The sequence below is a fragment of the Salibacterium lacus genome (assembly GCF_042684865.1).
GTDB lineage: Bacteria > Bacillota > Bacilli > Bacillales > Marinococcaceae > Salibacterium > Salibacterium lacus.
Genome location: NZ_JBHUML010000002.1, coordinates 959,703 through 1,073,829 on the forward strand (window position 1 = coordinate 959,703; position 114,127 = coordinate 1,073,829).

Sequence of the window (114,127 nt, forward strand, 5' to 3'; positions counted from 1 at the left end):
TTCCTGTACTTTGGAGAAATCAACGCTGACATTTTCAGCAGTGATTCCCATATCATCGCCCGTTTGTGCTTCGTGATAACGGTGGCCGGCCTGTATTAATGCTTTAGACGGCACGCAGCCGACATTAAGGCAGACGCCGCCGAGGTTGTCTTTTTCCACAATGGTTACAGATTGTCCCATCTGGGCCGCGCGGATAGCCGCAACATAGCCTCCCGGGCCGGATCCAATAATAAGCGTATCTACTTCTTCCGGAAAATCTCCTACTACCATTTTATCCCTCCATAACTAGTAATTCTGGATCATTCAACAGACGCTTCACATGATTCAGGGCGTTTTGAGCAGTCATGCCGTCAATCAAGCGATGGTCATAACTTAAGGATAAAGCAAGCATTGGCCGGATGACAACTTCCCCATCCCGGACAACTGCTTTTTCTTCAATTCTTCCAATGCCGAGAATGGCAACTTCCGGATGATTAATAACTGGTGTGAACCACTGCCCCTGCGCAGAACCTACGTTTGAAATGCTGGCGGAGCCGCCTTTCATTTCATCCGGACTTAATTTACCGTCCCGTGCTTTGCCGGCAAGTTCATTGATTTCGTCAGCAAGCATGAAAATTGACTTGCGGTCTGCATCTTTTACTACCGGCACAACAAGTCCCTGGTCAGTGTCTGCTGCGATACCGATATTAAAATACTTTTTGTAGACAATTTCTTCGTTGTCATCATCAATGGATGCATTAAGCGCCGGGAATTCGCGGATGGCGGAAGTAAGTGACTTCACGACATACGGCAGGTACGTCAATTTAATATCTTTTTCAGCCGCAACCGGCTTGAACTTCTTGCGGTTGGCCACCAGGTTCTCCACATCCACTTCGTCGTGGTGTGTTACGTGCGGCGCCGTGCGTTTGGAATTCACCATTGCTTTTGCAATCGACTTGCGGATACCTTTCATCGGTACGCGCTCTTCAAGCGCCTGCTGATCCTGGGTGGACGCAGGAGCTGACGCAGCCGGTGCTTCTTCTTTCTGCTCTTCTTCCGGTGCAGAAGCCGGCTTACCGCCTTCTTCATGCGCTTCTACATCTTCTTTTAGAATACGTCCGTTTTTGCCGCTTCCTTCAACTTCCTGTATGTTGATGCCCTGTTCACGGGCGAATTTACGGACAGAAGGCATAGCAATGACGCGTTTGTCATCTTCTGTTTGTTCTGAGTCTGCTTCCGGCTGGGAAGAGCTCTCTTGTTCTGTTTCGTTCTCCTTCGGTTTTTCTTCTTCTTTTTGTTCCTCGGTGCTGGTTTCTTCACCGCTGTCAGCTGCAGGAGCATCTTCACTTCCATCGTCTACGATTAGAATGACGTCCCCTACATTGACTGTAGCTCCTTCGTCAGCTTTTACGTCCTTAACAGTACCCTCTACCGGCGAAGGAATTTCTACAACCGCCTTATCGTTTTGTACTTCACAAAGGATGTCGTCTTCCTGAACGGTGTCACCCGACTGAACGAACCACTTTACGATTTCACCTTCATGAATGCCTTCACCAATATCTGGTAGTTCGAAATTGAAAGCCACTACGGCTGCCTCCTTTATTTATCGATTTCTTGAAACAGAACAAACTGAAAAAGAAAACCTCTGTTTCTTCTTCAGTTTGTATCATAAGCTTCCCGCTTTTTAGAAATTCACTACGGTTTTTGCTTTTTCCACTACATTTGTGTAATCCGGGAGCCAGATGTCTTCGGCAGCTGCGAACGGGAATACCGTATCCGGTGCTGTAACACGAAGAACCGGAGCTTCAAGATGCAGGATGGCATGTTCGTTGATTTCAGCCACTACATGGTTGGCGATGCCGGCCTGTTTCTGCGCTTCCTGCACTACAACAGCCCGGTTGGTCTTTTTCACGGATTCGACAATAGTATCCACATCAATCGGGCTGATAGTCCGCAGGTCTACAATCTCCGCTTCAATTCCTTCTTCCGCGAGCTGTTCTGCGGCTTTCAGCGAGGTGTGAACCATAGCTCCGTAAGTTACGATGGTTACATCTTTACCTTCTCTTTTCACTGCTGCTTTATCAAGATCAACGGTATATTCTTCTTCCGGCACTTCTTCACGGAACGAACGGTACAGTTTCATATGTTCCAGGAAGACAACCGGATCGTTGTCCCGGATGGAAGAAATCAGCAGCCCTTTTGCGTCATAAGGGGAGGAAGGAATCACAACGCGCAGTCCAGGGGACTGAGCCATCAAGCCTTCCAGACTGTCTGCGTGCAGTTCCGGTGTTTTTACGCCGCCGCCGAATGGAGAACGTACAGTTACCGGAGCGTTGTACTGACCCCCGGAGCGGTAGCGGAGCCGCGACATCTGCCCGCTGATGCCGTCCATTGTTTCAAAAACAAATCCAAAAAACTGGATTTCCATGACAGGACGGAAACCTGTCAGGCTGAGGCCGATGGATAGTCCGCTGATGCCGGATTCCGCCAGCGGCGTGTCAAATACACGGTCCTCCCCGAATTCACTCTGAAGGCCTTCCGTTGCACGGAATACGCCCCCGTACTGTCCCACGTCTTCCCCGAAAACAAGCACGTTTTCGTCGTTTTTCAGCTCCGTACGCATCGCATCGGTTATTGCCTGAATCATTGTCATTTGCGCCATAGCTTACTTCGACTCCTTCTCTCTGTATTCTTCGAGCTGATCCTTCAAGTTAGGAGGCAGCACATCATTCATATTTTCAATCAGATCCGACACCTTCTGTTTCGGGGTGTCATCAGCCTGTTTGATAGCGGCTTTAATCTCTTCTTTTGCCGTGTCCACTACTTCGTTCTCGCGCTCTTCAGACCAGAGGTCTTTATTCTCCAGATATTTACGCAGACGAACGAGTGGATCTCTCTTTTCCCATTCGTCATCCATGTCAGACGTACGATAACGTGTCGGGTCATCGCCGGCCATCGTATGCGGGCCGTAACGGTAGCAGAGAGTTTCCAGAAGGGACGGGCCGTCGCCTGCAAGTCCGCGTTCGCGTGCATCTTTTGTTGCTGCGTAAACGGCGAGCACGTCCATGCCGTCTACCTGTCTTCCGGGAATACCGGCAGCGACACTTTTTTGTGCAATGGTTTTAGCAGATGTCTGCGCATCAGCAGGAACCGAGATGGCAAACTGGTTATTCTGCACGACAAAAATCGCCGGAGCTTTGAACGAACCGGCAAAGTTCATTCCTTCATAAAAATCACCCTGGGATGCTCCGCCATCCCCGGTATAAGTAATGGCTACACTGTTTTTCTCTTTCTTTTTCAAGCCGAGTGCAACACCCGCTGTCTGTACGATTTGAGCCCCGATAATAATCTGCGGGGAAAGAACGTTCAGTTCCTCGGGAATCTGGCCGCCGTGATAATGCCCGCGCGAAAACAGAAATGCCTGATACAGCGGAAAACCATGCCAGACAATCTGAGGAACATCGCGGTAACCCGGTACAATCCAGTCCTCCTGATCAAGCGCATACTGCGACCCAAGCATGGATGCTTCCTGGCCTGCCACCGGAGCGTAGAAACCGAGCCGTCCCTGACGGTTCAGCGATACAGCACGCTGATCCCAGATTCTTGTGTATACCATTCTTCTCATCAATTCCTGTAGATCTTCATCTGTAAGATCCGGAAAGGCGTCCTCGTTTACAATTTCGCCTTCCTCATTCATAATCTGAAACATTTCAAAGTGACCTTCCGCCTGTTCTAATGTATTACTAGCCACTAATGTTCACCTCTTCCTTTCTTCCAATGGTAGAAATAAGATACCCGCGCACCTTTTCTCCTACAGCTAGGATAACCATTACCGCCTGAAAACATCAGCGTGGATGTTTTCTTTTAAACGTCATATAATGTTTCGTTTAAGCTGACTTTCATGGTGACTTACGTTTCATGATACAACTGTTTCATTCAAAGTTCAAAAAAAATGAAACAACCTAGATCTGTGATTAGAATATACCACTTTAAAAAGATTCGTCAATCCTTTTACTTCAAACGTTTCTATGATGTTTTGGGGCTGTAGTTACATATGGCTGGACATGTAACTGTTATATATCATTTGATAATTGCTACAAACAGCTTCCCTTTTTGTGAACGGATTCAGATTACTGTTGTTTTTATAACACAGTCTGGGTGAAACAGAAATTTTTTGTTATCTTTTAATGGAGCATAGACAAAGCACAGCAGACAAGAGTCTGGGACAAAAATAAAACAGGCGCAGGAAAACACGAATGTCCTGCGGCGTTGTTCAAGAGCCGCATAGCAGCGGAGCCAAAACGCTTTGGATCCTGCTCCGAACAGTACGGGGCACGGGCTTTTTGCTGCGTTGGCCCATTCGTTGTCCCGCTGAACGCCACGTAGCTTCGTTCCTAATGACGTTTTGAGGGGAGCCGGACCCTCAAAACGTCATTATGAGCCATGTCCAGCGACGTTTAAGAGGCTGCATGATCCCCCAAAGTGCCTTAGACACATTCTGGGCGAATGTCCGTCCCCCCCAACCTGAACGCCACAAACAAACGCCTCCGCTTTCTACAAACCACCATCCATCCGACCTGCCTTTTCTGCATCCATACGGCCGGACCTGTTTCCTTTTCCTCCGTTATACCGGCTGGCGTCGTGATCCCATCGCGGAGCAGCTCAGATGTGGTTTCGATGCCGGCAAACGGGCCCTGGAACGGCCGGGATTGTCGGTTTCGACAAGCCGCTGATCTGATGGAACCACAGCCGCGGGTCGTGCCCGCGGCAAAGAAAACACGGCGAGCCGATGCTGCCCTTGTGTTCTCGCGTAAAAGCAAAGTATGTTGGCAAAGCGGTGTATCTCAAAATGAAGAATGCCGAACGATTTAAAAAAATCGTTCGGCATTCTTATCTAAATAAAGGCTTTGTCCCAGACTCTTTTTTATGTTCCGGAGACTGTTACCTTTTCCTTTATTCTGTATCTCCCGCCTCTTTTGATTCCGATTCGCTGATATCAAGTTCCGCTGCCTCATAGAAATCCTGTTTCGCCTGATTGTATTCATCCGTGTACCTGTTGAATGCATCCCTGTTTTCCACTACAGCATTGTACTGCTGATTAACGGTATCAATCCGGTTTTGAAGTTCGTCGATTGCCAGATCTTCATTGGAAAATGCCTGATACAGGTCAATATCCTGCTTAACTGCTTTTTGATAGCTTTCATAAAGATCCTGGTAGGCGTTATAACGATTTTCCATCGCCTTTTCAACAGCCTGGGCTTCTTCCTGTGCCTGCTCCACCTGATTCATCTGTTCGACCGCAGACTGATACTCTTCATAAGCCGACTCGATGCTTTCCTTTTCCTGCTCAAGCAGCTGTTTTCGTTCTTCGGCCAGTCCGACCGCCTCTTCAGAAAGCGACTGAATCTGCTCCATATCTTCTGTTCCCAGAGAAAGCATATCTTCATATAATTGCTGTTCTTTTTCTTCCAGATTCATGATCGGCTCCTGCTGTTCTTCAAATCCATTTTCAAGCGATGCCGCTTCTTCCAGATGAGTATAAGCCTGTTCCGCGGCATTTCCGCCACAAGCATTCAAAACCAGAAAAACGGCAGCCGCCGCACATACATATAACTTTTTCCTATGTGTCAACAATCTGTTCTCCTCTCTGTTGCATCCAGCTTTTTGCTCTTTAGTGATAGTTTATATAATCTTCATTACGTTCATACCCTCACAATCATAAAACAACTCCTGTAGTAAATCAACAAACTTCCTGTTGGGCAGGGGCCCATTCATTTTTGTGTTTTTGACATAGGTTAAAAGGGAGATGACCTATTATCCTGCATCCTACGAAAGGAGAGAATGGAGTATGTGGGGAAACAATCAAATGTACCAGCCTTATTACGGACAAAACCAGACAGCAGGTTACAGCAGCGGAGGAAATGGCGCAGGTAAAGCATTTGCACTGATTGTAGTGCTTTTCATCCTGCTCGTTATCGTCGGAGCTTCCAAAAACGACTGCAGCTATAAAGACTAATAACAGACTCTGATGAGTCTGGGACAAAACCTCTATAAGATAGAAAAATACCGAACGATTTTTTGAAATCGTTCGGTATTTTTCGTTTCTGAGACGAATCGCTGGGCCAAAATGCTTCGCTTTTACTCCAGAGCACAAGGGCGGCATCGATTCGCTGGCGCTTATCGTGTCTTCTATGCCGCGGGCACGGCTCAAAAGGAGGAAGATCGGCTAAGATCGGCACCTCCTGGCGGGCGCCGACCTGACCCACATCCTGCGGGGTCCCCGTGACTCGTGCTGTTCTGAGCAGGAGTCGAAGCATTTTGGCTCCGCTACCATTCGACTGTTGAGCAACGCTGCAAGACATTCGTATTGTCCTCCACCTATTTTACTTTTGTCCCAGACTCTTTCATGGAATGGGATAGAAACATTTCGACAAAGCGGGCGGCTTTTGCCTCTGCTTTTTTTCTGTTATACTGAGAAAATATTATGGTGTAACACATGTATGTTACGATGCGACCGGAGGGATTAATTTTGCTGACGATGGATGATATTGTCCGGGAGGGTCACCCCGCACTTCGACAAGTAACCGAAGAAGTGCCGCTGCCTCCTTCCGAGGAAGATAAAAACACGCTGAAAGAAATGCTGGAGTTCCTCGAGAACAGCCAGGACCCTGAAACCGCAGAAAAGTATGAACTTCGTTCCGGGGTTGGGCTGGCCGCCCCGCAGCTTGGAATCAACAAACGAATGTTTGCGGTACATGTAACAGACGAAAAAGACCGCCTGTACAGCTATGGACTGTTTAATCCGAAAATCACAAGACATTCCGTTGAAATGACGCATCTTGAAGGCGGGGAAGGCTGCCTTTCTGTGGACAGGGAAGTTCCCGGGAATGTTCCGCGCTATAAACGCATTACACTGGAGGGTACAACTCTTGAAGGCGAAAAGGTGCGGCTGCGGCTGCGGGATCTGCCGGCTATTGTGTTTCAGCACGAATTGGACCATTTAAATGGCGTTATGTTTTATGACCGGATAGAAGAAGAAATTCCCGAAACAGATAAAAAGGACGACGGAGTGCTGTAACCCTCCGTTGTCCTTTTTTTAAAGCAGGCCGATCCGTTCCAGCCCCTGTTTCACTCCATCTTCATGAACCGGGGAGGTCACAAAATCCGCCGTCTGTTTCACTTCTTCCAGCGCGTTGCCCATGGCGATACCGACACCGACTTCTTTCAGCATTTCCATGTCGTTCAAAGCGTCTCCAAACGCTGCTGTATCATCCAAAGAGAAACCAAGGTGAGCAGCCGCTGCCTGAATGCCTTCCGCTTTGGAGCCGCCGGAAGGTACCACATCAACAGCCAGTGGATGCCAGCGTACAAAACGGAACGTATCAAAGGATTCGCGGTAGTTCTGTTCGGCCTCAGGACCACAGAACAGGAGGCACTGATAAATTTCGTGATTTTTATAAAATTGCTGGTTTGTGGGAGGATAAGGCATTTTTAAATCACCAAGACCCTGGGAAATGTAGTGATTCTGATCCGAATCCGCCGCTGCCTGCTCATGATCCATGAAGACCATCGGATGCTCCAGCACTCCGGCTTCAGAATGGAGAGCAGCCACCTTATTTGGTTCAAGCGGTTTTTTCTCAATCACTTCTCCCTCAGCCACTACGTATGACCCGTTGAAGCTGACAAATGTTTCAATTCCGAGTTCCTGACGGAGAGCATCAAACATAAATGGCGCCCTTCCGGTGGCAATCGCTACATACACACCCTTTTCCTTCAGATCCTGAATTGCTTTTTTGGCAGAAGAGGGAAGTGTCATTTCTTTGGTATAGAGTGTCCCATCAATGTCAAAAAAAACAATGGATGGTTTTTTCATGTCTGCATCACCTTACAACTTTCTATGTTTAATTAAACGTGCCTCTATGTCTAACATTTATCGTAACATATCGACCCCGGCGCTTCACGTATTCATTATTTCCTGCCGCAGCCGATGGGTGTTCTATTGAAAAACGAAAAGATTTCCATTACAATTTGATAATTGAACACTTGCGGCGCGGATGAACATTGAAAAGTTCTTTATGGTTACTTGCTCCAATTTGATTTATAATGAGGTACAGATGCCATTAAAGTTCGTTTTACAGGCGTGCCGACCTGCCGGAACCGGAGCCGGTTTACCCTGCACGTCTTGATTCATATACTAAAAAGGAGAGATAACAATATGATTTTTAAAGTGTTTTACCAGAAAGACTTCAGCCAGATCCCTGTACGCGAAAATACAGATACCATGTTTGTTGAAGCGGAAACAGAGCGGGAAGTACGGCGCAAATTGGCAGACAGAGATTACAATATCGAATTCATTCAACCGGTTTCCGAGGGCTTGTTGAAACATGAACAGAAAAAAGAAGATTTCAAAGTGGAGAATCTGTAAAGCATGAAACAGATGAAAAAAAACCAGGTTGCTGTTTTCGCTCTCGGAGGTCTCGGCGAAATCGGCAAAAATACGTATGCCATACAATATCAGGATGAGATTATTCTCATAGACGCCGGAATCATGTTTCCAGAAGACGAACTACTGGGGATTGACTATGTCATACCTGATTATACCTATTTGACCCGCAATAAAGACAAAATCAAGGGCCTCTTTGTCACGCATGGCCACGAAGACCATATCGGCGGCATTCCCTATCTTCTCCGGGAATTGAATGTCCCTATCTACGGCGGAAAACTTTCCATTGGTCTCCTGAAGGGGAAGCTGGAGGAACACGGCCTGCTGAGAAAAGCCAAACTGAATGTCATTAGTGAAGATCAGGTTATTAAATTCAAAAAAACAAAGGTTTCTTTCTTCCGAACCACTCACAGCATTCCGGATTCTTTTGGGATGGTTGTGAACACACCGGAAGGAAATATTGTGCACACAGGAGATTTCAAGTTCGATTTCACTCCGGTTGGAGAACCCGCGAACCTTTCGAAAATGGCTCAAATTGGGGAGGAAGGTGTTCTCTGCCTGTTGTCAGACAGCACAAACAGTGAAGTTTCAGGATTTACCATGTCAGAACGGACTGTCGGCAAAAGTATCGACAATATCTTCCGACAGGCGGAGGGGCGGCTGATTTTCGCCACCTTTGCTTCTAATATTTACCGGTTGCAGCAGGCGGTGGAAGCTGCCGTTCAGGACGGACGGAAAATTGCCGTTTTCGGACGCAGTATGGAATCCTCCATTACCATCGGACAGGAACTCGGCTATATTAAAGCACCGAAAGGTACGTTTATCGACGCATCCCAGTTGAACCGCATTCCGGACAATCAGGCTGCCATTTTATGTACAGGCAGTCAGGGCGAACCGATGGCGGCACTGTCCAGGGTGGCTCACGGCACTCACCGTCAGATTCAGATCATCCCTGGTGATACCGTGGTGTTCTCAAGCTCCCCGATTCCCGGCAACACGTTGTCAGTAAATAAAATTATCAATCAGCTGTCAAGAGCCGGGGCAAGAGTCATTCACGGCTCCCTGAACAATATCCATACCTCCGGACACGGCAGCCAGGAAGAGCAGAAATTAATGCTCCGCCTCTTAAAACCGCAGTATTTCATGCCGATTCACGGAGAATACCGGATGTTGACCATGCACACCAAACTGGCAAAAGACTGCGGTGTGCCGGAAGAAAATTCATTTGTGATGGAAAACGGCGAGGTCCTCGGCCTTACCAGAAAGAGCGCTTCGCCGCTCGGAAAAGTTCCATCCGGCTCCGTTTACGTGGACGGCAACGGCATCGGAGATATAGGGAACATCGTGCTTCGTGACCGCCGCATCCTATCAGAAGAAGGGCTTGTTGTCGTCGTGGTCAGCATAGATATGAAAAATTTCAAGGTCTCTGCCGGGCCGGATATTATTTCACGCGGATTCGTATACATGCGTGAATCCAGTGATCTTATCAACGATGCTCAGACAAAACTGACCAAACATCTTGAAGAAGTAATGAAACGAAAGACAACCCAGTGGTCGGAAATCAAAAATGAGGTCATTGATCAGCTTTCTCCGTATCTTTATGAAAAGACAAAACGAAAGCCGATGATACTTCCAATCATCATGGAAGTATGACATTAAAAAAGAGGCTGTCTTTTAAAGGGACAGCCTCTTTTTTATGTTTCATCAATCCAGCGTCTCTCCAGGCGGGTAATGTCATCATCCGCCCCGATTACAATTAAAATATCCCCTTCTTCTATCTTTTTATCGGGTCTTGGGGATACATGAATATCTTCCTCTCTTTTTACCGCAAGAATGTTACAACCGTATCTGGCACGAAGATCAAGATCCACAATCGTTTCTCCGTCTATGGTCGGCCCCGCTGCCAATTCCACTATACTGTACTCATCGGAAATCTCGAGATAATCCAGCACACTGTTGGATACGACGTTGTGTGCAATCCGCACACCAATGTCCCGCTCCGGATGGATGATTTCATCCGCTCCAATCCGGTTCAGTACTTTTTCATGATAATCGTTTTGTGCTTTCACCGTAACATGTTTCACGTTCATCTCTACGAGAATCAGAGTGGTCAGAATACTTGATTGTATATCATCTCCAATAGCAACGATAACATGATCGAAATTACCGATTCCCAGCCCTTTTAACGCTTTTTCATCCGTTGAATCTGCGATTGCTGCCTGAGTCACAAGCGATGAAAATTCATTGACTTTATCTTCATCCTGATCGATCGCAAGCACTTCACATCCCTCTTCTACGAGAGATTTGCAGATACTTCCTCCAAAACGGCCGAGACCAATCACCGCAAATTGTTTTTTCATGGTTCATCCTCCGAACGTTCGTTCAAATTCTACAGCTTCCTATATTTTAAACGATGAATCGTTTCGGCGCAAAAACAGGAATCTTACCTGCTGTTTCCTCTTACTCCAACTGCCCCAGCAGCCGGTCGATCTTTTTGCGGAGAAGTTTCATGCCGCTGTCTCCTGCTTGTGTATGAAACAGGGTTTTGTTTGGATGAAACAGGTAATAGGAAGGAACATAATCATTTTGAAATTCATCAGATATCTGATTATCGTTATCCACCAGCAGAGGATGAATAATATTTAAATCATCCGCTTTTTGTTTCACTTTATCCATGTCCTGATCTTTAGATGACCGGGGCATGTGTACGGATAAAACATGTAGACTCGTTCTGTACCGGCTTAAAAGGCGGTTTAACGCGGGCATGGCTTTCTCACAGTGGCTGCAGCTGAGCGACCAGAAATGAACAAGCACAGGACGCCCATCTTCTGCGTATTCTTCCTTCCAGAATTCGTTGATCCAGTATTCATCTCCGTTGAAAGCAGGACGTTTCCAATCTTTATTCACCGTTTAACCTCCCTCGTTCCACGTCTAATTCCATTCGAGTGAACGCGCTCCCGGTTTCCAGTCCGCCGGGCATGGTTTTCCTGTCTGCAAAGCTTCCAGCACCCGCAGTGTCTCCCCTACGTCTCTTCCGATGCTGTCATGATGTATCAGCGAGTACACGACGATGCCCTCCGGACTTATAATAAACATGGCTCTTGCCGCCGTTCCTTCTGTTTCCTGAAGCACCCCGTAATCCTTGGATATACGATGACTGCTGTCTGAAACGAGTGGAAATGCGATACGTCCAATTCCATTATCCTCTCTCGGCGTTTTCGTCCACGCCCTATGAACATAAATCGAGTCTGTTGAAACGCCGAGAACATCCGTGTCCAGATCTTCAAAGTCCTCGTAACGATCATGAAGAGCCGTAATTTCGGTTGGGCAGACGACAGAAAAATCCATAGGATAAAAGAATAATACGACCCACCTGTCGTTATTTTGTGAGGAAGACAGGTGAATGGTGTGCTCGGATTGATCCGGGAACAGAGCATCCGCCTTGAAAAGCGGAGCAGCCCTCCCGACAAGGTTAGGCGCTGTCATCCTGCATACTCCTTTCTTCATACTGTAATCAGGTTCTCCCTGTTATCTTATACATCGATCGTTATTATGTTATAATGAGTTTTCCTGACAAAACATGATAGGTTTCGTCAGATATCCACCGGGGTATGGTTAGTTGGATTACATAAAAAAAGGAGTGACGTCACGTGGGTGAATTCTTGGACATATCCACTTTAATCAAAGGAGCATCCAGAATTATAATTCTGGTCATTGCTTTTCTAATCGTACGTGCTGTTGGAAAAAATATTATCAACCGTACGTTCTCCCGCATGAAAGAACAAAGGAATATGCATGCCGGCCGGGTGCAGACCTTGTATAAGCTGTCGGTCAATGTGTTCTCCTATATTCTGATTTTTATCTTCATCACAATACTTATCGGGATTTTCGGTCTCGAGATTGCGCCTATTATCGCAGGTGCCGGTGTGATTGGACTTGCCATCGGTTTCGGGGCCCAAGGGCTCGTCAGCGATGTAGTTACCGGCTTTTTCATTCTGCTTGAAAAGCAGATTGATGTGGAGGATTACATATCAGCTGCCGGTGTGGGCGGTGTTGTGGAAGAAGTCGGACTGCGCACAACCCAGATCCGCGGTTTTGACGGAACCCTCCACTTTATTCCAAACCGCAACATCAGCAACGTGGATAACCACTCCCGCGGCAACATGAGAGCGATGATCGACATCGGTATTTCGTATGACGACAATATTGACGAAGCAGTCCGGGTGCTGCAGGATGTGTGTGATCAGCTCGCCGCAGAAGAACCTGCCATCAAGGAAGGACCGGACGTTCTGGGTGTGCAGGGCATCGGCGAATCAGACGTTGTCATCCGTATTCTCGGGAAAACAGAGAATATGGAACAATGGGGCATCGAGCGTAAACTCCGTAAAGCCTGCAAGGAAGCACTCGACAAAAACGGCATCGACATTCCATATCCCCACCAGGTTTATGTGGACAAGCGCCGGGAACAATAGGAAATACAAAAAAGCCGCGGGAAATCTTTTCCGCGGCTTTTTTTACTCTGTTAGTACCAACAGGGAAAACGAAACGATAAATCCCTGCTGTTGTTACGCAGAACGCGACAAGAAGGATGTCATATGATGGACGGCCTGTATGATGGCTTCTTCTTTTGGTTCCATACGCGCATCATGCAGACCATACGGCGTATCTACTCCGAGCCAGAACATGACACCGGGAATTTCCTCCAGAAAATATCCAAAGTCCTCGCCGGTCATGGCTTCCCCGCATTCCACCAGTTCCATTTCACTTTCTTCCGAGGTAAACCTCATAAATTCATCGGTTAATGCCTTGTCGTTGTTGACCTGGCAGTAAGCCGAACCCCAATCAATGGAAATCTCACAGTCAAAACCGGTTTCGATGCCTGCAACCAGTGATTTGATCCGTTCTTTCACTTCTTTCATGCTCTCCACAGAAAGGGTGCGGACCGTTCCTTCCAGACGTGCCGTCTCTGCAATAATATTCTGCTTCGTTCCGCCGGAAATGGTGCCGACCGTCACAACGGCTGCATCCATCGGATTCACATTGCGCGAAACAATGGTCTGGAGCTGCGTAACAAGGTGTGAAGCCGCTACTACCATATCGTTGGCCATGTGGGGCCTTGCTCCGTGTCCCCCCTTTCCTTTCAGGTCCATAAACAGTTCCGATGTATTGGCAAACAGCAGGCCCGGTTTCAGTGCAACGGTACCGATCTGGTATTCCGGGGCAACGTGAAGAGCATACATTTCATCGGGTTTCCATTCCTGAAACGGCTGGGAACGAAGCATTGGGAGAGCTCCCCCCGGCCCTTCCTCCGCCGGCTGAAACAAAAACAGAAGATTGTTACGGGGCGGGTTCCCGGCAAAATAAGACAGAATGCCGGTTGCAATCGTCATATGTAAATCATGACCACACGCGTGCATATAGCCTTCATAGGTGGATGGAAACGAAAGAGTCGTCTGCTCTTTCATCGGCAGTCCGTCCATGTCCGTCCGGTAGCCGATCGTTTTTTCCGGAGCCGTTCCTTCCACAAACACAAATATACCACTCCGCCACGTGCGCACCGTGAGGTATTCCTGCGGCATCGCGTTGATTTTTTGAAGCAGCAGCTCTTGTGTTTTCCATTCTTCAAATCCCGGTTCCGGAATCTGGTGCAGCTGCCTGCGGAGTGTAAGCAGTTCCTCTTCAGTCATGAATGGATACCTCCTTCAGGAGTTCTTCTTCAAGTGCCCTGACAAACGCATCGGTGTCCTGCGGTTTCAGTGTCAGCGGAGGCAGGAGCCGTATAATGGTCTGCTGGGTGACATTGACCATAAAACCTCGGCGGAGCAGCTGCTGCTGAATACGCTGGACGTCTTCAGGAAGCGCCTGCAGGCGGAGTCCGAGCATCATACCCTGTCCGCGGACTTCACGCAGCAGTCCTCCGCTTGTTACTTTGAGGTATTCGAGACTGTTCCATAAATAAGAAGCATGTTCTTTTCCTTTTTCCAATCCTTCCTGGTCAAGCAGCACATCAAGCACGGCATTTCCCAGCGAGGCGCTGAGGGGGCTGGGTGCAAACGTCGCACCGTGGTCCCCCGGCGCAAACAGCGTATCCAGTCCTTCACGTGCCACCATTCCCCCAAGCGGCAGGCCGCCGCCGACTCCTTTTGCAAAAAGAAGAAGATCCGGTGTTACATCCGTATGCTGATAGGAAAACAGCTTCCCGGTTCTTCCCATACCGGTCTGTATCTCATCCAGACAAAACAGCACGTGATAGCGGCGGCACAGGGAAGCCGCTCCTTCAATAAACGACCGCGACAAAGGCATGATGCCTCCGGAACCAAGGACCGGCTCCATCATGAAGGCCGCCGGTTTCTTTTCCTGAAAAAGGCGTTCCAGCGCCTCCAGGTCTTCCGGGACCGTTTCAAAGACCGGGTAATCGGCAGCCGGGAAGTCCTGGTATACATTTTCCTGACGAGTCAGCTGAACCGCGCCGAGCGTACGCCCGTGAAAACTGTTTTCAAGGACTGCAATGCCGTCCTTATTCTCCGGGTCTTCCTTTTTCCATTTATGAATCAGTTTAACTGCCGCTTCCACAGCCTCTGTTCCGGAATTGGAAAAAAAAACTTTTCCCGGAAAGGTCTCGTTCACCAGCCGTTCAGCCAGTGTAATGGCCGGGGTATTCAGGAACACATTCGAAATGTGCAGAAATCTGCCTGCCTGTTCTTCAAGTTTCTGCACCAGATATGGATGGGAGTGACCTAAAATGTTCACAGCAAGTCCTGTGAATAAATCGAGGTAGCTGTTCCCTTCTTCATCATATAGGTAGTTTCCCTCCCCTTTTGTTACAGCAATGGGAAGACGCTGATAAGTGTTCATGATGTACTGCTGATCCCTGTTCATCCAGTTCATTGTGATTCGTCCCTTCTTTTGATGGAAAAATACCCGGCTGAAAACAGTGTTTCAGACCGGGCAGACAATCGTGTATTATTCGTCTTCGTTTAAGCGGCGCAGTTCCTGCTTCATTTCTGTTTTGCCTTTTGTCTGATCATCAATTTCTTTGATGACACGGGCCGGGGTGCCTGCAACGACGGTATTGGCCGGTACGTCTTCGGTCACTACTGCTCCGGCTGCAACCACCGCACCTTCTCCGACGGTAACACCTTCAAGGATAGCGCAGTTCGCGCCGACGACAACACCGTCTTCGATGACAACCGGCTGTGCAGAAGGCGGCTCAATAACGCCTGCAAGAATAGATCCTGCTCCGATATGGCAGTTGTTTCCAACAGTAGCGCGTCCGCCGAGGGCGACGTTCATATCGATCATCGTGTTTTCACCGACAACAGCCCCGATATTGATCGTGGCGCCCATCATAATGACAGCGTTTTTTCCGATGTCCACCTGATCACGGATCACCGCACCAGGCTCAATACGGGCCTGGATATCTTTCAGGTCAAGCAGCGGAATCGCACTGTTGCGGCGGTCATTTTCGATAACGTAATCTTCGATCTTGTCCGGATTTTCTTCGATTCCTTTTTTAATGTCTTTCCATTCACCGAAAAGAACACCTGTATTCCCGGTAATGAACCGCTTCGTATCGTTGCCGAATCCGATTAGTTCCAGACCGTCTCCTTTGATATGTACTTTTACGGGTGTGGTTTTTTCACTTTCTGAAATAAACGAAATAATTTCATTGGCATCCATTTGCTTCATATCACGTGCCTCCTCAAGTATTCTCCTTCATAGATTATCATACGTCACAGGCGAAAGAAACCATTCAGGTTCTTTTGTATCCCTTTACATAAAAAACCCCTGGTTTACAGGGCTGTGCAAGGTCGTTATACTGTGCAGGTACGTATTTAGTTACTTAAGTAAATAATAAGGAGTTAATGATGGATACAAGCGGATTAATCCACCTAATGAATCAGAAAGCACGCAGTTTCTCAAAAGAACTCAATGAATACGTGCAGCCGCACGGACTGTATACCTCCCAGTGGACCATATTGTACGTCTTGATGAAAAACGGACCGATGACACAAACCGCTATCTGGAAATACCTGCAGGTGGAAGCGCCGACCGTGACCCGCACCCTCGCTAAAATGGAAGAGAACGGCTGGGTCAGCAGAGAGTACGGCAGGGACCGCCGGGAGCGCATTGCTGCCTTAACAGAAGAAGCAAAAACGCAACTGCCGGCAGTGAAAAAGAGTGTCGAAGATGCTGAACATCACTTTACCGGCTCTTTAACCCGGGAAGAAGCAGACCAGCTTTACAGACTTCTGCAGAAACTCGGAACAGAAGAAAGAAGGGATTAACTTGGATCAGTCGAAACAACCGATCTGGACGAAAGACTTCCTCAGCATTTCTCTCGTTCATTTCATCGTCTTTGTTATTTTTTATACGCTGCTTACCACTCTCCCGCTCTATGTCGTCAATGAAATGGGAGGATCCGAGTCCAAAGGCGGTCTTATTGTAACCGCCATGCTCCTTACCGCCATTATCATCCGTCCCTTTTCGGGAAAAATACTGGATTGGGGCGGAAAGAAAAACATCCTGCTTATCACAGCTGTCGTATTTGCGCTTTCTACCTACGGGTATATCTGGATCGATACTTTTCTTCCGCTCATCCTGCTCCGCGTTTTCCACGGCATTTCCTTTGGTGTGCTGACGACTGCCACCGCATCCATTGCTGCAGATGTCGTACCGGAAGCAAGACGGGGAGAAGGACTCGGCTATTTCACGATGTCCATGAATCTTGCGATCGTGGCCGGTCCGTTTCTAGGCTTATCACTGACACAGTTCATGTCCTATCAATTTCTGTTTGTACTGTTAAGTGTCATTATGAGCGCCGGCGTGCTTTCTGCCTTTCTTGTCCATCCAAAAGACATTCCGAAGTCTTCCCCCAGCGAAAACAGTCCGACAGGCTTGCGGGGGCTTATCGAACACAAAGCTCTGCCCATCGCCGCCGCCAGCAGTCTTGTCGCTTTTGCCTATTCAGGAGTCATATCGTTTATTTCTGTGTACGCAGAAGAACTCGGGCTTGCTTCGGTATCCAGTTATTTCTTCCTTGTTTTTGCGGTGACCATGCTGCTCAGCCGTCCGTACCTCGGCCGTTTGTTTGACGAACGCGGCTCGAAAATTGTCATCCTGCCATGTCTGTTTGTTTTTGCTTTGGGACTCGGTCTCCTCAGTGCCGCGGGTGGTGCCGTTATGTTTCTTGTATCGGCCGCTCTGATTGGTATAGGGTACGGAACGCTCCTGCCATCGCTTCTTTCTTTATCTGTACAAACCGCAGCGCCGGAGCGTAACAGTTACGCGACCGCTACGTTTTTCATGATGTTTGACAGCGGCATAGCGGCTGGTTCATTCCTGCTCGGTATTATCGTGTCCTACACCGGTTTTTCGATGTTGTTTGCCGGCAGTGCCGTTTTTGTTCTGCTGCTCCTCTCCCTCTTCCAGTTCATGCTGGGAAAGAAGAAGCCATCGCCGGTTGAGGGGTGGAACCAGCAGGAGGCTGAAACTCCCGGCCGTTAAATGGTCCCCGGTCTTATACAAAAAAGAAAAGACGGAGTGGAACCGTTTCCCGCACTCCGCCTTAACTGATCCATTTCTCTTTTTTATGATGATGTTTCGAACCATACAGTACTGACTTCATCTGCTGTTTCGTCCGGCTTTTCCACGATGATTGTTCCGTCCTCGTATTTATATTCCTGCGTCCAAAGTTCTTCCATTTTGTTCTCATATTCTTCATCCGGAGAACCAATCTGTTTAGAGACCTTTTCGGCTTGAACAGAAGGGTTCTGCACGGCAAATGTCTCTGCCTGCTGTGAGCCATCAGGGAAAAAGAAAGTACCGCTGCCGTAATCCATAAACGCTGCTCCTTCAAATGACCCTTCCTCCACCGGTGTTCCGGCTTCTTTTTCTATCTGCTGCCGGTCACGTTGCAGCATGGAAAATAACGTGGTGATCGCTTCATCTTCAAAGAGGCTGTTAAACTGTTCTGCCCCTTCTTCTTTCTGGTCGGTTGCGCTTTTCACGTCGGAGAGAGGCTGTTTTTCTTCCACCTGCACAGCAGAAGATGTTGCAGCCGCCTGCACTGTACTGTTTTCTTTCATGTCTGATTGTCCACAGGATGCGAGCAGTCCTGCACTAATGAGCAAAACGGCGGTCCCTGTCTTCTTCAACAACGCCCCCTCCTTTCGTTCTTCTACTTATCGTATTTCCCTTTCTCTACGAATTTACACTATGATTTCGAACGCTCTGAAAAATGAAACTTTTGTCTTGATGTTGGGATTACAAGAGAACGGGCCAAACCATCACCAGATAAAAAAATGTTCCGAACGATTCTGTTATGAATCGTTCGGAACATTTTTTGCGGGTGGGAAGGTGCCCGCCGGACTTTTTATATTAATGTCTCGTCGTTTTTAGATAGGACTTTGCGACGTTTCGTACTTCAGGAGTCCAGTTATGAAGGGAAGCCGTCATCGCTTTTTCGACCGATTCCACTCCTTCTTCCTCCCAGTATCCAAGCGTTTCCTGTGCTGCCTGCGCGTCCTCCAGAAAGGAATGAACACTGGATAGTAAGGACGAAGCATCTGTCCCTTTGGCACGGACATGAATCTTGTCGCCGATTCGTATGGTTGTAAATACCGACATCATACCAAGCATACTTTTTCCATTTGCAGAGCTCTGCTTTTTTTCAAAAAAAACGTCACTTTCATACAGCTCCAAATGATGAACCAGCTCCATTACCTTCTGTACAGACAATCCTTTGAATAATGAGAATACAGCCGTCTGTTCCAACGTGCCTGCCCCCTTCTCCATTTAAATCCTCTGCTATTATAAAGGGAGTCTTCTGCATTTTCCACCGTTTAACGAAAGAGTGTCACAGAAATGTTGCTTATTCTTCGTTGGACTCTCGTTTCTCCCGTTCCATCCCTTTCCATTCTTCCGGTATTTTTTCCACATAAAGGGAACGGGATGGGAAAGCGGCGCTTACGCCTTCTTCTTCGAGAATACGGATAACGGTTAAATTAATTTCTTCTTTCACTCTATACCATTCCTGCCAAGCCGTGGACTTTGTGAAAAAGTAGATGAAAATATCATAGGAAGAGTCACTCATTTCACTGAAACGCACGAGAATTAATTCGTTATCCACATCCTTATGATCACGCAGCATCTCATCCACCCGCTGCACGACGGTTTCGATCTTAGCGGGCGGTGTTCCGTACTCCACACCTACTGTAAACATAACGCGGCGGACACTCATTTCCGACCAGTTAGTGATGGCTTCACTGGCAAGGATTTTATTCGGTACGGTAACAAGCGAATCGGCAAACGTCCGGACTTCCGTGCTTCGAAAGCTGATGTCTTCCACCATTCCTTCCACAGTCGGCGTTTCAATCCAGTCGCCGCTTTTAAACGGACGTTCCGTCACAATGATGACGCCGCCGAGAAAGTTGCTGAGCGTTTCCTGGGCGGCAAGCGCCACCGCCAGTCCGCCCAGACCAAGACCTGCCACCAGACCATTAATGTCGTAACCCCACTCGTAAGCAACGACGGTAATTGTCAGCAGTACGATGACAAAACGGGTCAGTTTTGACAAAAACGGAATGACCATACTGTCGGCCCCGTCTTCCATTTTATGCGAAAAACGGTGAAACAGATTCGAACTCGTCGACGAAAAGTTAAACAGCCCCCAGCCGATGACTGCAATCACAATAGAACGGTATATCGTGTTGATCACACCCATGGATTCAGGCGGTATGGGCAGATATAATAGCGCAAGGTATACACCAAGCACCCCGATAAAGAAACGGACCGGCTTTTCAAACGACGTCAGCATATTCGTAAAAAACGATGCCGGAGACTTTTGCGCAAACCTCATCACTATCTTGAAAATGTAACGGGTGAACACTTTTCGAAAGATGAAAACAACGAGAAAGATAAGACATGCTATCCCGATTTTCACCCATGGCAGTCCCAGAAAAGCTTCCCACCATTGATCGATGATATTTAGTACGATATCCATTGTTTTCCCTCCATGTGCCCTGGTTCCGGATCGGTACTGTCCGGCAGCATCATCAGGAGCACTACATGCATCACAACATCTCTTTTCTTTGTATCAATAAACGTCTTTCTTATTTTACTAAAACAACCGCCGCTCTGTATATCCTTCCTTACGCTTATCTCTTTCACGAAGGAAAAGAAGTAAACGGGGAATCCCCGTTTACTGCAGGAAGCCGGCGTATTCCTACCATCACGACCTGCTGCTGTTTTTTTCTTTTATTATACACAAAAGATGAATGGAACCATGAAAAAAGAGCAGAATATAAACGAAATACACGTTTGGAGGATTAGGTATGCAGGAGTCGAACCGTAACATATCATTAACGTCGGCAGAGATCTCCCAATTATGGATAACATATATGAATGACAGTGCAGCCATCTGTCATTTAGAGCAGGAAATGAACATCGTCGAAGATACGGAGATAAGAAATTTACTGCAATACGCCTTGGAAGTTTCCCACTCCCACATTCGTACCGTTACAGAGCTGTTTCATAACGAAAATTATCCAATTCCTCATGGTTTTAAACTTAGCGAGGATGTAGATGTAACAGCCCCTCGTTTATTTTCGGATACGTATTATTTAAATTCGCTGAATCAGTTAGGAAAGCTTGGATTAAATAATTACAATATGGCTTTAAGTTTAGTTGTAAGAGAGGACATTTATTATTTTTACAGTGCCTGTCTTACCGAATCAGATAAAATTATCAAATGGAGCAATGATATTTTATTATCCAAAGGTTCCTATATAAGGCCGCCTTATCTTCCAAAACCAAAGACTTTCGATTATGTTCATAAAAAAAGTTTTTTAGCAGGGTATTTTGGAGAAAGACGACCGTTAACAGGGATGGAAATAGCCAATCTTTATGCCAATTTCCAAAGAAATGCGCTCGGGTCTGCCACCATGATGGGATACAGCCAGATTGCCCAGAACAAAGAGGTGGTCCAATTTTTAAAAAGAGGAAGAGATATGGCTCAAAAACACTGTGACATATTTGAATCCTATTTAAAGGAAAACGACCTGCCCAGCCCGATGATGCTGGACTCCGAAGTAACGGATTCAACGACTTACACCTTTTCTGACAAAAAGATGATGTTTTATTGTTCAACATTAACCACCATCAGTCTTGGATATTACGGCACAAGCATGTCCATGAGTCCACGCAGGGATATCGGTGTTATGTATGGCAGACTGATGGCTGAAGTTGCGCAGTTTGCGGATAAAGGAGCAAACATTATGATTAAGCACGGATGGATGGAAGAGCCGCCAAGAGCCGCAGACAGGGATGAATTAGCGGATAACGATTAATTTTTATACATGCGCCGCGTTCGATCCCGGCAGGTCATCTTATGATTCTCAGTCTTTTTGGTCCATGACCAGCCGACCGGATCCCGATGCCCGGGGTATTCTATCGATATCCAGCTCTCTAAACCATGTCTCTTGATATACCACACTTATGAGCGGTCGTTTTTTCCACGTATGCCATCTTTTGTACCGGTTTTTACGGAGACCTTACCAGTCTTAAAAATGGATGCAGCTTCAGTTAATGAAGAATGCATCCATCTTGTTCACATATCACCTTTTGACTTACGCTTTTTTACTGTAGTTTAGATTATGACTTTTTAGCGTTTCATCTTTGCCGAATAAGAAGTGCTTCTCCATATCCGGTGAATATTTGGAATTAATGGTTTCGTATCCCACCGCTTCTGCTATTGCTCTGATCATCGCAGGGGAGGCTCCGCAGCAAAGACCAATATAATGAATACCAATATCTTTTGCTTCTTTCGCCCATTCTGCTAATTCGTACCGATTGTGATAAAGCGGGTCTAAGGATGTAGGGAACGTGGTTTCGGTCGGCAGGGAACAACTGCATCCTCCATCAGGCAGGTTGAAGAACGTCGGGTGTTCTTCTGTCGTGCGATATGGAATAGGCAGTCCACCGACATACCCTTCTACCTCATTTCTAATTCCCTTCAGGTATGGCTGCATCGTATGTGGTCCGCGGAAACAGTTCATCCCAACCACTAACGCACCTTTTTCAGAAAGAGTCTTACAGGATTCTTCAACCGTATAGCCATCCCGTAGTATATTTTCGCCCATCAGCCCTAATGTAACGACTGCCGGCAGACCCTGCTTTTGAATTTCCTCCAGCGCAATAACGGCCTCTTCATGGTAATAAAACGTTTCCCCATTTATAAAATCAACGCCTTCTTCTTTGCACCACGTGGCCATTTCTGCAAAAATACTTCTTACTTCTTCCGCAGAATCAGCATCTTCCGGATCAAAAATATTCGTATTCGAAATGTTGCCTGCAACTAGCGCTTCTTCTACAGGATGTTCCTTTGCCACTTCTTTCGCCAAACGAATCGCATTTCGGTTTAATGGCTCATGTAAATGTTCTTTACCTATAATTCTCATTTTTTCACGGTGGGCATTATAGGTGAAAGCTAAAACCACATCTGAACCGGCATTCATGTAATCACGATATACCTGCTTTAAAACCTCCGGGTGCTCAAGCGCTACTTCTGGTACAAACGATCCAGCCTGTAAATAACCTCTGCGCTCCATTTCAAATAAATATCCTTCGGCTGCAACGACTGTACCTTCGTTTAATCTTTGTTCTAAACTTCTTTTCCCCACTGCTAACCCTCTCCTTTGGTAATGTAGGGTCAGTGTAGCATTGAATAATGGTATAGCATAACACGTAAAGTCTATACTTTGTCATAGCTTCAAACTATAGCAAAGTTAATTCTTCGGCAATCGTTTCCTTTAAGAAATTGATATAAATCGCTGCCAGCGGGCTGTTTGCTATATTCTTATGTTGAATATACCCGACTGTAATGCTCTCATCCACGTTAAGCGGCACCGCCACAATATCATCGTCGTTGATGTCATAACTGATTATGCCTGTGGAAATGGTGTATCCATTCAATCCTATCAGCAGGTTAAACAACGTGGCCCGGTCACTGACGCGAATATTTTTGCGTCTTGAGATGGTGCTTAATATCTCCTCGGAGAAATAAAACGAATTATAGTCCCCTTGTTCAAATGACAAATATGGATAAGGATCCAAATCAGCTAAGGTAACATACTTCTCGGCCGCGAGTGGGTTCGTTGAACTGATGAACACATGCGGCCTGGCCTGAAACAGCTCATGAAACGTTAAATTTCCTTCTCTCAGAAACTTTCGAATAACCTGTTCGTTAAAATCATTTACATACAAAATCCCAATTTCACTACGAAGGTTTTTTACATCCTCAATGATTTCATACGTCCTCGTCTCCCGTAACGTAAACTCATATTCATCCCGATCATAATTTTTCAACAGCTTCACAAACGCACTGACCGCAAAGGCATAATGCTGGCCGGATACAGAGAAATGCTGCTGCGGGGGTTGAGATGCATTGGCATAGCGGTTTTCAAGCAAGTCTGTCTGTTCCATCACCTGTCTTGCGTAACCTAAAAACTCCGACCCCTCTGACGTAATAACAATTCCCTTATTCGTCCGGGAAAAAATCGCAATCCCCAGTTCATTCTCCAATTCTTTGATCGAATTCGACAAACTCGGCTGACTAATAAACAATTGATGCGCAGCTTTACTAATCGATCGCTGCTTCGCCACCTCAATCACATATCTCAATTGCTGCAATGTCACGTGAACTCCTCCTTCCTATTGTTCTTTACATTCTTTCGTAAAGCTTCTTCTTGTTCGTCCGGCTGTAACTGCTGGATTAGAGTTAACATTTTTGCTTGATAAGATGAAATACTTCCCAGATCCGATATCTAAAAAAAGTATGAACCGAAAGAGAAGTAAATCGAGAAGTCATATGTATATTTATAATATAAAAGCAAGCTGCCTTCAAATTCAATAATACTTTATTCAGGTGAAGGTTTGCAATTTGTTTGCAGACCGTGTCCAGCCAAAAAATGGCACATTATGTATGGCGAGCCGTACTGGATTCGAACCAGTGATCTCTTGCCTGTCAAGCAACCGTTCTCCCACTGAACTAACGGCTCTTTCAGGCGTTATTCTTGCTAAGGTGATGTATAAACGTAACACAAGAGCAGCACAATAAGAAAAAGTGTCGTGACTGCATGACGGCTAATGCAGATTCACTATAGAGCATCCCACCCGCTGGTTATATTTGTCACCTGAAACACACATAATAACACTATTGATAAGGAATGTGGTCTATATGGCTTTTGTATTATTTTTCTTTGCCGCATGGTTTATAACAACAACATTTTTGATAATGCCAAAGAAAATATCGATTATTGAAAATACATTTGTACTTATGGTTATTCTAATCATCAATATTAATTGGGGTTGGATTATATATGAGGGCATGGAACGTATTGAATTAACAGAAGAGAGCATGAATTATACCGCTTTTTTATTACTTAGAAGTGTAATCATTCCATTAATCTTAGTCACACAATTAAATCTGGTTCATAAGTCAAACACCATATTCGTTGTTTTAGTATCTTTAATCATACTGCTGTTTTTTTCAAGTTTGACCTCCATTTTAAATATAGCGGATTATGTGAAATGGAATTTGGGATTTGATGCCATTTACTATTTGCTGCTTCACGTCATTGCCTATTACTCGCTTCTTTTCATACGAAAGATTGCTTATAAAGAGGTGACATACACGTGAGTTTATGGGAAAGCTTTGATAAAAACGAAATATGTCTATTGATAATGCTCTTGCTGGCTTACTCTGCTTTATTCCTTCTTCCTAAGAAATTCACGAGAGACATAGCTTTGTTATTTTCAATGTGGGGTGTCTCGTTTGGATTTTTATTTGACTTTACGATCGGCGGCGGGCTCATTAATTTCTATATAATTAATGATTTACCTGAGTATGAATTATTTGATATTTTTTATTATCTGCTATTTGCCCCTTCGAGTTACATTTTTATTTATCTTTATGAAATATTCAGGGATTACAAAAATGTGTTTTTATGGTATGTCACCATTTTTTCTTTATTTGGTATAGGGATACAGGCGGTATTCACTTGGTTTGAAATTATAAACTTTCAAAAAGGATATCAACCGCTTTTTTCATTTGCCGTTTTTTTAACTATTCAAACCATTACCATTCTTTACTTTGAATTCATATCCTCTAAATTTAACGTTTATAGGTGATTAGAATTTTATTTCTCTTCATCCCCCGCTCATATAAAATACATCAAAAATCTAAAGGTACATTTAATGGGTGTTGTTGCGGTAATAATCGTAATATTGAATAATGGAAAGCAGAATCGTAGTTGATCTTAAGATATAATGGATCTATAAAAATGACGCCGGACCGAGGGTTTCCCTCAAACCGGCGTCACCTGCCTATTATGTATGGTGAGCCGTACTGGACTTGAACCAGTGACCTCTTGCCTGTCAAGCAAGCGTTCTCCCACTGAACTAACGGCTCGTATTGTCTTCAAATCAGCGATATTTCTTATTATAAGACGGAAAATGCAAAGACGCAAGGGGTATTCATTATTTTGTCAGGTTCCCGCAGGAACCTGATATCCATTAAATCTCATTCTTTTCCGTTTCGGTGTCGCCTTCGCCCTCTTCCGGCTTCTGTGGACGCTTGTCCTTGGTAAACAAAGACTTCCACATCTGTTTCAGTTTTTCCCACATATCAGGATTCCCCTTTTATCATTTGATGATAACGGTAAAGCACGGTCGCCAGCTGCTCCCGTGACACAGGTTCTCTTGGGTATTTTCCATTCAACAGTCCCTGCTCCTGCGCCCATTTCCATGCGCTCTGGTGGGAAGGGTTCGGTGTATGGTCGTCCACGGTCTCACCTCCCTGGGACAGGACTTCCTCCAGTTTTTCCATCGTGCGGGGGCCTGCGATTCCGTCTGTTTTCAATCCATGTTTTCTCTGAAATGCTTCCACCGCAGCTTGTGTTTCTGTACCGAACTGTCCGTCTGCTCCGTATATGGAGAGATTTTCTCCAGCCTGCATGAGATCAGCCTGAAGCTGCTGTACCTGCTGACCGGTGTCTCCCATTTTCAGAATAATGGACTCACTGCCTGTCAGCGGTTCTCCGGACCTTAATGCTGCCCTCACTTCGTTCATTTCGATACCGGGACACAGCGTAGATGTCCCCGGAAGCTCCCGGTGGCCGAGAACATCCGAAACGCTTAACTGGAGGTTCTTCATCGCGCGCTGTACCCTTTCGTGCCATGCCTTTTCCTGGACATCGGTAAACGAACCATCTCCGACAAGGCAGATATGGTACGTATAGGAATTGTGTCCGGCTGCTCCGTTGGTGACCATGGAAGGCGCGTAACAGACCTGCACGGTTCCATCGCGGAGAATAATTTCGTGGTATCCTCCTGTCTGCCATGCCGGGGTGAACTGACTCCATGTCTGATTCCAGAAAGACCAGAAATCCCCGCTCTTTGTCGCGGAATGATGACGGATAATTTTGCGAACGCTGCTTTCATTCCTCGTTTCCCCGCGTTTTGGTACTTGGCTGCGAAGATCTTCAATCTGCGGCATCACTCTGCCTCCTTTCCCACTTGGAACCTCACTACTAAAATATGCCGCATCGAACAAAATGGATGGACAGGGAGCTTAATGAACATATGGATTTTTTATCAGCTCGGTTCTCCGCAATAATCTACCGAAAAAAAGCCGTTCCCATGAAAGGAACGGCCCGGGTGGTGCTTAGTATAGGTTATTTAACGACTCACGGCTGTAAGCCTGCAGTTCATCGGCGCGGCCGTCGCGGACTTTTTCAGCCCAGGCCGGGTCCATTAAGAGCGAACGGCCGACTGCGGCCATGTCGAATTCATTATTTTGAAATCTTTCCATGAGACCGTCCAGGCTTGTGGTTTCTGCGCCTGCACCACTTGTGAACTCTCCGTTCAAGCCGATGGATCCAACGATAATCGTAGGTTTGCCGGTGATTTTTTTCGTCCAGCCGGCCAGGTTCAGGTCGGATCCTTCGAATTCAGGCTCCCAGAACCGGCGCGTGGAAGTATGGAAGATATCTACTCCGGCTTCTACAAGCGGAGTCAGAAATGCTTCAAGTTCTTCCGGTGTTTCTGCGATTTTGGCTTTGAAATCGGACATTTTCCACTGGGAAAACCGGAAGATAATAGGGAAATCCGGTCCGACCGCGTCCCGGCAGGCTTCCACGATTTCCACCGCAAAGCGTGTTCTGCCTTTTATATCTCCTCCGTATTCGTCGGTACGGCGGTTGGTGTGGCTCCAGATAAACTGATCGATCAGATAGCCGTGGGCACCATGGATTTCAACAGCGTCAAAGCCGAGCCGCTTGGCATCGGCAGCACCCTGGGCATAGGCGGACACCAAATCGTGGATTTCTTCGGTGGAGAGTGGTTCTGACACTTTTTCCCCTGTCAGAGCAAGCCCCGATGGACCAACCGGCATAGCTTCCACATTCGGTTCATCTCCGGGACTGCGGGTCGTGCCGACGTGCCATAGCTGCGGCGCGATCTTTCCGCCTTTCTCATGTACTTGTTTCACTACCTGCTCCCAGCCCTGAAGTGCTTTTTCGCCGTAGAAGAGCGGGATGGACGACCCCGATACCGATGCCGGATGATCAATGCCGGTTCCTTCGGTAATAAGCAGCCCGACGTCATGTTCAGCGCGTCTCCGGTAATAGGCGGCAACGTCTTCTGTCGGAACTCCCCCCGGGGAAAACCCGCGTGTCATGGGTGCCATCACAATTCGGTTGGAAAGAGCGAGTGTTCCCAGTTGAAAAGGCTGAAACAATGGTTGAACGGTTGTATGTTCTGTTAAGTTCTGCATCCTTTATCTCCTTTACCTAATAAGTTGCACAAGAGGTATTATCCCAAAAGTCAGCCGGCAAAGGAAATATTCTGCTTACTCCATGTCACTGCGCCGCTGTCTGTATTCTTTTCGCATCCCGGCGGATTCATGCAGTCGTTTTTCTTCCTCCGTAACGGGTACAACACCCGGCACTTCGATGGGGCGCCCTTCTTCGTTCACAGCCACCATTGTCAAAAACGACTGCGTGGTTAATCGTTTCTCATTTGTCAGCAGATCATGGGAATGCACCCGCACAAACACTTCCATCGACGTCCGTCCGGTGGATGTTACAAAGGCTTCCAGCTCAAGTGCTTCTCCCGCCTTCGCCGAAGAAAGAAAATCCACCGAATCCATGGAAGCCGTAACGACGATACTGCTGCAGTGTTTCATAGCGGAAAGTGCTGCAATCTCGTCAATATAACCCATCACCTTCCCCCCGAAAATAGTCTGCAGATGATTCGTATCCGGCGGCAGTACAAGCCTTGTCTGTATGGTTCTTGACTCTTCCATCCGCTGCTCTGTTTTCATATAGACCTGCCCCTTTCAAGCACCATTCTACAGAAAAAAGCATCCATTACCTGGATGCTCTTTCCTCCTGCAGACGTCTTATCTGCGATTCGGTTCTTGCAAAAATGGTACCGGCTTCTTCTTCAGAAACGCTGAAATTCTCTGCTGCCTTTTTTTCTACATACGTATCATTGGCAGCTACATCATATTTTTCTCCGGCCTGTTCGAGTTCATCGTATTTCTCCTGCATGAATGTGTATACATCCCGATCCAGTTCCGGAAGCGTTTCAACAATCTGCTGCACTGCATCTTTGTCCATCACGATGTTGTTCCTCCTTCATGTCCTTTGGATATTCATTTTTAAGGCAAAGTTAACTTCATTCCTTGTACACGTCTGCTTCTTCGTTATTATAACACAATTTTTCTGCTAACCAACAAGCCGGCCATAAAAATCAGGACCGCGTGAAAGCGATCCTGCACCTGATTAATCGACCGTTTTCAAACTATAGATCGTATCGCGGATTTCGTCACCGTTTGTGGAATAAAATGCTTCGGATACTTCTCCACTCACATGATACTCTGTGCCGCCTTCTATCCGCACGAGATCAAACGTGATCATACCATTTTCCCTTGTCGTCTGATAATGTGCTTCGTCCCCGTTCTGAAGCGTGACTTCCTGATAGTTCGAAAGGTCCGGGGCGGTACTTTCCATATGATGTGTTCCGTAAGCCCGGATGGTGGAAGCTTCGCTGCTATGCAGAACTTTTCCATCTCCATTATCAGCTTCCCGGCCGGGAGTCCACTCATCCGGATAGGTCACTTCGTAACCAAAACGTTCATTTATATACGTTGTCCGGTCCGGCTCCACGAACTGTTCCGGATCAAGGGCCCTCGCGAGAAATACGGAGAACTGGGCTCTTGTGACGTCTTCATTCGGACCGAATGTTCCGTCCTGATATCCTGTCGTTATATCCGCCTGGGCGATAGCCTGAATGTCATGGAAAAACGCGTCTCCTTCTTCAACATCCCGGAAGTAATTCGAACCCTCTCCATCCGAAAAGTCAAAAGAACGGCTCAGTACAGCAGCCATCTGCCCTCTTTTCAACGAGTTATTCGGTAGAAACTCACCGTTGTTCCCTGTTATTATTTCTTCATCTTTCACAGCCGCCGCTTCTTCATAGGCGTGAAAATCCTGCGAAATATCCGAGAAGTCGGGAGACGGCCGGTCTCCTGTTTCCAAATCCAGGGCTTTCACTATCATAGCCGCAGCCTGACTCCGCTTCACCGGCTCATTGGGGTGAAAACCTCCGTCCTCGTATCCCGAAATGATTCCCCGTTCCGAAAGATAGGTGATTTCACTTTCGGCCCAGAAGCTTTGTGATACATCATCAAATGATTGTGCAAGTGCAGACCCGGCGGCCGAGATAAACAGCCCTGCTGTTAAAACCACCGCCATACCTATTCGTTTCATCGTATTCCCTCCAGCCTGAATGTATTTATAATATCATTTCATCTATTACCCTTTTTCCGTGCAGAAAAATCCCCTTTTTTTTGCGTATACATATACTGCAAAAAAAGCATACTAACCAACAAAAGCGCAAAGGCGCCCTGAAATAGGTGAATTCCGGGTAAAAGGAGGTGCAGCTGCATGAATCTTTGGAACAAATGGACGGAATGGAGAGAAACGGCGAAACAAAAACGAATCTCTGACATGGAACAGCAGGGGAAATGCCCGGACTGCAAAGGCAGAGGCATTCACATAATGCCTAATGAATATTTCCAGACAGATCCGCTGCATTGTCCCGGATGTAATGGCAGCGGAATGTATTCCGACTGGACCGGCGGAAACTACTGACTCCCTCCATCTATGTTAAGACCATCCTTCCCTCCGGTATATATGCTTTCCTCTCCCCATGCGGCCGGTTTTTTCCGGCCTTCATACTGTCATAAAAAGAGCTTCCCTTTAATAACAGGAAAGCTCTTTATCGTATTCATTCGTTTGAAGCTCGGGAGTCTCCTATTTTTGGGGAGCGCTCTGTCTGGCAAATCCCTGTTGACGGAATTCTTTTCGTTGTTTTTTAGACCACGTGTTGTAATCCCGCAGAAAAGCTTCATAGTCGTCGGTGATTTCGGCAAGCGGGCCGGACTTTTTTATTTCTCCGAATTCCAGCCAAATCGCTTTCGTGCAGAATTCTTTCATCTGCGTAAGAGAATGGCTCACAAAAAACATCGTCTTGCCCCGTGACTTGAACTCCTGCATTTTATCAAGGCTTTTTTTGGCAAAAGCTTTATCCCCGACCGATAACGCTTCATCGACAATTAAAATCTCCGGATCGATACTAACGTTAATCGAAAACCCAAGCCTTGACTTCATTCCTTTGGAATACGATTTCACCGGTTGATCGATGAATTTATCCATTTCTGCAAACTCAATAATCTCCGGCTCCAGCTTTTTAATTTCTTTACGTGTGAAGCCAAGCATTAAACATTTCATTTCAATGTTTTCCCGTCCGGTCAGTTTATTGTTCAATCCGGAGGAGACATCGATAATGGCCGGCTCTCCGTGAATAGTAAGTTCCCCGCTGGTCTGAGGTACGATTCCCGCGATAATATTGGACAACGTGGATTTCCCGGATCCATTCACCCCGAGCAGGCCGATGATATCTCCTTTTTCCGCTTCAAAGGAAACATCCCGGAGCGCATAGAACGCTTCCCCGTATTCCCCGGGGAGTAAGAGATCTTTCAGGCGCTCCGACTGGCCGGTATATAACTTGAATGTTTTTGTAATGTTTTTCGCCGATACAGCGGACTGCATAAGATCAGCCTCCCTGTCTACAGAAAATCAATAAAATGCTTTCGAAAACGGGTGTGAAGCAGCGCTCCTGCGGAGAATAACAGCAGGACAACCACCCAGAAATAGAGCGTATACTGCCAGTGCTCCACCATGTACCAGGAACCGCCGAAAAATGCGGCCCGGTATCCTTCGGCCAGGTAGTACAAAGGGTTAAGCTTCATCAAATCCTGAACAAAATCCGGCAGCCGGTCCGATACCCAGAGAAAAGGACTGATATACAAAAACACACGTATTGTCGACTGGATGAACATCTGGATATCCCGTATGACCGTTGTTAATGTCGACGTTATCAACAGTACCGACGTAATAAGCATCAGCATACTTACAATAAAATAGGGGAACTGAAGATAATAAATCGATACCTTATACTCTGTGAACTGCATATAAATAACAACAAGAAGCAGAATCATTACATGCGGATAGAGTCTGGAAATCATGACATAAACCGGGATAATACTCGATGGAAAATTCATTTTTGATACGAGACGTATCTTCGTATAAATAGCTTTGGACCCCTGCGTCACAGCAGAGTGAACAAAAAACCAGATCGTAATGCCCGCTGACATCCAGTTCAAATAAGGAACACCATCCACAGCGCTGTTATCTCCCCGGATACCGTACCCGAACACGAACCAGTAAATAGCCATAAAAAAGAGGGGGGTTATCAGCTCCCAGGCTTCCCCCAGATAGTTGTTGTTGTTTTTTATTTTTATTTCATAAAGAGCGAGACGATTGATTAATTGTATATTCTCCCAAAGTTCTTTGGCAATCTTCAGGATTGCTTTCATTTTAATCCCCTCTTTTTCAGCTGCTTAATCCTCTGGAAAAACCGTTTCTACCACTCTTTTGGCAGCATTCCCGTCTTCCAGCGCGTGAAAAGAGTCTTCAAAGTGACGGATGGGTTCCGCGTACCTCGAGCGGATGGTGTCGGCGTGTTTAATTTCTCCCACCAGGGACTCTGTCGTTTTCACAAGCGGTCCCGGGGCCTCATTTTCAAAATCGAAATAAAAACCGCGCAGCGAATCCCGGTAACTGTCGATATCGTACACATAAAAGATCATCGGACGCTGCAGCACCCCGTAGTCAAACATGACAGAAGAATAATCCGTGATCAGCAAATCGCTGACGATATATAAATCGCGGATGTCTTCGTAACGGGACGCATCCACCGCGAAATCTTCCCAGCCTCTAAGGTCCAGGTGATCGGCAATCAGATAATGAAGACGGAAAATCAGGAAATACTCGTCCCCGAGTTCTTCTTTCATCCTCTCCATATCGATCTGCACGTTGAACTTATATTTCCCGATAAAATGGTACTCGTTATCCCGCCATGTCGGAGCGTATAATATCACTTTTTTTCCTTCCGGCACCCCAAGCCGCTCTTTTACAATATCGATATCTTCCTTCTTGTAATGGAACAAGTAATCATTTCTTGGATAGCCGGTCTTCAGCATCGTCTGGTCAAAGTCAAAGGCCCTTTCAAATATTTGAGCAGAATACTCGTTTGGTGCCACCAGGTAACTCCATCTTCCAGCTTCAGCTACGAAATTTCTTTTATACATTTCCGTTGTGGTACCAGGCATGTGAACTTCTTCCATATCAAGTGCCAGTTTCTTCAGCGGAGTTCCGTGCCACGTTTGGAGATACACCGTATCGACCGGTTTGGGAATCCATTTTGGGAGCCTGCTGTTGAAAACCCAGTATTTCGCTCTCATCATAACGATAAACCAGCGCAGTGAAAAACGATGTATCGTGCGGACGCCGTGTTTTTCGAAATAGTGCCGGTAGCGGTGATCGATACTCCAGTAATACGTGAAGCTGCGGTCCTGCTGTTTGAGTTCTTCATACACCGCACGCGGATTGCAGCTGTACTGCTTCCCAAGAAAACTTTCAAACACGATAATGTTCTCTTTTTTCGGCAGCTTTCCGACCAGACCGAATACCCTCCGGTACATGTTCCTGATGGTTTGGGACTTTTTGAACTTCTTCCATTTCTTAAGGTATTTCTTTTTCCGTTGATTCAACGGTTTTTTTATTCGTTTGTTAAACTTTTTTTTCAGCCGGTTATTCATACAACTCTTTACCCCTCTTTACTCACACCGGTGCTTTTTTTCCACTCGGTTCATTATATAATGTTCAGGAGGGAAAAAACAAAAAAAGAGAGAAAAAATCCCCCTTTTTAATAAGCATTCGCAAGAAGCAGTTCATTTTTAATCTTTGTCGTTGAGATATTGGCGGTTCTCGGAAGGTATACGACATCACAGAAAGGTGCCAGATGATCAAAGCTTCCTTTCCAGTCATCCCCCATCACAAGTAAATCCACATCATGATGCAGGAGATCTTTCTTTTTCTGATTCCATTCATTTTCCGGAATGACTTCATCCACATATCGGACGGCTTCAAGAATTAATTTGCGCTGTTCATAAGGATAATACGCTTTTTTATTTTTTATGGCGTTGAATTCATCTGTAGAAATAGCAACAATCAGGTAATCACCCAGATCCTTGGCGCGTTTCAGTAGATTTATATGGCCCCAGTGCAGCAGATCAAAGGTGCCGTACGTAATTACTTTTTTCATGTGTAATCCTCCTAGTTTGAGACAAACATGATAGTTGTTATCGTTTCTTAAATGTTTTTTCTCTTACAATTATTTTTACAATCTTAATGAAAAAATTAACCTCTTTTTATTGACTTTCAGAATTATATCATACATGTCACGAATGGACTATGTTCATTTCCTCAAATATAGGCATAATAGTATAAAAAAATATGTGAAAATCTCAAAATCGCTCATTTATGTGAAAGGCGGCAATCTGGATTGGATTGCCGCCTCTGCCGGATTTATTTTTTCGTGAAAAGCTGTCCTTTATATCCATCTTCAGTTTTACCTTCCGCTCTGGCTATTTTCCCTTCTTCAGCCAGCTTTTCACAGGCGGCAAGCACATCTTCCAGTGCTTTCTCTCCGTCATACAATTCCTCGTTAATCTCGGCAGGCGTGAACACACGGTTCGCCTGCTCTTCCACCTTTATATTGTTAATAAAATCCTGAATCTCCTGCTGCATTGGTATCCTGTCCTTTCTTAAAGAAACATTTACAATCTTTACAATTCGTTCTGTGGTCTACATTTCTCTTTCAGTCTTTTTTTAAACCTCTTTTTACGAAAATATCATTCATTCCTATCGCAAAAAAGCCCTTCCCCTGCTTCTGAGGGGAAAGGCTGATTTTTCACTCGTCTTTTTCTTTGTTCCAGTGATGCGGGTGAGGCGGGATAAACTGCCGCTCTTCCAGTTTGGCATAACCTTCATCCAGCTGCTCCTTCATTTGTTCCCGTTTTTCTTGCGGGACAACGCCGAATTCGGTATATTTGTCAATCAATGTTTTCCTTTTCTCCAGAATACTGGAATGAATCTCAGCCAGTTCTTTTTGCTGGGCTTCTGTCAACTCAACCTGCCGCTCTTCCTGCTGTTCTTCTGCTCCGCTTACTCCTGCAGGGACTTCCGACAGGAAAAGCGCAGCTGCTGCCGCAGGTATCAACATCCATTTTTGTCTCATCGACACTCTCCTCCTTTTTCAACTGCTGTGCCTAGTTTGTGAAGAGAGAGGAATTCCATGCATTATTTTCATGTTTAATTTGTTTGTTTTTCCCGCATAGTAGAGAAAGGGGGTGATGAGCATAGCACAGGACGTACTTTGCGAAGTTCATAATTGTCACTACTGGGAAGAAGGAAACCTCTGCAGTGCTGAACAGATTTATGTTGTCAGCCACAAAGGCAGTCAGGCTTCGAATGAACAGGAAACCGACTGCAAAACATTTGAAAAAGCTCACTAATAACTAAAAACAAATGTATTTCAAAGCGGTATGCAAAAGGAGGGAGTCCTTTTACAGGGGAGCTCCCTCCTTCTTAAAACAAGATACTCCATAACGCGCTGATAACAACAATAAGACCGATAATCATAAGTATAGTTCGAATCATTTCTGTGACACCCTCTCTTCTGGTTTAGTATCAGCTTTCCCGGTCCCTCCTGTATGCAAACACCTTCCTTTGAACAAGAAGGTTAACAAAGGAAAGGACGGGGAATGACATGAGAAAAGGAGGATGCTGCTATGGGAATACATACCGTGTATCACTTTTTTAAAACTCTGCTGCGGGAAATGGATGAAGACAGGGCATTCGGTCTTGCGGCGGAACAGGCTTTTTACTATATGCTGTCTTTGTTTCCGCTGCTTATTTTATCCCTTTCGATACTCCCTTACTTTTCCATAGAAGCGGCGGAAGTCATGAGTCTTCTGCAGTCAGCGCTGCCTGCCCAGACAGCTGAAATGCTTGAAGAAAATGTTTTCAGCATTGTTCAAAACGATAATACCGGGCTGCTTACATTCGGTATTATCGGTACGATCTGGTCTGCCTCCACCGGTCTTAATGCATTTATAAAAGCCATGAACCAGGCTTTCAATGTGAAAACCCCGCGGGCTTTCTGGCAGACGAGACTGTTATCCATTCTTTTAACGTTTGCGCTGCTGGTCGTTCTTATTCTTATTTTTGTTTTATCCATTTTCGGAGATATGATTCTTCAAACGGTAACCTCGTACCTTCCGGTGCAGGAACATACAGAAGTACTTCTCCAGATGGTCCGCCGCCTGTTAAGTGTGCTCGTCATGATTGCCCTGCTCTGCAGTCTGTATTATTTCGGCCCCAACACCCGGGTGCCGATGAAATACGTCCTTCCCGGGGCAGCCGCTGCGACTGTCATGTGGCAGTTGATTTCTGCCGGGTTTTCTTTTTATGTACAGCAGTTCGGCAACTATTCGGCGACCTACGGAAGTCTGGGCGGTGTTATTGTTTTGATGCTGTGGCTGTTTCTCACGGGGCTCACACTTGTTATCGGCGGGGAAATCAATGCCATACTGCACCAGCGCAAAAATACTACTTGAGGTTTTGTATTCTTTTTTCAAGCTTACGGCGCCATTCCTCTGCCAACGGGGGCACATCGAGAATACGTTTCATTGCAGCCATATTGCCACGCTCATGAAAATAGACGTTGTTGGCATACAGAATACTGATCCGGCGTCTGTCTTCTTTCACCAGCTCCATACGCGAGTCTTCCTGTACTGTCCCTTCCTGCAGCACTCTGCAGAAAAAGCCGGTGAAGCCGGTTGCGGTAAACCTTTTCATCAGGCCGTCGCATCCGGTACGCCTGTCAATCTTAAGACAAGGCACCCTTCCCTGGGTCACTTGAATGACGGCACTTCCGACTTTGTATGTATTGCCAATATACACCGTATCCTCTGTCACGCCTGACACGGTTATATTTTCACCAAACGCCGCCTTATCAAGTTTCCTCCCAAATTCTTCTTCCCATGTGCCGTAATGTTCCAATGGATAGATACAGACCGCCCTGTCTGTGCCGCCATGATTTTTTTTATCCGCCACATCATTGCCTGTAATACCTGTTTTTCTCAGGATTATACTGTCTGCCGTCTGTTTTTGGATACCCGTGCGGAAAGTACGTCCCTGTTGGTCCTGTATGTCCTGCGGACGTCCGGCGGCCAGATGATGAATGACCGGTGCTTGAGATTCCATCCTGCATCACCCCTTTATTGCCTATTTTAGCATGTCAGGGGGAAAAACACAGTTATCCATCCTCGGGAATCATGACTTCCGCCGGGAAATCATCTGCTTTCCTTTCTTTAATAAAAACCCGAGAACAATGGATTTTATTGCTTTTTTAATCATCGTTACACCTCCTTTCACCAAATCATTCCTTTTCTTTCAGTCTTTCAAACGTAAACAAGGCGCCGCCTCGCTCCGGCAGCGCCTTCTTCATTATTTACGGTAACGCCGTATCGCTTTCTGGGTGTCGTTTGCATCCCTGAACAACCGGTACGGTTTACTGATGACGCGGCTCGGCAGGGAAAAAAAGAAGTGACTCAAATCCTCCCGGGACTCTTTTGACATCCGGGCCGGTTTTGTCGTGATACGCTGATACACCTCATCATACAGTTCATTCATGATATCAATGTCGATGTCCACGGCCCGGCTGCACTGGCGGCAGGTGATGGTCGAGATTTCTTCATTTATATACTGAATGACGTGAGGAGTTTCTTCTCTGCATTGAATACAATAAAGGTCCGCCTGCATTTCGTGCGTTTTCACGTTACTCACCTCTTTTTCATGCATCAGATCCCCCGCCATCCTTCATGGATCAGTTCGTTTACTGTTCCTGGAGACGGCGGAGTCTCCAGATGGTGGATTCTTTTGTCTGCTCAATATCATTATACGTCAATGTTTCTCCTTTTTGCACATCACGCAGTACTTTTACATTGGCATCCACCAGGCCAATTGGAAATGCTTCCGCATCATCGGCTTCTGATTTTTCCATCAACGTACCATATACACTGTACCCGCCGATACTGTCGAAGAATTCTCCCGCTTTCAAATCTTTTTTCGCGGTGGCTACCGTTTCAGCCCTGCGGTTATACGTCGGGGCAATAGTCGGCTCCTTGTCAAAAAAGGCGCGAGCCACTGTAAGCGGTGTTTCAAGGCTCGTCAGGTGATATGGTCTGTAAAGGGTATAATGAGGGCCGTTTCCAAGCTTCACATATTGAAGTTCTTCATGAACTTCTTCATTATGAGATGTAATAATGGCAAAAACGCCGGGAGCCACCCCCTGTACGTACTCTACAATACCTTTATGATGAAGCTGACCACCATTTTCTTTCAGTTGAAAAATGTCAGCCAGTTCGTCGACGGTCGCACTGAAACCATGCATTCCTGTCTGATCCGGAATAAAACCGGTTGCATTTGCCACTGCATTCATTTCCACCATCGTTTTCGTTCCGTCCTGGAAGGAAGCAAGCATTTTCGGACTGGCTCCTTTTGCTTTTGCCTCCTCGGCGGCCGTTGATGGATTGGCTTCGAGATTCAATGGATTGTTTTTCCCTTTACCCAGGGCAATGACTTCAAATCCAAGGGCGTCCGCAAAATCAAACAGTTCCATCACCGCTCCGGGCTCATCCCCGGCCGATCCAGTGTAAACAACTCCGGCGCTGTCCGCCAGTTTTTTCAGAACCGGGCCTACCGTCACGTCTGCTTCCACGTTCAACATGACAATGTGCTTCCGGTTCAGAATCGCTTCCCAGGCGATGGCTGCCCCTACGTTTGGAATACCTGTTGCGTCCACGACCACATCCACAGAAGGCAGGGAAGCCACTTTCTCTGCCTCGGAAAAAGCTGTGACTTTTCCTTCTTCCACGGCGCGTACAGCCTCTTCTTCTTTCTCTGTCTGAATAATGTTTTCTTCAGGGATGCCGGCATGCTTATACGCATTGATAACATTGGAAATATTTATATCAGCCACTGCTACCACTTTCATCCCTTTCATTCCCTCAATCTGGGAAATCATGCCGCGCCCCATCTGCCCGGCGCCGATCAACCCTACTTTGATATATTTCCCCTCGTTTTCGAACGCTGCCAGTTTTTTATTCATTCCGAGCATTATTTCTTCCTCCTTCAGCTGTTTTTGCGGAACTGTAATGTCGAGTTGGATACGATGTCATTGCGAATGCCGTCTTCCAGGCACACCGTGCCCGGCATATCTGATTCTGCTTCCCCGTTGAACTGAAGGGTGGCATGACCTAAATCATTCATGGTTTCATTGACTTTACTGCCCACAAAAAGAATCTTATAAGGTATCCCGTCAATCACAAATTCATCTCCGGTTTCAATCATTTCCGAAATGGTGGTTCCGTTGTGAATAACGGATATTTCTTTTAGGTCCTCTGTAGCGGATTCGTTAAACAAGATCAAAATGTTATCCTCTAGCATAAGCTCCACTTCAGGGCCAATGGTCGTTACATCTGCTTCAAAGTATACGGACATGCCTCCGCAGCCTCCTTTTTAATTTTCCACTAATTCCTGCGCTGTCCGGTCATCAATGATAAGAACGTCGAGGTAACCGCCTTTCAGCGCAGCTTCTATGCTCTCAAGTTTATACAGACTTTCTACAATTCCGATGACTTTTGGTATTTTCTTCAAATCCTGCAGGCCAACCCCGATGACACGGTGATTAAGCGGATGGTCGACTTCCTGACCGACTGCATCAAAAAACTTGGAACTGATATCACCCACCACTCCTGCTTTTCTCAAAGAGTGGAGGTCCTCGGGATAGAGGTAACCGATTTCTTCCATAGTTGAATTCTTGAATGGGTCTCCCATTCCTACAACAGCGATATCTACATCCCTGCCCAGTTCCAGAACGTGGGCTACATCCTTGGACTGAATCAGACGATCTCTTAAATCTTCTGTTTCTACGATGGCCGGAGCGTAGAGATAAGAACAGGATGCATTCATTTTTTTCGCCAGGTTAAATGCCAGCGAATTGGAATGGATATTGACATGAGAGCGCCCCATGCCGCCGACTAGCGGTACAATTTGTACATTGTCACGGCGTTCGTAAGGATATTCATCGACGAGAGAAGCAATGGTCGTCCCCCACGACAAGCCGAGTTTTTTATTATCATCCAGCTGGCGTGACAGATAGGAAGCGCCGACTTTTCCCAGAAAGCGTTTCGTCATTTCCGGCGTAAAACCGCTCGTTGATAAAACAATGGCTTCATCGAGTCCGAACTGTTTTTCCAGCTTTTGTTCGAGATTTACTGTTTGAGCGCTTTCATCTTTGATGTAAACCTCTACAATACCGTCCTCTTTTGCTTTATGAAGCAATTTGGATATCACCGGCCGTGATACATTCATTTTTTTTGCAATCCGGGCCTGTGTCCAGCCGTCAAAGTAGTACAGGTTGGCTACTTTCACGATCTGGCGGCGTTCTTCCCAACTGAGCATAGCAATCTCCTTTACTGACAAGCATATTATCCTTAAATGATATCATCAGTGGCGGCTGAAAAGCATTAATGATGAATTCCTTTGCCGATCCAGGAGCGGGCTGCTTCATAGAAGCTTTCCAGCAATGTTGGATGCGGGTGCACCATAGAAGCAAGTTCGTCGACGGTTCCTTCCAGATGGATGTAGGCCGCAGGCTCTCCAATCATTTCGGTGACGTGGGGCCCTGCAAGAACAGCGCCCAGAATTTCACCGTGCTTTTTCTCCGCAATGATCTTGGTAAATCCATCTGACTCTCCCATCGCCATCGCTTTACCGTTTCCCTGCAGTGGAATGAGTTCTGTTTTATAATCATAGCCACGCTGCTGCACTTCTTCTTCTGTCATTCCAACCGCAGCAATTTCCGGGAACGTATAGATGCACCTTGGAATAGGAGACGTATGAATGGAAGACTTGAGACCGAAGGCATGTTCCACTGCAGTAATGCCTTCCGAACTTGCAGCATGAGCGAGTTTCCAGCCTCCCGCTGCGAGATCACCAATTGTATACAAGCCGCTGACACTGGTCTCCATGTTTTCATTCACCCGGACGAACCCATCTTCGTACTGCACCGATGTATCTTCAAGCAGTGCGTTGTTTGGTTTGCGGCCGGCTGTCACGAGTACGTCATCCACACCCATTTCCTCTCTCGAACCATCCTCCCGTGTATACACGGCAGTAAACGCTCCTTCCTGTTTGGTTTGGATATCATCGAGGGCCGCACTGGTTTCCACGGTAACTCCCTGTTTTTCCAAGGAACGCCGCAGCAGAGCGGCGGCATCTTTATCTTCGCCTGTTAGAATATCTTCCTGCATTTCCACCATCGTAACGTCTACATGCAGGCCCGCAAATAGACAGGCATATTCGACTCCCACAATCCCACCACCTACAATAAGCAGGGACGAGGGAAGTTCTCGTTTTTCAAAAATGGTATCGCTGGTGAAATGTGCCGCTTCACGGAGTCCGCTGACAGGCGGCACAAATGGGCTGGTTCCTGCAGCGGCAATGACGTGCGGTGCCTGGAGCAGTTCCGTCCCCCCTGCTTTTTCCACGGTGACTTCTTTTTCATTATTAACACGGCCCCGCCCGGAAAAGACATCAATTTTCCCTTTTTTCATCAGAGCTGTGATGCCGGCCTCGAGCTGGGACACAACCTTCTCTTTTCGTTCAAGCATCGCTGTATAGGAAAAAGAAACGTCTCCCGTTTCTATTCCCCAGGCAGCTGAATCCTCCACCTGATGCAGGACTTCGGCGTGCTGCAGCATTGTCTTGGAAGGAATACAGCCGCGGTGCAGGCACGTTCCGCCGATTTTCAGGTCTTCCACGATCGCGGTTTTCTTTCCTTCATTGGCAGCCCGGAGAGCGGCTGTATAGCCCCCCGGACCGCTTCCGATAATGATGATGTCATACGTATGCATCGGGGTTCCTCCTTCCTTACATCAACAGTTCATAGGGAGCTTCGAGCATCTGTTTCAATTCTGTCAAAAACGCAGCAGCCGGCGCTCCATCTACAATCCGGTGATCAAACGAAAGGCTGCATGTTGTCATCGGACGAAGTTCTACATTCCCATTACGGCCGACCGGTATTTCTTTCATCTGTCCGACACCGAGAATGGCAGCTTCCGGCTGGTTGATGATCGGAGTGAATCCGTCCACGGCATACATACCGAGATTGCTGATTGTAAAGGTCCCCCCCTGCATCTGACCCGGCTTCAGCTGCTGATTTCTGGCATCACGGGCCAGCTCCTTGCTTTCCTTGACGAGATCCGTCAACCCTTTGTCTCCGGCACGCGGAACCACGGGAACGACAAGACCCTGCTCTGTCGCAACAGCAAGCCCGATATTAATGTCCCGGTGGAGCAGGATTTCCTGCTGATCCGAAGACAGGGAAGCATTGATGGATGGATGCCGTTTCAAGGCCGCAGCCACGGCTTTCATAATAATTTCAGTGTAGGACAACTTCGAACCGGTCTGTTCGACGACTTTATCCTGAAGCTGGCTCCGCAGCCGGATAGCTTCGGTCATATCAACATCAGAATAAAGCGTGACGTGCGGAACAGTGGATGCACTCTCGGTCATACGATCGGCAACGACTTTGCGGACACCTTTCATCGGAATCCGGTCCGGTTCGGCTGAAGTACTCTGCTGGGTGCCGCTGGATAGATCTTTTGTATAAATTTTATCAGCAGGACCGGAGCCTTCTACTGTATTTAAATCAACCTGTTGTTCTTCCGCCCATTTACGGGCAAGTGGTGTGGCTTTCGGCGCCTGCGGAGCATTCTTCACATGATTGTACACATCCTGCTGCTGCACGCGTTGTTTCGGACCGCTTCCTGTTACGTCGGAGAGGGTTACTCCTTCCTCTCCTGCCACACGCCGCGCCGCCGGTGTCGCGCGGACCTGTCCCTGTTCGATTTGGTTAACCGGAGCAGACTCGGAACCCTCTGCAGTTGGTTCGTTTTGTTCAGGTGCAGGTTCTGCTTTGGATTCGGCATCTTCTGTACTTTCCGGAGGAGTGTCCGGTACATTCTCTTCTTTCTCACCGATATAGCCGACTACCGTATTTACAGGTACCACATCATCAACGTTGTAATATTTTTTGAGCATGAAACCTTCTTCGTAGGCTTCCACTTCAATGTTTATTTTGTCACTCATGACTTCAAAAACCGGTTCGCCCATTTCCACCGGATCTCCTTCATTTTTCATCCATTGAAGGATGGTACCGGTTTCCATCGTGCTGCTCAGTTTCGGCATGAAAACTTCTTTTGCCACAGGGATTCACCTCCTTACGTACGCTGCAGGGTTTCTCTGCATGCCTGAATCAAATCGTCAGTCTGAGGCGTCATCGCTTTTTCAAGTTCCGGATTATAAGGGACCGGCACCGGCGATGCGCCAAGCCGCTTCACCGGTGCATCGAGAAAATCAAACGCTTCGCTTTCTGTGATCATACTTGCTATTTCTGCGCCGTAACCGCCGCGTTTCACCGCTTCATGAACGACAACGACACGGTTCGTTTTAATGACCGACTGCACGATGGTTTCTTCATCGAGTGGAACGATGGAGCGGGGATCAATAACTTCTACGCTGATTCCTTCTTCAGAAAGTTTTTCCGCCGCATCCAGCGCCCGGTGAACCATCACGGACGTTGCAACAATCGTGACGTCTGTTCCTTCTTTCTTGACGTCGGCCTGACCGAGTGAAATACTGTATGGTTCTTCCGGAACATCGTCACTGCTCGTTTTATACAGCAGTTTGTGTTCGTAAAAGATAACCGGGTTCGGATCATCTATTGCTGCTTTCAAGAGACCTTTAGCATCATAGGCCGTGGATGGCTGCACCACTTTCAATCCCGGAACATGGGCAACCCACGCTTCCAGACTCTGCGAATGCTGGGCGGCCGCGCCTGTACCGGAGCCGGCAGGGGTCCGCAGCACCATCGGAACGTTGCCTTTTCCTCCGTACATGTAACGCAGTTTTGCCGCCTGGTTGGCAAGTTGATCCATCGCAATGGTAATAAAATCGGAGAATTGCAGCTCCACGATCGGCTGCATACCAGTAAGTGCTGATCCAATCGCAGATCCGGTAATTCCCGCTTCCGATATTGGCGTGTTACGTACCCTCTCCGGACCGAACTCTTCAACCATTCCGCGGGTGACTCCGAAGGCTCCACCGTACACACCGATGTCTTCCCCCATCAGAAAAACATTTTCATTTTCTCTCATTTCCTGTGACATACATTCCCGCAATGCTTCTACATACGTTAATTCTCTCACTGATTTCCCCTCCTGTTCCTAAACGGTATTTCAGGCGTAGACATCTTCCAGCAGTGTATCCAGTCCAGGTTCCGGACTTTCTTCTGCGAATTGGACTGCTTCTTCGACATTCTGTTTGGCTTCTTTGCGTATATTTTCTGCTTCGTCTTCGGTCAGAAGCTCTTCATGGATCAAAAGTTCCCGAAAGCGCTTAATGCCGTCTTTCTCTTTCCAGGTCTGTTCTTCTTCCCGGGTCCGGTACTTACGGGCGTCTGATTTCGAATGTCCTTTCCAGCGGTACGTTTTTGCTTCAATCAAAACAGGACCTTTGCCTTCCCGGGCATGCTGCACGGCCTTATCGGTTTCATTCATTATTTCAACAAGGTCGTTGCCGTCTACAACAACTCCGGGGATGCCGTAAGACGAAGCACGTTCGGCAATATCTTCGATGTTTACCATTTCCTTGACGGAACCGGACATACCGTACTGATTGTTTTCGCAGATAAACACAACCGGAAGATCCCAGATGGAGGCAAGGTTAAGTGATTCATGAAAACTTCCCTCATTGGCGGCGCCGTCTCCGAAATAACTGAGAATGACATCTTCCTGGTTTTTCATTTTGGATGTCAGTGCTGCACCGGTTGCAAGGGGAATGCCGCCTCCGACAATGCCATTGGCGCCAAGGTTTCCTTTTTCTACATCAGCAATGTGCATGGAACCGCCTTTTCCTTTGCAGTAGCCGGTGGAGCGTCCAAAGAGCTCCGCCATCATCAAATTGATGTCCGCCCCTTTGGCAATACAATGGCCGTGGCCGCGGTGCGTACTTGTTATTTTGTCTTCATCCCGCAGCACCGAACACGGGCCGGATGCCGTCGGTTCCTGCCCGACACAAAGATGCGTTGTTCCGTGAATCATTCCTTTGGCAAAAAATTCGTCTACTTTTTCATCGAAATAGCGGATTGTCCACATTTCCTTCAACAGACCAATCAACTCATCACTTGATTTTTCCGGAAGAAGTTCTACAGATTTCAGCATAGTGCACCTCCATTACATTTGTTCAGTAATATTACTTTTGTAATTATAGTAGTTTAATTAACGAATAATGTCAACTTTTCTTTTTCTTTTGTTCTAATTGTTTACAAATGTCACAAAAAGAGAAAAAAGAAGGGAAAGTCCCCCCTCAGCCTGCAAGGGAAGGACCCTCCATCTAATAAAGACCAAAACTTGCGAAGTAAGCAATGACAACAGCGATTGGACCTGTGATTAAACGGGAGAAGAGAACCGCCGGTATGCCGACTTCCACCGTTTCCGGTTCTGCTTCCCCAAGAGTCAAGCCTACAGGGATAAAGTCCATTCCTACCTGCGGGTTAATGGCAAACAATGCAGGCAGCGCCATCTGCGGCGGAATATTGCCATTCCCAATCTCTACACCGATCAGCACACCGACAACCTGGGCGATAACTGCACCGGGTGCGAGAATCGGAGAAATAAGCGGTATGGCTCCCAGAAGCGAAAGGATCAACATACCAGTGAGTGAACCAGCAAGCGGGGAAACATAGTTGGCGATTAAATCACCGATTCCTGTATAGTTAATAATACCGATAAGCATACTGACAAACGCCATAAATGGCAGAATATTCTTAATAACAGTATCGACTGTTTCCCTTCCGGACTGGAAAAAGATACTGACGACATTCCCGATTTTATTGCCAAGAGTATCAATAAACTGTCCGATTTTGCTTTTTCCTTTGCCGTTGTACCCCTGTTCTGCTACTTGTTCTTTGGCAGTTTCTTTCGTTACCTTCTGCGTTTCGTCCTTTGCTGATTCTTGATCTTCTATTTCTTCATTGGCTTCTTCGACGCTTTTCTCAACGGCTCCGCCTTCCACATCTTCAATGTTATCGGTTCCAACACCGGAAACAAAGTTCGTTTCCTTGATAAATTTCATCAACGGACCGGACGGGGAATTACTGAACACGTTGATGGTCAAGACTCCCATCCGTGGATATACACCACTTCTTGCCGTGCCGCCGCAGTTGATAACTGCACACAGCATTTCTTCTTTTTCCACGGATTGTTCAAAACCATCTACTGCTGTGGCCCCGGTGCGGTCGGCGATTTCCCGGGCAACTGGGTGGATTCCGCCGCCGGTGACTGATACGACATATTTTTTCTCATCATCGGGCTGAATAACGAGTGGACCGCCCCACCCGGAAGCGCCTTTGTGTACTTTTACTGCATGATACTCACTCATTTATTTAACCTCCTCCGTTTTCCTGCTATTTTTGACTTCCTGTTTTTTATTCTGCTGCAGCTTCTGATTTTCGTTTATTGTTTTTAATCATATAGTTGGTAATTATTTCTGTAACAACACCCCGGAGAAGCATGACAGCAATACCAACAAGCAGAAATCTCAAAGCGAGCGGTCCCTGGGACAAACCGACATCCGAAATCCCCGCGGCAACCCCGGTATAAACGAACAGTTCTGCTGCGTTGGCGTGGGGGAAAAGCCCTGTAATCGGGTGTACAAACGAAACGGCAGAATCATAAAAGGCCGGCTTTTGGCGTTCCGGCAGAAAACGACCGAACGTGTAGCACATCGGGTTGGTGAGAAAGAACACGGCCATAAATGGAAAGATCGTGTAACGCAGAATAAAATATTTCGTACATTTCTGGGCAAAGCGGTTCACCCGTTCTTCTCCGACGAATTTAATAACAGCATTCACGGCTGTAATCAAAACAATTAATAATGGGATAATATCTGTCACCAGACCGGTAAACGTTTCACCGCCTGCTTCGAACATGCCGATAAAGCCTTCAGCTAGTGTAATTAAGAAATCCATGCTTCATTCCCCTCTCTTTTCTTTTTCATTTCTTGTTCAATCATACCGGCAGCACCGGCCAGAGCACTGCTTTCTTTTACCGTCAGCGTCTCAAGGTCTCTGCTCTCCTCCAGCGTCAAACCAATTAATTTTTTAATAGTTCGGAATCTTGCAAACACAGTTAACCCTTTCATCACTTTTGCTTCCTTAATTTTGGTTTCATCATCACAGACTACCAGCATTACAGCACCGTTTCCGAATCTCTTTTTAAAATATCCTGTCCCTAGATAACCTTTGTGTTTCCGGCTCATTTCTCTGATCTTTCCCTGGTAATGTTTTACCTGCAGATGGGTCAATAAAAATTGTAATGTCCAGATTGCAGCAAAGATAATAAAAAAGGTGCCCCACATCTCTTTTCCCTCCTTTTTACAAATGTATAATGTCTTAACTTTTGTAAAAATAATAAAACGCTTTCAAAGTTTTGTCAACCTTCCCGCAGAAAGATTTATTTTTCCATTGTCAAAATGTCTGCTCCAGCAGTATTGCTGCCATGTTATAATCTGTTACCAGCACATCGATGCATCCGCTTTTTAATGCAGCATGAAGGCTTTCCACTTTTTCGACACCGTCGGTTACGGCGACTACTTCCGGTATCCTCCTTAAATCTTCCATCGTTATCGCAATTGTTCGATTGTTCAAAGTGTGTACAATTTCCACCCCATCTTTATTGTAAAACTGCGAGTTAATATCACCGACGGCTTCTGCCTCTCTTAATGAGTCGATATCACCCGGGCTGAAATATCCCATTTCCGCCATGGTCGCCTTCTCCGAGGGAATACCGACTCCCACTACTGCAAGATCCACCGTTCTGCCCTCCTCTATTACTTCGGCAATATCTTTGGACTGCATCAGGCTGTTCTTCAAATCCTCAGTCTCTACGAGAGCCGGCGCATGAAGGTAGGAAGAAGTCGTGTTCAGCTTCTGCGCAAGATGAAAAGTCAGGTGATTGGAATGAAGATGAACATCGTTGCTTCCCATTCCGCCGATTAAAGGCACCAGGTGTACATTTTTCCCCATCCGTGCCGGAAATTCATCGATAAAAGCGTGCATCGACTTTCCCCAGGAAATGCCGATCCTGTTCAGAGTGTCTGTCTTTTTAGAAACATAGGAAGCGGCGGCATTTCCCACCCGTCTTTTAACCACTTCTGTTCCATGGGTGCCGGAAGCAGCAACCACAACATCCTTCAAGTTATACTTTTTTTCTATTTCGTTTTCGAGTTTTACCGTATGGAGCGTTTCATCATTGATATAAATTTCCACGATCCCCATTTCCTTTGCTCTTTGCAGCAGTTTGGAAATGATTGGGCGGGATAGTTCTACTTTTTTAGCTATTTCTGTCTGTGTCCAGTTTTCCAGATGATATAGTTTCGCTATTCGAACCATTTGTCTCCGCTCTTTCCAGTCCAAGTGCAACGCCTCCTTTTAACAATTGTCATTAAATGAATCCTATACATCATAGCAGGAATTTCCTCTGTTGTGGAATGCTCTGCCTGTTTCCAGCATAGTTTCTCCTCAAAATGTAAGCCCTTTATTGACGAACGATAGATAGTACGCTATGCTGAGGCTACCATATTTACAAATGATGTTACAAAGAACTTTCGTAAAGGAGAGAGAGCCTTTGAGTCATACTTTTTCCACTCTTCACCGCGACACGCTCCGCCGGCACATGACAGAAGCAACATTCGACATGATTATCATCGGCGGCGGTATTACGGGTAGTGGTATTGCTTTGGATGCTGCCGCACGGGGATTGAAGACAGCGTTAATTGAAAGAAAAGATTTTGCTTCTGGAACAAGCAGTCGTTCCGGCAAATTGATTCACGGCGGGTTAAAGTACCTGAAAAATTACGAATTTTCCATCGTTCGTGAAGTCGGTACAGAACGTGACATTGTTTACCGGAATGCAAGGCACCTTGTTTACCCTATTCAGATGCTTTTTCCTCTAATTAAGGGAGAATCATTCAATCCCCTCACTTTAAAAATCGGTCTTACCGCGTACGACCGTCTCGCGGGGGTAAAAAAAGAAGAACGGCATCGTCTGCATTCGAAGAAACAAACTCTTCAAAAAGAACCCTTATTTAACAACAATACGGTGGAAGGGAGCGGAGAGTATGTGGAATACCGCACCGATGACAGCAGGCTGACGATGGAAACCGCCAAAACGGCTTCTGAAATGGATGCTTCGGTTTTGAATTACGCTGAAGTGGATGGTTTTACATTCGATGATAACGAAAAGATCAGCGGGGTTACTGTAGAAGATCATGTAAGCGGAGATACATTTACGGTTTCGGGCCGCGTGGTGGTCAATGCAGGGGGACCCTGGGTGGATGAAGTACGAAAAAAAGACGAGCCGGTCTCCGGTAAGCATATGGTTCACGCCAAAGGTATTCATCTCGTTTTTTCTTATGAAACGCTGCCGGTGCAGTCTTCGATTTATTTTCAGCATAACGGACGGATGATCGCCGTTATTCCAAAAGGAAACACGACGTATGTCGGATCAACGGAATCCCTCTATTACAATGATCTGGATGACATGCATGTTTATCAGTCCGAATGTGACTATTTACTCGGCTGTCTGCATGACACGTTTCCTTCTCTTACGCTTACACGGGACGATATTATTTCCAGCTGGGCCGGGGTACGCCCCCTTATCGGTTATGACAACAGTGAACCTTCGGAATTGTCCCGGCACGACGAAATCTTTGAATCCGATTCGGGTCTCATCACGATTGCCGGAGGCAAGCTGACCGGCTACCGTAAAATGGCCGAACGGGTGCTGGCTTATGCCGCCAAACGCAAAAATCTAAAATTATCATCGTCCCGCACCGATGATATTGCACTAAGCGGCGGTCATTTTACATCGGAAGAGGACATCACAGCCTATATCCACGGGCTGACCCGTTCGTATGACCATTTGAAACTAACCTTTGAGGAAGTCGAAGAATACGTATTTCGTTACGGCTCGAACACGGAGGCGCTGCTGCAGCAGATTGACTCGGTGCGTCATTTATATGAACACCCGGTAATACGCAATACAGCAGGAGAAGCCATCTATACAGTAAAAGGGGAAATGGCCGCTTCTCTGGAAGATTTTTATGACCGCCGCACCAGCTATCTATTGTTTCAGCCGGAAAAAGTAACGAAAACACTCGAGGCCGTGAGCAGCGCCATGGAAGACGTGCTTGGCTGGGACCCCCTGAGCACAGAACGGGAAAAAGAAAGAATACGTTATCTTTTACAAAAAACTGTTACCTTTCTTCCTTCATCCTAATACATCCTTTGAAAGGAGGGCATGGCATGTATGCCGTGGCTTTAACCGGAAAACAGCAGCTTGAGTACCGGGAAATGGAATTACCTCCCTGTGGAGCAGAAGAAATAATAATCAAAGTCTTCGCCGTTGGAATCTGCGGATCGGATCTCCGGATTTTCAAGCAGGGGGATTCCAGAATTGATATGCCGAGAGTGACCGGTCATGAAATTGCAGGTGAAATTGTGCAGACAGGCAGTACGGTCTCGGGTTTTGAGAAAGGGGATCGTGTCACGCTCGGCGCCCACATTCCATGCGGCACCTGTCATTACTGTCAAAAAAATATGGGACACCAATGCGTGAAAAAGCACTCTATCGGCTATCAGGTGCACGGAGGCTTTGCGGAATACATTGTTCTTCCACGCGAATTTGTACGTTTTGGATCCATTCAGAAGATTGCCGGCACGACGAGTTTCGAACAGGCCTGCTTGTCAGAGCCGTTCTCCTGCGTATTAAGCGGTCTTCGTGAAGTGGGAGCAGGAGCTGGTGACACCGTCGTTGTGTACGGCGCCGGCGCGATCGGCTGTATGTATATCGCAGCTCTTAAGCAGATGGGAGCAGCGCGTGTTATTGCCGTCCAGCGCTCCGCTCCACGCAGGCAGAAAGCAGCGGAGGCCGGTGCCGATCTTGTCGTCGATCCTTCTTCAAGCAATACATCTGACATTATTGAAGAGGAAACAGGCGGACTTGGGGCGGACTGTGTTATTGTGACCGCTCCCTCATCCAGCTTGCAGAATGAAGCACTGGATGTCGTAAAAAAAACCGGCAGCATCCTTCTTTTTGCTGGTATGAAATCTGCAGAAACCCCGCCCTTTGATACGGATAAAATCATTTACAAACAACTTCGCGTCACTGGAACCCACGGGGCTCCCAGAGATCTTCATATGGAAGCCGTCAAATGGATTGATGAAGGCTTGCTTGATTTTGACTTTTTTATTACGCATACGTTTGCCTTGTATGAAACAGACCTTGCTTTCCATACAGCCGATGGAAAAGAGGGGCTGAAATGCGTCGTACAGCCGCAGAAACCATAGAAGTATGATCCTGTCTTCTACACAGCCATCCCGAAAAAAACAACCCCGGTTCCGCGCAGCAGCTCGGCATTCCGGGGTTTGTCTATTAATCCGAAACTCCAAGAGCAATCTTGGCGTAACGGGACATTTTATCTTTCGTCCATGGCGGAGTCCAAACAATATTTACATCAATTTCATTGATTTCTTTGAACTCCTGCAGGTCACTCAGGGAATATTTAATATCACTGACGATTGTTTCAGCAAGCGGACATCCCATCGCTGTAAGCGTCATAGTGACTTTTACATTGCTCTCTTCATCCACATCCACCCCGTAAACCAGGCCCAGATTTACAATATCAATGCCAAGTTCGGGATCTGTTACGTTTTCCAGTTCAGCCAGAACTCGTTCTTCAAGCTCCGTCATTTCTTCGGCCATCCAGACACCTCCTTTTTCCTTACCCCTACTGTAACAAACATCCACTATTAAAAAAATAAATTTGTCTTTCCCTGTAGTCAGCCTATCGGTGATGCTTGTTCGTATAGTATACTGATAACGACTGGTGAACTTGCATTTTGCTTGAATTATGACCCCGGTGCCGATACAATCCCTTATGGTATAATATATTTTCCTAATAACCCAATGGAGGTACTACAGAATGATGCTGTGGCCAGCTTTGCTGCTTGGAATTGTCAGTCTTGGTTTTTTAATCTTCTTTTATCAGCGGTGGATACCGGTTTTCGGTGTCAGATGCGCCCCTCTTCCCGAGCAGCCACTGCCGGAGGGAAGCATCATTCTAGACGTTCGTGACTATCAGGAGGCCGACCACCTTCCTGTTAAGAATGCGCATCTGCTTCCCTATCCTTATTTAAAACGGCATATTCAAACCATTGAGGCTCAACAGGTGTTTGTTGTTGCACCTGATAAGGTTTCCCGAAATTTGAGCATACGCCTGCTCCATAAACACGGCCGGAGCGTCTCAGGGTTTGCCGTCGTCACCCCTGGTCAGACAGATTCCTCCGCGTTCTCTGTCGACTGCAGCTGAAAAAACGCTCTTCATGGGAGTATGCCCGGAAGTCAGGTCCCACGCCGGCTTCCGGGGTTTTTTTTGATAAAAAGTTTCCGTTATGCGGCAGAAAACGCCACATATTGAAAAATTTCATTCTAATCTCCGTTCGGCCGTCGTATCTATTGTATAGTACGCCGTAATAAGGGCGATTTTTAGAAAAAACGGAGGGCCGCCATGAATATCCTCACACAGCGTTGGTCGACTCATCTGAAAGACGATATAGTCATTGAACCCTTCAGTCAGCGGATAAAAGTGTATAAACTGCCGCCTTTTTCGAAGTGGAATGCTTTTTTGGCATCGCTTTACGACTTTTCGGTGGAACAAAGCTGCGATAAACTGATTTTTTACGTAAAAAACAAAGAAAGATCCCGTTTTGAAAAAGCTCCCTTTATCTGCGAAGGAGAAATCAAAGGTTTTTTCCGTGGAGCCGACGCTTTTATCTATTCCTGGTTTCTGGAGCCCGGGCGTGCTCGTCCTGTGGATCAACTGCAGGAGGATCTCGTGCTGCAGAATGCCGTCGACTTTTCTGCCGAAAAAGAACGCTCTCTTATTCCAACAGGCTATACGATGCGCCACCCGGGTGAAAACGACGCAGAGGAAATGGCGCGTCTTTACCGCTCCGTGTTTCGAACCTACCCTACCCCTATGCACGATCCCCAATTTATCCGGGATGTAATGAAAGAAGAAGTGTATTTCACCATCATGGAACATGAAGGAAACATCGTCAGTGCCTGCTCCGCCGATGTGCTTGAATCTTTTCAGAGCGCTGAGATGAGTGACTGCGCCACCCATCCCGAACACCGGAATCAGGGACTGTTAAGCACTCAGTTTTCCTATCTGATTCAACAGATGCAGCGCAAAGGGCTGTGGTCCCTGTTTTCTTATTCGCGTTCTCTGTCGTTTGGCATGAATCTGGTGAACGTCTACCACGGATTTGAGTACGGCGGAACGATGGTGCGTAACAGCAATATAGCAGGACAGCTTGAATCGATGAATATATGGTACCGGCAGCTTCGAACCCGCTGATACCCCGGAGAGTGAAAAAGGGCATGTACCAGCCGCCTTTGTGCGTTTATCTGCCCAACACTGCCAACCACATGTCAAAAAAGAAAAGACGGAGCAGGATTTTCCCCTTTCTCCGTCTTTTCAACTAAACAGTTTCGTTTTGTTCCAGCCCACGCCTGTTGATTTACCATATAAAGGAATGGGAAAGGGTTCTATGAGGAGGGTGCATCTGTGATCAAAGCATGTATCCCCCTTCTTTTTCGTTGGACGGAGCCGTCTGCCCGACTCCAGCGGGAGAAGCGTCAGCCGAAGATCACCGGGTGATTTTCCCGGTAGCTGAGGCGACGCCCGCGGAAAGCGGGCAGGAAAGGCGGAGTCCAACGAAACGTTTCCTATATTTGCATAATCAACAGCCGTGGTTCCAGCCTTATCTTAAACCCACTGAAAATTACGGCCCCAGCTTTCCTTGGCAAGCTGTTCAATCTTTTCCACAACTTCCTTTTCAACCGCAAACGAATCTCCCTGTTCATAAGGATTGTAATGAAAAGCATACAGCCGGGACACAAATTCGTGAAAAGGAAGGGAGGATTCACCCTCTTTTTCTCCGTGTCCACGGACGCTTGGTTCAATGCCCTGACCCCAGTTCTGGGAGCTGTCATTATTGGGGTTATAGAAATAGACGCGGTACGTATCATCGGGGTCATCTGCAATCCGCTGAATCGTAATGGCGTGGAAGCCTAGAAAATTACCGTACACAGTCGTTACGCAGATGCCGACCGGATTAGGATAAATCATTTCATGACCTTCATTGTAATCGCGGTGATGCGTGGCATAAAATAGACGGACAAATCCCTGATAATCGATGACATTCTGTGTGTTATGCTGAAATACTTTGCTGAATGCTTTTGCTATCCAATCACCGTAAAAGGCAGGATTCACCCATTTATGCGGATCATCACCACGGAACTGTACACGCCGGACCATATCAGCATAAATTCTGTCCAGATGGGGCACGAGGACGAGAGAAACCGGATCCAGTTCTTTATGGAGTTCCGGGGCCAGACCACCCGGGAGATCTTTCGAATGAATCGTCTGCCCTTCAAATGCCATATCAATATCACCGTCCCGGGCCGCTCTTGGGACAAGTTCGAGGAGGTAACCCGGATCATGAATCGACCAGAGGCTGAGGGCTCTCGCACTCTGACATGTAGGATTCAGGCCCTGGCCGATGCCAAGTGGCTGTCCGAGCACACTAATCACGCCGGCTGTCAGCACATCACCTGCTGTCAGACCTTCCTCTTCACTGTCTGAGGCTTCCATCAGCGTTTTTCTGACATCCTGTTTGATATCAAGTTCAATCAGGCGCCGAAGTCCGGGGAGCACCGGCGGCTGGGAGAGCACCCCGCGCTCCAGCATACGGGCCAGTCCGTACAGGGACTGGCGCGTCGGCAGATGAATGGAGACTTTGATGAGTTCCTGTACTGTTTCATAATGTTCTTTCAGGTTGGAACTGCCTTTGCTGCTTAATCCCATGGCTTCCTGGAGTGTTTTTATATCCCCGTTTCGATTTAAATGCCGGATCAATGCCACATGATACCCCGACACGAGCCCCGTCTCTCTCATCGAGCTCCCAAAAGCCGCCGCTTCTTTGCTTAGTTCCTGATTATCAAGGTCCTGCAGCCTGCTTCGGTATTCCCTTTCGCTTTCACACTGTTTTGCCCGCTCTGTAACCGTGGAAATCGCATGGTGGAATGTTTCAATTGCTTTTCTGTCCTTTTCATCCACGTCCTCATGGAGCAGCTGCTCCGCTTTTCTTATCATTAACCGGACTCTGTCTGTCATAATCGGACGCTGCACCATCAGCCGCTTGATTTCATCAATCAGCGTACTCGATATAGACTGCAGCGACAATTCCTCCACCATCAAGGCAAACAGACGCTGAGCCCGCTCTGTTTCTTTTCCCTGCTGTTCCTGTTCTGCGGGATCCTCCGTTTCCTCCGGGAAAATAAAATCCAGATTATTCGCCATTACTTCGTTGAGGTATTTTTTGGCGTCAGATGCGCTCACCTCAGGGTGGGTATGTTTTTCCCGGGCCAGTGCAACCATCCTTAGTTCACTAAGGAGCGCGACAATGGATTCCACCCCATCAGAGCGCAGAGATCCATTGACAAGCGCCGGCTGCAGCTTGGAGGGATCTTCCCACGGCCCTCCTTCAAACACCCCTGCCTCTTTAAAACGCGGCGCATATTCGTAAAGCTTCCGCATTCCTTCTTCTTTTTCCGCCATCTTTTTTGCTGTCTGGAAAAAATGATTCTGGTACATATCCTTGGCATAAGGGGCTGCCTGATTCAATGTTTCAAATGCCTGTTTGAGCGTTTCTTCTTCGCCGCCTGTATTCATCTGCAGTGCCATGAGCAATCTCCTTCCATTTTTCAGTTAGATGTAAAAATCAAAATCAGCATAATCACGTAATGGTTCTCTCACATGATCGTGGTCGTCATGATGGAAAAATACAACACCGTGCGGATTTCCAAATCCTTCTGCTTCCGGGACTTTCCGTTGCACTGGTGTGAACATCGTGTGCCGGTCAAAACCTGGATGTTCTTCAAGCTCCTGTGGAAAATGGAGTTTCTCGATATTTTTCACCTTGGGATAAACCATCAGGCTGCCGGCATGACCTTTGGATTTTCGTTCTTTAGGGAAAAACGACCGGAGATCTTCTTCGCTCGTATTCGGATCGGAACAAAGAAGGTGTGCCTGAAACGGATTGAAGTCGTACGTTTTTTTTATTAAATCAAAGATATTGCCGCCTGGAATACGGGCGGCCACTTCAATGAAACTGATTTTGCCTTCTTCATCAATGAAAAATTCCGGATGAATCAACCCGTACTGAATATCAAACGCCCGGATCAGAGCCTGAACAGCTCCTCTGATTTTTTTGCGCTGCTTCTCAATTTCCGGAGACGGCGGAACCATCATGGAATAGCCGAATACAATATATTCCGTGATATTAAGGAATTGAATAGTCCCATTATGCACAAATACTTCGCAGGAAACTTCCACCCCGTCAAGATGACTTTCCACCAGGTTGGGAAACGCCTCATCCTCCAAAGCGTCAATATCGGCTTCCGTACGGATAATCCTGTGGCCGACGTCTCCTGCTTTATCAAATGCCTTCACGTGAACCGGGTCCTGTTCTTCTTCCCCTGCTTTTAACATGGCATCATTGACGCGCCGGAAAAACTGTTTCACTTCTTCTTTGCTGTCGGCTTCTTCAAAGACACCAACTTTCAGTCCTCCCAAAAGAGCTCTTCGTTTCATTTTTCCTTTATGACGAAAAAGCAGAGAATGCTTGAAAATTTTCGGATCTTCTTTAATTCTTCCGTTAACAGCTGCCGCCCACTCCACTGTATCTTCAAACAACGGAACCGCAAGACCTGTATTCTCCTCTTTCAGTAACTCGTACAGCCCCTCACTCTGCTCCCATACGTCTTCCATGGAATAATTTTTTTTATAATGATCAAAGTCCCACGCAATAAAAGGAAGATCATATTTCTCAGCATACTGCTCGCAGTGCGGCGGCCCTACAATGACAAACGGACGACCTAGTTCGTCCGCTGCCTCAATGGATGGCAGGCTCCATCCGATAAGTGCCGTTTTATACTGATTGTCATTCTGTGTACTTGTCATATTTGTGCATCCCCTTTTTATCGCTTTTAGCTGTTTGCATAATGCTATTTTTACCGGGAATGCAAAACTTTATGAGTTGTTTTTATAAAGAAAAGTGGAAGCACCCTGGAAAGCCGCGACAGGTTCTGGACCGGGTGCGCAGGGCAGCCTGCTGCCCGAAGTCACACGGGAAGAAACCCCGAGCGGCTGGGTGCTGGAACTGGATCCAAAACGCTGACATTCTATACTTTTCCATCTGATAAAAAAAGTCCCGGACTGTAAAAACAGCCCGGGATGCTTCTTTGCAGTTATTATTTGTAGCCGTTCAATGTACTGGCACCGGTAAGGGTCACCACGTTTTCGGTACTGGCCGGGTCAAGGCCTTCCACCGCCACCATGCCGTCCATTGTGCCTTTTTCGGTTTCAAATATCAAATGTTCTTTACGGCTGTCCCGCAGTGCTTCCATAAAGAAGCGCTGGTTTTCCACTCCGTAAAGGACTGCTTCCCACTGCTCCGGATCATTATTTTTAACCGTCAATTCGGCGGTATCAAATACAACTCGTTCATCTTTTCCTAAAAATATTTTGTCAATCTTCATCGTAAGCCTCCTTCAATTGATTGCGTCCTTTTATGTGCGTTCCCCGCTGTCACAATTTTAAACATTAAATCTTAAATGTCAGACATGCCCCGGCCCCTTGAATGAAGGTGCCCCCAATACGGCTGCATTTTCATGAATCGATTATATTCAAACGGACTTCATGCATGATTACAGAAGAAAACGGGAACGGTCCGGGAAAAAGGAGGTAATAAATGATGTCATCTTCTACGTATGTGTTCGATGTATACGGCACTTTATTCGATGTTCATTCCATCGCTGCAGCATGCCGGCAGGCTGCACCGGAAAAAGAAGAAACATTAAGCAGGATCTGGAGGGAAAAACAGATACAATACACCTTTCTGCGCCAGGCTATGGGTAAATACCGCTCCTTTGAACACGTAACCCGGGACGCGCTTCGCTATGCAGCGGCCGCAGCCGGTACCTCCCTGTCCGGTAACATGGAAACTGCGCTGCTGGAAGCCTACCAATCGCTTGAGCTGTTTCCCGAGAGCAGCCGCGTGCTGCAGACCCTGAAAAACAATGGCAGCACCGTTATCGTATTCAGCAATGGCACACGAAACATGCTGGAACCGCTGCTCCACCACGGCGGCATTCGTCCCTATATTGATTTTGTTCTCAGCGTGGATGATGTAAAACAGTATAAACCGTCCCCTGCCTCCTATCAGCTTATTCTTGATCATGTCCCCGTCCACCGGTCCGATATCACTTTTTTATCCAGTAACGGATGGGACATCAGCGGGGCAGAAGCATTCGGCTTTACTACCGTGTGGGTGAACCGCAGCGGCGCACCGGTTGAAGAGCTGCAGCTGCCGCCGGATGAGGAATGGAGTTCCCTGGAACCATTAGAAAAACCTTCTCCTTGATACAGAACATTAGTTCCCTTATACTGAAATGTACAATACGTACGATGGAGCGGTGAATATGGAACGTACTGTTTTTCTTGTCGATATGCAGTCTTTTTACGCCGGCCTCGAAAAAGTTTTCCGGCCGGATCTGGAGGAGCATCCTGTCGTGGTCGCGGGGGATCCGGAGATTCGAAGCGGTGTGATTCTGGCCGCCTGTCCGGAAGCAAAAAAGTGGGGAGTACAGACAGCGGAGGCACTGTGGGAAGCGCAGAATAAATGCCCGCATCTTACCGTCATAAAGCCGCGCATGCAGGCTTATCTCGATGCCTCCATCGAAATTGCCGCTGTTTTCGAATCCATCAGCGACCAGGTGGAGCCGTACAGTGTCGATGAGATTTTTGTGGAAATGACCCACGTGCTCCCTCCGGGTGAAAGTCCGGGAGAAGCTGCCCGTCTGCTGAAACGCCGGGTGAAACGAATGCTCGGTGTAAATGCGCGGGTCGGCATCGGACCGACCAAGGTGCTCGCCAAAATGGCGTGCGACCACTTTGCCAAAAAAATGCCGGATGAGATATTCACCCTGTCCCCTGCCAATTTGCAGCAGCAGTTGTGGCCCCGCCCTGTCGGTGACTTATTCGGAGTCGGCAGGAAAATGGAGGCACACCTGCGCAGCATGGGCATCCGCACCATCGGACAGCTCGCTGCCTTTCCACTGGACCAGCTGAAAAAACGCTGGGGCATCAACGGCGAACTAATCTGGCATACCGCGTACGGACGGGATTCTTCACCGGTTACCACCGACACCCATGTCCATCATAAAGGAATCGGCCATCACATGACACTGGCGCGCGATTATTACAGATGGGATGAAATCCGTGTCGTCCTGCGTGAACTGAGCGAAGAAACAGCACGCCGGGTGCGGGCAGGCGGATACATAGGGTGCACGGTGTCAGCCGGAGCCGGCGGCCATGATTTTGATTTTCCCGCCGACTTTCACCGTCAGGAAAAACTGATGGATTACACGAACGATGGAACGGTCATTTATGAGACGGTCTGCCGCTTATTCCATGAGCATTGGACCGGATTTCCCCTCCGCAGCGTCGGTATTACACTGGATCAGCTGATTCCCGATACATTCCGCCAGCTTTCCCTGTTTTCGACGCTTCAGGACAAAGAAAGCCTGAACCACACCATTGATCACTTAAAAGAACGCTTCGGCAGTGCCGCTGTCCTCCATGCCTCCTCCCTTACAGCGGCCGGGCAGGCTTTGCTGCGGGCGCAGAAAATCGGCGGACATTACAAATAAAGAGTACTGCGAAACGTCCCTCTCCGACATTTCTCCAACATTTCAAAGATAACGCCGTCCTTCCAACACTTCCCGCCGCATAAACCGGTTCCTTCTGCAGAGCCTAAGCTTAATGAAAGGGGGAAGGCTCGTGAATCATGTCATAGCACTCGGCATCAAAGCCGTTCTTACATTCCTGATTCTGCTTGCTGTCCTGTTACCATTCGGTGGATATCCGTTCTGGAATATAGCCGGACTGGCCCTCATTGTGACAGGTACTGCCTACATCATCGGGGATTTATTTATACTAAAAGCGACAAATAATACTGTCTCCACCATAGCCGACATCGGATTGTGCACATTAGTGATTTGGTTCGCCGGACCGTTTATTCTGAAAGGGCCTGTTCCTTTTATTGCAGCGCTCATTTCCGGAGTTCTTATAGGAGCAGGAGAATGGCTTTTTCATAAATATGTTATCAATGCTGTTATTTCTAAAAATCCAAAAGTGTATTCTTGAAAGGAGCGATTATCATTTTTTATCACAAAAAAGAACTTCAATATAATGCAAAACCCGATAAACCGGATCCTGTATATGCCAAAAAGCTCCAGGAAGTGCTGGGAGGACAGTTCGGAGAAATAACCGTAGCTATGCAGTACCTATTCCAGGGCTGGAACTGCCGGGGAAATGAAAAATACCGGGACATGCTGCTTGATATAGGGACCGAAGAAATTGCCCATGTCGAAATGCTGACGACCATGATTGCCCAGCTGTTGGATTCTGCACCGGTAGAAACTCAGGAAACTGCGGCCGAAGATCCTGTTTTGGAGGCAGTCATGGGTGGCATGAACCCCCAGCATATCATTGTTTCGGGATTGGGAGCCCAGCCGGCCGACAGTGCTGGGTATCCGTGGAATTCAAGATACACGATTGCAAGCGGTAACCTGCTGGCTGATTTCCGTGCCAATTTAAACGCCGAATCCCAAGGCAGACTGCAGGTCGTTCGTTTGTATGAATCCACCACCGACCAAGGCGTGAGAGACATGCTGTCTTTTTTGATCGCCAGAGATACAATGCACCAAAATCAATGGATGGCTGCCATCGAAGACTTGGAGCAGCAGCAGTCCGTTGTTGTCCCTGCCACCTTTCCAAGAGAAAAGGAGAAACAGGAAGTGGCCTATTCGTTCATGAATTTTTCCGAAGGGACCGAAAGCCAAACCGGACGCTGGGCCGGCGGGACAAGCATGGATCAGCAAGGCACATTCGAATACGATGGAAACCCGCAGCCAATGGGACAAGTTCCTTATTTAAATCCTGCTCCCCCGTATGTTCATGACACTCCCCTTTCTCCAGAGCAGCATGTGAATGAAAAGAAATCGCCTGGAGAAAATAATACGGGACTGTAGAACCAATAACAGGAGCTGCTCTGAAAAGATAAGTTTTCTTTATCTTTTCAGGCTTTTCCTATAGAGAAGGGAAAGAGTCTTCTACATTACTAAGGAAAAGACTGCATTTCAGAAGAAGGAGGATGGTTTTTCATTGCAATCAAGAACAGACAAAGCAGAAGCTGATATTACCACCCATCTGAAAAATCCATATGACATTGTTCAGGGACTACTGGAAGATGCCACTACTGCACTGGGGCTGAACGAAAATGTGTACCATTTACTGAAACAGCCGATGAGAATGCTTGAAGTTTCCATTCCTGTCCGTATGGATAGCGGACGAATCGAGAATTTCACCGGATACCGCTCCCAGCATCTCGATATTCTCGGACCGACCAAGGGTGGCATCCGATTTCATCCTGATGTAAATGCGGACGAGGTCAAAGCGCTGTCTATCTGGATGTCTTTAAAGTCGGCTATTCTCAACCTGCCGTTTGGAGGGGGCAAAGGCGGCATCATCGTCGATCCGGATAAACTTTCCGAACGTGAACTGGAAACATTAAGCCGTACCTATATCGAGAAAATCACTCCTCTTATCGGTCCTCAAAAAGATATACCGGCACCTGACATAAATACGAGCCCGAGAGTAATGGGCTGGATGATTGATGAATACGACAAACTGCGCGGCCATAATATCCCAGGAATGCTTACAGGCAAACCCGTTATTATCGGCGGTTCGGCAGGAAGGCTGGCCGCAACAGGACGCGGGGTAGCGATTACTATTCAGGAAGCAGCCGCCTTCCTCGGCATGGAACTCGATGGGGCAACAGCAGCCCTGCAGGGATTTGGCAATGTCGGCAGCATGGCGGCTGAGTTTTTACACCGTCTCGGGGTGAAAATCACCGGGATCACCAACGCCCACGGCGGCATCTATGACGAAAACGGACTCGATATTCCAGACATACAGGAATTCGTCAAAAAAGGCAATTTGGTTCACACGTATCCCAGTGCCGAGCCTTTAACAAACGAAGACGTATTCGGGCTTCCTGTCGATATTTTTATACCGGCAGCCGTGGAAAATCAAATTACAAAAAATACAGCCCCTGCCATCCAGGCAAAAATAGTGGCAGAAGCTGCTAACGGACCAACCACACCAGAAGGCGACAAAATAATGGAGGAAAAAGACATTTTCGTCATTCCGGATATCCTGTGTAATGCCGGGGGTGTGACGGTTTCCTATTTCGAATGGGTTCAGAATGCAATGAATTATTACTGGAAAGAAGAAGAAGTCAATGCAAAGCTGACCGAAAAAATGAAAGAGGGATTTCAGAAGGTTCTCGACATACGCAGGAAGAAACAGGTTCGGATGCGCCAGGCCGCCTATACTGCCGGTATCCAACATATCACAAAGGCCTTCTATGCACGCGGATGGATTGAAGAACCATACGAGACATGACACCAAAAGACGGAGCCGGCGAAAAGTACCCGGCTCCGTCTTTTAGTATTATGCCATACCCGCTTTTTCTTTTCGTTTACTCTTCTTCCAAACGGATACCGATAAATTTCAGCTCCGTCATGTCTTCGAGTGCATATTTTACTCCTTCTTTTCCGATACCGCTCTGCTTCACTCCTCCGTATGGATGGTTGTCCTGACGGTAGGTTGAAATGTCATTGATCCAGACCCCGCCGGTTTCCAGTTGATCGGCTGTGCGGAAGGCGCGGTTGATATCTTTTGTAAACACACCGGCCTGCAGCCCGTAAATGGAATCGTTGGCCATTGCGACTGCTTCTGCCTCCGTTTCAAACGGAATGACCGATACAATCGGGGCAAATACTTCTTCGGCTGTGACTTTCATATTGGAGGTAACATTTGTCATAATCGTCGGCTTCAACATCGTTTTGTTCCGGCTTCCACCAGTCTGAACAATTGCTCCTTTGGCTGCTGCGTCTTCAATCCACTGATGAGCCCGCTTTGCTTCCTTCTCGTTTATCATCGGGCCGATATCGGTCGTTTCCTCTGCTGGATTCCCGACGTTTAAGCTCTCGGTCTCTTGTACATACCGATCCAGAAACATTTCGTATATCGTACGTTGGACGTAAATTCGCTGGGCGGAAATACAGACCTGTCCGGAAAAGGCAAACGCTCCTTTAACAAGAGCCCCCACCACATGGTCCAGATCGGCATCTTCAAAAATAAGATTAGGGGAGTTGGATCCAAGTTCCAGTGTCACTTTCTTGAAACCCGCCTCTTGCTGGATTGAGCGCCCCACCGGCAGGCTTCCGGTGAACGTGATTTTCTGCACCCTGTCATCCCTGGTCAGCGGGACACCTGTCTCCTGCCCTGTGCCGATAATCAAGTTCAGCACCCCATTTGGAAGTCCTGCCTCCTGCAGCAACTGTACCAGCTTATACGCAGACACCGGTGTTTTTTCTGCCGGCTTATAAATGATAGTATTTCCTGCCGCCAGAGCAGGAGCGATTTTATGCAGGGACAGATTTAATGGGAAATTAAACGGCGTAATGGCTCCGACTACGCCAATCGGCTCCCGCTTTACAAATCCTTTGCGGCCGGATCCCCCGACCGCTGCGTCCATTGGAAGCACTTCACCGGTGATGTGTTTCGTCATTTCCGACGCGAAGCGGAGTACCTGAATGGACCGATCTATTTCTGCTCTGCTGTAGCGGATCGGTTTACCGGCTTCGAGCATGATCACTTCCGCAAATGATTCCGACCTTTCCTCCAGAAGATCAGCAGCCCGGCGGAGAATGTCAGCCCTTTCATGAGCGGGCATCTGCTTCATGACAGTATGGAACGTATCTTTGCTGTTCTGCACCGCTTCTTTTACATCCTGCTCGTCTGCAGGAAGCAGCTCGGCCACATATTCCTCATTGTATGGGTTTTTTACATACATTGCCGGCTGGTTGGATTTCGTTCTTTCTATGCCGTCAATGATTGATCCAATCCTCATTCACCATGTCCTCCCTAACACAGGATATCTCCAAGTTTTTCAGTCAGTTTCATGTTCTCACCATAATCGACCGGACAATCAATCAGGACCGGCTTCTGCAGGGAAACAGCTTCCTTTAGAGCGGGCTTCAGATCTCTTGGATGATTGATGCCGTATGCTTGTAATCCGTAAGCCCGTGCAAGTTCCATAAAATCCGGATTGCCAAAAGAAATATGGGATGTACGCTCAAAATGACGTCTCTGATGCCATTCAATTAAGCCGTAGCCGTTGTCTCTCCATAATAAAATGATGACCGGCAGATTCAAGCGCACAGCAGTTTCCAGTTCTGCTCCTGTCATCTGAAAACCGCCGTCTCCACAGACCGCAACAACCGTCCGGTCCGGGCGGACCATTTTAGCCGCGACAGCTCCCGGTACAGCAACCCCCATCGAAGCAAGACCATTCGAAATAAGGCATGTGTTGGGCCGGGAGGTATGATACATCCGGGCCATCCACATTTTGTGTGCTCCCACATCAGAAATAACAATGTCCTCTTCATTTAAAACATCCCGCAGATCAGCAATGATTTTCTGTGGTTTCACCGGGAACTCCTCACTCTCCTGAAACGAGGATAGCTCCTCGAGGGCCTGGGTACGGACATTTTTCACCCAGTCGATATCCCTTGTTCTGGAGGACAGAGACTGAGTAAGACCTGCCAGGTTCGTCCGGATACAGCCGGTCACCTGAACGGCTGCCGGATAGTACGCATCGACTTCTGCTTCCTTTCCGTCTACATGAAGAATGGGTGTCCGGCCGTCCGGATTCCAGTTTTTTGGCGGGAATTCCGCCATGTCAAAGCCGACGGTGATAATCAGGTCCGCTTCCCTGAAACCGCATGTGATATAATCATTTCCGCTCAACCCGGCTGTGAGCAGATTTCTTTCGTGATCGCGCGGCAGCGCCCCTTTTCCCATGAATGTATGCACGACAGGGATGTCCTGCTTTTCAACTAATTCAATCAGTTCCTTTGCCGCACCGGCTCTGGCCACACCGTTACCTGCAAGAATTAAGGGGTGATTCGAACGCTGGATGATTTCGAGTGCTTCGTTTATATTCTTTTCTGAGGCTTTCCCTTCTGCATCCGATCGAACAGGGAGCGGAGAGCCGCCGGCTTCCATCCCGGCTACATCTTCGGGAAGATCAATATGAACCGCTCCCGGCTTTTCCCCCGTGCTCTGCTCCACCGCTTTTTGAACAATCTCCGGAATGGTATCGGGTGATTTCACCTGTGTATTCCATTTGGTCACCGGTTTATACATCGAAACCAGATCATAATGCTGATGCGATATTTTGTGATGCCTGTCAAGGCCCGCCTGCCCCGTTATGGCAATCAGCGGACTGTTATCCATGTTCGCATTGGCGACGCCGGTCATTAAGTTAGTGGCTCCGGGACCAAGCGTCGCCAGACACGCTGCCGGTTTCCCGGTCAAACGCCCGTAAGTTCCCGCCATAAAAGCAGCTCCGGTTTCGTGCCGGGTCACGATAAACTCAATCCGGGAATCCATCAGTGCATCCATTACATCAATATTCTCCTCCCCCGGTACACCAAACATATATTCAACTCCCTCGTTTTCGAGGCACGCAAGAAGCAGTTCCGCTGTTTTCACATCGTCCATCCTTTCCAGTCCATATTATTATGGTAGTTTCTGCAGGAATACATATTTTAAACATCACGAAAGAGAGGAATGCAGCCATTTTGATGTTTTTTTCAGGAACGTTTCTAGTATAATGAGGATGATATTCCAACATGAACGGAGGGTACGTTGTGAATCGTCAGGACTTAATTGCACCGGAAACATACAATATCACAGACGACCTGGAGAAATTCTCCGGGGAGGATACAAGAACAGCGATACGCTGGATGGATGAAAATGGAAAAAGAAGAGATATGTCTTACGCAGCATTGGTTCAACAAATCAATCAGTACGCCAATGCTCTTCTCGAGCAGGGACTTCAGAAAGGAGACCGCATGCTGCTCATGTTTCCGCGGCTTCCGGAAGCATACGTCATTCATCTTGCCTGCCTGAAAGCGGGTATCACCGCCGTTCCCTGCTCTGCCATGCTCCGTGCCAAAGACCTTGTGTACCGTATTCAGCATGCAGAAGCTAAAGGAATTGCCGCCTTCCATAACGTGACAGATGAGATGGACAGCATTTCAGAACCACTCCCGTCACTTGAGTACAAGTTTGTATTCGGCGGGGAAAAAGAAGGCTGGCAGGCGTTTGAACCGCTGGCAGCGAAGCATTCGGAAACATACCACGGTGAAAAAACAAAACGGGAGGACATGGCGTTTCTCTCCTATACATCCGGAACAACCGGTTATCCTAAAGCGGTAGTGCATACGCACGGATGGGCTTATGCGCATGTTCGTACAGCAGCCAGGGAATGGCTGGATGTCCGGGAAGGGGATGTCGTCTGGGCAACGGCCGCCCCCGGCTGGCAGAAGTGGATCTGGAGTCCGCTGCTCTCTACCATCACTCTGGGAGCCACGGCCTTTGTCTACCACGGACGTTTTGAGCCGGAAACCTATCTTGAACTGCTTCAGAATGAAGGAGTCAACGCTCTCTGCTGCACCCCGACAGAATACAGGCTGATGGCAAAAGTCGAAGAACTCGAACGTTTTGACCTCAGTGCACTGCGCAGTACAGTCTCCGCAGGAGAGCCGCTGAACCGGCAGGTCATTGAAACATTTAAAATGGCCTTTAACGCAGACGTCCGGGATGGGTATGGACAGACTGAAAACACCCTGCTCGTCGGAACGTTAACCGGAATGGAGATTAAGCCGGGGTCAATGGGCAGACCAACACCTGGAAATCCAGTCGATATTATCGATGAAAACGGCGATCCAGTGCCTGCAGGAGAAGCCGGTGACATTGCGGTATATAAAGACTGCCCCGCACTGTTTAAAGAATATTTCAAAGAACCAGAGCGCACCGCAGACACCTTCCGGGGAGATTGGTACCTCACCGGGGACCGGGCGTACAGAGATGAGGACGGCTATTTCTGGTTTGAAGGACGAAGCGACGATATTATTATCAGTTCCGGCTACACCATCGGACCATTTGAAGTGGAAGATGCCCTGAACTCGCACGAAGCTGTCAAAGAATGTGCCGTTACTGCCAGTCCGGACGAGATCCGCGGGAACGTCGTCAAGGCGTTTGTCGTGTTGAAAGAACAGCCTGCTCCGGAAACGGAAGAAAACTTAAAAAAAGAACTGCAGAATCATACGAAAGAATTAACCGCTCCATACAAATATCCGCGCCGGGTTCAGTTTGTCGACGAACTGCCAAAAACAAACACCGGCAAAATCCGGCGTATCGATCTGCGCCAACAGGATCCGGACCGCGGGTAATAAAAAGAGTCCAGACAAAGCCATTAACAACGAAAAAATTCCGAATGATTCAATATTGAATCATTCGGAATTTTTGTGCTCTGGAGAAAAAGGGTTCGTCTGCGGTGTATGCCCGTATATCAGCGAGACACTTTTTACTGTGGTCCCTGCGGCCGTGGGGCCGTGGACACTATCTGCTGATGACGGTAGTCTTAGTGTCCCCCACTCCCACATCCATGGACACTAAGCATGCTGTCAAACGAGTTTAGTGTCCACGGAGCTGATCCGGTCCTGAACAACCGCATCCAATCTCCAGATGCCGGCCCTTTTTCATCTGGAAGAAAAGCGGTCTCCTGCAGCGCATGTCCCTATTTTAATGGATAATTTTTGGATGTTCGCAGACTTTGCCTGAAGCCTTTTTCCTATTTGCTGCGGTTCATCGTGTCGATCCATTTCTCAAATGCTTCCAGGGCCTGATAGAGTTTATCTTTTGTACGTTCATCCTGAAGATGGCCGGCGTCATCAAGCTTATTTGGAACATTGCCGATATAGAGTTCCGGCTGCTGAAGGACAAAAGATCCGGCTGCAGCCAGTGTCTGTTTCACCTGAGCCTGGGAAAAAGCCGTTCCGAGCGGGGTAGGAGAAGAACCGAGTACATACACCGGTTTCTCGTCGAGCACGTTTCTATTGCTCACACTCGCCGCCCAGTCGAGCGCATTCTTCAGCACGCCCGGCATGCCGTGGCTGTATTCCGGAGTTACAATAAGAAAGCCATCCGCTTCCTTGACGGCATCCTTGAAATCCTCCACCGCTTCCGGGTCCCCATTTTCCTCCAGATCTGCGTTGAAAAGAGGAATATGTTTCAGGTTGAAAATAGAAATATCCATTCCTTCCGGCGTTTTTTGAGCCATTTCCCTAAGGATATGGCGGTTGAAAGAACTCTGCCTGAGACTTCCTGCAATCCCCACTATGTTCTTTTTGTCTGTTGTCATCATCGGCCTCCTCTATTCCTTTACTTTTAAGCGTACCATATCCACAAAAAGGATCAAAAGCCGTGACCGATCTTATTTTTTATGTTACATCAGCTCATAATTTGGTATAGTAATCATGTCCTTCTTCTATACAATAGGAACGAAGATTTCCATTCATGCACTTATCGAACAGGAAGGGGAGGTATTTTGAATATACAAGAGATACTCGAAGCTATCAGTGATTTTGTCTGGGGGCCGCCTTTTTTACTTTTGCTCGTCGGCACCGGCATTTTTCTTACAGTGCGGCTTGGATTCCTGCAGTTTTCCATGCTTCCCTATGCGCTGAAACTTGTCTTCCGGAAGAAAGACAAATCCACCGAAGGCGATATTTCCCACTTTCAGTCTTTGATGACGGCTCTTGCTGCAACCGTAGGTACCGGAAACATTGCTGGTGTGGCGACCGCCGTTGTGGTGGGCGGTCCCGGTGCGGTGCTTTGGATGTGGGTGTCCGCCCTGTTCGGGATGGCGACCAAATACGCGGAAGCGATCCTCGCCGTGAAATACCGGATAAAAGATGACAACGGCGAAATGGCGGGCGGACCGATGTATTACATAGAGAAAGGACTCGGATGGAAATGGCTGGCGGTGTTATTTGCCGTCTTTGCCATTGGAGCGTCTTTTGGAATCGGCAACACCGTTCAGTCCAATTCAGTCGCTGAGGTGCTCCAGTCCAATTGGGGATTCCCTGATGCGGCTACCGGTGTTATTCTCATGCTTCTTGTCGGCGTGGTTATCTTAGGCGGTATCAAAACGATTGGGAAAGTCGTCTCGTTTATCGTTCCAATCATGGCAGTACTGTATGTGGCAGCCGGTCTTGGTATCATTCTATTTCATTTGGGAGACGTCCCTTCAGCCGTTGGTCTGATACTGTCAGACGCCTTTACCGGTCAGGCAGCAGCCGGTGGAGCAATCGGAGTTGTGATTCAGATGGGGGTTGCCCGGGGTGTATTCTCCAATGAAGCAGGACTCGGTTCCGCTCCTATCGCAGCTGCCTCTGCCAAAACAGACTACCCGGGACGTCAGGCTCTTGTTTCCATGACCCAGGTGTTTATCGATACGATTGTCATCTGTTCGATAACCGGTATTGCCCTTGTCATGGGTGGACTGTACCAGGGAAAGAGTTCTGATGTGGAAGGAGCCGCACTTACTTCGGCCACGTTCGAATCGTTTCTTGGACCGGCCGGCTCCTTCATTGTTTCCATCGGGCTGATTTTTTTCTGTTATTCCACGATGCTCGGATGGTCCTATTACGGCGAGCGCTGCATCTATTATCTGACCAGCAGGCCGGTTTCCATTCTTATTTACCGCATCGTGTTTATACTCGCCATATTAGGCGGAGCTGTCCTGAATCTGGAGACCGTGTGGGCACTTGCTGATGTGATGAACGGGTTAATGGCCGCTCCCAACCTGATCGGCCTGCTCGGACTATCCGGGATCGCCGCCGCAGAAACAACCCGCTTTCTGAAAGTAAAACGGGAAGAGAAAAGCGGATAAGCGGACAAAAGGAAAGGGGATACCCGGCAGCAGTATCCCCTTTCCTGTTTTTTTGTATTTCAACAATCGCGGAGGTGGCGGCACCCCCTCCCTTTTTCCGGATCAAACGACTTGGTTGGAAACCGTTTCCCCCCGCAAAGCTTCCAGAATATGATCTGCTGTCATTTCCGCCATCTTCTGTCTGGTTTCTTCGCTGGCACTGCCGATGTGGGGAAGAGCGGTGACATTGGAAAGAGTAAGAAGCGGGTGATCGGCTCCGATCGGCTCCTTTTCAAACACATCAAGGCCGGCCGCCCGGATTTCCCCTGATTTCAGCGCTTCATAAAGTGCCATTTCATCCACAACCGCGCCGCGCGACGTGTTAATGAGCACTGCGTCTTCTTTCATTTTCTGCAGGGCGCCCTCATCAATTAAATGATGGGTTTCTTTCGTATACGGCGTCTGCACACATACAAAATCGCATGTGGTTAGAAGTTCATCCATATCGGCATACGAGGCGCCGAGTGACTTTTCGACATCCGGTTTCGGGGAACGGCTGTTGTACATAATATCCATGTTAAAGCCTGAAGCACGTCTGGCTACAGCCTCCCCAATCCGTCCCATGCCGATAATCCCGATTCTGGCATGATGAATGTCCAGGCCGGTCAAAAAGAATGGGGCCCATGCTCCCCATTCATTGTTTTTAATAATGTCTATTCCTTCCGGCAGTCTTCTGGCTGCTGCCATCAACAACGCAAACGTTAAATCAGCAGTTGTTTCTGTCAGAACATCCGGTGTGTGTGCCACCTGGATACCTTTATCTGCCGCAGCCTGAATATCGATGTTGTTATAGCCGACTGCCATCGTCGCAATAACCTTTAAGTATTGGGCTTGGTTCAGCATGTCTACATCAATTTGGTCGGAAACGTTACAAAAAAGGGCATCTGCCTGTTTTATTTCTTCTTCCAATCTGTCCTGTGATACAGGAGTCTCTTCATATTCCCACATCGACACCCGGCATGATGCTTCCAGTCGTGCCACGATATCTTCAGGCATGCGTCTTGTAATAAAAACATATGGTTTGTCCATGATCATTCCCCGCTTTCTCGAAATTTTTCGATACATTCATCATAATACAAAAAGACCGCTCCGGGAAAGGAACGGTCTTGCGGGCTTTATGACAATTTAAAACGACCGACCTCGTCCTGAAGTTCTCTGGCCATAGAACTCAGGTCTTCCGATGAACTGGATATTTCCTGCATCGCCGCAAGCTGTTCTTCCGTTCCGGCTGCGACATTCTGGACACTTCCAGCATTGGTCGTTGCAGCAGCACTCATGTCTTCCACTGCTCTAGTCACCGTTGTGGAACTGGAAGACATGTTGGAGGATATGTCAGAAACATACTGAAGCCGGCTTCCAACTTCTTCGATCGAATTCTTGATAGTCTGGAACGAATCTCCTGCTTTTTTTACCAAAGCAACGCCTTCCTGCGATTCCTCCGCTCCTTTTTCCATTTTTTCTACGGCTGCGTTTGTCTCCTGCTGGATGGCTTTAATCTGCGACGTGATTTTTCCGGCTGACCGGTTCGATTCCTCTGCCAGTTTACGTACTTCATCTGCTACGACAGCAAACCCTTTTCCGTGTTCACCGGCTCTGGCTGCCTCGATGGCCGCATTCAAAGCTAAAAGGTTGGTCTGTTCTGAAATGTCGGTTATCGTTTCAATAATGGTCCCAATCTCGCGCGACCGTTCGCCGAGTTTTTTAATGGTCTCCGTCGTTTCCTGTGCTGCGTCATTGATCACCGTCATCTGTTCGGAGGAATGACTGATTTCTTCTTTTCCTTTTTCCGCGGCTTCTTCTGTCTCTTTGGCCTTTTGTGATACTTCAAGGGAAGCGGAAGCTATCTTTTCAATATCTTCCAACAGCTCCTGCATCGCCGCAGAACTTTCGGACGCCTTCTCTTTCGTGTGATCGGTCTGACCGGACACTTCCTGGATGGTGGACGCGATTTCATTGGTGGACGCCGACGTCTCCTCGGAACTGGCCGACAGCTGCTCTGAGGAAGCGGCCACCCTCTCGGCAGCGGATGTCGTCTGCACAAGAAGTCCGCGGAGATTATCTGCCATGTCGTTAAAATTACGGGCCAGCTGCCCGATTTCATCTTTGGATTTCGTGTGGATGTTTTCCACCGTTAAATCCCCTTCAGACAGGATTTTTGCTTTACCGGAAACCCGCCGGATCGGTTTTGATATTTTTCCCGACATAATAAACGCAATGACAAGACCAATAATGGAAATACCTGCCCCGGCAGCGATGGTGATCCAAAGCAGGCGGTCTGCTTGACTATTAAGCAGTGCCGCGTTGATATCAACGGAGGCCTGTTCCATCGATATCATACGCTGCAGACTTTCTTTGATTTCCACCCCTTTTGGCATCAAATCATCGGTAAGAGTGGACTCCGCATGCACTTTCATCCCGCCGTCATACCGGTCAAATACATCATTTTGCACTGACGCTTCCCAGTCCTGGGAAGCCGTAATGATGGAATCAAGCCGGCGCTGGTCCACCAGACCTTTCAGGCTTTCCTCCAATGCAGCGGATTCTTCGGTCCGTTCATTGAAACTTTCTTTGTACGTGTTATTATCTGTGAGAATGTAAGCGCTCGCTGCAGACTGCCGCTCTGCTATGTTATAAGCCAGATTCTCATAAGCTTTAATTTTTTTCATGTCATTATTGATAACGCTGTCAATCCTGCTGTTCATGTCCTGGACAGACACAAACATAAACCCCGCATAAGCAAGTAGCAGCACAAGAATGAATGAAAATATCCCCATTAACTTTGCCCGGATCGATCTCAAAAACATCCCCTTCTTTCCTATAAAGTACTTCATACATAAGACTTTTTACTTATATTCGTTTTTATCGGCTCGTACTGAAAAATGTTTATGTTTTTTTCGATGTATTTTGAAAAAAAATACGCGGAATGCTTTTCTTTCGATTGAATTTTTTCTATCCTGAGAAGAGGAAAACTTTTTTGCAGGAAATCCTGCAGGAGACATATTGATCATAAAATAGGAGGAACAAACATGGAATACAGAATCGAAAAAGATACCCTGGGTGATATGCAGGTTCCGGCCGATAAGTATTGGGGAGCGCAGACCCAGCGCAGCCTGGAAAATTTCAAGATTGGCAGGGAAACAATGCCGATTGAAGTCGTTCATGCGTTCGCTGTTTTGAAAAAGTCTGCAGCTCTTGCCAATAAACGTCTTGAAACCATCGAACCGGAAAAAGCCGATGCCATCTCTGCAGCAGCGGATGAGGTCATAAACGGGGAACTGGATGAACATTTTCCACTCGTCGTCTGGCAGACCGGAAGCGGCACCCAGTCGAATATGAACATGAATGAAGTGCTGGCGCGTCGGGGAACGGAAATTCTAAAAGAAAATGGAAGCAGTGCTTTGATTCATCCCAATGATGATGTAAACCGGTCTCAAAGCTCTAACGATACCTTTCCAACCGCTATGCACATTGCTGCGGTACAAAAAGTGGAACATGTACTGCTGCCTGCATTACATACGTTAAAATCCACATTTGAAGAGAAGAAAAAGGCTTTTGATGACGTGATCAAAATCGGCCGGACCCACCTTCAGGATGCGACACCTTTAACCCTGGGACAGGAAATCAGCGGCTGGCACCGGATGCTGGAAAAAAGCGGCGAGATGATTCAGGAGAGCGCCGCTCACGTGAAAGATCTGGCCATCGGCGGCACGGCTGTAGGAACCGGTATTAATGCGCACCCGTCCTTCGGGGACTATACCGCCGAAGAAATCAGCAAGGTAACCGGAATCACTTTCCGCTCCGCGCCTAATAAGTTCCATTCTTTGACGAGTCATGATGAGATCAGCTATGCCCATGGTGCTTTAAAAGGGCTGGCAGCTGATTTAATGAAAATCGCAAACGATGTGCGCTGGCTCGCAAGTGGTCCACGCAGCGGCATTGGAGAAATAACCATTCCTGCCAATGAGCCGGGAAGTTCCATCATGCCGGGTAAAGTCAACCCGACCCAGGCGGAAGCCATGACGATGGCAGCCACCCAGATCATGGGTAATGATGCGGCCATCGGCATTGCTGCAAGCCAGGGAAATTTTGAACTGAATGTATTCAAACCGGTTATTATTTACAACTTCCTGCAGTCTTCGTATCTTCTAGCGGATGCCATGGTTTCCTTTAATGATAAATGTGCGGTCGGTATTGAACCGAATCAGGAAAAGATCGATGACCATCTGCGCAACTCCCTGATGCTTGTCACCGCCCTCAACCCTCATATCGGTTATGAAAATGCAGCGAAAATCGCAAAAACCGCGCATGAAAAAGGGCAGACATTAAAAGAAGCCGTCCTTGAAAGCGGCATGCTTTCTGAAGAAGAATTTGATGAAATCGTAGACCCTTCGAAAATGGTATCTCCAAAAGAATAAATAAAAAGCGCTCAAGGGACGTCCCTTGAGCGCTTTTTATTTGATGCATCAGGATTCATCGTACGTATAGCGGACGACGTATTTGTTTGACTTTAGTTTGCGGATTTCGACAAGCGGCCCGAGTTCATATCCGTTGCTCCAGTTGTCTTCCAGTTTGGCTTTCAGGCAGCCCGCCTGGAACTTGGAGCGGAACGTTTCTTTCCAATAAATCCAACGAGGTTGTGCTGCATTCACAAACATCCTGCTCCTTCTTTTGTTCTTCGTTTCTATTTTATCCCATTATCCGGGAAAAATCACGTCATGCAGCATGATTTTTTTGATTTATTTTTCTCCGGCTGAAAAGAAACTGTCCTTAGAAAGGACAGTTTTGATCTTAATTCTTTTGTTTAACCGATCAGCTCTTCATCTTCCCGCTTTTTTATTTTATCATTGCTTTGACTTTCATCGCGGTCCCTCATCCGGTGGGCCAGTCTCGCGGATGCATTGGAAGCAACACTTGCTACAAGATCATCGAGAAACGTGTGTACTTCGTTTTCTTTGCCGTCAAGCTCTTTAATAACACCGGATTTTTCTTTATCAAGATAGCCGAATGTCGTCACGGCAATACTTCCAAAACCAAATACGGATCCGAGAGCAATCGTTTCATCCACACCGAACAGTCCTTCATCCGTATCAACCAGTGTCTGAAGCGGCTCAGATAATTGATTATTTTCAGCCAGTTTGTCCAGTTCAATGCCAACCAGAATGGCATGCTGGATTTCACGCTTGCCTAATACGGCATCCGCACTTTCGTAACAATCATCCATTGTCAGGTTCGGAGCGTATTTCGCCTGCATTTCATATACAATGTCAGCGATGCTTTCTATCGTGACACCTCTTTCTTTCAGGGCATCACGGGCGGCTTTTTCTACAACATCACTTGCTACGGGTTTTTTCATTCTAAATTCCCCCTTACTTATTATTTTATCATATGCACAGAAAGGCCGTATGATATCTGTTTGACAGTTTCTCTAAGTTGAACTGCGTCCTCCTGCATGTTACGCTCTATATCTATAGTATGTCTTGAAAGGAAGCCCTGCCTTGAATGGAACAATGAAAGCTTTACATTTTTACAGCAGTCTCCTCGATCACACGTTTGAGATGCCCGTTTATCTCCCGCCTCATTACAGTCCGTTATATACATACCACCTGGCCATCACCCAGGACGGCCGGGATTATTTTCAACTCGGAAAGATCGGAAGAAAAATGGAAGCATCTATGGAGCAGGGAGCGGAACAGACCATTGTAGTCGGTATCCCCTATCCTGACAAAATGCAGCGCAGACAGTGGTACCATCCTGCCGGCAGCAGCTGCCGGACGTATATGGCGTTTCTGGCGTCCGAACTTCTCCCATTTCTGGAACAGACGTATTCAACGTACGGCCTTCCACACGGGCGGATATTAATGGGGGATTCTCTCGGAGGAACCATTTCCCTGCTGACGGCCCTGCATTATCCGAATACATTTGCCCGTGTTATTATGCAGTCACCATTTGTCAATGACGAGGTCTTACAGACCGTATCTCAAAACGATGCCTGGAAACTGTTTGATATCTACCATACCATAGGAACCGGGGAAACAGATGTACATACGACAGACGGTAAAGTCGTTGATTTTCTCACGCCGAACCGAAAACTGTTTCACCGTTTCCAGCATAAAAACAGACATTACCATTATGATGAACTGGATGGGGCGCATAACTGGGCAGTTTGGGAAAAAGATCTCCCCCGGGCTCTGCGTTTTATGCTCCACCATGATAGTGGAAAGGAATGATCCCAATATGATAACTGTATCTCAGGTACACGACGACAAACAAAAGCAGGATGCGTATCACGTCCGGTTCCAGGTATTTGTGCACGAACAAAACGTGCCCGAAGAAATGGAAATGGACGAACATGACGAAACAGCTTACCATTTCACGGCGTATGATGATCATCTTCCAGTTGGCGCGGGACGTCTTCGCTTTGTAGACAACATTGGAAAAGCAGAACGCGTCTGTGTTCTTTCTTCTTACCGCTCCACCGGGACCGGCAGAGCTGTGATGGAAAAAATGGAACAGACAGCGAAGGACACCGGAGCATCCGGTATGAAACTGAATGCCCAGATCAGCGCCTCTGATTTTTATAAAAAACTCGGTTATACGGTCACTTCCGGAGAATTTTACGATGCCGGTATTCCCCACGTTGAAATGAAAAAAACATGGATATGATTATCCTCCCAGCATAAAAAGCAGCTTCAGGAAAACTGAAGCTGATTTTTTATGCCTGAAAATCCAGACGTTCTCCAATGCCATACAGTTCCTGTTCTATTTCTTTTCGTTTGTTGATTACGACTGTCTCTTCATGATGGCGGGTGTCATTTCTTTCATTCTTATCCTGGAATTGCGTCATCACCGCTTCCTGTACCCGGTCCACCCTGGGTACCGCTGGTGCCTGTTCTGCTCGGCGGCTTTCATAATTCACGGCGGTCTCATTGTTCACAGGTGCAATATAACCCATTTTATCACCTCTCCGCTATTACTCCGCTCATCATCTTTTGTATTCTTTACAATCTATATACCCGAAATTTATATTTTTAACCCTTTTCCTTCAGAACAAACGCCCATTTATCGTAAATTCGTCTATTTTCATACACCCTTTGCGGGCTGTAGATATATGATGATAAGGAAAAGACAGCTAAAGGAGTGAATGTAATGGGATGCAGAAAACACGAAGAGGCTGCAGGCAGCTGCGTCTGCGATGCGGTTGCGGCCATCAAGAATGCTCAGGATCAGGTTGATAACAATGGTGGCAACTGCCGGAACAAATGCTTTGACAGCTTGTTAAGCCCTTCCGGCAATAACAACGGGCTGGATACAGTTCCGTTCCTTCTTCAAACAAAAACAGGTGAATATTTTTCCTCTGTTGGAGCGGTAGGTAGAAATGACTGCTTCCAGACCGCTTTCTTCCGTGTGGAAAAGATCGATGAAGATAACTGCTGCGCCACCCTTTCTCTTCTTCGTCCTGATAGCGAACTCGAATGCAGCAAATGCTGTGTGGACCCGATGTCGTTATGCGAAGTGGAAGAACTCGAGCGCACCCGCTACTGCATCGAAGTAGATCTCGACTGCTTCTGCGCAATTCAGTGCCTGGATCCAAATCTTGTCGGCGACATCGACCACCACTGCAAATAGGGAAGAACACAAAATCAGCCGGTTCGATCCGGCTGATTTTTTTATAGACTGATGATACGCATGTGGACAATATCTTTTACCGGTATGACGTTTTCTTCAAAACTTCTCCGGTCCCTGAATGTTATTTGTTCTTTTGTTGAATCAAGGATATCCCCGTGGAAGTACTGCTCGTTGGTTTCACACGCCACCACCGGATGAAGAAAGTGAGGAAGGGTTTCTATATAATGCAGCAGATCCCGGACCGTCTGCTCCGAGCTGTCGCTTTCTGCTTCCAATAGGTTCTCCGGTATTTCTTCTTCATCAGGGGGATCATCGTTCTTTTTCTCTTCTTCTGCCTTTTTGGAGCGGTTGTTCTTGCGGACACCATTTTTTCTCCGTTTTCCCGTTCCCGCGTTTTTTTTAATGGAAACGGTCTGCCCCGGCCCTGAAAATGAGGTAAATGCAGGTTGTTCGATGTAGTACAGCGGCCCCGTTTCCTTTTTGGATCCATGCTCTTCCTGTTCCATTCCATCCATCCCCCTCTGCAAACAAAAGTCTTTTTCCTACCTCCACTATATGCATGTGTTTTTTATTCATTCCTGCAACAGTTACATTTTTTTCATTTGATCTTTTTTATTTAATGGATATAGGCATTAAAAAAAAGAGCCCCGGTCCATTTTGAATGGAATCCGGAGCTCTTTTTTGAGCAGCTTCGTTTCTAGCAAACGTAAGCGGACCCAACGATCACGAGCAGGATGAACAGAACAACGATAAGCGTGAAACTGTTGTTAAAACCGTGGGACATCAGCTATTCCTCCCTTTCAAGGAAGATTGAGATATGCTTCTCACCATAGCTGTATGCACAGGGAAGGCTTTTGTTCAAGATTTATCCGGAATCAAACACCTGCCCAACACATGGTTTTTTATCTTACCTGCGCTGCCTGTTTCTGTCCCTTCTTCATATGGTCTTTCGTTTCCATATGAATGCTTTGACCGTCAGAGAGGTTGGTGAAGACGATCGGTGTGATGGTGGAAGATGCATTTTCTTCAATCTTTTGAAGATCGGCAGTCACAAGAGCCTGTCCCTGCTTGACTTCATCGCCTTCCTCTACATGCACATCGAAACCTTCCCCTTTCATGTTGACGGTATCAAGCCCGATATGAACGAGGATTTCAAGACCTTCAGCTGTCTTAATACCGACAGCGTGTTTTGTTGGAAACACATTATGAATCGTACCGTCGACCGGAGAAACAAACTCTCCGTTTTCCGGTTTCACGGCAAAACCGTCTCCCATCATTTTTCCGGAGAATACATCATCCGGCACGTCTTCAATGTTCACGATTTCACCATCTGCGATACCTCCGATCATGATAGAGGACCCTTCCCCGATCTGCACCGCAGGCTCAGCCTCTTTCTGCGGATCGAGTTCAGGTGATTCATCGGTCGGTGCAGCAGGAGCACGGCCGTTGATAATATCCTGCATCTGTGATTTCAGTGCATCGGACTGTGTGCCGAAGATAGCCTGCACATTATTGCCGACTTCCATCACCCCGGATGCACCAAGTTTTTGCAGACGTTTTTTGTCGACGCTGCTTTTATCGTGAACGGTGATACGGAGTCTTGTAATACATGCATCAAGATGATCCAGGTTCTCTTGACCGCCGAACGCTTCGAGTACGTTGTACGGCAGCTCGCCGGCGCTTGAAGAACCGGACTGTTGGTCATTCTCGTCTTCTTCATCGTCTTCACGTCCCGGCGTCATCAAGTTGAACTTCGTAATCGCAAACCGGAAGATAACGTAATACACAACGAATAGGATCAATCCGACCCAGATCACGTGCCACCACGGCGTTGTATTCGGTATAATGCCGAACAGGAAGAAGTCGATGACACCGCCGGAGAACGTCTGACCTATTTTAACATCAAGCAGGTGCATCGCCACAAACGAGAAACCTGCCAATATGGCGTGAATTCCAAATAGGACCGGTGCCACGAATAGAAAGCTGAACGAAAGCGGCTCTGTAATTCCTGTCAGAAACGATGTCAAAGCAGCGGATCCCATGATACCTGCTACATATTTTTTCTTGGCTGCATTGGCACAGTGATAAATCGCAAGTGCGGCACCCGGAAGGCCGAACATCATGAACGGAAAGCGTCCTACCATAAAGGTACCCGCTGTAAACTCTTCCACACCGTCCTGATACTGTGCGAAAAAGATCTGCTGGTCCCCGGTAATGGTCTGCCCCGCTTCATTCACGTACGTCCCAAACTCATACCAGAACGGGTTATAAAACACATGGTGCAGTCCAAACGGTATTAACGCCCGTTCAATGACACCGAAAATAAAAACGGAAATCGTCGTATTCGATTCGGTGACGACATGGGACATATTGTTCAAGAGACCCTGAACCGGCGGCCATACAAAGGTTAATGCCGCACCTATAATCAACCCTCCGAAAGCGGTCGCAATCGGTACAAACCGCTTCCCTGCAAAGAATCCCAGGTACTGAGGCAGTTGAATATTATAATAACGGTTGTACATAAACGCCCCGAGTATTCCGGCAATGATACCACCGAATACCCCTGTCTGCAGCGTCGGTACACCGAGTATTTCGGCAAATGCCGGGTCATTACCTGCCATTTCGGAGGTAACCCCTTCAATAACCCCCATCGTTACATTGATAATGAAAAAGCCGATGAGAGCGGCAAGACCGGCAACGCCGTCTCCATTCGCAAGACCGATTGCCACCCCGACAGCGAACAGGACAGCAAGGTTGTCAAAAACGACTCCACCCGCATCCATCATCAATTGTGAAATGAAAACAAATATTTCAGATTCGAGAAACGGCATAATGGCAATCATGTTGTCTTCCTGCATTGCCGTCCCGATGGCAAGCATTAATCCGGCAGCTGGCAGCAGCGCGACCGGAAGCATCAAGGACCGGCCGATACGCTGAAGCAGGCCGAACGCTTTTTTCCACATTGTATTTCCTCCCTTTTTTTGAAGCAGCAGCATAAAAAAAGGCATGAGAGACAGGCGGTGCGTTTTACTGGATTCGGGAAAGATACACGTATCCCCAAACCTCAAGAAACGAACCAGCCACTTCTCTCATGCCTGCTTGACCAGTCACACGGAAATGATTGGGATATTTATTTATGTTTTCTTGAAAGCCTTTGCAAATGAAGCGTTAAATACACAACTTCACTTTCCGGTACAGGTGTTTTCAATGCCTGCTGCATCATTGTTATCAACTTCCAAGAAAGATTGTAGCACACGGGGTATTCGTATTTCAATACATTTTTTAATGAATCCGGTTCGTCTCCATAGTCCCCTCTTTGTATACGCTCCAACGTCTGGTGGAGATGGCGCAGAAGCCGCTGATGATCCAGATTTTTCGTATTCATGGAAACCTCCAGCGTCTCTTCAATACGTTCGACAAGCCCGGATACAAGCCTTGTATGTTCATTCAACTCCTGCAGCGGGCGCTGGGTCAGTGCTGTATGAATATGGAGCGCGACAAAACCGATTTCTCCTTCAGGCATCGGGATTCCTGTACACGTTTCAAGATGAAACAACAAGTCCCTCGCTGCCTGGTATTCTGCCGGATAGGCAAGTTCTGTCTCCTGTAGAAACGGATTTCGTATTTCCATGCCTTGTTTTATCCGGTGCACCGCATAGTACAGATGATCAGTCAATGCAACGTGAATATGTTCGTGCAGCTGGACCTGAAATCGATTTTCAAGCATCGTCATGCAATCGTTCATACAGCCGATGAATGATTCATCCACTTCAATCAAAAGCTGTTTATATTGTTCCTGCTCCTGCTCGTTTTTCAGGACAAAAAACTTTTCAGCGCCGCTTTCATCCACAGGATCTCCTTCTTTCTTCCCGAACCCTATCCCCTTTCCCGTTAAAATGACTTCATCGAGTTCGGAATGAAGGGCGATGACAACATTATTATTTAGTACTTTTTTCACTTCCATAAACCAACCCCATCTCCAATCTGACTCAGTCCATCATCTTACCTGCGTTTTCTGACATCGTCAACAAAAAAACGGCTCATCCGATGGATGAGCCGGCGTTTCCTTTTACCGTTTACAAACCGACCTTGTTGTACCCAGCGTCGACGTGTATAGTCTCTCCGGTGATACCCCGGGCCAGGTCGCTCATTAAAAAGAGAGCGGTATCCCCTACTTCTTCCTGGGTAACGAGCCGGTTTAACGGAGCTTTTTCCTCCATTTCCTGCAGGACATCGTTAAAACCACCGATGCCTTTAGCGGAAAGGGTGCGGATGGGCCCCGCGGAAATAGCGTTGACGCGGATGCTGTCTTTTCCAAGGTCATTGGCAAGATACTGAACACTTGCATCAAGGGAGGCTTTGGCCACTCCCATTACATTATAGTTCTTTACAATCCGTTCGCCCCCGAGATACGTCATCGTAACGATGGACCCGCCTTCTTTCATCAAGTCCAGTTCCCGGATCACTTTAGCCACCGCCGTCAACGAATAGGAACTGATACTGTGAGCCAGCATAAAACCATCACGGGTCGTATTCAGATAATCCCCGTCCAGTTCTTCCTTATTGGCAAAAGCGATGCAGTGTGCAAGACCGTCAATGTGCCCGACTTTGTCTTTAATATCCTGAAATGTCTTTTCAATTTCATTGTCATCTGTTATATCACAGGGAAGGACCATCGTTTCTTCCTGATCAAGAGAATCGGCAAGCTGTCTCACATTCTTTTCCATTCTCTCACCGGCGTATGTAAATATAAGTGTCGCACCGGCTTTAGAAAGGCTCTGCGATATTCCCCAGGCAATACTTCGTTTATTGGCCACCCCCATGATGACGTATGTTTTTCCTTCGAGTGAAAGATTCATTACTATTCGCTCCTTTTGGACTGGTTGAATGGGTTGATTTTAACATAGTGTTACGATATATTATAGCATTGTTCCATGAGGGAAAAAAGGAGGTTCCGACTTGGAGACATTTGATTTCATCGGTGATGTGCACGGCTGTTATCAAGAACTGACGGCCTGGTTTCACAAAGCCGGTTATAAAAAAAACGGGGACAAATACGAGCACCCGGATGGACGGACCCCGGTCTTCATAGGAGATCTTACAGACAGGGGACCGGACTCTACAAGCGTTATTGAGCTTGTGGCTGCGATGGTGGAGAAAGGAACTGCGCTGTATATTCCAGGGAACCATTGTGATAAGCTGTACCGGTATATGCTGGGACGTCCTGTGCAGATCACCGGAGGGATGGACACCACCATTGAAGAACTGAAGGCCCTTTCTCCAGAACTATCGAAAAGCATTCAAAACACATTTATGCATCTGTTTGAGAAGGCTCCGCTTTACCTCCGGCTGGACCAGGACAGCATTGCCGCAGCTCATGCCGGCATTCCGGAAAAGTATATCGGCCAAAGCGGGAAAAGCGTTAAAACGTTTGTTCTTTACGGAGACATCACCGGGGAGAAAAAGGAGGATGGAACCCCGGTAAGACGGGACTGGGCCGCACATTATACCGGAAAACGCCTGATTGTCTACGGACACACTCCTGTGCCGAAACCACGGCAATTAAATCACACCGTCAACATAGACACCGGTTGTGTATTCGGCGGGCATTTAACAGGGCTGCACTATCCTGAAATGACGTATACCCAGGTACCGTCGAGCATGCCGTATATCCCTGAAAAATTTCGCTTTTTTCCTGACATCTGACTATAGTATGTCCAGCATATCTTCCGGCATATCAGCTTCAATCGTCTGCCAAACTTCCTTTACGGGATGAAAAAAACAAAGGCGGCAGGCATGCAGGGCGTGGCGTGCAGCTTCTCTGTCTTTTGTTCCGTATAAATCATCTCCAACAATCGGATGACCTGCGTAAGCGCTGTGCACCCGGATTTGATGAGTCCGGCCGGAATAAAGAGTGAAACGAACCATGGAGCGCCCGTTCTTCCTTTTCACGACCTGAAAACCGGTCTTTGCTCTTTTTCCATGTGTCGTCACATGCTGCTTCACAATACTGTCCGGCCTTCGTTCTATCGGTGCATAGATAACACCTTCTGAAGGGTACCACATTCGGTCTGTAATGCCGATGTACTGTTTCATGCCGCTGTATGTATCAAAAAAGGCAGCCAGCCGCTGGTGGGCATAACGATGTTTGGCAATCGTTACAATGCCGCTTGTCTCCCGGTCCAGTCTTGAGACAGCATGAAAAGAAGCACGGATATCATACTTTTCGTAATAATAACGCACCGCTCCAGCGAGCGTTTCTGCTTCCCTGCCCCGGCCGGGCAGCGTAGGCAGACCGGGAGGCTTATTTACTACCAGCAGATGATTGTCTTCAAACAGGATATCAAGCGGCAGAGGGGAGGCTGGAATCCCTTCTGGAAAAGGCATTTCCGGCAGATACACACAAAGAAGATCTTTGTACCTGAGGCTGTCTTTCCCGGAAGCCGGGTTATTATTCAGCATGATTTCCCCGTCTCTTTTCAGCACTTTCCACGTGCTTCCCGACATTTTTTTGTTCTGTTTCAGGTAGGTTTTTACGGATCTGCCGTCTGCTTCCTGCGGAATCGACCATTCCAGCTTGTGGAAGCCTTCCATCCCGTTACTCCCCATCTCCAATAAACGATTCCTTCACACGCTTCCAGAAAGGAAAAGGTCTGAATCTGGCAAACCTGACATTTTCCTCAGCCACGCGGCATTGTATCGATTTAATGGATCGGTCGACCATCGACATATGATCTACGGTGATCTGCATCTCCACATCATTTAATGGATTCAGCAGACAGGTGTGGTGCTGGGGCAGGATTAAAGGAGAGCCGATGGTACGATACACCCGGTTGTTGATAGAAGCCATTTCCGTCAGCTGCATGGAAGGCAGTGAAGGGTGAAGAATACCGCCTCCCAGCGCTTTATTATAGGCTGTACTTCCGGAAGGGGTGGAAATGCAGAGGCCGTCTCCCCTGAATGTTTCAAACGGTTCCCCTTTAATATCAACATCACAGACGAGAGAACCTTCCAGTGTCTTCACCGTGCACTCGTTCAATGCCAGATAGCGGTCCGGATTATCGGAGTCATAGTGGCGTACCACCACTTCCAAAAGAGGGTATTCCACCACCTGAAACGGGGTTTTGGCAATATGAATCACAAGCTTTTCGACTTCTTCGGGCTGCCAGTCGGCATAAAATCCGAGATGTCCGGTATGGATACCGACAAAACAGGTATCATCCAACCGTCCGTGATAACTATGGAAAGCTTCTAAAAGGGTGCCGTCTCCCCCAACACTGATTACCACATCCGGCTGTTCGATATCTTCGGTCAGTCCATATTCCTCAAGGCTCAACGTAATGTCTTTTTTCAGCGCGTCCGATACGTCATCTCCCCGGGATGTCACCGCAAAATGCATGATACTGCCTCCCCTGTGAATTTCATTAGTTTGAAGAATTTTCCCTGTTTTTTATAATGATCTGCTGGGCTTCCCGGACTTCCCCTTTGATTTTCGACATTTCTTCGTCCAGCTGGAACGCCGCTTCCGCTGCACGCTGCAGACGTTCTTTTATTTCATCCGGTATCTCCCCGCTGTACTTATAATTCAGGGAGTGTTCAATTGTAGCCCAGAAATTCATAGCCATCGTCCGTACCTGCAGTTCCACAAGTACACTTTTTTCCCCATCTATAGTATGCACCGAATATTCAATAACCATATGATAAGATCGGTAACCGCTCTCTTTTTTCCGCTTGATATAGTCTCTTTCTTCCACTACTTTAAAATCGGATCTGGAACGTATCAGTTCAACGATCGTATCAATATCATTTACGAACTGGCATACAATACGTACGCCGGCGATATCCTGCATTTCCCTGCCGATCCGGTCCAGCGGGATGTTTTTCCGCTGGGCCTTTTCCAGAATGCTTGTCACCGGCTTGACCCGGCCGGTTACAAATTCAATCGGCGTATGTTTGGAAGAGAGCTGATACTGCTCCCGGAGCCCTTTTAATTTCACTTTCAATTCCTCTACCGCCTGCACGTAAGGCGTTAAAAACGTGTCCCAGTTACTGATAACAAGCACCACCTTGTTTTCTGCATCATTCTATTCCAGCTGAAAGGCATCTTCTACAGCTTCAACCATTGTGTTTCCGTAATTTCCGTTTCCCGGGACATTATCAAGAATAAACGAAAGCTCTCCCGGAAAAAGAGGCAGTTCAAGAAATTCCGGCCCTTTCACACAGATCCTCAAATTCTCTTCGTATGCTTTTTTCAAAGACGGCCACACCTGTTTTGGAAGACGCAGCTGCACAAAAGAATCCGGTCCTTCCAGCGTATATACGAATGCGAGAGCATCCGAATCCGCCAGCATACGTCCGCCGTCTTCAAGCTTCACCCACTCTGCCCGCGGCCAGTCTTCTATTGGAATAAGATATACCGCATCTTCTGCATATTCTGTTTCCGTTACTGTAAGGACATGCTCCATCAGTCATCCACCTCATTTCACCTGTCTGTTCCTTATTTTATCACATCTGCACCATATAATAGAAAAGCTCATCTTTTTGAGTGGTGTGGTGCTGGGCACTACAATTTCCAAACGATATGATACCATATAGAAAGCTGGTGCGTCTTTAAAATCATGGGAAACGTAAAAGAAAGGATGAAATGAATAGTTATGAGCCGCGAAACAGAAATTGAAAAGAAAAATCTGCTTACAAAAGAGGAATTTAAGCGTTTATGCCGTAGATTTAACGTGAACGAGGACCAATTTACCCGGCAGGCGAATACGTATTTTGATACGGAGCAGGGAGCAGTCAGAACAGAAGGAGCCGCTCTTCGTATAAGGGAGAAGAACAAAGACATGGTTCTTACTCTGAAACAGCCGGCAGAAGAAGGCTTGCTTGAAACAAATCAAACCCTTTCACCGGACGAAACAGAGGCAGTAATGGCCGGCCGGTTGTTTCCTGAAGGGGAAGTGAAACAAGCTTTGACTGAATCACTGCATATCGATCCGGAACATATCGAACAACTTGGAACATTGGAAACGATGCGCACAGAATTCCCTTTTAAAACAGGAATATTGTTTCTCGATCACAGTACATATCTGGATGTCGAGGATTTTGAGATCGAAATCGAGGGGCCGTCTGAAAAGGAAGTGGAAATTCTGCTTTATGACCTGTTAAAAGAACAAAACATCCCCGAACGGCGCACCCCGAATAAAATAAAACGCTTTTTTCAGCGGAAACAGGAATTAAACGACCCTGACGAACACAGGAGCTGATTGTATTTCCGGGAAAGTTCTGCTATATTTTGAGTAAGACTCCTACTTCAGCGAGGTGACCATCAGTTGAGGATAGACATGCTTTTACAGGCGCTTGGACAGATGAACACTCTTTCCGGCGGCAATAAAAACCAGAGCCCTTCAGCACCTTCTTCTATATTTTCTTCCTTCCAGTCCTATCTGGAACAGGAAATGACCGGATCTTCTTCGGTACCTTCCTCTTTAGATGCTTCTACATCGAGAAGCAGTGGACTTTTTCTGAATCCGGAAGACCGGAGCAGGTATAATGCAGCTGCGAATACGGCTGTTCCCGTTAATCATACAGCATCTTCTACGGCTTCCACACCTGTTTCCGGTGATTACGACAGCATGATTCAAAACAGTGCAGAAAGGCATAACATCGATCCGGATTTAGTCCGGGCTGTCATTCAACAGGAATCCAGCTTTGATTCAAATGCACGCAGTCATGCGGGTGCGATGGGGCTGATGCAGCTCATGCCGGGAACCGCCAACTATTTGAACGTCTCTGATCCTTACAACCCGGCACAGAACATTGAAGGCGGCACGAAATACTTAAGACAGATGCTTGATAAATACGATGGTGATAAGTCTCTGGCACTGGCCGCTTATAACGCAGGCCCGGGCAATGTCGATCAGCATAACGGCATCCCCCCTTTCTCTGAAACCCAGTCTTACGTCCCCTCCGTATTAAGTAAGTATAATAATATGGCATAACTGGCAACGGGTCCGGATGGATTCGCTGCCTTTTTTTTGTCCGGTCATATTGTTTGCTGTCATGTAACAGCGTTGCTACAATATACAATAAGAAACAAAGAGGTATAATACGATTGTACGCCCTCTACACCCGGCTTCTTTGCATTCTGACAATGCTTTGATTTACCGGCACTTTATATGATGAGAACCGTTTTTCTTGCAATCCTGTTCTATAATCGTTATCTTAAAAAAAGTATGCAGTCACTTAGACTACACTTGAGGTGAACCATGAGACAACAGGAAAGTCTTTACGAAGCAATGGGGGGAAAACCTGTTTTAGACCGTCTCGTTGATACTTTTTACCGTAATGTAAAAAATCATCCGGATCTTATTCCTATTTTTCCGGAAGACCTCACCGAAACGGCACGAAAACAAAAGCAGTTTCTCACTCAGTTTCTGGGAGGCCCGAAGTATTACACAGAAGAGCACGGTCATCCAATGCTGCGGGCCAGACACCTCCCATTCACTATTACCAAAACAAGAGCCTTGGCATGGCTGTCCTGTATGGAAGATGCCATGGACGAAATAGAACTTGAGGGGCCCGCCCGGGAAGAAATGATGGAGCGCCTGACGATGACGGCCCGTAACATGATAAACACACCAGAAGATTAACAGAGAAAGGAGTCCGGACCAGTGAAACAAAAAGATAATCAGCTTAACTGCGATGAACAGCTGGGAATCTGCGGTCTTTCTCCTGAAGAAAGTGCTACAATGGAATCGAAGACCTCCAAAAAGCTGGAGCTTTATGTATTTGTTGACCCTTTATGCCCGGATTGCTGGGCGTTTGAACCGACACTAAAAAAATTAATGCTTGAATACAGCCATTACTTTTCCGTTCGTTTTTTTGTCGCAGGTCACTTGGACGCCTGGAACACATCAGACAAAAAGGGATCCACAGCCTATACAAATATGGCCGAGCGATATGAACAGACAGCGGCCAATACCGGGATGCCGTGTGACGGAGACGTCTGGCTGGAAAAACCGGTTCATTCCCCCTATGCCCCCTCCATTGCGGTGAAAGCGGCTGAAATGCAGGGACGGCAGCTCGGAACGGTTTTTTTCAGACGGCTTCGTGAAATGCTCTTTCTGGATAAAAGAAATATCGCTGATGAATCGGTGTTAATCGAATGCGCAGACCTTGTCGGGCTGGATGTGGAAGAGTTTAAAAAAGACATTCATTCCCACTGTGCCATCAATGCTCTGCAGTGTGATGTGAAAACCACAAAAGAAATGGAAATTGACAGCACACCGACTTTCCTGTTTTTTAACGACTGTGTGGAAGACGGCGGGGTCAAAGTACCCGGATTGTATTCTTTCGATGTGTATGTGGAAATCATGAAAGAAATGCTCGGTGAAACACCGGTTCCTAAAGAAAGAATCAGTCTGGAAGCCTTTATGGATCAACACAAACTGGCCGCCACAAAAGAAGTCGCTGTGGTATATGACTGGAGCGAGCGTACAGCCAAAGCAAAGCTGAATGAACTTGCCCTCCAGCAGAAAATTGAACAGGTACCGGTGAAACATGGGACGTTCTGGAGAGTTGTCCGTTCTTCCTGACCCTGGATCATAATAATATCCACCTCTCCATATGATGGTAGTAATCATGAGGGAGAAAGGAGATTCCGGGGTTGAAAAAAGTCATAATCGGTCTTCTCAGTATTGTCGCCAGCTTCTGTCTCTTTACTCTCGGCTTAATGAATTTATTCCCTTTACTGCTTGGAACAGCACTGTTATATTTATCCATATTCTTCTCTATATTCTGCTTTAATGAGCGCCGCCGCTTTAAAGGAATGCGCATGAAATAATATATGCTGTACTTTTGAACAAAAAAGAGGAGCTTCCCCATGAGCAGGGGAAGCTCCTCTTTTTTGTCTTTATATTTCTTCAAGGAGTTTTTCCATTTCCGACAGAGTGTCTTCAAAAAGTTTCATTGCTTCTTCCACCGGAGCAGAAGATGTCATATCGACACCTGCTTTTTTGAGAAGGTTGATTGGATAATCCGAACTTCCGGACTGGAGAAAGGCCAAGTACCGGTCCACAGCAGGCTGACCTTCTTCCAGCAGCTGCCTGGACAGCGCTGCCGCTGCACTGTATCCTGTCGCATACTGATACACGTAAAAATTCATGTAGAAGTGAGGAATACGGGCCCATTCCAGCGCAATATCGTCATCCACTGTCATATCCTCACCGAAATATTTTTCATTCAAAGCGTAATATTCCTTTTCCAGAACATCCGGTGTAAGCGGTTCGCCGGCCGCTGCTTTTTCATGAATAAGCTGTTCAAATTCAGCGAACATCGTCTGGCGGAACACAGTCCCCCGGAATCCTTCCAGGAAGTGATTCAACAAGTACAACCGCTCTCTTTTATTTTCCGTCGTTTTCAGCAGATAATCATTAAGGAATGCTTCATTCACGGTAGATGCCACTTCGGCTACAAAAATGGTGTAATCAGCGTAGCGTACAGGCTGTTCCCGGTGGCTGAAATAACTGTGCATCGAGTGTCCCAGTTCATGGGCAAGCGTGAACATGTTATTCACGTCATCCTGCCAGTTCATCAGAATGTAGGGTTTGGTTCCATATGCCCCCGAAGAATAAGCTCCGCTGCGCTTTCCTTCATTTTCGTACACATCAATCCAGCGGCTTTGAAATCCTTCTGCCACTTTATTCACATACTCACTTCCAAGAGGCTCCACCGCCTTCAATATCTTCTCCTGCGCGTCTTCATACGTAACGTTCATATCCACATCTTTGACAAGCGGGGTATATAAGTCATAATTATGAATCTCATCCAGCTCGAGCACCCGTTTACGCAGTCGTACATAACGGTGCAGAAGATGGAGATGATTATTTACCGTATCCACCAGCTGATCATAGACTACTTCCGGAATATGATTGGAACTCAAGGCTGCCTGTCTGGCCGAATCATAGTTTCGCACTCCGGCTGTGAACAGATGCTTTTTCACTTCACCGCCGAGCGTACTGGCGAATGTGTTTCTATAGTTGGCATACGTATCATAGACAGCTTTAAATGCATCTCTGCGCACTCTCCGGTCGTCACTTTCCAGAAACCGCAGAATACGTCCATGCGTCACCTGCACTTCTTCTCCCTGCTCATCTTTTACAGCAGGAAATGTCAGATCCGCATTGTTGAGCATCCCGAATGTATTGCCGGGAGATGCTGTAACTTCTGACACCTGAGCCATCATGGATTCTTCCGATTCATTCAATACGTGCGGCCGCTCTTCGTTAATTTCTTCGAGAGCCTGTTTATAAAAAGCCAGCCCTTCATGTTCACGTATAAACGAAGCAATCGTTCCTTCCGGGATGGAGAGTATTTCCGGTGTGACAAAAGCAAGGGCCTGGCCTAGTTTCGCAGCAAGGCTGGAAGCCCGGTCCTCCAGCCCCTGGTAATAAGAATTTGCAGTATCCTGGTCCGCTCTCATGTGGGCGTAGGAGAACAATCTCCCGAATCTGGCCCCTAGTTCGTCTTCTGTTTTCAGGCATTGATACAGATTTTCCGCTGACTCTCCAAGTGTGCCTTTGAACGCTTCCACAGCAGGAATATATGTTTTCACTGCTTCAAATTCCGCTTCCCATTCTTCGTCGGCAGAAAATATATCTTCGAGATCCCAGGTCCATTCTTTCGGTACGTCTTCGCGTTTTGGCAATGATTTCGTTTCCTGAGTACTCATTTCAACACCTCCATTTTTCCCTTCCTATTTTACCGGACACTTGGATAAATGACCAATGTTTGCCTTTCAGACAAAAACACTGGAAATCATGCTCTGTTTATGGGTGTAAAAATATAGAATGCTCTGCTGTTTCTTTTTCAAAACAGGAGGGAGAAATATTGTTTGTCCATTTTATATCCTTCGTCAATAGAGGCAGGCAGATACACACCATTTACTTTTTTCCAGCCATCTCCGTTTTTTTGCAGGAGAGGCGTTTTCTCCAGCAATCTGAAATACTGTTCCAATGCCTTATCTACTGGATGGTTCACAAGGGGAGACTGTTTCAAGCGGAGAATGTCCTCTGCCACGGGGCAAAATTCTGCAGCAGCGGTTTGCAGGGAAAAAGAGGTATACAAAGGCAGAGGGTCCAGAAAAGAAAGCAAAACGGCGCTCTGCCAGTGATGAGGGGGTGTGTTGAAGTGAGTCATACCTTCAACAGGCCAGCCCGCTTCAGCCGGAAAATATGGAATATCTGAGCGCCGGTCTGCAAACAGGACGCGCACGTAACGACTGTCCGGGTAAAGGTGCCACCGGCTGCGGGAGTACCTCCACTGTTTTTTGGTATTAAGCCAGGTCTGCATCCACGTTCTCTCTCCCTGAACAACCGAAGGAAGTTGAATCAGTCCGGACACAGACATGCTTGAAAGTTCCACTGTATAAAGATCTGCATAGGTAATGGCTGAGGAAAGAGATGCACGGGGATAAAGAAAGGAGAAACGACCACCGGCAGGGGAGAGATATGTCAGTGCGCTGCAGCGGGTACCGGCTTGTTCTTCACGCAGTCCCGTCCATTCGAACGCATGAATCGAGTATCTTTGGGAGCGGTCAAAACGGAGACGGTCCGAAGAATAAATCCAAAGCGGCTGGATGTGATGGGACAGGTAATCGTTGGTACGCTGGACAGCCTCCTCCGGTGGGATGGAAGCACACTGATATTCCACTGCGTACGTTCCCCCGTTCCACGTAAACAGTATATCAGCCTGGCGCCCCAAATCTGGGAGAAAGACTTCAAGACGTGGTGAAACGTTCTGCCGTTCAAGCCATTCATACAGTACCGCTTTTCCTTCAAGATGTTCTTCAGACTCCGGGGCAGCGCGGCATAAAGAGTGATGGCGGTGGGCAAAATGCCAGCGGCGGACTTTTCCTTTTTTCAATACTACTTCTTCGTTACAGACAGGACAATGATACGGAGGGGAACCAGAAATACCGGTATGGCTGGCGGGATGCAGTATGACCCGTTCTCCCTGTTTCGTGACGGCACTGAACATGGCATGTGCTCCTTTTTCTTTTTGGAGTGAGAACACTTGTATCGCAACCACTTCTTTTTCGACATGCTGGTTCTGTATCCCTTTTTTAACCTAAAAAAAACCAGCTCCATAGTTGGGCTGGTTTTTCAGGCAGGATTATGAAAAGGTGTCCCTCAGTGTCTCGAGACCGCTGGCTGCTGCCACGGTTTTGCCGTATTCCCGGATTCGGAAAATAGATACGTCGGATTCTTCTCCGTACTCAAGAACGTGACTAACCATATCGTCCTGCTCATCTTCTGTATATTGATTGTCGAACATCAAATATAGATAATACGTTCCTTCAAAATGATAAATCTCATTTTGTACTCCCGCCGGTGCAAAAGCCTGGCTCAAGGCAAGTAAATCTTCCAGATCATCAAAGGAAATGACAATTTCAAGATAATCGGAATCTCCGTGAGCCTGTCTTGACTTTTGGGAAGAACGGAACTGCTCATCAAGCATATCAACAATGTTATCATCAACCGGCATATCTTCCCCTTTGCCCTGGGATACCGGTATTTCCAGTTTCACGTTTCCATCGGTTATCTGACCGCGCGTGACTACAATTTCCATGCCGTTATCCAGCGCCTGTACCTGGATCCACAAAGGACCTTCAATTTCAAAATTTTCACGGTCATGCGCTTCATTAATCATTTCAAAAAATAATTCTTCCCCGCGTTCCCGGTTGTACCAGATTTCGTCCCGGTCAAACCCACGATCTTCAATATCCTTATAGGAAATATAACATTTGACCGTAGACTCATTAATTCTTTCGATTTCCACGATTTTCTCCCTCCTTAGAAGGTAAGGTGACTTCCGCTTCCATGTTTTCTCTATATATTACCATCATACCCTTTGACGGGCACCTGTAACCTTCATCCTCATCTTACTGCCATTTTATACGAGGAAGATGCCGGTTGTTAAGGACCAATGCTCATCCCGTCGATATTTTGAGGGAGCGGAGCGTATGAAAAGAGAAAACGCGGTCTTTCCTGCTATTAAATGTATATTGTCAAGGAAAGATTGTGCATTGTCAATAGTTAAATCTTCATTTACCCTTACCGTATTCAAATGAAATGTTCATTATCCTTTTCATTTAAAAGAAAAGCTTTATTACTACAAGGATAACAAAGGTTCTCCCGACATGAAAACAAAAAAACTTCTACTGCTGATAAAAGTAGAAGTTTTTCTGTGCCGCTTTATTTAATTGACCATGTCCCGGGCTTCCATCAAATTGAAAGTACGGACTTTACGGGGCAGAAATCTGCGGATTTCGGCTTCGTTATAGCCGACCTGAAGACGTTTCTCGTCAAAGATAATAGGACGGCGCAACAGTCCCGGATATTCACTGATCAGTTCAAATAAGCGCTGCAGAGAAAGGCTTTCCAATTCTACATTGAGTTCCTGGAACACTTTGGATCGTTTTGAAACAATTTCATCTGTCCCATCTTCTGTAAGCCGTACAATTTCTTTCACTTCATCTACGGTTAACGGGGAAGCGAAAATGTTCCGCTCTTCAAACGGGATATTATATTCTTCCAGCCAAGCTTTTGCCTTCCTGCAGGAAGTGCAGCTTGGAGATGTTAACAATGTAACCATCTGGTTCATCTCTCCCTTCTTCATCCGCCAGATAAGTTCATAAAGGAGTTCTATGCTTCATTATCTACCATGCTGAATTCATACAATGACATTATACAATAATTATTCTAATTTGAAAAGAGTTTTCAATGAACAATAATGCATGGGATTGTTCTTTCCCGCCGTTTGTTTGATTCTATAAGTATTCTGTATCTGCGATGTATTCTTTGTCATTGAAGCAATGGCTTCGTTCTTAGTATTCCACTTTATGAAACACCTCAAACAAAGGTATTGAAAAAAATTGTGATGAAAATGTGACAGAATTATAGTGAAAAGAACTGCCCTCTGACAGAGCAGCTCTTTTTATGAATCACATATTCAAGCCGTGGTTTTCATGCTGGTGGGAGTGGTGGGTTTTTGGCCGCCGGGTGCTTTTTTCCAGTCTTTCAGATTGCCGGGCAGCAGATCTTTCAGGACACGGCGTTTTTTCCGGCGTTTCTGTTTGTCCTTCTTTTTCATTTTATCTCCCCCCTCTTTTATGATTATATCCCCTTTGTTCTTTTGAATCGTCATAGGTCAATACTTCTTCTGCGGGTTCATACGATTTACCGTACAGTTCTTTATCTTTATACGTATGAACATTTTTATACGTTTGTTTCAACTTTTCAAAAATATTTTCTTCTGATTCATCGTCAGGAGACCAGAACATGATTTCCAGTGTGTTGACCTTATCGGTAGCAAGGGACCTTCTGTGGTATCCAATCGATGCTGCCTGCCTGAAGCCGGCTCTTTCATAAAACCGGAATCGTTTTCTGGAATCGGTATCTTCATAATCAAGCGGCTCCACTTCAAGAATAACGGGTTTTTTTCTTTGTTTTAGTTTTTCGATTAACTGCATTCCCGTTCCTTTTCCTCTTGCACTGCGGGAAACAAAAAGATAATCAATGAAGATGAACCCTTCCATTTCGACGTACATCATGACATAGTCCGGACCTTCTTCTTTGTGATATATATCCCCTTTTTCCTGAAGAAGAAGTTCCATGTGTTCCTGTGATTTCATCTCTTCCACGGGAAAGTACTGCCTTAATTTTTCATACCAGTTCATCGATTCCACAAGCGTCTCCTTTTCCTTCTTTTCTTTATTATATACCGAAACGACTGCCTCTGCCCACCTCTTATGGCCAGGTTCTGCGATTTTATGGACTTTACATAAAAAAAAGGGACAATCCAGAGTCTGGACCTCCCTTATTTTACCCACTTAAGGAGTGTAATCCACTCCTTCTGTATAATTATTTGTCGCATTCCACAGCAGAAACTCATGTATCCCCTGCTCCTTCAGAGCGCGGATCTGCGCTTCCACCTCTTCTACGCCGTACTCCTGGTAATTTCCGGAACCAAGCCAGCTGGCGGTGAAATCCTGAATCCAAGGGCGGGTCTGCGGTGTCTGATCCAGTCCTTCGAGTACTTCATTCTCCACTTTTGCATATTCTTTGGTCAGTTCATAAGGATGAAGATCCGGTTTATCGATTCCAAAATACGGCGTCCAGTGGCTCGGGTATATCATAGACGAGATGACATCCACATTCCCCGCAATTTTAGAGAAGTTCTGGCCGATGCCGGGAGCTTGTTCCAGGGTAGCTGAATAACCGAAAATATCAACAGACACATCGACATCGAATGTTTTGTTCAATTCTTCGCGGGCATGTTTCACAAAATCAGTAACTGCTGTTACCCGCTGCTCCACATTGGTTCCTTCTTTGCCGTAGTCTCCCCGTGAATAGCTGAGTTCTTCATCCCGGTGTTCAAATCCTTCCGGAAACCGGACGTAATCAAACTGTATTTCCTGAAAGCCCATTTTGGCAGCTTTTTTTGCAATATCGAGGTTGTAGTTCCAAACCTCTTTTTCGTAAGGATTAACAAAAGCTTCATCTTTTCCGTTCTTCCATATCTCCCCGTTTTTCTGATAGGAGAGATCCGGTCTTTTTTCTGCGAGAACCGTGTCTTTGAACACCACAATTCTGGCTATCGGATAAATATCATTCTCCTCCAGTGTTTTTAACAGCTGTTTGGGATCACTGATCATATTCTTTCCGATATCTGGAATACTGCTGTCTTCGCCGGGCTTGAACGTCAAATTTCCACGGTCGTCTTTAATATCGATAACCATTGAATTCAAATCGGTGGAATTTGTGAGTTCAAGCAGTTCATTAAAACGGGCCCCTCCCGCCGAATGACCGGTTACATAGGTTCCCTTCACTCCATCCTCGGGATAGGTGAAGTCATAACCGCTGTCATAGGTGAACCGGGACATGTCTTCTTCCATTTCTTTATTGATTTCCTTGGTTTGTTTATGTGTGTGATAGGTTATGGCATGATGTTCTTCCCCGCTTGTATCGCTTGTCAACCAGAATATTCCTGCCGCAAGGGCGGCAGCCCCCATAGGTACCCAGATTTTTTTCATGATTTCCCATCTCTCTTTTATTCTATTATATATTTATATCGTACAAAGGCTTCTACTTGAAATTATACATAGTTTTTCATCATTCACCAATAGGTCTAAAGAAAAATATGCCATGTTTTCCGCCTCCGACTATCCTCCTTTTCCAGGTTAAAGATGTTATGGTCATTGTATGCTTATTCCCCTTTAAATTTTTCTTGAAATTGAATAAAGAAATCGTTATAATAGTAAAAATATATTTAATGACACGTTAAGCAGGAGGGTTAAAGATGAGAAACGTAACGTTGGAACAAATATATGAGCACCCGGTAACCCAGAAATATGTGAAAAGGGCCGGCCTTGCTCATGCGATTGCGGCGTCTTATCATGCCTTCCGCCTTGCTGTAAAAAATAAAACCAATCCGGATTCAGCTGCTAAAGCTGCATTCCTGCACGATTCGGGGCACTATACCTGGTATCGTGACGGAGAATGGGATTTTGATCTTTACAGAAACAACGATATTCATGCTATTAAAGGGGCAGAGCGCGCCCATAAGCTGTTGATCCGTCTGGGGGAAGACCCTGCAGCCGCCAAAGAAATTTCTGTGGCCGTGCTTTTGCATACGGACTCTTTTCTCCCTGTAGATCATGACCAGCTGCAGCTCAGCACGCTTCAGCAGATTGTTGCCAAGGCGGATGAGCTTGATGAAGAACCGGAAGGAAAGCATCATTACCGCAGCATTTCAGAAAGAAGGGCCCGCCGGCAGATTGTCGAACTCGACCAACTTATCGACAAAACCCTGGAACCTTCCGCACAAAAACAGACCAGTGACATATAACAGATACTTTTCCACAAAAAAGAGATCCCGATTTAAGCATCGGGATCTCTTTTTGTATTCTTTACTGCTGCTTAGTTGCGAACGGCAGCTTGTTTTTCCAGCCATGGACGTACATTCTCCACGGTGGTGTCGAGAAAATCGATGGTTCCTTCGTCTGCCAGATAACCATTTTCATCCACTTTTTCGTGAACGGAACCAATCAGCACTTCATTTCCCGGAAGAATCGGAGAAGAAAGTCCCGGAGCAAAGAGAATATCGCGCAGGTGCGACTGCGCCTTCACGGTTCCAAGTGCTCCCATGGAAGCTCCAACGATCCAGGATGGTTTCCCGATCATCACCTGATCGACGCGGGAAAGCCAGTCTATGGCATTTTTCATAGCAGAAGTGATGGTACCGTTATATTCCGGCGTGACCCACAATACGGCATCCGCATCTGCAACATTTTTCTTAAACTCCAAAACTTCCGCTGTTGGAGTCATTTCTTCGTCCTGATTGTAAAACGGCAGGTGGCCGATTTCCAGGATATCGAATTCAAACTGGTCCACGTACCGCTCTTTCATAAAATGAGCCAGTTTTAAATTAAATGATTCTTTTCTTGTGCTTCCTACTATCGCAGCAATTTTCACTGCTATCCCTCCCAAAAATTCGTGAAATACTTTGACATACAAAGCTTATTGTAACGAATCGGGGAGAGAATGAAAAGAAAAGTGCACGGGATGTCTGCCTCATGTGCAAGAGTTCCTTCAGGAGTGTTTTCCAGAAGTATACTGATAGAAGGCACTCATATCTTTACCGCCGTACCCCTGCTGATCTGCATCTTCAAACATTTCTTTCACTTTTCTTCCGGCTTCAAGCGGTACTTCTGCATTTCCTGCCATCTCTCCTGCAAGATTCAAATCTTTCAAAAGAAGAGATAAAGCAAAGCCCGGTTCTTCTCTCTTTGCGGCAATAAAATCAGGATAATGCCTGTCAAAAATCTTACTTTGGGCAAAGCTCTGACTAAGAACATCATACAGCATTTTCTGGTCAATGCCGGATTCGTCAGCAAGATGAAGTGCTTCTGCGACTGCTGCGGTATGCATGCCGACCATATACTGGTTGATCAGTTTCACTTTTGTCCCGCTTCCCGCCGGACCGGTATGTGTGATAGTTGCACCGAGCACATCAAAGAGAGGGCGGGCTTTTTCGAATGCACTCTCCTCCCCACCGCACATAATCGCAAGGGTTCCGGCTTCCGCCCCGGCCGTCCCTCCACTGACCGGGGCGTCGAGATACTCCACACCCTCACGTGCCGCTTTTTCCTTCATCTCTTTATGAAGAGCAGGAGATACGGTGCTGAAATCAATGATATGTGAACCGCTGATTCCCATTTCAAACAGTTCAGACAGGACGTCTTGCACATCTTTGGGTTCGGGCAGGCAGGTCATAATAACATCTGCCTTTTCTGCTATCAGAGACAGAGATTCTGCCTTGCGTCCTCCCAGCTCTTCAAACGCCTCTTCCTTCTTTTTTGATCGATTGAAACCATAGACTAAGTATCCCGACTGCACAAGATTTCGTGCCATCGGCATGCCCATGTTTCCAAGTCCGATAAATCCTATTACAGCCATAGGCTTCCTCCTTTTACTCCCATTCGCCGGAAACCATTTCCCATTCGTGTATATGGTATCCGCGGGCTCCATGCTTTACAAACGGGTCATTCAAAACAAGCTCTTCCACCGCTTTTTCATCCGGCATACGGTATATTACCAGTCCACCGGAACCATCGGTAAATTTACCATTAGCGGCTACATTTCCCTTGTTTCTCTGTTCTTTTAGAAACTGAAGATGATCGGGCCTGTACGTCTGCGATAATTCTTTGTCTTTTAATGGAAGCAGTACGGCAAATAATTTCATACAGCCTCTCCCTTCTGAACTTTTTTGCGCCATGTAATACTTTGCGGTATTTTCCCGATTTTCCTGCCTCTCCATCGTGTTTTTTTATATTGACTCCACCTGATTCCGGTGGTATGTTTATTATGGAATAAGAAGGGGAGTAGCGTCCAATAGGATTAATGAATCGTCAGGACAGTACACGGGCAGTGTACTCGGTTCATTAAACTTCACTGCTTTTACGGCGCCTGCAGTGAATGTGCGCAAGACCTTTTTATAAAGGGATCGAAGTATCTTTTTTCGTTCTTTTTATAAAAAGGTCTTTTTTATGTTTCTTCCCCTTTTTTACAGAAAAAGGAGTGAAATCGATGGTTTTTTTCTTGTTCGCCGTGGCAGCCGCTATTACGGTTATTGCTGCTGTTAAATTATCAACCTATGCTGATGTCATCAGTATAAAGTCAAAGTGGGGCGGATTGATGGTAGGTACCCTGCTGCTTGCCGGAGCCACATCTCTTCCGGAGGTGACGACCAGTTTAACCGCGGTATTTCTTGATAATCCGGATATCGCAGTAGGAAACGTTCTCGGCAGCAACATGTTCAATTTACTGATCATTGCTGCCTTTGACCTGTATTATCGTAAAGAAAAACTGTTCTCACGCACAGATGTCTCCCACGCCTACACAGCGTCGCTGGGTATCCTGCTTGCCCTTCTGGTGCTGGCTGCCATGTTTATTCAAACCGAGATCTCCGTGTTCTGGATCGGTCTCGATACACTTGTTATCTTTGCTGTCTATATCGCCGGCATTACCTTTATCAATAAAAAAACCGGAAGCAGCGATTCCGGGCAGGAAGCGGCTCTGGCAGTGGAAGATGAAACGTCGCCTTCCTACGCCATCTCGTTAAAACATGCCGGTGTCGGTTTTGTTATTGCCGCCGTGGTGATTTTGGGCGCCGGATCGATGTTAACCATCACAGGGGACCAAATTGCGGTGCAGACCGGTCTTGGCTCCAGTTTTGTGGGAAGTTTTCTGATCGCAGCTTCCACTTCCCTGCCGGAAGCAGTAGCTGTTCTTGTCGCCCTGCAGCTGCAGAATCACAACCTCGCGCTTGGGTCCATTCTCGGGAGTAATCTTTTTAATGTCATTCTGTTGTTTGTCAGCGATGTCGGATTTTTGAATGGTCCAATCATCGCCGCTTCCAACCCTGTTCATCAGATTACAGCGGGTGCGGTCAGTCTGCTGGCAGCGATTGTGTTGTTTTCAGTGCTCCGCGGCAGGAAAAAAGTTTTGCACTTTTACCCGTGGCCCTCAGCGCTCCTCATCGTTGTTTATTTCATAACATCGTATTTTATTTTCATTTTTTAGAATGTCGTTTCCCGGGACGAAGAGGATGATTTCTCTTCTCTTTGTCCCCAGGTTCCGGCCTGCACATCCGACAATGCCTTTTCCAGCTCGTCTTTTTCAATCGGGCCGTAAAATGTCTTGGTGACAACACCTCGTTCATTTAGTAAAAAAGAAGCGGGAACTCCTCTTACCCCGAAATGATCCATCGCTTCTCCTTGTTTATCCAACAGAACCGGTACCGAAAGACCGCGTGAAAACGAACGCACACCTTCCAAATGAATCTCTTCTTTTGTCACATTGATGGCTGTCATGTTCCACCTGTCTTTGTGTTTTTCATGAAAAGCGGAAAGCTGCGGCAGTTCGCGGCGGCATATACCGCACCAGCTTGCAAAAAAAGTGACAAGCAGCGGCTTATCCATATAGGAAGACAGTTCATAGGTTTTTTCATCCATTCCTTCGAGCTCCAGATCTGCTGCCGCTTCTGTCTGTCCGGTAACCGGATAACCGGATGCCGGCTTTGCTGGATTATAGGAAGCCTGATAAAATAAACCGGTTATGCATATTAGACCGCATAAGGTCAGAAACATTAATCTTTTCTGGAAAAATCGCATGAAAGACCCTTCCTTTCATGATACGAAGGTGGTTCGCATGAATATTTTACGGGTTCTTCTTTACATCCTGACCGGAACGGCTGCTGCTTTTATTCTTTTGTCGAACTGGTTTCCGCTGCTTGGAAAAACTCCGCTTGGGCTGGTTCTGCTTGCCGCTGTTCCTGTGCTTGCTGTATACATGGGGCTGAAGCACCGGAAGCAGTGAGAACCTGGCATACTGTTTGGGTTATTTGTTTCACACTATCCGGTTGCTGCAGCCGCTTCTGTCTTCTTTTCATACGTTCTCTCTCAAACGGTGACTGCAGCAGTGTGGATACCTGCTTCCATACTACGTCAGGACAGTTTCCCTGCCGGGCGGCCTGACGGCGCAGGGCATAACGGGCGTTCATTTCTTCCTGTCCGGGGAGAGGAGCAGTTATGACGACGGGGGCCTCATAGAGAAACGCCTCTGTCATCGTCATGCCCCCGGCCTTTGTGACGAGAACATCACAGATTTGAAGATAATTTTTGAACTGCGGCTTCCAGGGATACAAGAATACGTCATGACCTTCCATTACCATGCGGCTGGTTTTTTTCCACTTCCCGCTGCATAGTACGAGCGTACACAAGGGAGAGAGGCTCCGAATGGCACGAAGGACTTTCTGATAAGGGAATGGCCCTTCCCCTCCCCCGCTCATCAAAATAAGCGGTTTTCCCGGATCCCAACCATTTGCCAGACAGCATTCTTTTTTTGTAAAAGAACTTTTTTGAAAGGACGCCGGAATCCCGAGCGGGAACACAGGGGATGCCGGCTGCTCTGTCTTCACCTGCTCCGGCAGAAAAACCCCATCCACTTCCGGGAGGTTGGCTGCCGGTACGTGCCAATAATCTGTTGCTGCGTGAAAGAGCTTTACCCCCGGATACGCTGCTTTTGCCGAAGCTGCCAGAACTGTCAGAAGAGGATGGACAGATACGACAGCGTCTGCATGAAGTGCCGCCCGCATGGCCCCGGGGCACCACCCTGCCGGCAGGGACGGGGTTTGAAACGGTATCTTTTTTTCCGAAAGGTGCCTCCAGAGAGATGGAAACCATGTTATGAGCTGCTTGTACACATTTTTGCCAAGCTGAAAAAATAAAGGCGGCCCTGTTTCGAGCGGATGAAAGATTTCTGCCGTATGTCCCTGTTTTCTCCATTCCTGCTGCAGCATCCGGGCCGCTTCATTGTGACCGGCACCTATGGAAGCTGTCCATATATGAATGCGCATGAAACCATCCTTCAGGTATACTATGTGGTCAGTATATGCTTGAACGGCAAAAGACATGCATGCTCTTCTGTCATTGTGGTTTACGGAGGGAATGACTTTCGATATGATAAAGAAGAGATAACCGAGAAAAGCGTATAGAAGGGAAGGAATCGATATATATGAGTACAGTGTTTTCCGGTATACAACCCAGCGGCACGTTAACACTTGGCAACTACCTCGGGGCGCTTCAGCATTTTGTCGGCATGCAGGAGGAACATGACAGCTTTTTTTGTATTGTGGATCAGCATGCCATTACGGTTCCGCAGGACAAAACCGAGCTTCGAAAAAATATACGGAGTCTGGCGGCTCTCTATCTGGCGTCTGGCATCGACCCTGAGAAGTCAACATTGTTCATTCAGTCGGAAGTGCCGGCCCATGCCCAGCTCGCGTGGATTATGCAATGCGTGTCCTACATAGGGGAGCTCGAACGGATGACCCAGTTCAAAGATAAGTCAGCCGGCAAAAGCGGAGTATCCTCCGCACTTCTTACATACCCGCCGTTAATGGCCGCCGACATTCTGCTCTATCAGACAGATATTGTTCCGGTTGGTGAAGACCAAAAACAGCATCTGGAACTGACCAGAAACCTCGCTGAACGTTTCAACCAGCAGTACAACGACATTTTCACAGTACCGGAAGTGCAGATTCCAAAAGTCGGAGCGAGAATTATGTCGCTGCAGGATCCGGACCAAAAAATGAGCAAATCCGATGAGAATCAAAAAGCGTATATTTCCATGCTCGATGATGACAAGACAATAACGAAAAAAATCAAGAGCGCTGTCACAGATTCCGATCAGGAGATACGGTTTGACCGGGACAACAAGCCTGGTGTCGCCAATCTAATGAGCATCCTGTCGCTTGCTTCCGGAAAGGATATGGCTGAGATTGAAAAAGAGTACAGCGGCTCAGGATACGGGACGTTTAAAGAAGATACCGCCGCTGCCGTCGTGGAGCTTCTCCGCCCTATCCGGGAGCGTCATCACGAATTGATGGAATCCGAAGAACTGGACCGGATTCTCGATGAAGGGGCGGACCGGGCGCAGCGCGCATCTTTTAAAACACTGAAAAAAGCGGAACGGGCCCTCGGCCTCGGCCGGAAACGTTAAGCAACGCGCGTTCTGAACATGTAAACTTATGCCGAACGATTCTTTTATGAATCGTTCGGCATTTTTTATCATGAGAAGATTTTCTTCTGCTCTCCTCGTTCGTTTCACTTATTAGCTTGCGTCCGGTCTTTATGAATCGATTCCCGGTATTTCTGAATCGATTCTCCCCATTTTCCCACTTTTCTCGATCGATTCTCGGAATTTCTCGATTGATTCTCCGGATTTCTTGATTGAATCACGTCCATGCAGTATCACCGCTGGAGCCGTTTCCAAAAACACCGCTCGTAAATTAAAAACCCCGGACGATTCAAAGACGAATCGTCCGGGGTTATTCAGTCATACTAACCGGGCTTCAGCCGTTTTTAGTATCCCTTCTGTTTTCTCCAAATCTTCCCTATCAGCACACTGAAACCGATAGTTCCCACTGCGAAGAGAATTGTAAATCCCTGCATGACAGCATAAGCCAGTCCATCCATGTCATCACCTGCTTTACAAACTTTTTCTGCTTCTAATTATATGGAACAACAGCGTAAGTGTAAAGCCTTTTCATTTCACCTCTTCTTCGTGCTGCATATTCCACAGCTTTTCAAAAAACGGGTGACCTTTTATCATTTTCCGGCATAATTCATAGTGATGAACGGACCACCCGTCTTTCACTTGATCGAAAAACTGCTGCCACATCGTTTCTTTATTCATGCTGCATTGGATTTCTTCATAAACGGCCGGGTCCCACTCTGTAAACCAATACCGCACTTCTGCGGATTCTCCGGATGTATACAATTGGTCCATCGCCATGAAAAGAAGCTGTTTAAGCTGCCGTTCTTTTCTCGTTAAGCCGGTCATATAATCCGGGTGCGGCGAAAGGATATGGTACTCTTTTTCATCAACGATATCCTTGATGTCAAACACGGAAGATTTGTCATGTTCCATCATTTCCCTTACGGTTCTTTCATGTTTAGGGGCAAGGCGGCTTTTTCGGATCGGCGTTTTATACCCAAGCGTATCAACAGCCAGCACCCTCCCCCCGTCAAACATCACAAAACAATAATCCAGCGTTATCCTTGTCATCTTTTTACGGAGCGTACTTTTTTGAAAAACTTCATGCAGCAGCCGTTCCGGAATATCTTCCAGGCGGTTCTCCACATAATCATACAAACGTTCTGATACTTTCACAATCTCTGCCTGATCAAGCACTTCAATCCGGTCTTCTGCATTCCATTCATGAAAAGGACAGACATTGTATCCATTTTCTTCCCCTTCAAACCAGTTAATCCACACATCACGGATTCGGGGCATTCTTACACCCTCCTTGCTATCCATTTGTATCAACAGTATAGTCAGACCAAAATTGTTTTATTCTCGTGAGCAGATGGAATGTTCTCATGAATTTTCGGGCCAGTATATACTTCCTGTAATCAGGATGCATCCTAAAATAAACAAGGCGGATTCCGAGCGCTGGAGAAGAAAAATCATAAATTCAACCGCCGACAACCCCGCCGGAATGTAATTCAGGAAAGCTATAATACTGATTCCTCCTGCAGAGGCCAGCCCAAACCCTGTAACAAGTACGAGTACTCTGACAATCATGAGTATACTCTCCTTTTTCCATCCGCCTTCCACGACACAACAGGGATTTATGTTTTATACTTGTATATAAATCGTGCAGGCAGACTCATTACGACGTTTGCCACAGCACCGGTATAAATAAGAAAACTTTCGTCAAACTGTAACCTAAATCCTTTTTTCAACGGAAATTTGTATACAGCAATACCTCATAACTAAGTAATACCAGTCTATGCAGGAGGATGGAATAGTGGGAACCCACCGGGAAAAACAACAACAGGAACTGTACCGAAAAATAGAGCAGCTGGATGAGCTGGCCAAAGACATTAACGAAACAGCAGCTCACCTTGGAAATGAAACGTATGTCCCTTCTTTAAGACTTTACCGGGAACAGCAGGAACAGATTCAGGATATCCAGTCTTACTTTGAACAGGTGGACATGCCCCGTTCCAACCAGACCGTGGAACATATACTGGCGCTTTCCCTGAAGGAATTTCACCGGCAGCTGATGCACATCAAAAACGACGATCCGGAGGAATAAAAATGGAAGTGATTCTTTCCCATGAACATATGGACTTTGACGCCCTGGCTTCTATGGCGGCGGCATCCGCTCTATACCCCGATGCTGTCATGGTGCTTTCCGGCAGACAGTCCGAACAGGTGAAACAGTATCTTGCCATATACCGCGATCATTTTCCTTTTATCCCTGAAGAAGATGCTCCGTGGGATCACATCAATCATATTATTGTAACGGATACACCGTCCCTCGAACGTACTCCCGCCGCCTTTCTAAAAGACCGGGATATTCCGGTTACCGTTTTTGACCATCACGCTCTTTCAGAAGAAGAAAAACGCAGGTACACCACCTATTACCTCGATAACACAGGAGCGTGTATTACCATTCTGCTCGAAGAATGGATGAAGCAGGAATGGGTGCCGTCTGAGTCCGAGGTGACGTTATTTGCACTCGGTCTGTACACCGATACAGGTTCCTTTTCCTACCCCGGGACCACACTGCGCGATTTAAAAGCAGGAGTGTTTCTGATGGAGCACGGCTTGGACCTTGAGCTTGTACAGCAGTTTTCTGAGGACACGCTGTCTTCCCGTCAGCAGGAAGTCTTCCGCGGGTATCTTGCTTCTTGTGAACATATCGGCGGACAAGGGCTTGATGTGATCACTTCCATGATGGAAACAAAACATTACGCTGGAAGTCTGAATGTCATAACATCACGACTCATGGAAACGACAGGAGCTGATGCTGTAGTCACCGTTACCGCCATGAAAAACAAAGTGTTCATCATCGGCCGTTCTGCCTCCACACGACTCAGCCTACTGCCGGTCATGCAGCATTTCGGCGGCGGAGGTCATGAGCGCGCTGCCTCGGCTTCTGTGAAAGATGGAAATCCAACTGATATCCTTCAAATGGTGAAGCACCTCCTTGGGCAGTCCATTTCTTCCCCGGTTACCGCTGAAGCGATTATGTCCGCTCCTGTAAAGACCATCACGGAAGATGTCCGGGTCGATGAGGCCAAAAAGCGTCTCATTTACTACGGCCATAATGGGTTCCCCGTTGTGGATACAAATGACGAACTGATCGGCATCATCTCCCGCCGTGACATCGATAAAGCTGTTCAGCATCATCTTGGACATGCACCTATTAAAGGTTATATGAGCACCGACTGCGTCACTGTCTCCAAAACGGCATCCTTTGAGGAAATACAGAATATATTCATCCGGCATAACATTGGACGTGTTCCTGTCATGGATAATGGAATGATCGTCGGCATCGTCTCCCGGACCGACGTTATTGAACAACTGCAGCAGTCTACCGATGAACCGCATGAAAGGGTCAATGTAAAAACGCAGATGGAAACCCTTCTTTCACCCGATGTGGTTCAGCTGTTGAAAATGATCGGTGAGACAGCAGCGGCAGAGAAGATGAATGCCTTCATTATCGGAGGAATGGTACGAGACATTCTGCTTGGGCAGAAAGGCGAAGATATCGATATCGTGGTGGAAGGCGATGGAATATCGCTCGCTGAAAAGACAGCCCACCGGTTTGAAGGAACCGCTGACGTTCATGAAACGTTTGGCACGGCTACTGTAACCCTTCCATCCGGACGGCGTGTCGATTTCACAACGTCACGGACCGAATATTATGAAACACCTGCGGCCCTTCCAACCGTATCACGTTCCAACATTAAAGAAGATCTATACCGTCGTGATTTCACGATGAACGCTATGGCCGCCTCTCTCCACCCCTCTCATTTCGGGGATTTGATTGATTATTTTCACGGCAGAGAGGATATGAAAAAGAAAACACTACGTGTGCTCCATAACCTGAGTTTTGTTGAGGATCCGACCAGAATACTGCGGGGCATTCGTTTTGAACAACGTTTTCAGTTCCATATGAGCAAAGAAACAACGGCATTTATTCATTACTCGGCATCAGCCGTTTCTTCATTGTCCCGCACCAGAATCATCGCTGAGTTCCAGTCATTATTGAAGGAAGCAGATCCTGTTCAAAGTCTGGCGCGTCTGGATGAACTGGGTGTTCTCCATGCCTTTTTTCCTGGGGCCGTCTGGACCCGTCAAACAAAGGACGTGCTGAAGGGTTATCTGGATTCCCCGGAACAACCAAAAGATCTGCCGGAGTGGTTCTGCATCTTGTTCTGTCTTTATTTAACGAACCCGGACACGGTCAAAGCAGCAGAGGCAGCTGCTTTCACCAAGAAACAGAAAAGCGTTGTTCAGAGTACCTCCTTTCTGCTTTCCCTGCTGAATGAGAAAGAATGGAACAGCCTGGGACGTTTTCATTCCTGCGTGTCCCGCGTTTCGGACGAGGCCCTGTTCTTTGCAGCCATTGCTGCAGACAAAAAGCAGGCCGGATTTCTTTTGCAGTACAGAGAAAAACGAAGTAAACTCAAACCGCTCCTTAACGGTCATGATTTAAAAGCAGCGGGGCTTGCACCGGGGCCGGATTTCCGCGACTACTTATTTTCACTCGAGCAGAAAATGCTGGATGAAGAGATTACAACACGGGACGAAGCATTGCATTATATTCGACAACATGAGTGATTTTTTTACATCGTTCATCAAATGGCTTTTTATTTTTTCAATTTTTCATTCAAAAGTTACCTTTTTTTCTGTTATAATCATGGTTGAATGTCTGAGGGGGTTAATATAGTGGCAAGAGAGAAAAAACGATACCGCAGATCATCATCAGCAAAAAAGAAGTTTTACTTCTTAACATTTCTTATTGCGGTGCTGGCTGTCACTGCCACATTCACCACGCTTTCCAAAGACGGCCGGCCTTTCGCGACAGATGAACAGGATAACAATACGTCATCAGAACAGATAGATAATAACTCCAGCGAAAACAGCGGAGAATCACCGCCGGACTCTTCGAAAGAAAACAGCGGTGACCGTTCAAACAGTGATGTGGACAATGCACCCGATGAAAACCTTACTTTTCTTCTGGTCGGCGTAGACGATGAAGAGGAGTCAGGTTCCCAGCGTACCGACACGATTATGCTTGCGAATTATAATCCTGCAAACAACAATGTCCACCTTGCTTCTATTCTACGGGATTCTTATGTAGATATTCCCGGTTACGAAAATAATAAAATCAACGCTTCGTTTTCCTACGGCGGTGTGGAGCTCTTGAGTGACACGATAGAGGAAAATTTCGATATTGCGGTTGATCATTATGCCACGGTCAATTTTGACGGTTTCGTCGAAGTTGTTGATACGGTGGCTCCTGACGGCATAGAAGTGGACATACAGGAACGGATGTATTATAACGACCATTCCGGTAATGTCAATATTGATTTTCAGCCGGGAACACAGAAGCTGGACGGGGAAGAAGCGCTGGAATACGTGCGTTACCGCGGTGGAGAGAATAATGACTTCGGCAGAGTGGAACGCCAGCAGAAGATGCTGAGTCTTCTGAAAGAGGAAGTGCTTTCCTTCAGCAGTGTGACAAAAATTCCGCAGCTGATCGGAGCTGTCCGGCCGAACATTGATACGGATGTCTCAACGGGGAAGATGCTCGGCCTTGGAAAGGACGTCCTGCTGAGCGAGATCAACGATATCAATACGATGCGGGTTCCGCTTGAAGATACGTATCAAAATGCACGATACACCCATGCAGGACTTGTGCTGGAAATGGACAAACAGGCCAACAAGGAAAAGCTCCAGCAGTTTTTGAACCAGTCTTCTTCCTCTGAAGACGTACAAACGGCTTCAGAGGAGAACGAGGAAGAAGAAAGCAGCTATTAAGAAAATTAAAAAACGAAAAAGAGACCCAGCCGGCTTTTATGAGCCAGGTGGGTCTCTTTTTCGTTCATCTATTCTTCATATTTCTGAAAGATGAGGGTGGCGTTGTGGCCGCCGAAGCCGAGTGAGTTACTCAGCGCCGCTTTGACTTCCCGTTCCTTCTTTTCATTCGGAACATAATGAAGGTCACACGCCGGGTCTTCTTCTTTATAATTGATCGTAGGAGGAACGATTCCTTCCTCGATAGCTTTTAACGTGAAGATGGCTTCAATTGCCCCGGCAGCGCCAAGCAGGTGTCCTGTCATGGATTTGGTGGAGCTGACATCCATCTGGTACGCATGGTCACCGAATACCGTTTTCAGAGCGGTTGTTTCATATTCATCGTTGTAGGCGGTACTGGTCCCATGTGCATTGACGTATTCGATATCTTCGGGCTGCAGATCCGCATCATCCAATGCTTTTTGCATCGAGCGGACAGCGCCTTCTCCTTCGGGAGCGGGAGCTGTCAGATGATAGGCATCCCCGGTGGCCCCGTAGCCCTTGATTTCTGCATAAATGTGCGCGCCGCGGCTTTTGGCAGACTCCAGGGATTCAAGAATCAACACCCCTGCTCCTTCTCCCATCACAAAGCCGTCGCGGTTTTTATCGAACGGACGCGAAGCAGAATCCGGATCATCATTGGTTGTGATGGCCTTTGCCGTACTGAAACCGGCAACCGCCATATTCGTAATAGGTGCTTCCGCTCCGCCGGTAATCATCACGTTTGCGTCTCCCCGCTGGATGACTTTAAAGGCATCGCCAATGGAGTTGGTACCGGACGCACAGGCCGTTACCGTACAGGAATTAATTCCTTTCGCACCGGTCATAATCGACACGTGTCCGGAAGCCATATCCGGAATCATCATCGGTACAAAAAATGGACTGACCCGTTTGTATCCTTTTTCTTTAAATTTGTTAAACTGCTCTTCGTACGTTTCCATACCTCCAATGCCGGAGCCGATCCATACTCCAACTTGTTCGGCATTATCGTCGGTTATTGTGTAATCCGCGTCCTTCAGAGCCATTTTTGCAGAAGCAACGGCAAACTGGGTGAAGCGGTCCATTTTTCTGGCATCTTTTCCATCAAAGAAATCCGAAGCCTCAAAATCCTGAACTTCTGCTGCTACTTTCATCGGAAACTCTTCTTTATTAAGCCGCGTAAGTTCCCCGATACCATTCATTCCGTTGGTTATATTTTTCCAGGATGAGGCGGCATCAAGACCGACTGGATTCACAGTCCCCATTCCGGTAATCACTACACGGTTATTTTCACTCATGTCTTTCCTCTCCTTTGTTCTGCGTTGTTTGCTCTGATTTGATTAGTGGATCAGCGTCCCCAGCGCATCGCTGTAGCTCCCCAGACAAGTCCGGATCCAAAACCTACCATAACAACAAGATCTCCATCCTTTATTTTACCATTTTTCAATTCCTCCACGAGGGCAATTGGTATGGAAGAAGAAGAAGTATTTCCGTAGTACTGGACGGTCGTTGCCATTTTTTCTTTTGGAAGTTCCAGTCTTTCTCTAGCCGCCTCCATAATGCGGATATTAGCTTGGTGCGGCACAAGAAAATCTACATCGTCTTTGGTAAGCCCGGCTTTTTCCAATACATTTATAGATGATTCACCCATCTGCCGGACGGCGAACTTAAACACTTCACGACCATTCATAATAATCTGCGGATCCTGCCGGATATGCATCGCACCACTTCCATCGGACCCTAATTCAAACGAGAAAAAGCCTCTGTTCTCCGATGTTGGTCCAACTACAGCAGCTCCGGCTCCATCACCGAAGAGTACAGCTGTATTGCGGTCATTCATGTCAGTAGCTTTAGATAGTTTTTCCGCTCCGACAATAAGAATGTGCTCATACATGCCTGTTTTGATAAATTGATCCGCTGTCGCCAGACCATAAATAAATCCCGCACAGGCCGCCCCGATATCCATAGCTGCCGCTTTGTGCGCACCAAGACGCTCCTGCAGCAGGGAAGAAACCGATGGAAAAGGATAATCGGGCGTAACAGTGGCAACCAGAATAAGATCAAGCTCGGACGCATCCAGCCCTGCTTCCTGTAATGCCTCCATTGATGAATAGTATGCCATATCCGAGGTGTCAACGTCATCCTCAGCGAACACTCTTCTTTCAATACCCGTTCTCGTCCGGATCCATTCATCACTTGTATCCAGTGTTTTTTCCAGTTCTGTATTTGTCACGACCCGGCCTTCGGTAAATGATCCCATACCCCAGATTCCTGACTGTTTCATTTATCGTTCCTCCTCTTTGTTCAAAGACCACAGGTTGGTAAACCACCTATAGAGTTAACACTTCATCTTATGACCTGGTTTTAATTTTATATCATCCGATATGGAATGTCCACTACACTACTTCAGAAATGATAGGGGGTTTCTTCAGGTAAATGTAACATAATACGGACATATTTAAAGCATAAGATAGGCCTGCCGAAAACAGGCAGGCCGTGATCATTGATATATAACTGCATGTTTTTGATACCTTTTCCCGTACCGCTTGTCTCCCGTTTATCCGCCGGCACCAGGCAGTTCTCCCGTTTTCTTGTAATGGTCCATTTCTTTGTTGAGCTGTTGGCGGAGAGCTTCGGGAACTTCCGGACTGAAAGGGCCGAGAGATACGGCACCTTCTTCAAAACCATACGTTTCCACCCCGTTTTTGAGCTCCCCTTGTTGATGCTTTTCAGCTACCATCCGATACACGTTTTCCACATGCTGTATCGTACTTGTCAGTACAGCCGCTTCTCCAAGGTCCGATTGATCCCCTATATAACCGATTGCTTTTTGCCCCTGTTCTTTCGCCTTGTTTATCACATCAACGTGAAATCCATTTCCGGCAGGATATACAATATCAGCATGTTCTGCCGTAACCTTCTGCAGTTTCTGCAGGGCTTTTTCTTTATCATTCCAACTTCCCGTTGTCGTTGATATCACTTCAACCGACGAGTCACTGCTTTTTGCCCCCTCCTGAAATCCGTTGACTTCCGGCTGCCATGACCGGGCTGCAATAACAGCAATCGTACCAGTGTCGGTCATTTCTCCGGCCAGTCTGCCGGCAAAATACCCCATGGCATATCCTTTAAGCTGGACCGATGTAATGTTTTGCGCGCCTGTATCGCCATTGATACTGACAAAACGAATGTCTGGATACGATTCCTTGATTTTCATAAACCTGTCTCCGAATTTTTTTCCGTGGCCGAAAACAAGATCGACTCCTTCTTCCTGGAGTTGTTTCACTTCTTCTTTCAGCTTTGACACGTTTGAAATATTCTCATGGTAGCTTACTTCCATTTTAAGATCCGACTGAATCTGAAGCAGCCCCTGATAGCCTTTGCGGTTCCAGCTCTGCTCATCAATGGTATGTTCAAGCAGCAGGGCAACCCGATTTTCTTCAGATTCGCTTGATACAGGATTTTCACATCCAATAAGCAGGGCCGACCCTATCAGGGTAGAGCAAAACACCCATATTTTCCACGCGGTTCCTGCTCCATGCATACACCGCCACTCCCTTTCCTGTTTCATACAGACACCTCTGCTTAGACCATTATGCATGTCCAGCCGTGCCTATGACCATCTTTTCCGGTACCACCATTCTGAAAGGACCGCTGTGACGAGCGCTCCGATAACAGCCATTCCTTCTCCCGTATGTACTGCATAACGGAGGATACTGAACGTAAGTAAAAGAACCACACAAAAAATAAAGGCCCCTGTATACAATGATTTCATCTTTCCACCTGCTTTCACCGCCCCATATCGCCCACCTCCATTTCAAAAAGCTGCCTTAACAGCAGAGTTGCTGTCAAAGCAGCTTTCGTGTTCCTGATTACATAATGGAAGCAAGCAATGCCTTCTGAGCATGAAGACGATTTTCTGCTTCATCATACACAACCGAATGGATGCCGTCAATGATCCCGGCCGACACTTCCTCCCCGCGGTGTGCCGGCAGGCAGTGCATGAAAATGAAGGAAGAATCAGCGTCTGCACACAACGTTTCGTTGATCTGAAACCCGGAAAAATCTTTTTCCCGCGCTCCCTGCTCCTCTTCAAATCCCATGCTGGCCCAAACATCTGTATAGATGACATCCGCACCCTGCACCGCCTCCTGCGGGGAATGGGTGAGCGTCAGGGATGCCTGGTGATGCTCCGCTGTCTTTTCGATTTCTTTCCATATCTCTTCATCCGGTTCATACCCTTTTGGTACAGCAAGGGACGCTTCCATCCCTGCTT

122 protein-coding genes and 2 tRNA genes (2 of these 124 only partly in view) are annotated in these 114,127 nt (G+C 47.1%); 40 read left to right on the top strand and 84 right to left on the bottom strand.

Features of this window, described 5'->3' with window-relative positions:
- The 5 genes from lpdA (ACFSUB_RS05725) to ACFSUB_RS05745 all read right to left on the bottom strand — a co-directional run.
- Positions 1-270, bottom strand: partial view of a dihydrolipoyl dehydrogenase gene (lpdA, locus tag ACFSUB_RS05725; RefSeq protein ID WP_380712228.1) — the beginning only. Its footprint begins 1,143 nt before the window's first position; 270 of the gene's 1,413 nt are visible here — the first part of the coding sequence; its start codon is at positions 268-270; its stop codon lies off the left edge, out of view.
- A 1-nt stretch (position 271) separates the two neighbouring features.
- Complete coding sequence (locus ACFSUB_RS05730; protein WP_380712229.1) at positions 272-1,564, bottom strand: dihydrolipoamide acetyltransferase family protein; 1,293 nt, start codon at positions 1,562-1,564, stop codon at positions 272-274.
- A gap of 99 nt (positions 1,565-1,663) precedes the next feature.
- Positions 1,664-2,641, bottom strand: coding sequence for an alpha-ketoacid dehydrogenase subunit beta (locus ACFSUB_RS05735; RefSeq protein WP_380712230.1), 978 nt, complete (start codon positions 2,639-2,641; stop codon positions 1,664-1,666).
- Positions 2,642-2,644: 3 nt separating this feature from the next.
- Entirely contained in the window at positions 2,645-3,688 is a 1,044-nt protein-coding gene (gene pdhA / locus ACFSUB_RS05740; RefSeq protein WP_380713188.1) for a pyruvate dehydrogenase (acetyl-transferring) E1 component subunit alpha, read from the bottom strand.
- A 1,244-nt stretch (positions 3,689-4,932) separates the two neighbouring features.
- Positions 4,933-5,610 carry a YkyA family protein gene (locus tag ACFSUB_RS05745; protein ID WP_380712231.1) on the bottom strand — a complete coding sequence of 226 codons (678 nt, stop codon included), beginning with the start codon at positions 5,608-5,610 and terminating at the stop codon, positions 4,933-4,935.
- Positions 5,611-5,845: 235 nt separating this feature from the next.
- On the opposite strand from ACFSUB_RS05745, the gene ACFSUB_RS05750 reads away from it, so the two are divergent.
- Entirely contained in the window at positions 5,846-5,995 is a 150-nt protein-coding gene (locus ACFSUB_RS05750; protein WP_380713189.1) for a YjcZ family sporulation protein, read from the top strand.
- A gap of 513 nt (positions 5,996-6,508) precedes the next feature.
- Entirely contained in the window at positions 6,509-7,057 is a 549-nt protein-coding gene (gene def, locus ACFSUB_RS05755) for a peptide deformylase (protein WP_380712232.1), read from the top strand.
- 18 nt (positions 7,058-7,075) lie between these two features.
- On the opposite strand, the gene ACFSUB_RS05760 is transcribed toward def, so the two are convergent.
- Positions 7,076-7,852, bottom strand: a complete 777-nt coding sequence (locus tag ACFSUB_RS05760) for a Cof-type HAD-IIB family hydrolase (protein WP_380712233.1) — start codon at positions 7,850-7,852, stop codon at positions 7,076-7,078.
- 342 nt (positions 7,853-8,194) lie between these two features.
- Here ACFSUB_RS05760 and ACFSUB_RS05765 point away from each other — a divergent pair, with 342 nt between their 5' ends.
- Positions 8,195-8,404 carry a DNA-dependent RNA polymerase subunit epsilon gene (locus ACFSUB_RS05765; RefSeq protein WP_380712234.1) on the top strand — a complete coding sequence of 70 codons (210 nt, stop codon included), beginning with the start codon at positions 8,195-8,197 and terminating at the stop codon, positions 8,402-8,404.
- A gap of 3 nt (positions 8,405-8,407) precedes the next feature.
- Complete coding sequence (gene rnjA / locus ACFSUB_RS05770) at positions 8,408-10,075, top strand: ribonuclease J1 (RefSeq protein ID WP_380712235.1); 1,668 nt, start codon at positions 8,408-8,410, stop codon at positions 10,073-10,075.
- A gap of 41 nt (positions 10,076-10,116) precedes the next feature.
- Here rnjA and ACFSUB_RS05775 read toward each other — a convergent pair whose 3' ends face one another.
- The 3 genes from ACFSUB_RS05775 to ACFSUB_RS05785 form a co-directional block, all read right to left on the bottom strand.
- The gene (locus ACFSUB_RS05775; protein ID WP_380712236.1) at positions 10,117-10,782 is read right to left on the bottom strand and encodes a potassium channel family protein; all 666 of its coding nucleotides are present in this window, start codon (positions 10,780-10,782) and stop codon (positions 10,117-10,119) included.
- Between the two features lie 100 nt (positions 10,783-10,882).
- Positions 10,883-11,329, bottom strand: a complete 447-nt coding sequence (locus ACFSUB_RS05780; RefSeq protein WP_380712237.1) for a TlpA family protein disulfide reductase — start codon at positions 11,327-11,329, stop codon at positions 10,883-10,885.
- A 24-nt stretch (positions 11,330-11,353) separates the two neighbouring features.
- Positions 11,354-11,908 carry a peroxiredoxin gene (locus ACFSUB_RS05785; protein WP_380712238.1) on the bottom strand — a complete coding sequence of 185 codons (555 nt, stop codon included), beginning with the start codon at positions 11,906-11,908 and terminating at the stop codon, positions 11,354-11,356.
- A 164-nt stretch (positions 11,909-12,072) separates the two neighbouring features.
- On the opposite strand from ACFSUB_RS05785, the gene ACFSUB_RS05790 reads away from it, so the two are divergent.
- Positions 12,073-12,894 carry a mechanosensitive ion channel family protein gene (locus ACFSUB_RS05790; RefSeq protein WP_380712239.1) on the top strand — a complete coding sequence of 274 codons (822 nt, stop codon included), beginning with the start codon at positions 12,073-12,075 and terminating at the stop codon, positions 12,892-12,894.
- Positions 12,895-12,987: 93 nt separating this feature from the next.
- On the opposite strand, the gene ACFSUB_RS05795 is transcribed toward ACFSUB_RS05790, so the two are convergent.
- The 3 genes from ACFSUB_RS05795 to dapD all read right to left on the bottom strand — a co-directional run bounded on the left by ACFSUB_RS05795 (position 12,988) and on the right by dapD (position 16,111).
- Positions 12,988-14,109: an N-acetyldiaminopimelate deacetylase gene (locus ACFSUB_RS05795; RefSeq protein ID WP_380712240.1), complete on the bottom strand. Its 1,122-nt coding sequence runs from the start codon at positions 14,107-14,109 to the stop codon at positions 12,988-12,990.
- Positions 14,102-15,310 (bottom strand): aspartate aminotransferase family protein, encoded by a 1,209-nt coding sequence (locus tag ACFSUB_RS05800; RefSeq protein ID WP_380712241.1) that lies wholly within the window; start codon positions 15,308-15,310, stop codon positions 14,102-14,104. The genes ACFSUB_RS05795 and ACFSUB_RS05800 overlap by 8 nt, the downstream gene beginning before the upstream one ends.
- Before the next feature lie 75 nt (positions 15,311-15,385).
- Positions 15,386-16,111 carry a 2,3,4,5-tetrahydropyridine-2,6-dicarboxylate N-acetyltransferase gene (gene dapD / locus ACFSUB_RS05805; protein WP_380712242.1) on the bottom strand — a complete coding sequence of 242 codons (726 nt, stop codon included), beginning with the start codon at positions 16,109-16,111 and terminating at the stop codon, positions 15,386-15,388.
- Positions 16,112-16,287: 176 nt separating this feature from the next.
- Between dapD and ACFSUB_RS05810 the strand changes: the two genes are divergently transcribed.
- Both ACFSUB_RS05810 and ACFSUB_RS05815 read left to right on the top strand, forming a co-directional pair.
- Positions 16,288-16,710, top strand: coding sequence for a MarR family winged helix-turn-helix transcriptional regulator (locus tag ACFSUB_RS05810; RefSeq protein ID WP_380712243.1), 423 nt, complete (start codon positions 16,288-16,290; stop codon positions 16,708-16,710).
- A 1-nt stretch (position 16,711) separates the two neighbouring features.
- A complete protein-coding gene (locus tag ACFSUB_RS05815; RefSeq protein ID WP_380712244.1) occupies positions 16,712-17,929 on the top strand; it encodes an MFS transporter in 1,218 nt (405 codons plus the stop codon).
- Between the two features lie 83 nt (positions 17,930-18,012).
- Here ACFSUB_RS05815 and ACFSUB_RS05820 read toward each other — a convergent pair whose 3' ends face one another.
- The 3 genes from ACFSUB_RS05820 to ACFSUB_RS05830 all read right to left on the bottom strand — a co-directional run bounded on the left by ACFSUB_RS05820 (position 18,013) and on the right by ACFSUB_RS05830 (position 20,426).
- Entirely contained in the window at positions 18,013-18,579 is a 567-nt protein-coding gene (locus ACFSUB_RS05820) for a hypothetical protein (RefSeq protein WP_380712245.1), read from the bottom strand.
- A gap of 223 nt (positions 18,580-18,802) precedes the next feature.
- Positions 18,803-19,219, bottom strand: a complete 417-nt coding sequence (locus ACFSUB_RS05825; protein ID WP_380712246.1) for an HPr family phosphocarrier protein — start codon at positions 19,217-19,219, stop codon at positions 18,803-18,805.
- A 76-nt stretch (positions 19,220-19,295) separates the two neighbouring features.
- A complete protein-coding gene (locus ACFSUB_RS05830) occupies positions 19,296-20,426 on the bottom strand; it encodes a mechanosensitive ion channel family protein (protein WP_380712247.1) in 1,131 nt (376 codons plus the stop codon).
- Positions 20,427-20,757: 331 nt separating this feature from the next.
- Here ACFSUB_RS05830 and ACFSUB_RS05835 point away from each other — a divergent pair, with 331 nt between their 5' ends.
- Positions 20,758-21,771: a DUF3231 family protein gene (locus ACFSUB_RS05835; protein WP_380712248.1), complete on the top strand. Its 1,014-nt coding sequence runs from the start codon at positions 20,758-20,760 to the stop codon at positions 21,769-21,771.
- Between the two features lie 279 nt (positions 21,772-22,050).
- Here ACFSUB_RS05835 and ACFSUB_RS05840 read toward each other — a convergent pair whose 3' ends face one another.
- The 3 genes from ACFSUB_RS05840 to ACFSUB_RS05850 form a co-directional block, all read right to left on the bottom strand.
- Positions 22,051-23,103: a homocysteine S-methyltransferase family protein gene (locus ACFSUB_RS05840; RefSeq protein WP_380712249.1), complete on the bottom strand. Its 1,053-nt coding sequence runs from the start codon at positions 23,101-23,103 to the stop codon at positions 22,051-22,053.
- Between the two features lie 94 nt (positions 23,104-23,197).
- Positions 23,198-24,118 carry a LysR family transcriptional regulator gene (locus ACFSUB_RS05845; protein WP_380712250.1) on the bottom strand — a complete coding sequence of 307 codons (921 nt, stop codon included), beginning with the start codon at positions 24,116-24,118 and terminating at the stop codon, positions 23,198-23,200.
- 287 nt (positions 24,119-24,405) lie between these two features.
- Positions 24,406-24,480 (bottom strand) — tRNA-Val (locus ACFSUB_RS05850).
- 179 nt (positions 24,481-24,659) lie between these two features.
- Between ACFSUB_RS05850 and ACFSUB_RS05855 the strand changes: the two genes are divergently transcribed.
- Both ACFSUB_RS05855 and ACFSUB_RS05860 read left to right on the top strand, forming a co-directional pair.
- The gene (locus ACFSUB_RS05855; protein WP_380712251.1) at positions 24,660-25,121 is read left to right on the top strand and encodes a hypothetical protein; all 462 of its coding nucleotides are present in this window, start codon (positions 24,660-24,662) and stop codon (positions 25,119-25,121) included.
- The gene (locus tag ACFSUB_RS05860) at positions 25,118-25,612 is read left to right on the top strand and encodes a hypothetical protein (RefSeq protein WP_380712252.1); all 495 of its coding nucleotides are present in this window, start codon (positions 25,118-25,120) and stop codon (positions 25,610-25,612) included. Before ACFSUB_RS05855 ends, ACFSUB_RS05860 begins: the two co-directional genes overlap by 4 nt.
- 205 nt (positions 25,613-25,817) lie before the next feature.
- On the opposite strand, the gene ACFSUB_RS05865 is transcribed toward ACFSUB_RS05860, so the two are convergent.
- The 6 genes from ACFSUB_RS05865 to ACFSUB_RS05890 form a co-directional block, all read right to left on the bottom strand.
- A tRNA-Val gene (locus ACFSUB_RS05865) sits at positions 25,818-25,892 on the bottom strand.
- 216 nt (positions 25,893-26,108) lie between these two features.
- Complete coding sequence (locus tag ACFSUB_RS05870; protein WP_380712253.1) at positions 26,109-26,978, bottom strand: peptidoglycan recognition protein family protein; 870 nt, start codon at positions 26,976-26,978, stop codon at positions 26,109-26,111.
- A 168-nt stretch (positions 26,979-27,146) separates the two neighbouring features.
- Positions 27,147-28,256 (bottom strand): NADH:flavin oxidoreductase, encoded by a 1,110-nt coding sequence (locus tag ACFSUB_RS05875; RefSeq protein WP_380712254.1) that lies wholly within the window; start codon positions 28,254-28,256, stop codon positions 27,147-27,149.
- Between the two features lie 75 nt (positions 28,257-28,331).
- Positions 28,332-28,805, bottom strand: a complete 474-nt coding sequence (locus ACFSUB_RS05880; RefSeq protein ID WP_380712255.1) for an acyl-CoA thioesterase — start codon at positions 28,803-28,805, stop codon at positions 28,332-28,334.
- 46 nt (positions 28,806-28,851) lie between these two features.
- Positions 28,852-29,106: a hypothetical protein gene (locus ACFSUB_RS05885; RefSeq protein WP_380712256.1), complete on the bottom strand. Its 255-nt coding sequence runs from the start codon at positions 29,104-29,106 to the stop codon at positions 28,852-28,854.
- A gap of 162 nt (positions 29,107-29,268) precedes the next feature.
- On the bottom strand, positions 29,269-30,255 hold the full coding sequence (locus tag ACFSUB_RS05890) for an S-layer homology domain-containing protein (protein ID WP_380712257.1): 987 nt from the start codon (positions 30,253-30,255) through the stop codon (positions 29,269-29,271).
- Between the two features lie 177 nt (positions 30,256-30,432).
- Between ACFSUB_RS05890 and ACFSUB_RS05895 the strand changes: the two genes are divergently transcribed.
- Positions 30,433-30,639 (top strand): methionine aminopeptidase, encoded by a 207-nt coding sequence (locus tag ACFSUB_RS05895; RefSeq protein ID WP_380712258.1) that lies wholly within the window; start codon positions 30,433-30,435, stop codon positions 30,637-30,639.
- Positions 30,640-30,801: 162 nt separating this feature from the next.
- On the opposite strand, the gene tagH is transcribed toward ACFSUB_RS05895, so the two are convergent.
- From tagH to ACFSUB_RS05925, 6 genes are all read right to left on the bottom strand, one after another.
- Positions 30,802-31,599 carry a teichoic acids export ABC transporter ATP-binding subunit TagH gene (gene tagH, locus ACFSUB_RS05900; protein WP_380712259.1) on the bottom strand — a complete coding sequence of 266 codons (798 nt, stop codon included), beginning with the start codon at positions 31,597-31,599 and terminating at the stop codon, positions 30,802-30,804.
- A gap of 17 nt (positions 31,600-31,616) precedes the next feature.
- Complete coding sequence (locus tag ACFSUB_RS05905) at positions 31,617-32,426, bottom strand: ABC transporter permease (protein ID WP_380712260.1); 810 nt, start codon at positions 32,424-32,426, stop codon at positions 31,617-31,619.
- A 24-nt stretch (positions 32,427-32,450) separates the two neighbouring features.
- A complete protein-coding gene (locus ACFSUB_RS05910) occupies positions 32,451-33,710 on the bottom strand; it encodes a CDP-glycerol glycerophosphotransferase family protein (RefSeq protein WP_380712261.1) in 1,260 nt (419 codons plus the stop codon).
- Between the two features lie 107 nt (positions 33,711-33,817).
- The gene (gene tagD, locus ACFSUB_RS05915; protein WP_380712262.1) at positions 33,818-34,216 is read right to left on the bottom strand and encodes a glycerol-3-phosphate cytidylyltransferase; all 399 of its coding nucleotides are present in this window, start codon (positions 34,214-34,216) and stop codon (positions 33,818-33,820) included.
- A gap of 263 nt (positions 34,217-34,479) precedes the next feature.
- A complete protein-coding gene (locus ACFSUB_RS05920) occupies positions 34,480-34,701 on the bottom strand; it encodes a hypothetical protein (protein ID WP_380712263.1) in 222 nt (73 codons plus the stop codon).
- A 163-nt stretch (positions 34,702-34,864) separates the two neighbouring features.
- Positions 34,865-35,191, bottom strand: coding sequence for a DUF2680 domain-containing protein (locus ACFSUB_RS05925; protein WP_380712264.1), 327 nt, complete (start codon positions 35,189-35,191; stop codon positions 34,865-34,867).
- 121 nt (positions 35,192-35,312) lie between these two features.
- Here ACFSUB_RS05925 and ACFSUB_RS05930 point away from each other — a divergent pair, with 121 nt between their 5' ends.
- Together ACFSUB_RS05930 and ACFSUB_RS05935 are read left to right on the top strand one after the other, a co-directional pair.
- Positions 35,313-35,468, top strand: a complete 156-nt coding sequence (locus tag ACFSUB_RS05930) for a DUF1540 domain-containing protein (RefSeq protein ID WP_380713190.1) — start codon at positions 35,313-35,315, stop codon at positions 35,466-35,468.
- A gap of 276 nt (positions 35,469-35,744) precedes the next feature.
- Positions 35,745-36,572, top strand: a complete 828-nt coding sequence (locus ACFSUB_RS05935) for a YihY/virulence factor BrkB family protein (RefSeq protein ID WP_380712265.1) — start codon at positions 35,745-35,747, stop codon at positions 36,570-36,572.
- On the opposite strand, the gene ACFSUB_RS05940 is transcribed toward ACFSUB_RS05935, so the two are convergent.
- From ACFSUB_RS05940 to ACFSUB_RS06000, 13 genes are all read right to left on the bottom strand, one after another.
- Positions 36,565-37,221 (bottom strand): MOSC domain-containing protein, encoded by a 657-nt coding sequence (locus tag ACFSUB_RS05940; protein ID WP_380712266.1) that lies wholly within the window; start codon positions 37,219-37,221, stop codon positions 36,565-36,567. The two genes, ACFSUB_RS05935 and ACFSUB_RS05940, sit on opposite strands and share 8 nt — an antisense overlap.
- A 243-nt stretch (positions 37,222-37,464) precedes the next feature.
- Positions 37,465-37,794 (bottom strand): bh protein, encoded by a 330-nt coding sequence (locus ACFSUB_RS05945; RefSeq protein WP_380712267.1) that lies wholly within the window; start codon positions 37,792-37,794, stop codon positions 37,465-37,467.
- A 58-nt stretch (positions 37,795-37,852) separates the two neighbouring features.
- Complete coding sequence (locus tag ACFSUB_RS05950; RefSeq protein WP_380712268.1) at positions 37,853-39,136, bottom strand: NAD(P)H-dependent oxidoreductase; 1,284 nt, start codon at positions 39,134-39,136, stop codon at positions 37,853-37,855.
- A 14-nt stretch (positions 39,137-39,150) separates the two neighbouring features.
- Complete coding sequence (locus ACFSUB_RS05955) at positions 39,151-39,519, bottom strand: PTS glucitol/sorbitol transporter subunit IIA (protein ID WP_380712269.1); 369 nt, start codon at positions 39,517-39,519, stop codon at positions 39,151-39,153.
- Positions 39,520-39,537: 18 nt separating this feature from the next.
- Positions 39,538-40,482 (bottom strand): sugar-binding transcriptional regulator, encoded by a 945-nt coding sequence (locus ACFSUB_RS05960; protein ID WP_380712270.1) that lies wholly within the window; start codon positions 40,480-40,482, stop codon positions 39,538-39,540.
- A 65-nt stretch (positions 40,483-40,547) separates the two neighbouring features.
- On the bottom strand, positions 40,548-41,936 hold the full coding sequence (gene lpdA / locus ACFSUB_RS05965) for a dihydrolipoyl dehydrogenase (RefSeq protein ID WP_380712271.1): 1,389 nt from the start codon (positions 41,934-41,936) through the stop codon (positions 40,548-40,550).
- Between the two features lie 16 nt (positions 41,937-41,952).
- Complete coding sequence (locus ACFSUB_RS05970; RefSeq protein WP_380712272.1) at positions 41,953-43,290, bottom strand: dihydrolipoamide acetyltransferase family protein; 1,338 nt, start codon at positions 43,288-43,290, stop codon at positions 41,953-41,955.
- Between the two features lie 14 nt (positions 43,291-43,304).
- On the bottom strand, positions 43,305-44,291 hold the full coding sequence (locus tag ACFSUB_RS05975) for an alpha-ketoacid dehydrogenase subunit beta (RefSeq protein WP_380712273.1): 987 nt from the start codon (positions 44,289-44,291) through the stop codon (positions 43,305-43,307).
- Positions 44,292-44,321: 30 nt separating this feature from the next.
- Entirely contained in the window at positions 44,322-45,305 is a 984-nt protein-coding gene (locus tag ACFSUB_RS05980) for a thiamine pyrophosphate-dependent dehydrogenase E1 component subunit alpha (RefSeq protein WP_380712274.1), read from the bottom strand.
- A 172-nt stretch (positions 45,306-45,477) separates the two neighbouring features.
- Positions 45,478-46,524 carry a PTS glucitol/sorbitol transporter subunit IIB gene (gene srlE / locus ACFSUB_RS05985; protein ID WP_380712275.1) on the bottom strand — a complete coding sequence of 349 codons (1,047 nt, stop codon included), beginning with the start codon at positions 46,522-46,524 and terminating at the stop codon, positions 45,478-45,480.
- Positions 46,525-46,570: 46 nt separating this feature from the next.
- Complete coding sequence (gene srlA, locus ACFSUB_RS05990; protein ID WP_380712276.1) at positions 46,571-47,113, bottom strand: PTS glucitol/sorbitol transporter subunit IIC; 543 nt, start codon at positions 47,111-47,113, stop codon at positions 46,571-46,573.
- On the bottom strand, positions 47,101-47,502 hold the full coding sequence (locus ACFSUB_RS05995) for a transcriptional regulator GutM (protein ID WP_380712277.1): 402 nt from the start codon (positions 47,500-47,502) through the stop codon (positions 47,101-47,103). The genes srlA and ACFSUB_RS05995 overlap by 13 nt, the downstream gene beginning before the upstream one ends.
- A 109-nt stretch (positions 47,503-47,611) precedes the next feature.
- Positions 47,612-48,559 carry a sugar-binding transcriptional regulator gene (locus tag ACFSUB_RS06000; protein ID WP_380712278.1) on the bottom strand — a complete coding sequence of 316 codons (948 nt, stop codon included), beginning with the start codon at positions 48,557-48,559 and terminating at the stop codon, positions 47,612-47,614.
- A gap of 211 nt (positions 48,560-48,770) precedes the next feature.
- On the opposite strand from ACFSUB_RS06000, the gene ACFSUB_RS06005 reads away from it, so the two are divergent.
- Positions 48,771-50,423, top strand: a complete 1,653-nt coding sequence (locus tag ACFSUB_RS06005; protein ID WP_380712279.1) for a glycerol-3-phosphate dehydrogenase/oxidase — start codon at positions 48,771-48,773, stop codon at positions 50,421-50,423.
- A 26-nt stretch (positions 50,424-50,449) separates the two neighbouring features.
- A complete protein-coding gene (locus ACFSUB_RS06010; protein ID WP_380712280.1) occupies positions 50,450-51,493 on the top strand; it encodes a zinc-dependent alcohol dehydrogenase in 1,044 nt (347 codons plus the stop codon).
- 85 nt (positions 51,494-51,578) lie between these two features.
- On the opposite strand, the gene ACFSUB_RS06015 is transcribed toward ACFSUB_RS06010, so the two are convergent.
- Complete coding sequence (locus ACFSUB_RS06015; protein WP_380712281.1) at positions 51,579-51,908, bottom strand: metal-sulfur cluster assembly factor; 330 nt, start codon at positions 51,906-51,908, stop codon at positions 51,579-51,581.
- Positions 51,909-52,128: 220 nt separating this feature from the next.
- Here ACFSUB_RS06015 and ACFSUB_RS06020 point away from each other — a divergent pair, with 220 nt between their 5' ends.
- Together ACFSUB_RS06020 and ablB are read left to right on the top strand one after the other, a co-directional pair.
- Positions 52,129-52,515 (top strand): hypothetical protein, encoded by a 387-nt coding sequence (locus tag ACFSUB_RS06020; RefSeq protein WP_380712282.1) that lies wholly within the window; start codon positions 52,129-52,131, stop codon positions 52,513-52,515.
- A gap of 198 nt (positions 52,516-52,713) precedes the next feature.
- Positions 52,714-53,565 carry a putative beta-lysine N-acetyltransferase gene (gene ablB, locus ACFSUB_RS06025; protein ID WP_380712283.1) on the top strand — a complete coding sequence of 284 codons (852 nt, stop codon included), beginning with the start codon at positions 52,714-52,716 and terminating at the stop codon, positions 53,563-53,565.
- Between the two features lie 411 nt (positions 53,566-53,976).
- Here the strand turns inward: ablB and ACFSUB_RS06030 are convergent, their stop codons facing one another.
- From ACFSUB_RS06030 to ACFSUB_RS06040, 3 genes are all read right to left on the bottom strand, one after another.
- Positions 53,977-55,956, bottom strand: coding sequence for a hypothetical protein (locus ACFSUB_RS06030; protein WP_380712284.1), 1,980 nt, complete (start codon positions 55,954-55,956; stop codon positions 53,977-53,979).
- 24 nt (positions 55,957-55,980) lie between these two features.
- Positions 55,981-57,234, bottom strand: a complete 1,254-nt coding sequence (locus ACFSUB_RS06035; protein ID WP_380712285.1) for an ATP-grasp domain-containing protein — start codon at positions 57,232-57,234, stop codon at positions 55,981-55,983.
- A 290-nt stretch (positions 57,235-57,524) separates the two neighbouring features.
- Positions 57,525-57,812: a hypothetical protein gene (locus tag ACFSUB_RS06040; RefSeq protein ID WP_380712286.1), complete on the bottom strand. Its 288-nt coding sequence runs from the start codon at positions 57,810-57,812 to the stop codon at positions 57,525-57,527.
- A gap of 212 nt (positions 57,813-58,024) precedes the next feature.
- On the opposite strand from ACFSUB_RS06040, the gene ACFSUB_RS06045 reads away from it, so the two are divergent.
- From ACFSUB_RS06045 to ACFSUB_RS06065, 5 genes are all read left to right on the top strand, one after another.
- Positions 58,025-58,696: a haloacid dehalogenase type II gene (locus ACFSUB_RS06045; RefSeq protein WP_380712287.1), complete on the top strand. Its 672-nt coding sequence runs from the start codon at positions 58,025-58,027 to the stop codon at positions 58,694-58,696.
- Positions 58,697-58,754: 58 nt separating this feature from the next.
- On the top strand, positions 58,755-59,984 hold the full coding sequence (locus ACFSUB_RS06050) for a DNA polymerase IV (RefSeq protein WP_380712288.1): 1,230 nt from the start codon (positions 58,755-58,757) through the stop codon (positions 59,982-59,984).
- Positions 59,985-60,114: 130 nt separating this feature from the next.
- Positions 60,115-60,480 (top strand): DUF2512 family protein, encoded by a 366-nt coding sequence (locus tag ACFSUB_RS06055; RefSeq protein WP_380712289.1) that lies wholly within the window; start codon positions 60,115-60,117, stop codon positions 60,478-60,480.
- Between the two features lie 14 nt (positions 60,481-60,494).
- Positions 60,495-61,367 carry a manganese catalase family protein gene (locus tag ACFSUB_RS06060; protein WP_380713191.1) on the top strand — a complete coding sequence of 291 codons (873 nt, stop codon included), beginning with the start codon at positions 60,495-60,497 and terminating at the stop codon, positions 61,365-61,367.
- A 133-nt stretch (positions 61,368-61,500) separates the two neighbouring features.
- Positions 61,501-62,802 carry a Glu/Leu/Phe/Val family dehydrogenase gene (locus ACFSUB_RS06065; RefSeq protein ID WP_380712290.1) on the top strand — a complete coding sequence of 434 codons (1,302 nt, stop codon included), beginning with the start codon at positions 61,501-61,503 and terminating at the stop codon, positions 62,800-62,802.
- Between the two features lie 76 nt (positions 62,803-62,878).
- On the opposite strand, the gene ACFSUB_RS06070 is transcribed toward ACFSUB_RS06065, so the two are convergent.
- Both ACFSUB_RS06070 and ACFSUB_RS06075 read right to left on the bottom strand, forming a co-directional pair.
- Entirely contained in the window at positions 62,879-64,315 is a 1,437-nt protein-coding gene (locus ACFSUB_RS06070) for an aldehyde dehydrogenase family protein (RefSeq protein ID WP_380712291.1), read from the bottom strand.
- Between the two features lie 14 nt (positions 64,316-64,329).
- Positions 64,330-65,961 carry an acetolactate synthase large subunit gene (locus ACFSUB_RS06075; protein WP_449329207.1) on the bottom strand — a complete coding sequence of 544 codons (1,632 nt, stop codon included), beginning with the start codon at positions 65,959-65,961 and terminating at the stop codon, positions 64,330-64,332.
- Between the two features lie 140 nt (positions 65,962-66,101).
- On the opposite strand from ACFSUB_RS06075, the gene ACFSUB_RS06080 reads away from it, so the two are divergent.
- On the top strand, positions 66,102-67,706 hold the full coding sequence (locus tag ACFSUB_RS06080; RefSeq protein ID WP_380712294.1) for an acyl-CoA synthetase: 1,605 nt from the start codon (positions 66,102-66,104) through the stop codon (positions 67,704-67,706).
- Between the two features lie 401 nt (positions 67,707-68,107).
- Here the strand turns inward: ACFSUB_RS06080 and ACFSUB_RS06085 are convergent, their stop codons facing one another.
- Positions 68,108-68,677: an NADPH-dependent FMN reductase gene (locus ACFSUB_RS06085; protein ID WP_380712295.1), complete on the bottom strand. Its 570-nt coding sequence runs from the start codon at positions 68,675-68,677 to the stop codon at positions 68,108-68,110.
- A 192-nt stretch (positions 68,678-68,869) separates the two neighbouring features.
- On the opposite strand from ACFSUB_RS06085, the gene ACFSUB_RS06090 reads away from it, so the two are divergent.
- Entirely contained in the window at positions 68,870-70,210 is a 1,341-nt protein-coding gene (locus ACFSUB_RS06090; protein ID WP_380713192.1) for an alanine/glycine:cation symporter family protein, read from the top strand.
- 102 nt (positions 70,211-70,312) lie between these two features.
- On the opposite strand, the gene ACFSUB_RS06095 is transcribed toward ACFSUB_RS06090, so the two are convergent.
- Together ACFSUB_RS06095 and ACFSUB_RS06100 are read right to left on the bottom strand one after the other, a co-directional pair.
- Positions 70,313-71,278, bottom strand: a complete 966-nt coding sequence (locus ACFSUB_RS06095; RefSeq protein ID WP_380712296.1) for a 2-hydroxyacid dehydrogenase — start codon at positions 71,276-71,278, stop codon at positions 70,313-70,315.
- 86 nt (positions 71,279-71,364) lie between these two features.
- Complete coding sequence (locus tag ACFSUB_RS06100; protein WP_380712297.1) at positions 71,365-73,047, bottom strand: methyl-accepting chemotaxis protein; 1,683 nt, start codon at positions 73,045-73,047, stop codon at positions 71,365-71,367.
- A 228-nt stretch (positions 73,048-73,275) separates the two neighbouring features.
- On the opposite strand from ACFSUB_RS06100, the gene fumC reads away from it, so the two are divergent.
- A complete protein-coding gene (gene fumC / locus ACFSUB_RS06105) occupies positions 73,276-74,664 on the top strand; it encodes a class II fumarate hydratase (RefSeq protein ID WP_380712298.1) in 1,389 nt (462 codons plus the stop codon).
- 48 nt (positions 74,665-74,712) lie between these two features.
- On the opposite strand, the gene ACFSUB_RS06110 is transcribed toward fumC, so the two are convergent.
- Both ACFSUB_RS06110 and ACFSUB_RS06115 read right to left on the bottom strand, forming a co-directional pair.
- On the bottom strand, positions 74,713-74,898 hold the full coding sequence (locus ACFSUB_RS06110) for a hypothetical protein (protein WP_244504300.1): 186 nt from the start codon (positions 74,896-74,898) through the stop codon (positions 74,713-74,715).
- 152 nt (positions 74,899-75,050) lie between these two features.
- Positions 75,051-75,602 (bottom strand): phosphatidylglycerophosphatase A family protein, encoded by a 552-nt coding sequence (locus ACFSUB_RS06115; protein ID WP_380712299.1) that lies wholly within the window; start codon positions 75,600-75,602, stop codon positions 75,051-75,053.
- A gap of 142 nt (positions 75,603-75,744) precedes the next feature.
- On the opposite strand from ACFSUB_RS06115, the gene ACFSUB_RS06120 reads away from it, so the two are divergent.
- Positions 75,745-76,476 carry an alpha/beta hydrolase gene (locus ACFSUB_RS06120; RefSeq protein WP_380712300.1) on the top strand — a complete coding sequence of 244 codons (732 nt, stop codon included), beginning with the start codon at positions 75,745-75,747 and terminating at the stop codon, positions 76,474-76,476.
- A 7-nt stretch (positions 76,477-76,483) separates the two neighbouring features.
- Positions 76,484-76,912 (top strand): GNAT family N-acetyltransferase, encoded by a 429-nt coding sequence (locus ACFSUB_RS06125; protein ID WP_380712301.1) that lies wholly within the window; start codon positions 76,484-76,486, stop codon positions 76,910-76,912.
- 49 nt (positions 76,913-76,961) lie between these two features.
- Here the strand turns inward: ACFSUB_RS06125 and ACFSUB_RS06130 are convergent, their stop codons facing one another.
- Positions 76,962-77,201: a hypothetical protein gene (locus ACFSUB_RS06130; RefSeq protein ID WP_380712302.1), complete on the bottom strand. Its 240-nt coding sequence runs from the start codon at positions 77,199-77,201 to the stop codon at positions 76,962-76,964.
- Between the two features lie 194 nt (positions 77,202-77,395).
- Between ACFSUB_RS06130 and ACFSUB_RS06135 the strand changes: the two genes are divergently transcribed.
- Positions 77,396-77,875, top strand: a complete 480-nt coding sequence (locus tag ACFSUB_RS06135; protein ID WP_380712303.1) for a CotY/CotZ family spore coat protein — start codon at positions 77,396-77,398, stop codon at positions 77,873-77,875.
- A 41-nt stretch (positions 77,876-77,916) separates the two neighbouring features.
- Here ACFSUB_RS06135 and ACFSUB_RS06140 read toward each other — a convergent pair whose 3' ends face one another.
- From ACFSUB_RS06140 to fabI, 5 genes are all read right to left on the bottom strand, one after another.
- The gene (locus ACFSUB_RS06140; protein WP_380712304.1) at positions 77,917-78,381 is read right to left on the bottom strand and encodes a hypothetical protein; all 465 of its coding nucleotides are present in this window, start codon (positions 78,379-78,381) and stop codon (positions 77,917-77,919) included.
- A 191-nt stretch (positions 78,382-78,572) separates the two neighbouring features.
- Entirely contained in the window at positions 78,573-78,659 is an 87-nt protein-coding gene (locus ACFSUB_RS06145) for a YjcZ family sporulation protein (protein WP_090925370.1), read from the bottom strand.
- A 118-nt stretch (positions 78,660-78,777) separates the two neighbouring features.
- On the bottom strand, positions 78,778-80,838 hold the full coding sequence (ptsG, locus tag ACFSUB_RS06150) for a glucose-specific PTS transporter subunit IIBC (RefSeq protein ID WP_380712305.1): 2,061 nt from the start codon (positions 80,836-80,838) through the stop codon (positions 78,778-78,780).
- 167 nt (positions 80,839-81,005) lie between these two features.
- The gene (gene glcT, locus ACFSUB_RS06155) at positions 81,006-81,839 is read right to left on the bottom strand and encodes a glucose PTS transporter transcription antiterminator GlcT (RefSeq protein ID WP_380712306.1); all 834 of its coding nucleotides are present in this window, start codon (positions 81,837-81,839) and stop codon (positions 81,006-81,008) included.
- Between the two features lie 112 nt (positions 81,840-81,951).
- Positions 81,952-82,734 (bottom strand): enoyl-ACP reductase FabI, encoded by a 783-nt coding sequence (fabI, locus tag ACFSUB_RS06160; protein WP_380712307.1) that lies wholly within the window; start codon positions 82,732-82,734, stop codon positions 81,952-81,954.
- Between the two features lie 100 nt (positions 82,735-82,834).
- Here fabI and prpE point away from each other — a divergent pair, with 100 nt between their 5' ends.
- Positions 82,835-83,581: a bis(5'-nucleosyl)-tetraphosphatase PrpE gene (gene prpE, locus ACFSUB_RS06165; RefSeq protein WP_380712308.1), complete on the top strand. Its 747-nt coding sequence runs from the start codon at positions 82,835-82,837 to the stop codon at positions 83,579-83,581.
- Here prpE and ACFSUB_RS06170 read toward each other — a convergent pair whose 3' ends face one another.
- The 4 genes from ACFSUB_RS06170 to ACFSUB_RS06185 are packed head-to-tail and all read right to left on the bottom strand — an operon-like array spanning position 83,582 to position 86,340.
- Entirely contained in the window at positions 83,582-84,469 is an 888-nt protein-coding gene (locus ACFSUB_RS06170; RefSeq protein ID WP_380712309.1) for an RluA family pseudouridine synthase, read from the bottom strand.
- A gap of 4 nt (positions 84,470-84,473) precedes the next feature.
- A complete protein-coding gene (locus ACFSUB_RS06175; RefSeq protein WP_380713193.1) occupies positions 84,474-85,277 on the bottom strand; it encodes an NAD kinase in 804 nt (267 codons plus the stop codon).
- Between the two features lie 22 nt (positions 85,278-85,299).
- Entirely contained in the window at positions 85,300-85,929 is a 630-nt protein-coding gene (locus tag ACFSUB_RS06180) for a GTP pyrophosphokinase (RefSeq protein WP_380713194.1), read from the bottom strand.
- 30 nt (positions 85,930-85,959) lie between these two features.
- Complete coding sequence (locus ACFSUB_RS06185; RefSeq protein ID WP_380712310.1) at positions 85,960-86,340, bottom strand: UPF0738 family protein; 381 nt, start codon at positions 86,338-86,340, stop codon at positions 85,960-85,962.
- A 189-nt stretch (positions 86,341-86,529) separates the two neighbouring features.
- Between ACFSUB_RS06185 and ACFSUB_RS06190 the strand changes: the two genes are divergently transcribed.
- From ACFSUB_RS06190 to ACFSUB_RS06210, 5 genes are all read left to right on the top strand, one after another.
- Positions 86,530-87,135: a CYTH domain-containing protein gene (locus ACFSUB_RS06190; protein WP_380712311.1), complete on the top strand. Its 606-nt coding sequence runs from the start codon at positions 86,530-86,532 to the stop codon at positions 87,133-87,135.
- A 66-nt stretch (positions 87,136-87,201) separates the two neighbouring features.
- The gene (locus tag ACFSUB_RS06195; RefSeq protein WP_380712312.1) at positions 87,202-87,870 is read left to right on the top strand and encodes a lytic transglycosylase domain-containing protein; all 669 of its coding nucleotides are present in this window, start codon (positions 87,202-87,204) and stop codon (positions 87,868-87,870) included.
- A gap of 267 nt (positions 87,871-88,137) precedes the next feature.
- Positions 88,138-88,521: a globin domain-containing protein gene (locus tag ACFSUB_RS06200; protein WP_380712314.1), complete on the top strand. Its 384-nt coding sequence runs from the start codon at positions 88,138-88,140 to the stop codon at positions 88,519-88,521.
- 21 nt (positions 88,522-88,542) lie between these two features.
- Positions 88,543-89,466: a ClpXP adapter SpxH family protein gene (locus ACFSUB_RS06205; RefSeq protein ID WP_380712315.1), complete on the top strand. Its 924-nt coding sequence runs from the start codon at positions 88,543-88,545 to the stop codon at positions 89,464-89,466.
- Between the two features lie 71 nt (positions 89,467-89,537).
- Positions 89,538-89,714 carry a hypothetical protein gene (locus ACFSUB_RS06210; protein ID WP_380712316.1) on the top strand — a complete coding sequence of 59 codons (177 nt, stop codon included), beginning with the start codon at positions 89,538-89,540 and terminating at the stop codon, positions 89,712-89,714.
- A gap of 69 nt (positions 89,715-89,783) precedes the next feature.
- On the opposite strand, the gene pepF is transcribed toward ACFSUB_RS06210, so the two are convergent.
- From pepF to ACFSUB_RS06245, 7 genes are all read right to left on the bottom strand, one after another.
- Positions 89,784-91,601 carry an oligoendopeptidase F gene (gene pepF, locus ACFSUB_RS06215; RefSeq protein ID WP_380712317.1) on the bottom strand — a complete coding sequence of 606 codons (1,818 nt, stop codon included), beginning with the start codon at positions 91,599-91,601 and terminating at the stop codon, positions 89,784-89,786.
- 137 nt (positions 91,602-91,738) lie between these two features.
- A complete protein-coding gene (locus ACFSUB_RS06220) occupies positions 91,739-92,908 on the bottom strand; it encodes a competence protein CoiA (protein WP_380712318.1) in 1,170 nt (389 codons plus the stop codon).
- Between the two features lie 135 nt (positions 92,909-93,043).
- The gene (mecA, locus tag ACFSUB_RS06225; RefSeq protein ID WP_380712319.1) at positions 93,044-93,709 is read right to left on the bottom strand and encodes an adaptor protein MecA; all 666 of its coding nucleotides are present in this window, start codon (positions 93,707-93,709) and stop codon (positions 93,044-93,046) included.
- Positions 93,710-94,129: 420 nt separating this feature from the next.
- Positions 94,130-94,525 (bottom strand): transcriptional regulator SpxA, encoded by a 396-nt coding sequence (gene spxA / locus ACFSUB_RS06230; RefSeq protein ID WP_093337226.1) that lies wholly within the window; start codon positions 94,523-94,525, stop codon positions 94,130-94,132.
- 357 nt (positions 94,526-94,882) lie between these two features.
- Complete coding sequence (locus ACFSUB_RS06235; protein ID WP_380712320.1) at positions 94,883-95,023, bottom strand: hypothetical protein; 141 nt, start codon at positions 95,021-95,023, stop codon at positions 94,883-94,885.
- A 1-nt stretch (position 95,024) separates the two neighbouring features.
- Positions 95,025-95,609 carry a GNAT family N-acetyltransferase gene (locus tag ACFSUB_RS06240; RefSeq protein WP_380713195.1) on the bottom strand — a complete coding sequence of 195 codons (585 nt, stop codon included), beginning with the start codon at positions 95,607-95,609 and terminating at the stop codon, positions 95,025-95,027.
- A 153-nt stretch (positions 95,610-95,762) separates the two neighbouring features.
- Positions 95,763-96,965 (bottom strand): putative glycoside hydrolase, encoded by a 1,203-nt coding sequence (locus ACFSUB_RS06245; RefSeq protein ID WP_380712321.1) that lies wholly within the window; start codon positions 96,963-96,965, stop codon positions 95,763-95,765.
- Between the two features lie 266 nt (positions 96,966-97,231).
- On the opposite strand from ACFSUB_RS06245, the gene ACFSUB_RS06250 reads away from it, so the two are divergent.
- Positions 97,232-97,780 carry an HD domain-containing protein gene (locus tag ACFSUB_RS06250; protein ID WP_380712322.1) on the top strand — a complete coding sequence of 183 codons (549 nt, stop codon included), beginning with the start codon at positions 97,232-97,234 and terminating at the stop codon, positions 97,778-97,780.
- Positions 97,781-97,851: 71 nt separating this feature from the next.
- On the opposite strand, the gene ACFSUB_RS06255 is transcribed toward ACFSUB_RS06250, so the two are convergent.
- The 3 genes from ACFSUB_RS06255 to ACFSUB_RS06265 all read right to left on the bottom strand — a co-directional run bounded on the left by ACFSUB_RS06255 (position 97,852) and on the right by ACFSUB_RS06265 (position 99,676).
- On the bottom strand, positions 97,852-98,406 hold the full coding sequence (locus ACFSUB_RS06255) for an NADPH-dependent FMN reductase (RefSeq protein ID WP_380712323.1): 555 nt from the start codon (positions 98,404-98,406) through the stop codon (positions 97,852-97,854).
- Positions 98,407-98,523: 117 nt separating this feature from the next.
- Complete coding sequence (locus tag ACFSUB_RS06260) at positions 98,524-99,462, bottom strand: NAD(P)-dependent oxidoreductase (protein WP_380712324.1); 939 nt, start codon at positions 99,460-99,462, stop codon at positions 98,524-98,526.
- Positions 99,404-99,676: a YciI family protein gene (locus tag ACFSUB_RS06265; RefSeq protein WP_380712325.1), complete on the bottom strand. Its 273-nt coding sequence runs from the start codon at positions 99,674-99,676 to the stop codon at positions 99,404-99,406. The genes ACFSUB_RS06260 and ACFSUB_RS06265 overlap by 59 nt, the downstream gene beginning before the upstream one ends.
- 344 nt (positions 99,677-100,020) lie before the next feature.
- Here ACFSUB_RS06265 and ACFSUB_RS06270 point away from each other — a divergent pair, with 344 nt between their 5' ends.
- Positions 100,021-101,016, top strand: a complete 996-nt coding sequence (locus tag ACFSUB_RS06270; RefSeq protein WP_380712326.1) for a sodium:calcium antiporter — start codon at positions 100,021-100,023, stop codon at positions 101,014-101,016.
- Here ACFSUB_RS06270 and ACFSUB_RS06275 read toward each other — a convergent pair.
- Both ACFSUB_RS06275 and ACFSUB_RS06280 read right to left on the bottom strand, forming a co-directional pair.
- Positions 101,013-101,606: a TlpA family protein disulfide reductase gene (locus tag ACFSUB_RS06275; protein WP_380712327.1), complete on the bottom strand. Its 594-nt coding sequence runs from the start codon at positions 101,604-101,606 to the stop codon at positions 101,013-101,015. The genes ACFSUB_RS06270 and ACFSUB_RS06275 overlap by 4 nt on opposite strands.
- A gap of 89 nt (positions 101,607-101,695) precedes the next feature.
- Entirely contained in the window at positions 101,696-102,850 is a 1,155-nt protein-coding gene (locus ACFSUB_RS06280; protein ID WP_380712328.1) for a hypothetical protein, read from the bottom strand.
- A 158-nt stretch (positions 102,851-103,008) separates the two neighbouring features.
- On the opposite strand from ACFSUB_RS06280, the gene trpS reads away from it, so the two are divergent.
- Positions 103,009-103,995: a tryptophan--tRNA ligase gene (gene trpS, locus ACFSUB_RS06285; protein ID WP_380712329.1), complete on the top strand. Its 987-nt coding sequence runs from the start codon at positions 103,009-103,011 to the stop codon at positions 103,993-103,995.
- 104 nt (positions 103,996-104,099) lie between these two features.
- Here trpS and ACFSUB_RS06290 read toward each other — a convergent pair whose 3' ends face one another.
- The 3 genes from ACFSUB_RS06290 to ACFSUB_RS06300 form a co-directional block, all read right to left on the bottom strand.
- Complete coding sequence (locus ACFSUB_RS06290) at positions 104,100-104,240, bottom strand: hypothetical protein (RefSeq protein ID WP_380712330.1); 141 nt, start codon at positions 104,238-104,240, stop codon at positions 104,100-104,102.
- 301 nt (positions 104,241-104,541) lie between these two features.
- Complete coding sequence (locus ACFSUB_RS06295) at positions 104,542-105,291, bottom strand: DUF3603 family protein (RefSeq protein WP_380712331.1); 750 nt, start codon at positions 105,289-105,291, stop codon at positions 104,542-104,544.
- An 84-nt stretch (positions 105,292-105,375) separates the two neighbouring features.
- On the bottom strand, positions 105,376-105,582 hold the full coding sequence (locus ACFSUB_RS06300; RefSeq protein WP_380712332.1) for a hypothetical protein: 207 nt from the start codon (positions 105,580-105,582) through the stop codon (positions 105,376-105,378).
- A gap of 226 nt (positions 105,583-105,808) precedes the next feature.
- Between ACFSUB_RS06300 and ACFSUB_RS06305 the strand changes: the two genes are divergently transcribed.
- From ACFSUB_RS06305 to ACFSUB_RS06315, 3 genes are all read left to right on the top strand, one after another.
- On the top strand, positions 105,809-106,099 hold the full coding sequence (locus tag ACFSUB_RS06305) for a hypothetical protein (RefSeq protein WP_380712333.1): 291 nt from the start codon (positions 105,809-105,811) through the stop codon (positions 106,097-106,099).
- A gap of 2 nt (positions 106,100-106,101) precedes the next feature.
- Positions 106,102-108,636 (top strand): CBS domain-containing protein, encoded by a 2,535-nt coding sequence (locus ACFSUB_RS06310; protein ID WP_380712335.1) that lies wholly within the window; start codon positions 106,102-106,104, stop codon positions 108,634-108,636.
- A gap of 108 nt (positions 108,637-108,744) precedes the next feature.
- Positions 108,745-109,839: an LCP family protein gene (locus ACFSUB_RS06315; RefSeq protein ID WP_380712336.1), complete on the top strand. Its 1,095-nt coding sequence runs from the start codon at positions 108,745-108,747 to the stop codon at positions 109,837-109,839.
- A 68-nt stretch (positions 109,840-109,907) separates the two neighbouring features.
- Here the strand turns inward: ACFSUB_RS06315 and fabF are convergent, their stop codons facing one another.
- From fabF to argF, 5 genes are all read right to left on the bottom strand, one after another.
- Entirely contained in the window at positions 109,908-111,152 is a 1,245-nt protein-coding gene (fabF, locus tag ACFSUB_RS06320) for a beta-ketoacyl-ACP synthase II (protein ID WP_380712337.1), read from the bottom strand.
- A gap of 50 nt (positions 111,153-111,202) precedes the next feature.
- Positions 111,203-112,138 carry a beta-ketoacyl-ACP synthase III gene (locus ACFSUB_RS06325; protein WP_380712338.1) on the bottom strand — a complete coding sequence of 312 codons (936 nt, stop codon included), beginning with the start codon at positions 112,136-112,138 and terminating at the stop codon, positions 111,203-111,205.
- A gap of 273 nt (positions 112,139-112,411) precedes the next feature.
- Complete coding sequence (locus ACFSUB_RS06330) at positions 112,412-113,395, bottom strand: BMP family ABC transporter substrate-binding protein (RefSeq protein WP_380712339.1); 984 nt, start codon at positions 113,393-113,395, stop codon at positions 112,412-112,414.
- A gap of 69 nt (positions 113,396-113,464) precedes the next feature.
- Positions 113,465-113,626 (bottom strand): hypothetical protein, encoded by a 162-nt coding sequence (locus ACFSUB_RS06335; protein ID WP_380712340.1) that lies wholly within the window; start codon positions 113,624-113,626, stop codon positions 113,465-113,467.
- A 97-nt stretch (positions 113,627-113,723) separates the two neighbouring features.
- A protein-coding gene (argF, locus tag ACFSUB_RS06340; protein ID WP_380712341.1) for an ornithine carbamoyltransferase crosses the window boundary here: on the bottom strand, positions 113,724-114,127 show its end. Its footprint extends 553 nt past the window's final position; only the last 404 of its 957 coding nucleotides appear in the window; the start codon falls outside the window, past its right edge; it ends in the stop codon at positions 113,724-113,726.

What these genes read in the sequence shown, in the direction of transcription:
- ACFSUB_RS05735 (WP_380712230.1), bottom strand. Translation starts at nt 2,641, where the DNA reads ATGGCGCAAATGACAATGATTCAGGCAATAACCGATGCGATGCGTACG.
- pdhA (WP_380713188.1), bottom strand. Translation starts at nt 3,688, where the DNA reads ATGTTTCAGATTATGAATGAGGAAGGCGAAATTGTAAACGAGGACGCC.
- ACFSUB_RS05750 (WP_380713189.1), top strand. Translation starts at nt 5,846, where the DNA reads ATGTACCAGCCTTATTACGGACAAAACCAGACAGCAGGTTACAGCAGC.
- ACFSUB_RS05760 (WP_380712233.1), bottom strand. Translation starts at nt 7,852, where the DNA reads ATGAAAAAACCATCCATTGTTTTTTTTGACATTGATGGGACACTCTAT.
- ACFSUB_RS05765 (WP_380712234.1), top strand. Translation starts at nt 8,195, where the DNA reads ATGATTTTTAAAGTGTTTTACCAGAAAGACTTCAGCCAGATCCCTGTA.
- rnjA (WP_380712235.1), top strand. Translation starts at nt 8,408, where the DNA reads ATGAAACAGATGAAAAAAAACCAGGTTGCTGTTTTCGCTCTCGGAGGT.
- ACFSUB_RS05775 (WP_380712236.1), bottom strand. Translation starts at nt 10,782, where the DNA reads ATGAAAAAACAATTTGCGGTGATTGGTCTCGGCCGTTTTGGAGGAAGT.
- ACFSUB_RS05785 (WP_380712238.1), bottom strand. Translation starts at nt 11,908, where the DNA reads ATGACAGCGCCTAACCTTGTCGGGAGGGCTGCTCCGCTTTTCAAGGCG.
- ACFSUB_RS05795 (WP_380712240.1), bottom strand. Translation starts at nt 14,109, where the DNA reads ATGACTGAAGAGGAACTGCTTACACTCCGCAGGCAGCTGCACCAGATT.
- ACFSUB_RS05800 (WP_380712241.1), bottom strand. Translation starts at nt 15,310, where the DNA reads ATGAACTGGATGAACAGGGATCAGCAGTACATCATGAACACTTATCAG.
- dapD (WP_380712242.1), bottom strand. Translation starts at nt 16,111, where the DNA reads ATGAAGCAAATGGATGCCAATGAAATTATTTCGTTTATTTCAGAAAGT.
- ACFSUB_RS05810 (WP_380712243.1), top strand. Translation starts at nt 16,288, where the DNA reads ATGATGGATACAAGCGGATTAATCCACCTAATGAATCAGAAAGCACGC.
- ACFSUB_RS05825 (WP_380712246.1), bottom strand. Translation starts at nt 19,219, where the DNA reads ATGGAGAAGGGGGCAGGCACGTTGGAACAGACGGCTGTATTCTCATTA.
- ACFSUB_RS05830 (WP_380712247.1), bottom strand. Translation starts at nt 20,426, where the DNA reads ATGGATATCGTACTAAATATCATCGATCAATGGTGGGAAGCTTTTCTG.
- ACFSUB_RS05835 (WP_380712248.1), top strand. Translation starts at nt 20,758, where the DNA reads ATGCAGGAGTCGAACCGTAACATATCATTAACGTCGGCAGAGATCTCC.
- ACFSUB_RS05855 (WP_380712251.1), top strand. Translation starts at nt 24,660, where the DNA reads ATGGCTTTTGTATTATTTTTCTTTGCCGCATGGTTTATAACAACAACA.
- ACFSUB_RS05870 (WP_380712253.1), bottom strand. Translation starts at nt 26,978, where the DNA reads ATGCCGCAGATTGAAGATCTTCGCAGCCAAGTACCAAAACGCGGGGAA.
- ACFSUB_RS05875 (WP_380712254.1), bottom strand. Translation starts at nt 28,256, where the DNA reads ATGCAGAACTTAACAGAACATACAACCGTTCAACCATTGTTTCAGCCT.
- ACFSUB_RS05880 (WP_380712255.1), bottom strand. Translation starts at nt 28,805, where the DNA reads ATGAAAACAGAGCAGCGGATGGAAGAGTCAAGAACCATACAGACAAGG.
- ACFSUB_RS05890 (WP_380712257.1), bottom strand. Translation starts at nt 30,255, where the DNA reads ATGAAACGAATAGGTATGGCGGTGGTTTTAACAGCAGGGCTGTTTATC.
- ACFSUB_RS05895 (WP_380712258.1), top strand. Translation starts at nt 30,433, where the DNA reads ATGAATCTTTGGAACAAATGGACGGAATGGAGAGAAACGGCGAAACAA.
- tagH (WP_380712259.1), bottom strand. Translation starts at nt 31,599, where the DNA reads ATGCAGTCCGCTGTATCGGCGAAAAACATTACAAAAACATTCAAGTTA.
- ACFSUB_RS05905 (WP_380712260.1), bottom strand. Translation starts at nt 32,426, where the DNA reads ATGAAAGCAATCCTGAAGATTGCCAAAGAACTTTGGGAGAATATACAA.
- ACFSUB_RS05910 (WP_380712261.1), bottom strand. Translation starts at nt 33,710, where the DNA reads ATGAATAACCGGCTGAAAAAAAAGTTTAACAAACGAATAAAAAAACCG.
- tagD (WP_380712262.1), bottom strand. Translation starts at nt 34,216, where the DNA reads ATGAAAAAAGTAATTACGTACGGCACCTTTGATCTGCTGCACTGGGGC.
- ACFSUB_RS05920 (WP_380712263.1), bottom strand. Translation starts at nt 34,701, where the DNA reads ATGCAGCAGGAGATTCAGGATTTTATTAACAATATAAAGGTGGAAGAG.
- ACFSUB_RS05925 (WP_380712264.1), bottom strand. Translation starts at nt 35,191, where the DNA reads ATGAGACAAAAATGGATGTTGATACCTGCGGCAGCAGCTGCGCTTTTC.
- ACFSUB_RS05935 (WP_380712265.1), top strand. Translation starts at nt 35,745, where the DNA reads ATGGGAATACATACCGTGTATCACTTTTTTAAAACTCTGCTGCGGGAA.
- ACFSUB_RS05940 (WP_380712266.1), bottom strand. Translation starts at nt 37,221, where the DNA reads ATGGAATCTCAAGCACCGGTCATTCATCATCTGGCCGCCGGACGTCCG.
- ACFSUB_RS05950 (WP_380712268.1), bottom strand. Translation starts at nt 39,136, where the DNA reads ATGCTCGGAATGAATAAAAAACTGGCAGCGTTCGAAAACGAGGGGAAA.
- ACFSUB_RS05955 (WP_380712269.1), bottom strand. Translation starts at nt 39,519, where the DNA reads ATGTCCGTATACTTTGAAGCAGATGTAACGACCATTGGCCCTGAAGTG.
- ACFSUB_RS05960 (WP_380712270.1), bottom strand. Translation starts at nt 40,482, where the DNA reads ATGCTCAGTTGGGAAGAACGCCGCCAGATCGTGAAAGTAGCCAACCTG.
- lpdA (WP_380712271.1), bottom strand. Translation starts at nt 41,936, where the DNA reads ATGCATACGTATGACATCATCATTATCGGAAGCGGTCCGGGGGGCTAT.
- ACFSUB_RS05980 (WP_380712274.1), bottom strand. Translation starts at nt 45,305, where the DNA reads ATGCTGAAATCTGTAGAACTTCTTCCGGAAAAATCAAGTGATGAGTTG.
- srlE (WP_380712275.1), bottom strand. Translation starts at nt 46,524, where the DNA reads ATGAGTGAGTATCATGCAGTAAAAGTACACAAAGGCGCTTCCGGGTGG.
- srlA (WP_380712276.1), bottom strand. Translation starts at nt 47,113, where the DNA reads ATGGATTTCTTAATTACACTAGCTGAAGGCTTTATCGGCATGTTCGAA.
- ACFSUB_RS05995 (WP_380712277.1), bottom strand. Translation starts at nt 47,502, where the DNA reads ATGTGGGGCACCTTTTTTATTATCTTTGCTGCAATCTGGACATTACAA.
- ACFSUB_RS06010 (WP_380712280.1), top strand. Translation starts at nt 50,450, where the DNA reads ATGTATGCCGTGGCTTTAACCGGAAAACAGCAGCTTGAGTACCGGGAA.
- ACFSUB_RS06015 (WP_380712281.1), bottom strand. Translation starts at nt 51,908, where the DNA reads ATGGCCGAAGAAATGACGGAGCTTGAAGAACGAGTTCTGGCTGAACTG.
- ACFSUB_RS06020 (WP_380712282.1), top strand. Translation starts at nt 52,129, where the DNA reads ATGATGCTGTGGCCAGCTTTGCTGCTTGGAATTGTCAGTCTTGGTTTT.
- ablB (WP_380712283.1), top strand. Translation starts at nt 52,714, where the DNA reads ATGAATATCCTCACACAGCGTTGGTCGACTCATCTGAAAGACGATATA.
- ACFSUB_RS06030 (WP_380712284.1), bottom strand. Translation starts at nt 55,956, where the DNA reads ATGGCACTGCAGATGAATACAGGCGGCGAAGAAGAAACGCTCAAACAG.
- ACFSUB_RS06035 (WP_380712285.1), bottom strand. Translation starts at nt 57,234, where the DNA reads ATGACAAGTACACAGAATGACAATCAGTATAAAACGGCACTTATCGGA.
- ACFSUB_RS06040 (WP_380712286.1), bottom strand. Translation starts at nt 57,812, where the DNA reads ATGAAGATTGACAAAATATTTTTAGGAAAAGATGAACGAGTTGTATTT.
- ACFSUB_RS06045 (WP_380712287.1), top strand. Translation starts at nt 58,025, where the DNA reads ATGATGTCATCTTCTACGTATGTGTTCGATGTATACGGCACTTTATTC.
- ACFSUB_RS06050 (WP_380712288.1), top strand. Translation starts at nt 58,755, where the DNA reads ATGGAACGTACTGTTTTTCTTGTCGATATGCAGTCTTTTTACGCCGGC.
- ACFSUB_RS06070 (WP_380712291.1), bottom strand. Translation starts at nt 64,315, where the DNA reads ATGAGGATTGGATCAATCATTGACGGCATAGAAAGAACGAAATCCAAC.
- ACFSUB_RS06080 (WP_380712294.1), top strand. Translation starts at nt 66,102, where the DNA reads ATGAACGGAGGGTACGTTGTGAATCGTCAGGACTTAATTGCACCGGAA.
- ACFSUB_RS06085 (WP_380712295.1), bottom strand. Translation starts at nt 68,677, where the DNA reads ATGACAACAGACAAAAAGAACATAGTGGGGATTGCAGGAAGTCTCAGG.
- ACFSUB_RS06095 (WP_380712296.1), bottom strand. Translation starts at nt 71,278, where the DNA reads ATGGACAAACCATATGTTTTTATTACAAGACGCATGCCTGAAGATATC.
- fumC (WP_380712298.1), top strand. Translation starts at nt 73,276, where the DNA reads ATGGAATACAGAATCGAAAAAGATACCCTGGGTGATATGCAGGTTCCG.
- ACFSUB_RS06115 (WP_380712299.1), bottom strand. Translation starts at nt 75,602, where the DNA reads ATGAAAAAACCCGTAGCAAGTGATGTTGTAGAAAAAGCCGCCCGTGAT.
- ACFSUB_RS06125 (WP_380712301.1), top strand. Translation starts at nt 76,484, where the DNA reads ATGATAACTGTATCTCAGGTACACGACGACAAACAAAAGCAGGATGCG.
- ACFSUB_RS06130 (WP_380712302.1), bottom strand. Translation starts at nt 77,201, where the DNA reads ATGGGTTATATTGCACCTGTGAACAATGAGACCGCCGTGAATTATGAA.
- ACFSUB_RS06135 (WP_380712303.1), top strand. Translation starts at nt 77,396, where the DNA reads ATGGGATGCAGAAAACACGAAGAGGCTGCAGGCAGCTGCGTCTGCGAT.
- ACFSUB_RS06140 (WP_380712304.1), bottom strand. Translation starts at nt 78,381, where the DNA reads ATGGAACAGGAAGAGCATGGATCCAAAAAGGAAACGGGGCCGCTGTAC.
- ACFSUB_RS06145 (WP_090925370.1), bottom strand. Translation starts at nt 78,659, where the DNA reads ATGTCCCACGGTTTTAACAACAGTTTCACGCTTATCGTTGTTCTGTTC.
- ptsG (WP_380712305.1), bottom strand. Translation starts at nt 80,838, where the DNA reads ATGTGGAAAAAAGCGTTCGGCCTGCTTCAGCGTATCGGCCGGTCCTTG.
- glcT (WP_380712306.1), bottom strand. Translation starts at nt 81,839, where the DNA reads ATGGAAGTGAAAAAAGTACTAAATAATAATGTTGTCATCGCCCTTCAT.
- fabI (WP_380712307.1), bottom strand. Translation starts at nt 82,734, where the DNA reads ATGAATCTTTCACTCGAAGGAAAAACATACGTCATCATGGGGGTGGCC.
- ACFSUB_RS06170 (WP_380712309.1), bottom strand. Translation starts at nt 84,469, where the DNA reads ATGGAAGGCTTCCACAAGCTGGAATGGTCGATTCCGCAGGAAGCAGAC.
- ACFSUB_RS06185 (WP_380712310.1), bottom strand. Translation starts at nt 86,340, where the DNA reads ATGGAGCATGTCCTTACAGTAACGGAAACAGAATATGCAGAAGATGCG.
- ACFSUB_RS06190 (WP_380712311.1), top strand. Translation starts at nt 86,530, where the DNA reads ATGAGCCGCGAAACAGAAATTGAAAAGAAAAATCTGCTTACAAAAGAG.
- ACFSUB_RS06200 (WP_380712314.1), top strand. Translation starts at nt 88,138, where the DNA reads ATGAGACAACAGGAAAGTCTTTACGAAGCAATGGGGGGAAAACCTGTT.
- pepF (WP_380712317.1), bottom strand. Translation starts at nt 91,601, where the DNA reads ATGAGTACTCAGGAAACGAAATCATTGCCAAAACGCGAAGACGTACCG.
- ACFSUB_RS06220 (WP_380712318.1), bottom strand. Translation starts at nt 92,908, where the DNA reads ATGTTCAGTGCCGTCACGAAACAGGGAGAACGGGTCATACTGCATCCC.
- spxA (WP_093337226.1), bottom strand. Translation starts at nt 94,525, where the DNA reads ATGGTTACATTGTTAACATCTCCAAGCTGCACTTCCTGCAGGAAGGCA.
- ACFSUB_RS06235 (WP_380712320.1), bottom strand. Translation starts at nt 95,023, where the DNA reads ATGAAAAAGAAGGACAAACAGAAACGCCGGAAAAAACGCCGTGTCCTG.
- ACFSUB_RS06240 (WP_380713195.1), bottom strand. Translation starts at nt 95,609, where the DNA reads ATGAACTGGTATGAAAAATTAAGGCAGTACTTTCCCGTGGAAGAGATG.
- ACFSUB_RS06245 (WP_380712321.1), bottom strand. Translation starts at nt 96,965, where the DNA reads ATGAAAAAAATCTGGGTACCTATGGGGGCTGCCGCCCTTGCGGCAGGA.
- ACFSUB_RS06250 (WP_380712322.1), top strand. Translation starts at nt 97,232, where the DNA reads ATGAGAAACGTAACGTTGGAACAAATATATGAGCACCCGGTAACCCAG.
- ACFSUB_RS06260 (WP_380712324.1), bottom strand. Translation starts at nt 99,462, where the DNA reads ATGGAGCCCGCGGATACCATATACACGAATGGGAAATGGTTTCCGGCG.
- ACFSUB_RS06265 (WP_380712325.1), bottom strand. Translation starts at nt 99,676, where the DNA reads ATGAAATTATTTGCCGTACTGCTTCCATTAAAAGACAAAGAATTATCG.
- ACFSUB_RS06270 (WP_380712326.1), top strand. Translation starts at nt 100,021, where the DNA reads ATGGTTTTTTTCTTGTTCGCCGTGGCAGCCGCTATTACGGTTATTGCT.
- ACFSUB_RS06275 (WP_380712327.1), bottom strand. Translation starts at nt 101,606, where the DNA reads ATGCGATTTTTCCAGAAAAGATTAATGTTTCTGACCTTATGCGGTCTA.
- ACFSUB_RS06280 (WP_380712328.1), bottom strand. Translation starts at nt 102,850, where the DNA reads ATGCGCATTCATATATGGACAGCTTCCATAGGTGCCGGTCACAATGAA.
- trpS (WP_380712329.1), top strand. Translation starts at nt 103,009, where the DNA reads ATGAGTACAGTGTTTTCCGGTATACAACCCAGCGGCACGTTAACACTT.
- ACFSUB_RS06290 (WP_380712330.1), bottom strand. Translation starts at nt 104,240, where the DNA reads ATGGACGTGATTCAATCAAGAAATCCGGAGAATCAATCGAGAAATTCC.
- ACFSUB_RS06295 (WP_380712331.1), bottom strand. Translation starts at nt 105,291, where the DNA reads ATGCCCCGAATCCGTGATGTGTGGATTAACTGGTTTGAAGGGGAAGAA.
- ACFSUB_RS06300 (WP_380712332.1), bottom strand. Translation starts at nt 105,582, where the DNA reads ATGATTGTCAGAGTACTCGTACTTGTTACAGGGTTTGGGCTGGCCTCT.
- ACFSUB_RS06310 (WP_380712335.1), top strand. Translation starts at nt 106,102, where the DNA reads ATGGAAGTGATTCTTTCCCATGAACATATGGACTTTGACGCCCTGGCT.
- fabF (WP_380712337.1), bottom strand. Translation starts at nt 111,152, where the DNA reads ATGAGTGAAAATAACCGTGTAGTGATTACCGGAATGGGGACTGTGAAT.
- ACFSUB_RS06325 (WP_380712338.1), bottom strand. Translation starts at nt 112,138, where the DNA reads ATGAAACAGTCAGGAATCTGGGGTATGGGATCATTTACCGAAGGCCGG.
- ACFSUB_RS06330 (WP_380712339.1), bottom strand. Translation starts at nt 113,395, where the DNA reads ATGCATGGAGCAGGAACCGCGTGGAAAATATGGGTGTTTTGCTCTACC.
- ACFSUB_RS06335 (WP_380712340.1), bottom strand. Translation starts at nt 113,626, where the DNA reads ATGAAATCATTGTATACAGGGGCCTTTATTTTTTGTGTGGTTCTTTTA.